General features: G+C 59.8%; 113 protein-coding genes and 1 pseudogene (2 of these 114 only partly in view). 47 read left to right on the top strand and 67 right to left on the bottom strand.

Translation table 11 applies throughout. The features are described from left to right. A protein-coding gene (locus RAN89_RS09180) for a DEAD/DEAH box helicase (RefSeq protein ID WP_313869272.1) crosses the window boundary here: on the bottom strand, positions 1–100 show its beginning. The gene continues 1,811 nt to the left of window position 1, outside the view; the window shows 100 of its 1,911 coding nt (coding positions 1–100); it begins with the start codon at positions 98–100; its stop codon lies off the left edge, out of view. Positions 101–335: 235 nt separating this feature from the next. After that, positions 336–917, bottom strand: coding sequence for an oligoribonuclease (gene orn / locus RAN89_RS09175; protein ID WP_313869271.1), 582 nt, complete (start codon positions 915–917; stop codon positions 336–338). A gap of 36 nt (positions 918–953) precedes the next feature. Here orn and RAN89_RS09170 point away from each other — a divergent pair, with 36 nt between their 5' ends. From RAN89_RS09170 to rsgA, 3 genes are read left to right on the top strand one after another with little or no spacing between them, the layout of a single operon-like run. After that, the gene (locus tag RAN89_RS09170) at positions 954–2,267 is read left to right on the top strand and encodes a M48 family metallopeptidase (protein ID WP_313869270.1); all 1,314 of its coding nucleotides are present in this window, start codon (positions 954–956) and stop codon (positions 2,265–2,267) included. Positions 2,268–2,277: 10 nt separating this feature from the next. Next, a complete protein-coding gene (locus RAN89_RS09165) occupies positions 2,278–2,619 on the top strand; it encodes a 4a-hydroxytetrahydrobiopterin dehydratase (protein ID WP_313869269.1) in 342 nt (113 codons plus the stop codon). A 10-nt stretch (positions 2,620–2,629) separates the two neighbouring features. Continuing rightward, entirely contained in the window at positions 2,630–3,559 is a 930-nt protein-coding gene (rsgA, locus tag RAN89_RS09160; protein WP_313869268.1) for a ribosome small subunit-dependent GTPase A, read from the top strand. 34 nt (positions 3,560–3,593) lie between these two features. On the opposite strand, the gene RAN89_RS09155 is transcribed toward rsgA, so the two are convergent. The 6 genes from RAN89_RS09155 to rpsP form a co-directional block, all read right to left on the bottom strand. Next, complete coding sequence (locus tag RAN89_RS09155; RefSeq protein ID WP_313869267.1) at positions 3,594–4,511, bottom strand: cobalamin biosynthesis protein; 918 nt, start codon at positions 4,509–4,511, stop codon at positions 3,594–3,596. Positions 4,512–4,540: 29 nt separating this feature from the next. Then, positions 4,541–5,230, bottom strand: coding sequence for a CoA pyrophosphatase (locus RAN89_RS09150; protein WP_313869266.1), 690 nt, complete (start codon positions 5,228–5,230; stop codon positions 4,541–4,543). A 70-nt stretch (positions 5,231–5,300) separates the two neighbouring features. Continuing rightward, positions 5,301–5,675, bottom strand: coding sequence for a 50S ribosomal protein L19 (gene rplS, locus RAN89_RS09145; protein WP_087496913.1), 375 nt, complete (start codon positions 5,673–5,675; stop codon positions 5,301–5,303). Positions 5,676–5,788: 113 nt separating this feature from the next. After that, entirely contained in the window at positions 5,789–6,535 is a 747-nt protein-coding gene (gene trmD / locus RAN89_RS09140; protein ID WP_313869265.1) for a tRNA (guanosine(37)-N1)-methyltransferase TrmD, read from the bottom strand. A gap of 10 nt (positions 6,536–6,545) precedes the next feature. Then, complete coding sequence (rimM, locus tag RAN89_RS09135) at positions 6,546–7,109, bottom strand: ribosome maturation factor RimM (protein WP_313869264.1); 564 nt, start codon at positions 7,107–7,109, stop codon at positions 6,546–6,548. Positions 7,110–7,163: 54 nt separating this feature from the next. Beyond that, a complete protein-coding gene (gene rpsP / locus RAN89_RS09130; protein WP_087496910.1) occupies positions 7,164–7,415 on the bottom strand; it encodes a 30S ribosomal protein S16 in 252 nt (83 codons plus the stop codon). Positions 7,416–7,545: 130 nt separating this feature from the next. On the opposite strand from rpsP, the gene RAN89_RS09125 reads away from it, so the two are divergent. Together RAN89_RS09125 and RAN89_RS09120 are read left to right on the top strand one after the other, a co-directional pair. Then, positions 7,546–8,079, top strand: coding sequence for a GNAT family N-acetyltransferase (locus RAN89_RS09125; protein ID WP_313869263.1), 534 nt, complete (start codon positions 7,546–7,548; stop codon positions 8,077–8,079). Then, a complete protein-coding gene (locus RAN89_RS09120) occupies positions 8,076–8,543 on the top strand; it encodes an NINE protein (RefSeq protein WP_313869262.1) in 468 nt (155 codons plus the stop codon). Before RAN89_RS09125 ends, RAN89_RS09120 begins: the two co-directional genes overlap by 4 nt. Here the strand turns inward: RAN89_RS09120 and RAN89_RS09115 are convergent. The 6 genes from RAN89_RS09115 to RAN89_RS09090 form a co-directional block, all read right to left on the bottom strand. Next, positions 8,524–9,534, bottom strand: coding sequence for an inorganic phosphate transporter (locus RAN89_RS09115; RefSeq protein WP_313869261.1), 1,011 nt, complete (start codon positions 9,532–9,534; stop codon positions 8,524–8,526). The genes RAN89_RS09120 and RAN89_RS09115 overlap by 20 nt on opposite strands. 22 nt (positions 9,535–9,556) lie before the next feature. Beyond that, positions 9,557–10,204 carry a DUF47 domain-containing protein gene (locus tag RAN89_RS09110; protein ID WP_087496906.1) on the bottom strand — a complete coding sequence of 216 codons (648 nt, stop codon included), beginning with the start codon at positions 10,202–10,204 and terminating at the stop codon, positions 9,557–9,559. A 197-nt stretch (positions 10,205–10,401) separates the two neighbouring features. Then, complete coding sequence (acnB, locus tag RAN89_RS09105; protein WP_313869260.1) at positions 10,402–12,984, bottom strand: bifunctional aconitate hydratase 2/2-methylisocitrate dehydratase; 2,583 nt, start codon at positions 12,982–12,984, stop codon at positions 10,402–10,404. A gap of 66 nt (positions 12,985–13,050) precedes the next feature. Continuing rightward, positions 13,051–13,578 (bottom strand): hypothetical protein, encoded by a 528-nt coding sequence (locus RAN89_RS09100; protein WP_313869259.1) that lies wholly within the window; start codon positions 13,576–13,578, stop codon positions 13,051–13,053. Next, entirely contained in the window at positions 13,575–14,636 is a 1,062-nt protein-coding gene (locus RAN89_RS09095) for an HpcH/HpaI aldolase/citrate lyase family protein (RefSeq protein ID WP_313869258.1), read from the bottom strand. Before RAN89_RS09095 ends, RAN89_RS09100 begins: the two co-directional genes overlap by 4 nt. A gap of 27 nt (positions 14,637–14,663) precedes the next feature. Beyond that, complete coding sequence (locus RAN89_RS09090; protein WP_313869257.1) at positions 14,664–15,650, bottom strand: malate dehydrogenase; 987 nt, start codon at positions 15,648–15,650, stop codon at positions 14,664–14,666. Between the two features lie 189 nt (positions 15,651–15,839). Here RAN89_RS09090 and RAN89_RS09085 point away from each other — a divergent pair, with 189 nt between their 5' ends. The 20 genes from RAN89_RS09085 (at position 15,840) to accD (ending at position 36,128) form a co-directional block, all read left to right on the top strand. After that, positions 15,840–16,646 (top strand): GntR family transcriptional regulator, encoded by an 807-nt coding sequence (locus tag RAN89_RS09085; RefSeq protein WP_313869256.1) that lies wholly within the window; start codon positions 15,840–15,842, stop codon positions 16,644–16,646. Positions 16,647–16,750: 104 nt separating this feature from the next. Continuing rightward, entirely contained in the window at positions 16,751–17,194 is a 444-nt protein-coding gene (sdhC, locus tag RAN89_RS09080; RefSeq protein WP_087496901.1) for a succinate dehydrogenase, cytochrome b556 subunit, read from the top strand. A 21-nt stretch (positions 17,195–17,215) separates the two neighbouring features. Beyond that, positions 17,216–17,581, top strand: a complete 366-nt coding sequence (gene sdhD, locus RAN89_RS09075) for a succinate dehydrogenase, hydrophobic membrane anchor protein (RefSeq protein ID WP_087496900.1) — start codon at positions 17,216–17,218, stop codon at positions 17,579–17,581. A gap of 23 nt (positions 17,582–17,604) precedes the next feature. Then, positions 17,605–19,395, top strand: a complete 1,791-nt coding sequence (gene sdhA, locus RAN89_RS09070; protein WP_313869255.1) for a succinate dehydrogenase flavoprotein subunit — start codon at positions 17,605–17,607, stop codon at positions 19,393–19,395. A 27-nt stretch (positions 19,396–19,422) separates the two neighbouring features. Then, a complete protein-coding gene (locus tag RAN89_RS09065; RefSeq protein WP_313869254.1) occupies positions 19,423–20,127 on the top strand; it encodes a succinate dehydrogenase iron-sulfur subunit in 705 nt (234 codons plus the stop codon). A gap of 21 nt (positions 20,128–20,148) precedes the next feature. Further along, on the top strand, positions 20,149–20,427 hold the full coding sequence (locus RAN89_RS09060; RefSeq protein WP_087496897.1) for an FAD assembly factor SdhE: 279 nt from the start codon (positions 20,149–20,151) through the stop codon (positions 20,425–20,427). A 10-nt stretch (positions 20,428–20,437) separates the two neighbouring features. Next, positions 20,438–21,748 carry a citrate synthase gene (locus RAN89_RS09055; RefSeq protein WP_087496896.1) on the top strand — a complete coding sequence of 437 codons (1,311 nt, stop codon included), beginning with the start codon at positions 20,438–20,440 and terminating at the stop codon, positions 21,746–21,748. Positions 21,749–22,004: 256 nt separating this feature from the next. Continuing rightward, positions 22,005–22,919 carry a LysR family transcriptional regulator gene (locus RAN89_RS09050; RefSeq protein ID WP_313869253.1) on the top strand — a complete coding sequence of 305 codons (915 nt, stop codon included), beginning with the start codon at positions 22,005–22,007 and terminating at the stop codon, positions 22,917–22,919. Positions 22,920–22,930: 11 nt separating this feature from the next. Beyond that, positions 22,931–24,379 carry a 3-isopropylmalate dehydratase large subunit gene (gene leuC, locus RAN89_RS09045; RefSeq protein WP_313869252.1) on the top strand — a complete coding sequence of 483 codons (1,449 nt, stop codon included), beginning with the start codon at positions 22,931–22,933 and terminating at the stop codon, positions 24,377–24,379. Positions 24,380–24,398: 19 nt separating this feature from the next. Beyond that, positions 24,399–24,527, top strand: a complete 129-nt coding sequence (locus RAN89_RS09040; protein ID WP_313869251.1) for an entericidin A/B family lipoprotein — start codon at positions 24,399–24,401, stop codon at positions 24,525–24,527. Beyond that, entirely contained in the window at positions 24,524–25,174 is a 651-nt protein-coding gene (gene leuD, locus RAN89_RS09035) for a 3-isopropylmalate dehydratase small subunit (RefSeq protein ID WP_313869250.1), read from the top strand. Before RAN89_RS09040 ends, leuD begins: the two co-directional genes overlap by 4 nt. A gap of 34 nt (positions 25,175–25,208) precedes the next feature. Beyond that, on the top strand, positions 25,209–26,279 hold the full coding sequence (gene leuB / locus RAN89_RS09030; RefSeq protein ID WP_313869249.1) for a 3-isopropylmalate dehydrogenase: 1,071 nt from the start codon (positions 25,209–25,211) through the stop codon (positions 26,277–26,279). A 298-nt stretch (positions 26,280–26,577) separates the two neighbouring features. Further along, positions 26,578–27,708, top strand: coding sequence for an aspartate-semialdehyde dehydrogenase (gene asd, locus RAN89_RS09025; RefSeq protein ID WP_313869248.1), 1,131 nt, complete (start codon positions 26,578–26,580; stop codon positions 27,706–27,708). A gap of 205 nt (positions 27,709–27,913) precedes the next feature. Beyond that, the gene (locus tag RAN89_RS09020; protein ID WP_313869247.1) at positions 27,914–30,526 is read left to right on the top strand and encodes a motility hub landmark protein FimV; all 2,613 of its coding nucleotides are present in this window, start codon (positions 27,914–27,916) and stop codon (positions 30,524–30,526) included. 36 nt (positions 30,527–30,562) lie between these two features. Beyond that, entirely contained in the window at positions 30,563–31,345 is a 783-nt protein-coding gene (gene truA / locus RAN89_RS09015; protein WP_313869246.1) for a tRNA pseudouridine(38-40) synthase TruA, read from the top strand. Next, positions 31,342–32,070 (top strand): phosphoribosylanthranilate isomerase, encoded by a 729-nt coding sequence (locus RAN89_RS09010; protein WP_313869245.1) that lies wholly within the window; start codon positions 31,342–31,344, stop codon positions 32,068–32,070. The genes truA and RAN89_RS09010 overlap by 4 nt, the downstream gene beginning before the upstream one ends. A 5-nt stretch (positions 32,071–32,075) precedes the next feature. Continuing rightward, positions 32,076–33,374: a tryptophan synthase subunit beta gene (trpB, locus tag RAN89_RS09005; RefSeq protein ID WP_313869244.1), complete on the top strand. Its 1,299-nt coding sequence runs from the start codon at positions 32,076–32,078 to the stop codon at positions 33,372–33,374. Then, positions 33,371–34,189: a tryptophan synthase subunit alpha gene (gene trpA, locus RAN89_RS09000; protein WP_313869243.1), complete on the top strand. Its 819-nt coding sequence runs from the start codon at positions 33,371–33,373 to the stop codon at positions 34,187–34,189. Before trpB ends, trpA begins: the two co-directional genes overlap by 4 nt. A 6-nt stretch (positions 34,190–34,195) precedes the next feature. After that, positions 34,196–34,786 (top strand): hypothetical protein, encoded by a 591-nt coding sequence (locus tag RAN89_RS08995; protein ID WP_313869242.1) that lies wholly within the window; start codon positions 34,196–34,198, stop codon positions 34,784–34,786. 469 nt (positions 34,787–35,255) lie between these two features. Next, on the top strand, positions 35,256–36,128 hold the full coding sequence (gene accD, locus RAN89_RS08990) for an acetyl-CoA carboxylase, carboxyltransferase subunit beta (protein ID WP_313869241.1): 873 nt from the start codon (positions 35,256–35,258) through the stop codon (positions 36,126–36,128). Between the two features lie 47 nt (positions 36,129–36,175). Here the strand turns inward: accD and RAN89_RS08985 are convergent, their stop codons facing one another. Further along, positions 36,176–36,748: a YggT family protein gene (locus tag RAN89_RS08985; RefSeq protein WP_313869240.1), complete on the bottom strand. Its 573-nt coding sequence runs from the start codon at positions 36,746–36,748 to the stop codon at positions 36,176–36,178. A gap of 119 nt (positions 36,749–36,867) precedes the next feature. On the opposite strand from RAN89_RS08985, the gene lysS reads away from it, so the two are divergent. From lysS to RAN89_RS08965, 4 genes are all read left to right on the top strand, one after another. Beyond that, positions 36,868–38,415, top strand: a complete 1,548-nt coding sequence (lysS, locus tag RAN89_RS08980) for a lysine--tRNA ligase (protein WP_313869239.1) — start codon at positions 36,868–36,870, stop codon at positions 38,413–38,415. A gap of 55 nt (positions 38,416–38,470) precedes the next feature. Beyond that, positions 38,471–39,004, top strand: a complete 534-nt coding sequence (locus tag RAN89_RS08975; protein ID WP_313869238.1) for a YgjP-like metallopeptidase domain-containing protein — start codon at positions 38,471–38,473, stop codon at positions 39,002–39,004. Positions 39,005–39,007: 3 nt separating this feature from the next. Next, positions 39,008–39,628, top strand: a complete 621-nt coding sequence (locus RAN89_RS08970; RefSeq protein WP_313869237.1) for a pseudouridine synthase — start codon at positions 39,008–39,010, stop codon at positions 39,626–39,628. Between the two features lie 83 nt (positions 39,629–39,711). Next, the gene (locus RAN89_RS08965) at positions 39,712–40,311 is read left to right on the top strand and encodes a chalcone isomerase family protein (protein ID WP_313869236.1); all 600 of its coding nucleotides are present in this window, start codon (positions 39,712–39,714) and stop codon (positions 40,309–40,311) included. 3 nt (positions 40,312–40,314) lie between these two features. Here RAN89_RS08965 and RAN89_RS08960 read toward each other — a convergent pair whose 3' ends face one another. From RAN89_RS08960 to RAN89_RS08945, 4 genes are read right to left on the bottom strand one after another with little or no spacing between them, the layout of a single operon-like run. Next, positions 40,315–40,527 carry a DUF3820 family protein gene (locus RAN89_RS08960; RefSeq protein ID WP_313869235.1) on the bottom strand — a complete coding sequence of 71 codons (213 nt, stop codon included), beginning with the start codon at positions 40,525–40,527 and terminating at the stop codon, positions 40,315–40,317. Then, positions 40,527–40,892, bottom strand: a complete 366-nt coding sequence (locus RAN89_RS08955) for a translation initiation factor Sui1 (RefSeq protein ID WP_313869234.1) — start codon at positions 40,890–40,892, stop codon at positions 40,527–40,529. The genes RAN89_RS08960 and RAN89_RS08955 overlap by 1 nt, the downstream gene beginning before the upstream one ends. A gap of 17 nt (positions 40,893–40,909) precedes the next feature. Next, positions 40,910–41,497, bottom strand: a complete 588-nt coding sequence (locus tag RAN89_RS08950; RefSeq protein WP_313869233.1) for an OmpA family protein — start codon at positions 41,495–41,497, stop codon at positions 40,910–40,912. After that, entirely contained in the window at positions 41,494–41,943 is a 450-nt protein-coding gene (locus RAN89_RS08945; protein WP_313869232.1) for a FecR family protein, read from the bottom strand. Before RAN89_RS08945 ends, RAN89_RS08950 begins: the two co-directional genes overlap by 4 nt. A 187-nt stretch (positions 41,944–42,130) precedes the next feature. Between RAN89_RS08945 and RAN89_RS08940 the strand changes: the two genes are divergently transcribed. The 4 genes from RAN89_RS08940 (at position 42,131) to RAN89_RS08925 (ending at position 48,974) form a co-directional block, all read left to right on the top strand. Continuing rightward, entirely contained in the window at positions 42,131–42,358 is a 228-nt protein-coding gene (locus RAN89_RS08940) for a hypothetical protein (RefSeq protein WP_087496875.1), read from the top strand. Next, positions 42,358–46,371, top strand: coding sequence for a Pls/PosA family non-ribosomal peptide synthetase (locus tag RAN89_RS08935; protein WP_313869231.1), 4,014 nt, complete (start codon positions 42,358–42,360; stop codon positions 46,369–46,371). Before RAN89_RS08940 ends, RAN89_RS08935 begins: the two co-directional genes overlap by 1 nt. A gap of 16 nt (positions 46,372–46,387) precedes the next feature. Next, the gene (locus RAN89_RS08930) at positions 46,388–46,987 is read left to right on the top strand and encodes a 4'-phosphopantetheinyl transferase family protein (protein ID WP_313869230.1); all 600 of its coding nucleotides are present in this window, start codon (positions 46,388–46,390) and stop codon (positions 46,985–46,987) included. 265 nt (positions 46,988–47,252) lie between these two features. Beyond that, the gene (locus RAN89_RS08925) at positions 47,253–48,974 is read left to right on the top strand and encodes a S8 family peptidase (protein WP_313869229.1); all 1,722 of its coding nucleotides are present in this window, start codon (positions 47,253–47,255) and stop codon (positions 48,972–48,974) included. Here RAN89_RS08925 and rrtA read toward each other — a convergent pair. The 22 genes from rrtA to RAN89_RS08815 form a co-directional block, all read right to left on the bottom strand. Then, the gene (gene rrtA / locus RAN89_RS08920) at positions 48,921–49,451 is read right to left on the bottom strand and encodes a rhombosortase (protein WP_313869228.1); all 531 of its coding nucleotides are present in this window, start codon (positions 49,449–49,451) and stop codon (positions 48,921–48,923) included. The genes RAN89_RS08925 and rrtA overlap by 54 nt on opposite strands. Before the next feature lie 20 nt (positions 49,452–49,471). Continuing rightward, positions 49,472–50,575, bottom strand: coding sequence for a beta-N-acetylhexosaminidase (nagZ, locus tag RAN89_RS08915; protein ID WP_313869227.1), 1,104 nt, complete (start codon positions 50,573–50,575; stop codon positions 49,472–49,474). A 75-nt stretch (positions 50,576–50,650) separates the two neighbouring features. Next, positions 50,651–51,043, bottom strand: coding sequence for a holo-ACP synthase (gene acpS, locus RAN89_RS08910; protein WP_313869226.1), 393 nt, complete (start codon positions 51,041–51,043; stop codon positions 50,651–50,653). A gap of 9 nt (positions 51,044–51,052) precedes the next feature. Then, complete coding sequence (locus RAN89_RS08905; protein WP_313869225.1) at positions 51,053–51,802, bottom strand: pyridoxine 5'-phosphate synthase; 750 nt, start codon at positions 51,800–51,802, stop codon at positions 51,053–51,055. After that, the gene (gene recO / locus RAN89_RS08900) at positions 51,799–52,548 is read right to left on the bottom strand and encodes a DNA repair protein RecO (RefSeq protein ID WP_313869224.1); all 750 of its coding nucleotides are present in this window, start codon (positions 52,546–52,548) and stop codon (positions 51,799–51,801) included. Before recO ends, RAN89_RS08905 begins: the two co-directional genes overlap by 4 nt. 116 nt (positions 52,549–52,664) lie before the next feature. Then, complete coding sequence (era, locus tag RAN89_RS08895; RefSeq protein ID WP_313869368.1) at positions 52,665–53,624, bottom strand: GTPase Era; 960 nt, start codon at positions 53,622–53,624, stop codon at positions 52,665–52,667. Positions 53,625–53,728: 104 nt separating this feature from the next. Then, a complete protein-coding gene (rnc, locus tag RAN89_RS08890) occupies positions 53,729–54,415 on the bottom strand; it encodes a ribonuclease III (protein WP_313869223.1) in 687 nt (228 codons plus the stop codon). Further along, the gene (locus tag RAN89_RS08885) at positions 54,416–54,763 is read right to left on the bottom strand and encodes a DUF4845 domain-containing protein (RefSeq protein WP_313869222.1); all 348 of its coding nucleotides are present in this window, start codon (positions 54,761–54,763) and stop codon (positions 54,416–54,418) included. It abuts the gene before it with no gap. Between the two features lie 34 nt (positions 54,764–54,797). Beyond that, positions 54,798–55,763 carry a signal peptidase I gene (lepB, locus tag RAN89_RS08880; RefSeq protein WP_313869221.1) on the bottom strand — a complete coding sequence of 322 codons (966 nt, stop codon included), beginning with the start codon at positions 55,761–55,763 and terminating at the stop codon, positions 54,798–54,800. Continuing rightward, entirely contained in the window at positions 55,763–57,574 is a 1,812-nt protein-coding gene (gene lepA, locus RAN89_RS08875) for a translation elongation factor 4 (RefSeq protein WP_313869220.1), read from the bottom strand. Before lepA ends, lepB begins: the two co-directional genes overlap by 1 nt. A 476-nt stretch (positions 57,575–58,050) precedes the next feature. Next, positions 58,051–59,463 carry a DegQ family serine endoprotease gene (locus RAN89_RS08870; RefSeq protein WP_313869219.1) on the bottom strand — a complete coding sequence of 471 codons (1,413 nt, stop codon included), beginning with the start codon at positions 59,461–59,463 and terminating at the stop codon, positions 58,051–58,053. 118 nt (positions 59,464–59,581) lie between these two features. Then, positions 59,582–60,553, bottom strand: coding sequence for a MucB/RseB C-terminal domain-containing protein (locus RAN89_RS08865; RefSeq protein WP_313869218.1), 972 nt, complete (start codon positions 60,551–60,553; stop codon positions 59,582–59,584). Continuing rightward, on the bottom strand, positions 60,553–61,149 hold the full coding sequence (locus RAN89_RS08860; RefSeq protein ID WP_313869217.1) for an RseA family anti-sigma factor: 597 nt from the start codon (positions 61,147–61,149) through the stop codon (positions 60,553–60,555). The genes RAN89_RS08865 and RAN89_RS08860 overlap by 1 nt, the downstream gene beginning before the upstream one ends. A 10-nt stretch (positions 61,150–61,159) precedes the next feature. Further along, positions 61,160–61,780, bottom strand: a complete 621-nt coding sequence (locus RAN89_RS08855; RefSeq protein WP_313869216.1) for a sigma-70 family RNA polymerase sigma factor — start codon at positions 61,778–61,780, stop codon at positions 61,160–61,162. Positions 61,781–62,270: 490 nt separating this feature from the next. Next, a complete protein-coding gene (gene fabF / locus RAN89_RS08850) occupies positions 62,271–63,515 on the bottom strand; it encodes a beta-ketoacyl-ACP synthase II (RefSeq protein WP_313869215.1) in 1,245 nt (414 codons plus the stop codon). 148 nt (positions 63,516–63,663) lie between these two features. Beyond that, positions 63,664–63,903, bottom strand: a complete 240-nt coding sequence (acpP, locus tag RAN89_RS08845; protein ID WP_313869214.1) for an acyl carrier protein — start codon at positions 63,901–63,903, stop codon at positions 63,664–63,666. Between the two features lie 100 nt (positions 63,904–64,003). After that, entirely contained in the window at positions 64,004–64,750 is a 747-nt protein-coding gene (gene fabG / locus RAN89_RS08840; protein WP_313869213.1) for a 3-oxoacyl-ACP reductase FabG, read from the bottom strand. Further along, on the bottom strand, positions 64,747–65,697 hold the full coding sequence (gene fabD, locus RAN89_RS08835) for an ACP S-malonyltransferase (RefSeq protein ID WP_313869212.1): 951 nt from the start codon (positions 65,695–65,697) through the stop codon (positions 64,747–64,749). Before fabD ends, fabG begins: the two co-directional genes overlap by 4 nt. Positions 65,698–65,749: 52 nt before the next feature. Further along, positions 65,750–66,727: a beta-ketoacyl-ACP synthase III gene (locus tag RAN89_RS08830; RefSeq protein WP_313869211.1), complete on the bottom strand. Its 978-nt coding sequence runs from the start codon at positions 66,725–66,727 to the stop codon at positions 65,750–65,752. A 28-nt stretch (positions 66,728–66,755) separates the two neighbouring features. Further along, a complete protein-coding gene (plsX, locus tag RAN89_RS08825; RefSeq protein WP_313869210.1) occupies positions 66,756–67,781 on the bottom strand; it encodes a phosphate acyltransferase PlsX in 1,026 nt (341 codons plus the stop codon). 108 nt (positions 67,782–67,889) lie between these two features. Continuing rightward, the gene (gene rpmF / locus RAN89_RS08820) at positions 67,890–68,072 is read right to left on the bottom strand and encodes a 50S ribosomal protein L32 (protein WP_087496852.1); all 183 of its coding nucleotides are present in this window, start codon (positions 68,070–68,072) and stop codon (positions 67,890–67,892) included. Between the two features lie 119 nt (positions 68,073–68,191). Beyond that, positions 68,192–68,728, bottom strand: coding sequence for a YceD family protein (locus RAN89_RS08815; RefSeq protein ID WP_313869209.1), 537 nt, complete (start codon positions 68,726–68,728; stop codon positions 68,192–68,194). A 25-nt stretch (positions 68,729–68,753) separates the two neighbouring features. Here RAN89_RS08815 and RAN89_RS08810 point away from each other — a divergent pair, with 25 nt between their 5' ends. Together RAN89_RS08810 and RAN89_RS08805 are read left to right on the top strand one after the other, a co-directional pair. After that, positions 68,754–69,359, top strand: coding sequence for a Maf family nucleotide pyrophosphatase (locus RAN89_RS08810; protein ID WP_313869208.1), 606 nt, complete (start codon positions 68,754–68,756; stop codon positions 69,357–69,359). Continuing rightward, a complete protein-coding gene (locus tag RAN89_RS08805; protein ID WP_313869207.1) occupies positions 69,356–70,111 on the top strand; it encodes an SAM-dependent methyltransferase in 756 nt (251 codons plus the stop codon). The genes RAN89_RS08810 and RAN89_RS08805 overlap by 4 nt, the downstream gene beginning before the upstream one ends. Positions 70,112–70,132: 21 nt before the next feature. Here RAN89_RS08805 and RAN89_RS08800 read toward each other — a convergent pair whose 3' ends face one another. The 4 genes from RAN89_RS08800 to RAN89_RS08785 are packed head-to-tail and all read right to left on the bottom strand — an operon-like array spanning position 70,133 to position 73,350. After that, positions 70,133–71,170: a S49 family peptidase gene (locus tag RAN89_RS08800; RefSeq protein WP_313869206.1), complete on the bottom strand. Its 1,038-nt coding sequence runs from the start codon at positions 71,168–71,170 to the stop codon at positions 70,133–70,135. Then, on the bottom strand, positions 71,171–71,554 hold the full coding sequence (locus RAN89_RS08795) for a Rieske (2Fe-2S) protein (protein WP_313869205.1): 384 nt from the start codon (positions 71,552–71,554) through the stop codon (positions 71,171–71,173). Between the two features lie 27 nt (positions 71,555–71,581). Further along, entirely contained in the window at positions 71,582–72,256 is a 675-nt protein-coding gene (locus RAN89_RS08790) for an HAD family hydrolase (protein WP_313869204.1), read from the bottom strand. 8 nt (positions 72,257–72,264) lie between these two features. Next, on the bottom strand, positions 72,265–73,350 hold the full coding sequence (locus tag RAN89_RS08785) for an RluA family pseudouridine synthase (RefSeq protein WP_313869203.1): 1,086 nt from the start codon (positions 73,348–73,350) through the stop codon (positions 72,265–72,267). Between the two features lie 496 nt (positions 73,351–73,846). Between RAN89_RS08785 and RAN89_RS08780 the strand changes: the two genes are divergently transcribed. Then, positions 73,847–76,798, top strand: coding sequence for an Rne/Rng family ribonuclease (locus RAN89_RS08780; RefSeq protein ID WP_313869202.1), 2,952 nt, complete (start codon positions 73,847–73,849; stop codon positions 76,796–76,798). Positions 76,799–76,894: 96 nt separating this feature from the next. On the opposite strand, the gene RAN89_RS08775 is transcribed toward RAN89_RS08780, so the two are convergent. Genes RAN89_RS08775 through hemC form a run of 5 tightly spaced genes read right to left on the bottom strand, consistent with a single transcriptional unit; the run spans position 76,895 to position 82,070 of the window. Beyond that, positions 76,895–77,971, bottom strand: a complete 1,077-nt coding sequence (locus RAN89_RS08775) for a GGDEF domain-containing protein (protein ID WP_313869201.1) — start codon at positions 77,969–77,971, stop codon at positions 76,895–76,897. 43 nt (positions 77,972–78,014) lie between these two features. Next, positions 78,015–79,292, bottom strand: a complete 1,278-nt coding sequence (locus RAN89_RS08770) for a heme biosynthesis HemY N-terminal domain-containing protein (protein WP_313869200.1) — start codon at positions 79,290–79,292, stop codon at positions 78,015–78,017. Between the two features lie 2 nt (positions 79,293–79,294). Next, positions 79,295–80,359 (bottom strand): uroporphyrinogen-III C-methyltransferase, encoded by a 1,065-nt coding sequence (locus RAN89_RS08765; protein ID WP_313869199.1) that lies wholly within the window; start codon positions 80,357–80,359, stop codon positions 79,295–79,297. Then, positions 80,356–81,150 carry a uroporphyrinogen-III synthase gene (locus tag RAN89_RS08760; protein ID WP_313869198.1) on the bottom strand — a complete coding sequence of 265 codons (795 nt, stop codon included), beginning with the start codon at positions 81,148–81,150 and terminating at the stop codon, positions 80,356–80,358. The genes RAN89_RS08765 and RAN89_RS08760 overlap by 4 nt, the downstream gene beginning before the upstream one ends. 8 nt (positions 81,151–81,158) lie before the next feature. Then, a complete protein-coding gene (gene hemC / locus RAN89_RS08755; protein WP_313869197.1) occupies positions 81,159–82,070 on the bottom strand; it encodes a hydroxymethylbilane synthase in 912 nt (303 codons plus the stop codon). Positions 82,071–82,167: 97 nt separating this feature from the next. Between hemC and ppc the strand changes: the two genes are divergently transcribed. Further along, positions 82,168–84,990, top strand: coding sequence for a phosphoenolpyruvate carboxylase (ppc, locus tag RAN89_RS08750; RefSeq protein ID WP_313869196.1), 2,823 nt, complete (start codon positions 82,168–82,170; stop codon positions 84,988–84,990). Positions 84,991–85,059: 69 nt separating this feature from the next. On the opposite strand, the gene RAN89_RS08745 is transcribed toward ppc, so the two are convergent. From RAN89_RS08745 to RAN89_RS08735, 3 genes are read right to left on the bottom strand one after another with little or no spacing between them, the layout of a single operon-like run. Then, entirely contained in the window at positions 85,060–85,827 is a 768-nt protein-coding gene (locus RAN89_RS08745; RefSeq protein ID WP_313869195.1) for a substrate-binding periplasmic protein, read from the bottom strand. Beyond that, entirely contained in the window at positions 85,824–86,588 is a 765-nt protein-coding gene (locus RAN89_RS08740; protein WP_313869194.1) for a LytR/AlgR family response regulator transcription factor, read from the bottom strand. The genes RAN89_RS08745 and RAN89_RS08740 overlap by 4 nt, the downstream gene beginning before the upstream one ends. Continuing rightward, positions 86,585–87,622 carry a sensor histidine kinase gene (locus RAN89_RS08735; RefSeq protein WP_313869193.1) on the bottom strand — a complete coding sequence of 346 codons (1,038 nt, stop codon included), beginning with the start codon at positions 87,620–87,622 and terminating at the stop codon, positions 86,585–86,587. The genes RAN89_RS08740 and RAN89_RS08735 overlap by 4 nt, the downstream gene beginning before the upstream one ends. A 40-nt stretch (positions 87,623–87,662) precedes the next feature. Here RAN89_RS08735 and argH point away from each other — a divergent pair, with 40 nt between their 5' ends. Further along, positions 87,663–89,096: an argininosuccinate lyase gene (argH, locus tag RAN89_RS08730; protein WP_313869192.1), complete on the top strand. Its 1,434-nt coding sequence runs from the start codon at positions 87,663–87,665 to the stop codon at positions 89,094–89,096. Between the two features lie 89 nt (positions 89,097–89,185). On the opposite strand, the gene RAN89_RS08725 is transcribed toward argH, so the two are convergent. Next, complete coding sequence (locus tag RAN89_RS08725; RefSeq protein WP_313869191.1) at positions 89,186–90,256, bottom strand: threonine aldolase family protein; 1,071 nt, start codon at positions 90,254–90,256, stop codon at positions 89,186–89,188. Between the two features lie 73 nt (positions 90,257–90,329). On the opposite strand from RAN89_RS08725, the gene RAN89_RS08720 reads away from it, so the two are divergent. Further along, positions 90,330–90,926 (top strand): helix-turn-helix domain-containing protein, encoded by a 597-nt coding sequence (locus tag RAN89_RS08720; protein ID WP_313869190.1) that lies wholly within the window; start codon positions 90,330–90,332, stop codon positions 90,924–90,926. A gap of 73 nt (positions 90,927–90,999) precedes the next feature. On the opposite strand, the gene RAN89_RS08715 is transcribed toward RAN89_RS08720, so the two are convergent. Next, the gene (locus tag RAN89_RS08715) at positions 91,000–91,896 is read right to left on the bottom strand and encodes a LysR family transcriptional regulator (protein ID WP_313869189.1); all 897 of its coding nucleotides are present in this window, start codon (positions 91,894–91,896) and stop codon (positions 91,000–91,002) included. Between the two features lie 128 nt (positions 91,897–92,024). On the opposite strand from RAN89_RS08715, the pseudogene RAN89_RS08710 reads away from it, so the two are divergent. Then, a pseudogene (locus tag RAN89_RS08710) lies at positions 92,025–92,902 on the top strand (MBL fold metallo-hydrolase). 26 nt (positions 92,903–92,928) lie between these two features. Beyond that, entirely contained in the window at positions 92,929–93,570 is a 642-nt protein-coding gene (locus RAN89_RS08705; protein ID WP_313869188.1) for a DsbA family protein, read from the top strand. Here the strand turns inward: RAN89_RS08705 and RAN89_RS08700 are convergent. From RAN89_RS08700 to RAN89_RS08680, 5 genes are all read right to left on the bottom strand, one after another. Next, positions 93,567–94,220 carry a DNA-3-methyladenine glycosylase I gene (locus RAN89_RS08700; RefSeq protein WP_087496830.1) on the bottom strand — a complete coding sequence of 218 codons (654 nt, stop codon included), beginning with the start codon at positions 94,218–94,220 and terminating at the stop codon, positions 93,567–93,569. The two genes, RAN89_RS08705 and RAN89_RS08700, sit on opposite strands and share 4 nt — an antisense overlap. Positions 94,221–94,271: 51 nt before the next feature. Continuing rightward, positions 94,272–96,149 (bottom strand): PAS domain-containing sensor histidine kinase, encoded by a 1,878-nt coding sequence (locus RAN89_RS08695; protein ID WP_313869187.1) that lies wholly within the window; start codon positions 96,147–96,149, stop codon positions 94,272–94,274. Positions 96,150–96,293: 144 nt separating this feature from the next. Next, positions 96,294–96,836, bottom strand: coding sequence for a DUF3455 domain-containing protein (locus RAN89_RS08690; protein ID WP_313869186.1), 543 nt, complete (start codon positions 96,834–96,836; stop codon positions 96,294–96,296). 37 nt (positions 96,837–96,873) lie between these two features. Continuing rightward, positions 96,874–97,224, bottom strand: a complete 351-nt coding sequence (locus tag RAN89_RS08685) for a c-type cytochrome (RefSeq protein ID WP_313869185.1) — start codon at positions 97,222–97,224, stop codon at positions 96,874–96,876. A gap of 56 nt (positions 97,225–97,280) precedes the next feature. After that, positions 97,281–97,871, bottom strand: a complete 591-nt coding sequence (locus RAN89_RS08680; RefSeq protein WP_087496826.1) for a ferritin-like domain-containing protein — start codon at positions 97,869–97,871, stop codon at positions 97,281–97,283. A 199-nt stretch (positions 97,872–98,070) separates the two neighbouring features. Between RAN89_RS08680 and RAN89_RS08675 the strand changes: the two genes are divergently transcribed. Together RAN89_RS08675 and RAN89_RS08670 are read left to right on the top strand one after the other, a co-directional pair. Continuing rightward, the gene (locus tag RAN89_RS08675; RefSeq protein ID WP_313869184.1) at positions 98,071–98,646 is read left to right on the top strand and encodes an RNA polymerase sigma factor; all 576 of its coding nucleotides are present in this window, start codon (positions 98,071–98,073) and stop codon (positions 98,644–98,646) included. Positions 98,647–98,655: 9 nt separating this feature from the next. Then, on the top strand, positions 98,656–99,450 hold the full coding sequence (locus RAN89_RS08670; protein ID WP_313869183.1) for an anti-sigma factor: 795 nt from the start codon (positions 98,656–98,658) through the stop codon (positions 99,448–99,450). Between the two features lie 316 nt (positions 99,451–99,766). Here the strand turns inward: RAN89_RS08670 and RAN89_RS08665 are convergent, their stop codons facing one another. From RAN89_RS08665 to RAN89_RS08655, 3 genes are read right to left on the bottom strand one after another with little or no spacing between them, the layout of a single operon-like run. Next, positions 99,767–100,438, bottom strand: a complete 672-nt coding sequence (locus RAN89_RS08665) for a cupredoxin domain-containing protein (RefSeq protein ID WP_313869182.1) — start codon at positions 100,436–100,438, stop codon at positions 99,767–99,769. Between the two features lie 2 nt (positions 100,439–100,440). Beyond that, the gene (locus tag RAN89_RS08660) at positions 100,441–100,896 is read right to left on the bottom strand and encodes a group I truncated hemoglobin (protein WP_313869181.1); all 456 of its coding nucleotides are present in this window, start codon (positions 100,894–100,896) and stop codon (positions 100,441–100,443) included. A 33-nt stretch (positions 100,897–100,929) separates the two neighbouring features. Then, a complete protein-coding gene (locus RAN89_RS08655) occupies positions 100,930–101,856 on the bottom strand; it encodes a DUF3034 family protein (RefSeq protein ID WP_313869180.1) in 927 nt (308 codons plus the stop codon). Positions 101,857–102,047: 191 nt separating this feature from the next. Here RAN89_RS08655 and RAN89_RS08650 point away from each other — a divergent pair, with 191 nt between their 5' ends. Further along, positions 102,048–108,053: an alpha-2-macroglobulin family protein gene (locus tag RAN89_RS08650; RefSeq protein WP_313869179.1), complete on the top strand. Its 6,006-nt coding sequence runs from the start codon at positions 102,048–102,050 to the stop codon at positions 108,051–108,053. 40 nt (positions 108,054–108,093) lie between these two features. Continuing rightward, complete coding sequence (locus RAN89_RS08645) at positions 108,094–109,059, top strand: putative phage abortive infection protein (protein ID WP_313869178.1); 966 nt, start codon at positions 108,094–108,096, stop codon at positions 109,057–109,059. Positions 109,060–109,089: 30 nt separating this feature from the next. Here the strand turns inward: RAN89_RS08645 and RAN89_RS08640 are convergent, their stop codons facing one another. Further along, positions 109,090–109,557, bottom strand: coding sequence for a hypothetical protein (locus RAN89_RS08640; protein WP_313869177.1), 468 nt, complete (start codon positions 109,555–109,557; stop codon positions 109,090–109,092). After that, positions 109,554–110,186, bottom strand: a complete 633-nt coding sequence (locus tag RAN89_RS08635) for a TetR/AcrR family transcriptional regulator (protein WP_313869176.1) — start codon at positions 110,184–110,186, stop codon at positions 109,554–109,556. The genes RAN89_RS08640 and RAN89_RS08635 overlap by 4 nt, the downstream gene beginning before the upstream one ends. 85 nt (positions 110,187–110,271) lie before the next feature. Here RAN89_RS08635 and RAN89_RS08630 point away from each other — a divergent pair, with 85 nt between their 5' ends. Continuing rightward, positions 110,272–110,631, top strand: a complete 360-nt coding sequence (locus RAN89_RS08630) for a DUF1304 domain-containing protein (RefSeq protein ID WP_313869175.1) — start codon at positions 110,272–110,274, stop codon at positions 110,629–110,631. A 14-nt stretch (positions 110,632–110,645) separates the two neighbouring features. Here RAN89_RS08630 and RAN89_RS08625 read toward each other — a convergent pair whose 3' ends face one another. Together RAN89_RS08625 and RAN89_RS08620 are read right to left on the bottom strand one after the other, a co-directional pair. After that, positions 110,646–111,158 (bottom strand): SLOG cluster 4 domain-containing protein, encoded by a 513-nt coding sequence (locus tag RAN89_RS08625; protein WP_313869174.1) that lies wholly within the window; start codon positions 111,156–111,158, stop codon positions 110,646–110,648. Between the two features lie 8 nt (positions 111,159–111,166). Continuing rightward, entirely contained in the window at positions 111,167–112,267 is a 1,101-nt protein-coding gene (locus RAN89_RS08620) for an NADH:flavin oxidoreductase (RefSeq protein ID WP_313869173.1), read from the bottom strand. Between the two features lie 61 nt (positions 112,268–112,328). On the opposite strand from RAN89_RS08620, the gene pbpC reads away from it, so the two are divergent. Then, positions 112,329–113,334 carry the 5' portion of a penicillin-binding protein 1C gene (pbpC, locus tag RAN89_RS08615; protein ID WP_428984503.1) on the top strand. 1,265 nt of this gene lie beyond the right edge of the window, so 1,006 of the gene's 2,271 nt are visible here — the first part of the coding sequence; its start codon is at positions 112,329–112,331; its stop codon lies beyond the right edge, outside the window.

Here is a 113,334-nt window from a genome sequence, read left to right as displayed (position 1 = left end):
CCACAGTCTCGGCAGCCACGTTGGATTCCACAGAAGTTGCGGAAACGGAAAGGTTTTCGGCAGGCGCGAATTCGCCTGTCACTTCAAAAGCGTCAGTCATATTTTTTCTCACACGAAAGCGCCGCAGGTTGTGCGGCTGCTCCGTCAATGGTTAAAAAACATCAACCATCAAACGGAACCTGCTCTGACCCGCAAAGGGGTGTGTTTCAGTGCTGGGGGCGTATATCGCTTAAAAAGCGTGCCCGGTGAATGAAGGGAGATGTACAAATCTCGCACGCCGCCAACATGGCGTTACCTGCGAAGCTTTCGATTATGGCATGGATTCGGGTTTTTACCTAATTTATTTTGAGAAAATGCTCACGGTAGTGTGATAGCTCTTCGATGGACTCGTTCACGTCGGCCAAAGCCGTGTGCTTTTGTTGCTTTTTGAACGCGTCCGCCACCTCAGGCTTCCATCGCTTGGCCAGCTCTTTGAGGGTGCTCACATCCAGGTTCCGGTAATGGAAGAAGGCCTCCAACTTCGGCATGTACTTGACCAGAAAGCGCCGGTCCTGACCGATGGTGTTGCCACACATGGGCGAAGCACCTGCGGGCACGTATTGCGACAGAAACGCGATCAACGCCGCCTCTGCATCGGCTTCCGTGACGGTGGATGCCTTGACCTTGTCAATCAGACCACTCTTCCCGTGGGTGCCCTTGTTCCAAGCATCCATTTTGTCGAGCTGGGCATCGGACTGATGAATGACGAACACCGGGCCCTCGACCCGCTGACCGAGGTGCGGGTCGGTCACGATGACAGCGATTTCCAGCAGACGGTCGACCTCGGGCTCCAGACCGGTCATTTCACAGTCCAACCAAACCAAGTTTTTGTCAGATTTGATGAGCACGGGCGCGATGGGGGAGTTTTGTTCAGCCATGCCGCCATTGTCGCCGATGACCTAAACTCTGCCGCCATGCAAGACACCCCGTTTGAATTTTCGCCATCCCTGTGGATGACCCTCTTTTTCGCTGTCACGCTGGTCGCCAGCGTGATGCTGAAATTCTGGTTGGCCACAAGACAGGTGCGCCATGTAGCCCGCCACCGAGACGCGGTGCCTGCGGCATTTGCCAATCACATCGCACTGGCAGACCATCAGAAAGCAGCGGACTACACCATCGCGCAGGCCCGCTTGGGGCTGCTGGAACTGGCATGGGGCACTGCTGTCTTGCTCGGCTGGACACTGCTGGGCGGCTTGCACACACTGAACCAGGCTTTGCTGGCATGGTTCGAAGGTCGATTCAGCAGCACCCTGCCGCAACAACTGGCCTTGTTGGTGGGCTTTTCCATCATCGGATCGGTGATCGACCTGCCCTTCTCGCTGTACCGCACCTTTGTGCTGGAGCAGCGTTTCGGATTCAACCGCATAACACTCAAACTCTGGCTGGTCGATGCGGTCAAAGGCCTGTTTTTCAGCGCGCTCATCGGTCTGCCACTCGCAGCCTTGGCCTTGTGGGTCATGGGCGCTACCGGCAGTCTTTGGTGGCTGTGGACTTGGAGCCTCTGGATGGGTTTCAGCTTGTTGATGATGCTGGTGTACCCCACCTGGATTGCCCCGCTGTTCAACCAATTCAAGCCACTGGAAGACGCCACATTGAAAGAACGCGTATCCGCCCTGATGGCACGCTGCGGCTTCACTTCCAAGGGGTTTTATGTGATGGACGGCAGCAAGCGCAGTGCCCACGCCAATGCCTACTTCACCGGTTTCGGAGCTTCCAAGCGCGTGGTGTTTTATGACACCTTGCTGGCGCAATTGAGCCCTGATGAAGTGGATGCTGTGTTGGCCCATGAGCTCGGGCACTTCAAACACGGCCACATTGCCAAGCGCATGGTGTCCCTGTTCGGCCTCAGCCTGCTGGCGTTTGCGCTGTTGGGCTGGGTCAGCCAACAGGCATGGTTTTACACAGGGCTGGGTGTAGGCCCGAACATGACAGGTAGCAACGATGCACTGGCCCTGCTCTTGTTCATGATGGTCCTGCCGCTGGCCGGCAGCTTTACCGGCCCTTTGTTTGCGCAGCTCTCCCGCAAGCATGAGTTCGAAGCGGATGCGTACGCGGTGGCCAACGCCAATGGTGCGGCGCTGTCATCCGCGCTGCTCAAGCTTTACAAGGACAATGCGTCCACCCTCACCCCCGATCCCGTGTACGTGAAGTTTTACTATTCGCACCCACCGGCACCGGAGCGGCTAGCCCGCATGCCTGCAGCCACACCCGCCATTGCCACTGCTTGAATTGAAAAATATGCCTTCAGCCCCCGCCAGAACTGCGCTAACAGCTACACAAATCATAGCAAGCCTCGCCAAAACCGAGGGCTGGAAGCTCTACGGTGACGGCGCGGATGTCGCCATCGAAAAGACCTACCGCTTCGAGAACTTTCTCAAGACCATGGCTTTTGTGAACGCGATTGCATACATCGCGGAGCAGCAAGATCATCACCCCGAGCTGTTGCTCACCTACAGCAGCTGCAGCGTGCGCTTCAACACGCATGACGTGCAGGGCGTATCCCGGTCTGACTTTGAATGCGCCGCCCTGGTAGATGCACTCATAGGCGCACCTGCAAGCACTACAGGTGCAAGCACATGAGTACCGCCCTTTGAATCAGCACCTGCTTGAACCGGGCTTGGTCGTGGCGGGACACGGCCGCCATGTGTGGGTCGAAACACCCGATGGCCGGCGCCTGATCTGCCACCCGCGCGGGAAGAAAAGCGTGACGGTGGTGGGCGATCAGGTGCTCTGGAAAGCCACGCAGGATGAAGGCACCATTGAAAAGGTGCTGCCCCGGCGTAACCTGTTTTACCGGCAGGACGAAATCCGCACCAAGTCATTTGCCGCGAACCTCGACCAGGTGCTGATCCTGATTGCTGCAGAGCCCGAGTTTTCTGAGAGCCAGCTGTCACGGGCCTTGATTGCCGCTGAGGCCGAGCGCATTCGCCCCATCATCGCCTTGAACAAGAGCGATCTGGCAGAACCCTTCGGACGCGCATGGGACCGGCTTGGAATCTACCGCGACATGGGCTACACCCTGCTGCCCCTGGCTCTCAAGCCCAAGGCGGAAGGCGCGCTTGCGACCGAACTGGCGCTGTTGCTGGAGTTGATGCAAGGCAAAACCACGCTGGTGCTCGGCCCCTCAGGCTCCGGCAAAAGCACACTGATCAACCGGCTGCTGCCGCATGCCGACGTGTTGACCAATGAAATTTCGACCGCCCTGAACTCGGGCAAACACACGACTACCAGCACCAGTCTGTATTGGGTGGACGAGGCCAAAACCACGGCAGTGATTGACTCGCCGGGCTTCCAGGAATTCGGCCTCAATCACATTGACCCCATGCATCTGGCCGGCCTGATGCCCGACATCAAGGCCCACGCGGGCGACTGCAAGTTTTACAACTGCAGCCATCTGCATGAACCCGGCTGCGGTGTATTGAATCAAATGAAAGAGGCTCCTGGCGCCGGTGGAATCAGCGCGAATCGCTACAAAATTTATAGCGATTTATTTGCAGAGTTATCTCAGACCCGGTACTAGCCCGGAGGAGGGGCCGGTCTGAGCTTGACTGTATCTAGCCTATCAGGCGCGCTGTCGAAAGCAGTGCCAGAAACACCATCCACATCACGACAGTGCGCCAGACAAGGCCCACTACCGCACGCAGGTGCGCGGGCTCGGGTGTAAGAGCGCCGCTGTCCATGTCCTCGCCGAGGCGGACATTCACCGCACCCGCAGTGGCAGCCAATACCACGCCATCGTTGTCCAAGGGATGTACTGCCTCATGGCGACGCCAGCTGTCGACCGCATCCTCAAAACTTCCAACAAAGGCAAAACTCAGGGCAGTAACACGGGCCGGAAGCCAGTCAATCGCTTCCCATGCACGCAAGGCCCGCTCCCGCACGGCGTCGCTCACCGGTGGCAGCTCAGGCTTAACCGGGCGTTTGGCAAACACGGCCAAGTATTCGGTAACGCGGTAGAACACTGCGCCGGCCGGGCCCAAACCCAAGGCTGCGAGGATGGAATACCAGACAAACACGCCGAACACATGTCGGTGGGCACTCAAGACAGAGTGCTCAATCACATGCCTGACAATTTCACTGCGGGGCAGTTCGCTGGCGTCCATGCGCTTCCAACGGGCTAGCGCGGCACGGGCAGCGACCTCGTCGCCAGCCAGTAAAGCATCGCGAATCTGAGTGAAATGGTGGCTGAACTGCCGGAAGCCAAGGGTGGCGTAAAGAATCATCACATTCCACACCGCAGCAGCAATCCAGCCCAATTGCCAGAGCAACAGCCAATGTACCGCCAGCACCAGCAGCGCAGGCCCCAAGGCTGCCAGGGACCAGGCCAACCAGGCATGCGGCTTGGCACCTGCATCGAAATTGCGCAGCACCCAACGCACCCAGTTACGTACCGTGTTGTGTACCGGATTGATCTGTGGCAGAGGCTTGGCCTGTTCCAGCAACAGCGCCAGCAAGATGGAGATAAAGCTCATGGAACTATCATACCCAGCGACGTGCCGGCTCAGGCACGGAGAAACTGGTAGAAGTTGCGCAACATACCCGCCGTGGCGCCCCAGATAAACCACTCCATCCCCTGCTCGCGATACGGCATGGAGTACCACTCCCGGCTCGCACCCTCCCACTCCACACGGTGGCGGCGGTGATTGGCCGGGTTCATCAAAAAGCCCAAAGGCACCTCAAACACATGGGCCACTTCGTCTGGACTGGGTGCGAGTTGAATGGAAGGCTCCACCAGCGCAACGACCGGTGTCACGATGAATGCGCTGCCCGTGGTGTAGTGCGGCAGACTGCCCAGCACTTCGACCGCTGAGGGGGGCAAGCCCACCTCTTCTTGCGCTTCGCGCAGCGCAGTGGCAACTGCGTCCACATCGGTGGCATCCGCCTTGCCACCGGGAAACGCAATTTGCCCCGAATGGCTGGACAGGTGGGCCGTGCGCTGCGTGAGCAGCACCATGGGCTGATCCCGCAACACAATCGGAATCAGCACCGAAGCGTGCGACGGCTCCCGCTCAGAAAATTTGTGCTCCGCCCTGAGCTCTGGAGACCACACCGGTGGCAGCCTGAAACGCTGTCGCAAAGCGTCGGGGGCCAAGTCGGCAGGGGGTACTGCGGTGAGGTGACTGTCCACGCCCACCACGGGGACTTGGCGTGGATCAAAAGCCGGCAAGGTTCGGGTGGACTTGGTGGTCAATTTGGAATCCCATGAAAAAAGCCGCCACAGCTTGTCACCGGGGCGGCTTTCACGAAGAGCTTGCGGCAGATTACGCAGCAGTCTTCTTTGCTGGCAGCTTTTCCTTGATACGAGCAGACTTGCCGCTACGGTCACGGAGGTAGTACAGCTTGGCACGGCGCACGTCACCACGACGCTTGACTTCGATGCTGGCGATCAGAGGGGAGTAGGTTTGGAATGTACGTTCCACGCCTTCGCCGCTGGAGATCTTGCGCACGATGAAGCCGCTGTTCAGGCCACGGTTACGCTTGGCGATAACCACGCCTTCGTAAGCCTGCACGCGCTTGCGGTTGCCTTCAACCACATTCACGCTCACGATGACGGTGTCACCGGGTGCGAATTCAGGGATTGTTTTGCCGAGGCGGGCGATTTCTTCCTGCTCGAGCGCTTGGATGATGTTGCTCATAGTTTCCTTCGTGATCTTGCTCGCACCGGCACCGGAATTGGCGCCAATATCAGAGCCTTGAGGCTTGTTATCTGGCCGGGCAGAGGATCGGTTAGCCCGTTATTATAGCAATTTCAATCTTTGGGATGCAAAAGACGTTCTTCAGCGGCGGTAATGTGGCCCTGGGCTCTCGCTTTGTCGAGAATGTCAGGCCGGTGCAAAGCCGTCAGTTGCAAACGCTGGGCACGCCGCCATTCTTCAATCCGCGCATGATGTCCGGACATCAGCACGGGCGGCACAGGTACACCTGACCACTCTTCCGGACGGGTGTAATGCGGGCAATCCAACAGACCATCGAGTGCGGGATTGAAACTGTCCTGGTGATGGCTATCAGCGTCTGACAATACACCGGGCTGCAAGCGCGCCACTGCATCCAGGAGTGCCATGGCAGCGATTTCTCCACCGGACAACACAAAGTCACCCAGGCTGATTTGCTGATCCACATACTTATCGATGAAGCGCTGATCTATGCCCTCGTAGCGGCCACACAGCAAAATCGCGCCCGCACTGCGGGACCATTGCTCGACTGCGCCATGGTGGAGCGGTGCCCCGATGGGCGAGAACAACACGACAGGAACAGCATCCTGACGTTGCGCACGGATTGCCAAAAGCGCAGCTTCCAGAGGCTCAGCCATCATCACCATTCCGGGACCTCCGCCGAAAGGTCGGTCATCAACCCTGCGGTAATTGCCAGACGCAAAGTCGCGGGGATTGTGAAGATGCACATCCACCAAGGCACTCTCGTAAGCCCGGCGTGTGATGCCTGCTGTCAGCAAGGGCGCAAACAGCTCAGGAAAAAGCGTGATGATGTCGAAGCGCACTGCAGGCGCCTCAATAGTCCAATTGCCAATCCACGCGGATGGTCTTGTCGGTCAGGCTGACGTCGTCCACATAAGCAGAGACGAAGGGGATCATCCGTTCGACTGGTTTGTCATCCTGCATGGCCTCAATGACCAAGACAGTTTGCGGGCCGGTTGACATCAATTCACGGACGACGCCGAGTGACTGGCCTTCGCGATTGACGACTTGCAGGCCGATGAGATCGACCCAGTAGAACTCGTCTGCAGCAGCCTTGGGGAAAGTCGCGCGGGAGATGAAGATGCGGGAACCTTTGAGGGCTTCGGCACCATTCCTGTCATCTATGCCGGAGGCACAGGCTACGACCGAATCAGAGTGAACTTTGGATTCTTTGACGGCCATCAGCGCTGTGCCGGAAAAAGGCTTGGTACCTTTTTCAGTGGGCAGCAGATACCACTGGCGTGCAGCAAAAAGTGCCTCAGGATTGGCACTGTAAGGCAGGACCTTGAACCAGCCTTTGATACCCCAAGCGTCCGCAATGCGACCGACTTCGATGGCGTCTGCCGGCAATTCGGTGACTTCGAGTCCTGTAAGCATGGGTGGGAATATCAACCGGCGTACGGGCGCAAACGCCGCACGCCGGCTAAACCGTTAAGCAGCTTTTTTGGCGGCTTGGTTGATCAGGCGTTCCACGGTAGGAGATGCCTGTGCGCCAACGCCCTTCCAGTAGGTCAAGCGGTCTTGCGCAATACGGATGCTTTCTTCGTTTTCCTTGGCGATGGGGTTGTAGAACCCGATACGCTCGATGAAGCGGCCGTCGCGACGGGTGCGCTTGTCAGCAACAACGATATTGAAAAACGGGCGGGCTTTTGCACCACCACGAGCGAGTCGAATGACGACCATGATTTATCCTTTGGGTAGCTGAGAGAATTCAGCCTATGTATTCAAAGTTCGATTCAAAGTTTGAGACACGCAACTGACCACCCGGCCAGTGACACTCTGAATAGCCTTCCATTATACCGTTTTCTCATTCATGACAAAAATCCGACCCAGTACCGAATCCGATATCAGCGCTATTACCGCCATTTATGCACACCATGTGCTGACAGGCACCGGTACTTTTGAGACCACACCGCCCAGCGAAAGTGACATGCAGGGACGACGGGCCGACGTACTTTCCAAAGGACTGCCCTACCTGGTGGCAGAAGTAGACAGCGAGGTCGTGGGTTTTGCTTATTGCAACTGGTTCAAGCCTCGGCCCGCATACCGTTTTTCGGCGGAAGACTCCATCTACCTCGCTCCAAACTCACACGGCAAAGGACTGGGAAAGCTTTTGCTCACTGAACTGATGTCACAAGCAGAACGCAGTGGAGTTCGCAAGTTGATTGCGGTGATCGGCGATTCCGCCAACGCTGGCTCGATTGGCGTCCACACCAGCTGCGGCTACGACAGAGTCGGCGTGATTGCTGCATGTGGCTGGAAGTTTGACCGCTGGCTGGACATCGTGTTGATGGAAAAAACTATCGGATCAGGCTCATCCACACCGCCAGTGGATCCTGTCGCATGAAAAACAAAACGGTCGCTGTCTGGCTCACGCTCACGCTGGGTGCCTTGGGCTTGCATAGGCTCTATCTCGGCCGCTACGACTGGATTGCCAGGTTGTCGCCGATACCCACCCTCTTGGGCACCTATGGCGTACTGCGGGCCCGCAACCTGGGGGTAGACGATCAGCTGAGCTGGGTGTTGATCCCTCTGCTGGGCTTCATGCTCGCGGCTTGCGCGCTGAACGCATTGATTTTCGGACTCATGAGCCTGGAAAAGTGGAATGCCCGGTACAACCCCGAGCAACCCGATAGCCCCCAAGGCGGAACCAATTGGCTCACCGTGGGTGGCTTGATCGTCGCTCTGGGCTTGGGCACCACCATTTTGATGGCGACCCTCGCCTTCAGCATCCAACGCACTTTTGAGTACCAGATGCAGGAAGACAAGGCGCCTGCCACGGGCGCGTTGATCAAAAAATCTGCAGACTGACCCAGTAAGCGATTGCCGCGACAAAAGCCGCAGCCGGGATGGTCAACACCCAGGCCCACACAATGTTTCCCGCAACGCCCCATCGCACTGCGCTGGCGCGCTGGGTGGAGCCCACTCCAACAATGGCGCCAGTAATGGTGTGGGTCGTCGACACAGGAATACCCAAGCCCGTCGCCAGAAACAGTGTCATCGCGCCACCGGTCTCCGCACAGAAGCCGCCCACCGGCTTCAGCTTGGTGATTTTCTGACCCATGGTGCGCACAATCCGCCAGCCACCGAACATGGTTCCAGCGCCGATGGCGATATAGCAAGACACAATGGTCCAGGTGGGAGGCGCCGTATCACTGGCTGATACGTAACCGGTTGCGATCAACATCATCCAGATGATGCCTATGGTCTTTTGCGCGTCGTTGCCGCCATGCCCCAGGCTGTATGCACCTGCGCTCAATAGCTGCAAACGCCGGAACCATTTATCGATGCGCGAAGGCCGTGCGCGCCGGAAAATCCAGGCGACTGCCACCATCATCATGGAGCCCAAAGTGAAGCCCAATAGGGGCGACACGAAAATGAACGCTACCGTTTTCAGAATGCCAGCGGAGATCAAGGCCCCTGCTCCAGCCTTGGCAATCACCGCGCCGACAATGCCACCAATCAGCGCGTGGGAAGAGCTGCTGGGAATACCGTAATACCAGGTAATGACGTTCCAGGTAATGGCGCCTACCAACGCACCGAACACCACATGGGTGTCCACGACGCCGGGCTGCACAATGCCTTTGCCCACGGTGGCCGCAACACTCAGATGAAAAATGAAAATGGCTATGAAGTTGAAAAAGGCGGCAAAAATCACCGCCTGACCGGGCTTGAGGACTCCGGTGGACACCACGGTCGCAATTGAATTTGCCGCGTCATGAAAACCATTCATGAAGTCGAACATCAGCGCGAGCGTCACCAACAGGGCTACGACCCACAGGGCTGTCTGGACTTGTTCCATCGTATTGAACCTGCGCGGTGGATCAGGAGTTCTCGAGGATGATGCCCTCGATCACATTGGCCACGTCTTCACACTTGTCGGTGATGGTTTCCAGCAGCTCGTAAATGGCTTTGAGCTTGATGAGTTCACGCACATCTTCCTGCTCGCGGAACAGCTTGCTCATGGCGGTGCGCATCACGCGGTCAGCATCTGACTCCAGACGGTCGATTTCTTCGCAGGTTTTCAAGGCTGCCTCGGCTGTGGCGTGATCGGCGATATCCGCCAACAGCTTCACCGCATCACGCAAACGCTCGCAGCACTTCACGCTCAGGTCGGTCAAACGCACGATCTCTTCCGTCATGACTCGGACGTCGTACAGCGCCATGGTTTCAGCAGAATCCTGAATCAGGTCCGCCACATCATCCATGGTGTTAATCAGGGAGTGGATTTGCTCGCGGTCGATGGGCGTGATGAAGGTGATGTGAATCGCCTTGTTCACCTCATGGGTCACGCGGTCTGCTGCACGCTCGGCGTCGTCCACTTCCTGGTTGTATTTCGCGCGCAGATCAGCGTCGTTGTAGTTAGCCACCAGCTTGGAAAAAGCCTGGGCGGCCTCCACGATACGATCCGCATGCTGATTGAACATCTCAAAAAAATTGCCTTCACGAGGCAACAACTTTCCAAACAACATGCGGAGCTCCTAACGGTTAAATATGACAGTCTCGTGACTGATTCAAGAATGCCCGCGAGTTTAACCGGCTACAGCCCTACAGGTTTCAGGGAGTTACAACCGCCCTCAGAGCCACACAAAGACCCCATAAAAAAAGCCCCGCAACCGGAGTTGCAGGGCTTTTGCAGCGAATGGCGCGGAGGCGCCAAAGCGGCTGATTACTTCACAGTGGCAGCAGACTCGGTGTAGTCGCTGATCTTGTCAAAGTTCAGGTACTGGTACACCTTGTCGCTGGCGGCGGTGAGCACGCCCATGTCCGCCAGATACTCTTCCTTGGTAGGAATGCGACCCAGCTTGGAAGCGATAGCTGCCAGTTCGGCCGAGCCCAAGTACACATTGCTGTTCTTGCCCAAACGGTTGGGGAAGTTGCGGGTGGACGTAGAGAACACGGTGGCGCCCTCTTTCACCTGCGCCTGGTTGCCCATGCACAAGCTGCAGCCCGGCATTTCCATGCGGGCACCTGCACCACCCAGCACACCATAGTGGCCTTCGTCGCTCAATTGCTTGGCGTCCATCTTGGTAGGAGGCGCGATCCACAGCTTGACTGGAATGTCGCGCTTACCTTCCATCAGCTTGGAAGCGGCACGGAAGTGACCGATGTTGGTCATGCAGGAGCCGATGAACACCTCATCGATCTTGGCGCCGGCCACTTCGGCCAATGTCTTCACATCGTCCGGATCGTTGGGGCATGCCACGATAGGCTCATGGATGTCTGCCAAGTCGATCTCGATGACGGCTGCGTACTCTGCATCGGCATCGCCCTTGAGCAACTCAGGGTTCTTGAGCCAGGCTTCCTGGGCGGCAATGCGGCGACCCAGGGTACGCGCATCGGCGTAGCCATTCGCAATCATCCACTTCATCATGGTGATGTTGCTGGTGACGTATTCGATGATCGGCTCTTTGTTCAGGTGCACGGTGCAACCTGCGGCGGAACGCTCAGCGGAAGCGTCAGACAACTCAAACGCCTGTTCGACCTTCAGGTCTGGCAAACCTTCGATTTCGAGGATGCGGCCGGAGAAGATGTTCTTCTTGCCCTTCTTCTCAACCGTCAGCAGGCCAGCCTTGATGGCGTACAAGGGAATCGCGTTCACCAAGTCACGCAGGGTCACGCCGGGCTGCATCTTGCCCTTGAAACGCACCAACACCGACTCCGGCATGTCCAAAGGCATCACGCCGGTAGCAGCGGCAAATGCCACCAGACCGGAACCTGCGGGGAAGCTGATGCCAATAGGGAAACGGGTGTGGCTGTCGCCACCAGTGCCCACGGTGTCAGGCAACAACATGCGGTTGAGCCAGGAGTGGATCACGCCGTCACCGGGACGCAGGGACACGCCACCACGGGTACTGATGAAGTCAGGCAGCTCGTGGTGCATCTTCACGTCCACGGGCTTGGGGTAAGCCGCGGTGTGGCAGAACGACTGCATCACCAAATCGGCAGAGAAGCCCAGGCAAGCCAAGTCTTTCAGCTCGTCGCGGGTCATTGGGCCGGTGGTGTCTTGGGAGCCGACGGAGGTCATCTTGGGCTCGCAGTAGGTACCGGGGCGCACGCCTTGGCCTTCGGGCAGACCGCAAGCGCGACCGACCATCTTCTGGGCCAGGCTGAAACCCTTCTTGGTGTCAGCAGGGTTCTGGGGCAGGCGGAACAAGGTGGAAGGCTTCAGACCCAACGCTTCACGGGCTTTGGCGGTCAAGCCACGGCCGATGATCAGGGGGATACGGCCACCGGCACGCACTTCGTCAAACAGCACATCGCTCTTGACTTGGAAGGATGCGATTTCCTTGCCGTCTTTGAAGGCCTTGCCGTCGTAGGGACGCAGTTCCACCACGTCACCCATGTTCATCTGGTTCACGTCCAGCTCGATCGGCAGCGCGCCCGCATCTTCCATGGTGTTGTAGAAGATCGGAGCGATCTTGGTGCCCAGGCACACGCCGCCGAAACGCTTGTTGGGAACGTAAGGAATGTCTTCACCGGTGAACCACAGCACGGAGTTGGTGGCGGACTTGCGGCTGGAGCCGGTGCCCACTACGTCACCCACGTAGGCCACGAGGTTGCCACGGGCGCGCAGGTCTTCGATGAACTTGACCGGGCCGCGCTTGCCGTCCTCCTCAGGGGTGATGCCATCGCGCTTGTTTTTCAACATGGCCAAAGCGTGCAACGGAATGTCTGGGCGGCTCCAGGCGTCAGGCGCGGGGGACAAATCGTCGGTGTTGGTTTCGCCGGTCACTTTGAAGATGGTGACGGTGATGCTTTGGGGCACTTCAGGGCGGCTGGTGAACCATTCAGCATCGGCCCAGCTTTGCAGCACGGCCTTGGCGAAGGTATTGCCCTTGTCGGCCTTTTCCTTCACGTCATGGAACTGGTCAAACATCAACAGGGTTTTCTTCAGGCCTTCGGCGGCTTCCGCAGCCACGGCAGCATCGTCCAGCAGATCCACCAGCGGGCTGATGTTGTAGCCACCCAGCATGGTGCCCAGCAGTTCGGTGGCACGGGCGCGGGAGATCAGAGCGCACTTTTCAGTGCCGTGGGCCACAGCAGCTAGGTAGCTGGCTTTGACCTTGGCAGCATCGTCCACACCTGCGGGCACGCGGTGGGTGATCAGGTCCACGAGGGTGGCTTCTTCGCCGGCGGGTGGCGCCTTCAGCAACTCAATCAGTTCGCCGGTCTGCTTGGCAGACAAAGGCAGGGGGGGAATGCCCAACGCAGCGCGTTCAGCTACATGGTCTCGGTAAGCTTGCAACATCTTCACTCTCCTTCAAAAACAATAAAAACGGTCTCTAGCGCCCACGAAATGTGCGCGAGCAGCTACTTATTTCATAGCAGTACCATCTTGTGGCACGGGCAGGGGCTCCAGCAAGTGGGGTGCCGGGTTCTTCTCCATCGCCAGTGCCACGGCCTGCTGCTCAGCGCTCATACAGGCGTCCGCCAAACGGCGTCCCTGCCGCTGATCCATCAACATGGACTTGTTGGCCAACTGCAACCAGACAGCGCCACGGGCCGCATCTTCCAGCCGGATCGCTCCGGTCGAAGTTGCAACGGGCACCATCACAAAACGCTGCTTGCCGGATTCCACGGCGAAATGCCCCGCATGCTCGGGGTGCGCCTGCACAGACACTTTTTGGGCCAACTCACAGGGCAACACACCGGTCGCGACCCTGGGGGCGACTGCCAATTGTTCTTCGCTCAAGGCAACCGGCTTGTCGACGGCCTTGGCAGGTGCCTGCACGCGAGTGCTCTTCTTGGAGATGGCAGCTTGCAGCGCAACGTTGCTGGCGGCTGCGGAGCCGGTCCAGAGCACGATGCACAGCATGGCTGTCACCAGGCCAACAAACTTCATCTTGCGCCCTCCTTCGCGAGGGGCGATTCGAAATAGGCAGCCACCTCCGAAGGCACGGCCACACCAGTCGCGTGCGCACGCTCCAGCACCTGCCAGAAAAACCGGTAACTGGCCCGGTCGTGCAAAACACCACCTGCTGACACAGGGCCCCAATCGGCCGCTGCGGCGCGGGTCACGATGTCTGCTGCCTGCTCCACAGCTCTTGCATCCGGGGCAAACGCTTGAACGATAGGCCGGATCTGGTCCGGATGAATACTCCACATGCGGGTGTAACCCAAGGCTTGGGAAGCATATCGGGCTGCCCGGCTCAAGGCTTGTGCGTCTTTGAACTCAGTCACCACGCAATGCGATGGCACTTTGCCAAACGCATGGCAGGCGCTAGAAATATCTGTCTTGGCACGCACGACCAAGGGATGGTGGAACTGGTCCAAGGTATCGCCATCGGTCGAGGCCCGAACCCCCATCGCTGTCGCGGGAATGGCGCCACCGTGGCTGGACACGAAGTCCATCAAACCGAAACTGATGGACTGCACGCGCGCATGGGCCGCAATCTCAAAAGCGCGATGCACCGCTGCCGGGGACTCGATTAACACATGCAATGGAATTGCAGCAGCCACAGGTCCCAACGCATCGATGGCGCGGACTGCCAGCTCCACATCGGCGGCAGACTCCACCTTGGGCAGCATGATGTAACTCAGGGCATGGGCAGCAGCGCCGACCACACACGCCACATCCTGCAGAAACGCAGGGTGGTCTACCGCATGCAAGCGCACACCCACACGGCGGCGCAAGCCATTTGCTATCAAATCAGGAGCTTCTTGCGCAGACTTGGCGAGCGCCGCAACCATATTGGCATGATCGAGCTCTCCACCGACGGGCGCACCGTCTTCGCAGTCCAGGGTCACGTCAAATACGCAAGCGCCGAACTCCTGGGTCATGTCCGCCTGCATTTGCAGGCTCTTGACCATGCGGGCTTCTACACCGCTGTAATGGTCACACACCGGCAGTACACCCGCAGCACCCTGCGCACCTAAAAGGATGTCGCGAGGATGCTTCACGGTGGGTGCCGGTGCGTGGGCCAAGGATTACAGCAGGTGTTTCACGCCGTCTTGTTCGCCTTGCAGTTCAGCCAAGGTCTTGTTGATGCACTCTTGGGAGAACGCGTCAATTTCCAGGCCTTCGACGATCTTGTATTCGCCGTTCGCGCAGGTCACAGGGAAACCAAACATGACTTCCTTGGGAATGCCATATTCGCCGTTGGAAGGAATGCCCATGGTGACCCATTTGCCGTTGGTGCCCAAAGCCCAGTCACGCATGTGGTCGATAGCCGCGTTGGCGGCAGATGCAGCGGAAGACAAACCACGTGCAGCAATGATGGCTGCGCCACGCTTGCCCACGGTGGGCAAGAAGGTTTCGCGGTTCCAGGTTTCGTCGTTGATCATGTCTTTTACAGACTGGCCAGCGATGGTGGCGAAACGGTAGTCGGCGTACATGGTGGGAGAGTGGTTGCCCCACACGGCCAACTTCTCGATGTCTGCCACGGCCTTGCCGGTCTTGGCAGCCAACTGGCTGGCGGCACGGTTGTGGTCCAAGCGCAGCATGGCGGTGAAGTTCTTGGCCGGCAGATCAGGCGCGGCCTTCATGGCGATGTATGCATTGGTGTTGGCGGGGTTGCCGACCACCAGCACCTTGACGTTGCGGGAAGCCACTGCGTTCAGAGCCTTGCCTTGGGTGGTGAAGATGGCGCCGTTGATGGCCAGCAGTTCAGCACGCTCCATGCCGGGGCCACGTGGGCGGGAGCCGACCAACAAAGCGTAGTCGGTGTCCTTGAATGCTTGCATCGGATCGGAATGGGCTTCGATACCAGCCAGCAGCGGGAATGCGCAGTCTTCCAGCTCCATGATGACGCCCTTGAGCGCGTTCTGGGCCTTTTCGTCAGGGATTTCCAGCAATTGCAAGATCACGGGCTGGTCTTTGCCCAGCATTTCGCCGGAGGCGATGCGAAACAGAAGTGCGTAACCGATTTGACCTGCTGCACCTGTAACGGCAACGCGGACGGGTTTCTTGCTCATGGTAAAACTCCAGGAAGTGTTGAGAAAACGGTGACTGGGGAGCGCCCGCAATAAGCTGTGTTGCGCTGCAGAATGCACCAGAGTTTACCCTCGAATTTAGTGCCGGGTCAATTTGTCTTATGTCTTATATAAGATATGATTGGAGCAATTTCCCGAGCCTGACTCGCTGCTGACAGAAACCCTGCCCTCATGCCTTCAAACACCCTCCCTTCGAACGACGGCGCTCCCAGCGCATCGATCGACCCGGGCGCGCAAACCGGGGCATCGGGCACGCCGGCATTCAGCCCGCTGTATCAGCAAATCAAGGCCCTCATCCTACAAAGCCTGCAGAGTGGCGAATGGAAACCCAGCACTGCCATTCCCAGTGAGCAAGAGCTTGCCGGCCGGTACAAAGTCAGCCAGGGCACGGTACGTAAAGCCATTGATGAGCTCGCCGCCGAAAACCTCGTCGTTCGCCGCCAGGGCAAGGGTACGTTTGTCGCCACCCATGCTGAACGGCACATTCAATACCGCTTTTTGCGACTGGTCCCTGAGGCGGGCGACCCATCCAACGAAGGGCCGGCCCAGCGCCGCATCATTGACTGCAAGCGCACCCGCGCCAGCGCCGATGTGGCGCGCGCCTTGTCTCTGCGATCTGGTGATGCGGTATTGCAAGTGCGGCGCGTGTTGTCTTTCGCAGGCACTCCTACCATTTTGGAAGACTTGTGGCTCCCCGGCGGCCCTTTCAAAGGGCTGACGGCAGAGCGCCTGACCAGCTATGACGGTGCGATGTATGCGCTTTTTGAAACAGAATTCGGCGTGCGCATGGTGCGTGCCGAGGAAAAGATCAAAGCCGTGCTTCCGGACCCCGAGCAGCGAGATCTGCTCCAAATCGGTGCAAGCACCCCCTTGCTCAGTGTTGAGCGTACCGCGTACACCTACAACGATTTACCTATGGAGCTCCGTCGGGGCTTGTACTTGACCGACACACACTACTATCGAAATGCGCTAAATTGATGCGTTGCACCATGCAAGTCCAATGTCAGATTGGTGCGGTGCAATAGAATTTTGGCCTGCGATTCCCAGAATTACAAACACGTTACATCCAAGAAAGCCCATCCATGACTGAGCTCAACTCCCAACCCAAGCGCGCGCGGCCTGAATTCCGCAACATCAATGCGCTGAGTGACCTGCCCACCTATCGACTCCCCCCCGCCGGATGGGTTTCCATCCTGCACCGCATCAGCGGGGCCATCATGTTCATCCTGATGCCTTTCATTATCTGGATGTTCGACACATCCGTATCCTCGGAAATCTCATTTGCAAAGTTCACCAGCGTCTTTAGCGTTGGAGTCGGCTTTATCCCCGGCTGGTTTGTGAAGCTGGTGGCTCTGGCCATCATCTGGGCGTATTTGCACCACTTCATCGCAGGCATGCGCCACTTGTGGATGGACATCAACCATGCTGTGAGCAAAGAATTCGGTCGCAGCTCCGCCATCTTCACTCTGGGTCTGGGCAGCTTGCTCACCCTGGTGCTGGCCCTCAAGCTCTTCGGCGCCTACTAACAACGAGAAAAGGAAAACCAAATGGCAGTGAATTACGGATCCAAGCGCGTCGTCGTTGGCGCGCACTACGGCCTGCGGGACTGGCTGGCGCAACGCGTCACCGCCGTCTTGATGGCTTTGTTCACCATCGCCCTGCTGGCGCAGGTGATTTTGTTCAAAGGCCCCATCGGCTACGACAAATGGGCCGGCATCTTCTCCCAGCAGTGGATGAAGTTCCTGACCTTCGCGGTCATCATCGCCATGCTGTACCACGTATGGGTGGGTGTGCGCGATATCTGGATGGATTACGTCAAACCCGTCTCCATCCGCTTGTCTCTGCAAGTGTTCTCCATTGTTTGGCTGGTCGGCTGCGCCGGCTGGGCTATCCAGGTTCTGTGGCGTCTCTGATCCCCTCCAACAGGCACTAATACATGTCTTACTCCGTCTCTAAACGCAAATTCGACGTCGTGATCGTCGGCGCCGGTGGCTCCGGCATGCGCGCTTCCCTGCAGCTGGCACGTGCCGGACTGAATGTGGCCGTTCTGTCCAAAGTGTTCCCCACCCGCTCCCACACCGTGGCAGCACAAGGCGGCATCGGTGCCTCCTTGGGCAACATGAACGACGACAACTGGCACTACCACTTCTATGACACCGTCAAGGGCTCCGACTGGCTCGGCGACCAGGACGCTATCGAGTTCATGTGCCGTGAAGCTCCCAAGGTGGTGTACGACCTGGAGCACATGGGTATGCCTTTCGACCGCAACCCTGACGGCACCATTTACCAGCGCCCCTTCGGCGGCCACACCGCCAACTACGGTGAAAAAGCTGTGGAACGCGCTTGCGCTGCCGCTGACCGTACCGGTCACGCCATGTTGCACACGCTGTACCAGCAGAACGTGGCAGCCAAGACCAGCTTCTTCGTGGAGTGGATGGCACTGGACCTGATCCGTGACGCCGAAGGCGACGTGGTCGGTGTCACCGCCCTGGAAATGGAAACCGGCGATATCCACATTCTGGAAGCCAAGACCACCCTGCTGGCCACCGGTGGCGCAGGTCGTATCTTCGCAGCCTCCACCAACGCCTTCATCAACACCGGTGACGGCCTTGGCATGGCAGCGCGTGCTGGCATACCGTTGGAAGACATGGAGTTCTGGCAGTTCCACCCCACCGGCGTGGCTGGTGCCGGCGTGTTGCTGACCGAAGGTTGCCGCGGCGAAGGCGCTATTCTGCTCAACAGCAACGGCGAACGTTTCATGGAGCGCTATGCGCCTACCCTCAAAGACTTGGCTCCGCGTGACTTCGTGTCCCGCTCCATGGACCAGGAAATCAAGGAAGGCCGTGGCTGCGGTCCGAACAAGGACTATGTGCTCTTGAAGCTGGACCACTTGGGTGCAGAAACCATCCACAAGCGCCTGCCATCGGTGTATGAAATCGGCGTGAACTTCGCCAACGTGGACATCACCAAAGAACCTATCCCCGTGGTGCCCACCATCCACTACCAGATGGGTGGTATTCCCACCAACGTCAATGGCCAGGTGGTGGTGCAAAACGGCGACGTGCACAACCAGGTGGTCAACGGTTTGTACGCCGTAGGCGAATGCTCCTGCGTATCCGTGCACGGCGCCAACCGCCTGGGCACCAACTCCCTGCTGGACCTGCTGGTGTTCGGTCGTGCAGCAGGCAACCACATCGTCAACTACATCAAAGGCAGCAAGGAGCACAAGCCTCTGCCCAAGGACGCTGCAGACCGCACGTTGGAACGCGTTTCCCGCTTGGACAAGGCCACCAGCGGTGAGTACGCCCAGGACGTTGCTAACGACCTGCGCGCTTCCATGCAGCAACACGCTGGCGTGTTCCGTACCCAGAAGAGCATGGACGAAGGCGTGGTCAAGATTGCCGAGCTGCGCGAGCGTGTCAAGGCGCTCAACCTCAAGGACAAGTCCAAGGTTTTCAACACTGCACGCATCGAAGCGCTGGAAGTCGAAAATCTGATCGAAGCCGCACAGGCCACCATCGTGTCGGCAGCGGCCCGTCACGAGAGCCGTGGTGCCCACACGGTGGACGACTACGGCGACACGCCTGAACACCCCAATGGCCGTAACGACCAAGACTGGCACAAACACACCCTGTGGTACAGCGAGGGCAACCGCCTGAGCTACAAGCCCGTGCAGATGAAGCCTTTGACCGTGGACTCCGTGCCACTCAAAGTCCGTACTTTCTAAGCGTAGACCCTTCGCGAGAACCTGAACATGACCAAACGTACTTTCTCCATCTACCGCTACGATCCCGACAAGGATGCCAAGCCCTACATGCAGGACATCGAGGTAGAACTCGACGGTTCCGAGCGCATGCTGCTGGACGCCTTGATGAAGCTCAAAGCCATCGATCCTTCCATCTCCTTCCGCCGCTCCTGCCGCGAAGGTGTCTGCGGATCGGATGCCATGAACATCAACGGCAAGAACGGTCTGGCCTGCCTGACCAACATGCGCACCCTGCCCGGCAAGATTGTCCTCAAGCCTCTGCCCGGTCTGCCCGTGATCCGCGATCTGATCGTGGATATGACCCAGTTCTTCAAGCAGTACAACTCGATCAAGCCTTACCTGATCAACGACACCGTGCCGCCTGAGAAAGAGCGTCTGCAGTCCCCCGAAGAGCGTGAAGAACTCAACGGCCTGTATGAGTGCATCTTGTGCGCCAGCTGCTCGACCAGCTGCCCCAGCTTCTGGTGGAACCCCGACAAGTTTGTAGGTCCCGCCGGCTTGCTGCAGGCCTACCGCTTCATTGCGGACAGCCGCGATCAAGCCACCGGTGAGCGTCTGGACAATCTGGAAGACCCCTACCGCCTGTTCCGTTGCCACACCATCATGAACTGCGTCGATGTGTGCCCCAAGGGTCTGAACCCCACCAAGGCCATCGGCAAGATCAAGGAAATGATGGTCCTGCGTGCCGTTTGATACAGACCAAGGTGCACACGCGTGACTGAAGCATTGATTGATGAACGGGGTTTGAGCAAGCTGCAATGGCGTTGCCGGCGCGGCTTGCTGGAAAACGACTTGTTCATCGAGCGCTTCTTCCGCCGGTACAGCGATACGCTGACGGTGCGCCATGCCGATGCCCTGTCGGCGCTGATGGACTTGAGCGACAACGACCTGCTGGACGTCCATCTGGCACGAAAAACGCTGTTGCAGGTGGACGCTGCCCTCGATCGCGCAGACGTCCATGAAGTTTTAAAAATGTTGAGAGAACCTCTCTGAAAGGCGAAAGATGAAACTAGCTGATAACAAAGCCACCCTGTCGTTCAGTAACGGCAGCCCCAGTGTGGAAATGCCCGTGTACCAGGGCAACATCGGACCGGATGTGATCGACATCCGCAAGCTTTACGCCCAGACCGGCATGTTCACCTATGACCCCGGTTTTCTCTCAACCGCTTCCTGCCAGTCCGGCATCACTTACATCGACGGCGACAAGGGTGAACTGCTGTACCGCGGCTACCCCATCGAACAGTTGGCCACCAACGTCGACTACCTCGACACCTGCCACCTGTTGCTGAAGGGTGAATTGCCCAACAAAACCGAACAAGTGGCGTTCCACAAACTCGTGACCAACCACACCATGGTCAACGAGCAGATGCAGTTCTTCCTGCGTGGCTTCCGCCGCGACGCGCACCCTATGGCCGTATTGACCGGCTTGGTGGGCGCACTGTCTGCGTTCTACCACGACAGCACCGACATCAATAACCCCGAGCACCGCGAAATCGCCGCGATCCGCCTAATCGCCAAGATGCCTACGCTCGTGGCCATGGCCTACAAGTACGGCGTGGGCCAGCCTTTCATGTACCCGCAGAACGACCTGAGCTACTCCGGCAACTTCCTGCGCATGATGTTCGGCACTCCTTGCGAAGAGTACAAGGTCAACCCCGTGATCGAACGTGCGATGGACCGCATCTTCATCCTGCATGCTGACCACGAGCAAAACGCGTCTACCTCCACCGTGCGTCTGTGCGGTTCCTCCGGCACCAACCCGTTTGCAGCCATTGCCGCCGGTGTGGCTTGCTTGTGGGGCCCTGCCCACGGTGGCGCCAACGAAGCCTGCCTGAACATGCTGGAAGACATCCAGCGCCAAGGCGGCGTGTCCAAGGTCGGCCAGTTCATGGAACAGGTCAAGGACAAGAACTCCGGTGTCAAGCTCATGGGCTTCGGTCACCGCGTGTACAAGAACTACGACCCCCGCGCCAAGCTCATGCAGGAAACCTGCAACGAAGTGCTGGAAGCCTTGGGTCTGGAAAACGACCCCTTGTTCAAGCTGGCCAAGCAGCTGGAAAAGATTGCCCTGGAAGACGACTACTTTGTCCAACGCAAGCTGTACCCCAACGTGGACTTCTATTCCGGCATCGTGCAGCGCGCCATCGGCATCCCTGTGAACCTGTTCACCGGTATCTTCGCTTTGGCCCGTACCGTCGGCTGGATTGCCCAGTTGAACGAAATGATCGGCGACCCTGAGTACAAGATCGGCCGCCCACGCCAGTTGTTCACCGGCTCCGTCAAGCGCGACGTCAAGCCACTGGACCAGCGTTAAGCCCTCCCTGGCCTACCCTGAAAACCCCGCCGCCTGCAAAGGCCGCGGGGTTTTTTGTATCCAATCCGGCTCTAGTGCACATGGACTCTGCGCAAGTAGCTACTGTTTTCATAGCAATTTACAGCCCATCGACTGCTGCATGTCGAGAAAAAGCCTTTCACAGTCAAGATCTATGGCATCTCGAAATGCGATGACTAATCCCGTAGCAAGTGGGAAAATACCGACTTCACATCGCTGATCACGATGCCGTCTCTAAATGCCGCACATTGACCGCCCCCTCACCCGCCGGATGGACCTGACATCGCTACAGATGTTTGTGGCTGTCTGCGAGACAGGTAGCATCGGCAAGGCTGCGGAGCGCGAATTCATTGCCCCCTCAGCACTCAGCAAGCGGCTCAGTGATCTGGAGCTGGCGCTAGGCAGCCAGCTGCTACAACGCCATTCACGCGGTGTGCACCCTACCCCAGCGGGGCAAAGCCTGTTGCACCACGCCCGCAGCGTGTTCTTCAGCCTCGACCGTATGCACACTGAGCTCACGGAATATGCCGACGGCGCCAAAGGCCAGGTGCGGGTACACGCCAGCATCTCGGCCACGGTGCAGTTTCTACCGGAAGACTTGGGCGCCTTCATCCGTGCCCACCAAGGCATCAAGATTGATCTGGAAGAGCACCTGAGTACCGAAGTCATTCGTGCCGTTGAGGAAGGTGCCGCCGATTTTGGTGTCTGCAATACGGCGGACGGCGTGGGCGAATTGCAGACCCTGCCCTACCGGCAGGACCAACTGGTGCTTATTGTTCCCCGCACCCATGCGCTCGCCCGCGAGCCCTCAGTCGCGTTCGCGGACACCTTGGCGCTGGATCATGTGGGCCTGCACTCCAACAGCTCCATCTATGTCGCCATGCGCCAGGCGGCCACAGCGCTGGGCCAGAGCATCAAACTGCGCATCCAGGTCACCGGGCTCGATGCCATGTGCCGCATGATTCACAACGGCCTGGGCGTGGGCGTCATGCCCCTGCGCGCATTCACCCTGATGCACAACGCAGGTGAACTGGCCGCAGTTCCCCTCACCGACCCCTGGGCCCACCGCCGCATTGAGCTGGTGGCCCGCGACTTCTCGACCCTGCCGCGCAGTGCGCGCTTGCTGGTCGACCACCTAAAATCGTCTCTCTAAAGGAAGCAAAAATGGCACGCACGCTCTACGACAAACTCTGGGACGACCACGTCGTCCATACCGAAGACGATGGCACCTCCATCCTCTACATCGACCGCCATCTGGTCCACGAAGTGACCAGCCCCCAGGCGTTTGAAGGGCTGCGTGAAGCGGGCCGCAAGGTCTGGCGCGTGAGTTCCATTGTGGCCACCGCCGACCACAACACGCCGACCACCGGTTGGGAGCTGGGCTACGACGGCATCACCGACCCGACCAGCAAAGAACAGGTCACCACCCTGGACAGCAACATCAAGGAATTCGGCTCAGCCGCTTATTTCCCCTTCCTGTCCAAGCGCCAGGGCATCGTACACGTCATGGGGCCTGAAAACGGCGCCACCCTGCCCGGCATGACCGTGGTGTGCGGCGACTCCCATACCTCCACGCACGGTGCTTTTGGAGCCTTGGCCCATGGCATCGGTACCAGTGAGGTCGAGCACGTGATGGCCACGCAAACCCTCTTGGCCAAAAAGGCGAAGAACATGCTGATCAAGGTCGAAGGTAACGTTGCTCCCGGCATCACCGGCAAGGACATTGTGCTGGCCATCATCGGCAAAATCGGCACCGCAGGCGGCACCGGCTACACCATCGAATTCGGCGGCTCCGCCATCCGTGCGTTGAGTATGGAAGGCCGCATGACGGTGTGCAACATGGCCATTGAAGCCGGCGCCCGCGCTGGATTGGTCGCCGTGGATGAGAAAACCATCGACTACATCAAGGGCCGCCCCTTGGCCCCCGGCGCCAACGCCGCCACACCTGAAGCTGCCGCAGTGGAGTGGGAACAGGCTGTCGCCTTCTGGAAGACCCTGCACTCGGACCCCGGTGCGCATTTCGACACCGTGGTGGAGCTGGACGCTACCCAGATCGTGCCGCAAGTCACCTGGGGTACCTCGCCCGAAATGGTGCTGGGCGTGGACGCTTCTGTTCCGGACCCCGACAAGGAAAAAGACGCCAACAAGCGTGGCGCCATCGAGCGGGCACTCACCTACATGGGCTTGGAGCCCGGCAAGGCCTTGAACGATTTGTTCGTGGACAAAGTGTTCATCGGTTCCTGCACCAATAGCCGCATCGAAGACATGCGTGAAGCCGCTGCCGTGGTGAAAAAGCTCGGCCAGAGAGTGGCCAAGAACATCAAGCTGGCCATGGTCGTGCCCGGCTCCGGCCTGGTCAAAGAACAGGCCGAGCGCGAAGGCCTGCATGAGATCTTCAAGGCTGCCGGCTTCGAGTGGCGCGAACCGGGCTGCTCCATGTGCCTGGCCATGAACGCCGACCGCCTGGAGCCGGGCGAGCGCTGCGCCTCCACCAGCAACCGCAACTTCGAAGGCCGCCAGGGCGCCGGTGGCCGCACCCACTTGGTGAGCCCCGCTATGGCGGCTGCCGCAGCCATCCATGGTCATTTTGTTGATATCCGCAAGTTCGCCTGAACCCTTGAAAGGACTGAATATGAAAACCGCACTTATCGCCGCATGCGCCACTGCCCTGCTGTTGCTGTCTGGATGCAACACCGTCAAAGGCATGGGCCAGGACATTCAAAAGGCCGGCGAGAAAATTGAAGGCGCTGCCAAGAAATGAAAAAATTTACCGTTCACCAAGGGCTGGTTGCGCCCATGGACCGCGAAAACGTGGATACCGACGCGATCATCCCCAAGCAGTTTCTCAAATCTATCCGTAAAACCGGCTTCGGTCAGAACCTGTTTGACGAGTGGCGCTACCTGGATGCGGGCTACCCCGGCCAGGACCCCGCCAGCCGCAAGCCCAACCCTGACTTTGTGCTGAACCAACCCCGCTATGCCGGCGCATCCATCCTGTTGGCGCGCAAAAACTTCGGCTGCGGCTCCAGCCGCGAGCATGCGCCCTGGGCGATTGACCAATATGGCTTTCGCGCCATCATCGCGCCCAGCTACGCCGACATCTTCTTCAACAACTGCTTCAAGAACGGCCTGCTGCCGATCCAGCTGAGCGAAGCCCAAGTAGACCAGTTGTTCAACGAAGCACTAGCCTTCCCCGGCTACCAGCTCACCATTGATCTGGAGCGCCAAGTCATTGTCAAGCCACAGGGTGAAGAAATCCAATTCGACGTACAGGCCTTCCGCAAGTACTGCTTGCTCAACGGCTTTGACGACATCGGCCTGACCCTGCGTCATGCCGACAAGATCAAGGCGTTCGAAGCCCAACGTTTGGCTACAAAACCCTGGCTGGCGCAGACCATGTCTGCGTGAGCAGCTATCAAATTCATAGTATTCAAAGGACATCATGAAAATTGCAGTCTTGCCGGGTGACGGCATCGGCACCGAAATCGTGGCGGAAGCCGTGAAGGTTTTGAACGCACTGGACCTGAAGCTGGAAATGGATACCGCACTCGTGGGCGGTTGCGCCTATGAGGCCCATGGCCACCCCCTGCCTGAAGCCACCCTCAAACTGGCCAAAGAAGCCGACGCTGTGTTGTTCGGCGCCGTGGGCGACTGGAAGTACGACAAGCTGGAGCGCCAGTTCCGCCCCGAGCAGGCCATCCTGGGTTTGCGCAAAAATTTGGGTCTTTTTGCCAACTTCCGCCCGGCCATTTGCTACGAGCAGCTGGTGGGCGCCTCCAGCCTCAAGCCCGAGCTGATTGCGGGCCTGGACATCCTCATCATCCGCGAACTGACGGGTGACATCTACTTCGGACAGCCCCGCGGCCGCCGCATTGCGACTGATGGCCACTTCCCCGGAGCGGAAGAAGCGTTCGACACCATGCGCTACAGCCGCCCCGAAATCGAGCGCATTGCGCACGTCGCGTTCCAAGCCGCCCAAAAGCGCAACAAGCGCGTCACCAGCGTCGACAAGAACAACGTGCTGGAAACCTCGCAGCTCTGGAAAGACGTGATGGTGGAAGTGGGCCAGCAATACCCCGACGTGGAGCTGGACCACATGCTGGTGGACAACGCCGCCATGCAGCTGGTGAAGGCGCCCAAGAAGTTTGACGTGCTGGTCACCGGTAACATGTTCGGCGACATCCTGTCCGACGAAGCCTCTATGCTGACCGGCTCCATCGGCATGCTGCCTTCTGCCAGCCTGAATAGCAGCAACCAGGGCCTGTATGAACCCAGCCATGGCAGCGCACCGGACATCGCAGGCAAAGGCATCGCCAACCCGCTGGCCACTATCCTGAGCGCCGCGATGATGCTGCGCTTCAGCCTGAACCAAGAAGCTGCCGCACAGCGCATTGAAGCCGCCGTGAAGAAGGTGCTTGAGCAAGGTTTCCGCACAGCCGACATTTACAGCGAAGGCACTACCAAGGTCAGCACCAAAGAGATGGGCGACGCAGTCCTCAAGGCACTGGCCTAAACACCGCGATGCGAGGGTCTGTTGCGCAACAGGCCTTCGCCAAGCAAAATCAATTCAGTCCGCGCGGAGCAAAAAATTCTTGTTTTGCGCTACAATAATCCCATGTTTGCCGCACGCCCCTTCTCTTTAAGCTTGTTGACTGCCTCCAAGGCAGCCAAGGCCGCGCGCGCAATCATTTCCAAAACCACGACCATTAAGGGCTGATCCAGCTCCGGTATCGTCGTGCGCCCCCGGCCAGACGAGCCGGAGCAAACAGCCCAGGTCGGGCATCGTTTGTTTACATTGAAAGGGCGTTGATATGAGCAAGTTGGTAGGTTTGGTCGGCTGGCGCGGCATGGTCGGCTCGGTATTGATGGATCGCATGGCGCAGGAAAAAGACTTCGATCTGATCGAACCGCTTTTCTTCTCCACCAGCAATGCAGGCGGCAAGGCTCCGGCTGAGGCCAAGAACGAAACCACGCTGCAAGACGCCTACAACATCGACGCCCTCAAGCGCTGCGACATCATCATCACTGCCCAAGGCGGCGACTACACCACTGAAGTATTCCCCAAGCTGCGCGCAGCGGGCTGGAACGGTCACTGGATCGACGCAGCTTCCACACTGCGCATGGAGAAAGATGCTGTCATCATCCTGGACCCGGTCAACATGCCCGTCATCAAGGACGCGCTGGCCAAGGGCGGCAAGAACTGGGTGGGCGGCAACTGCACCGTGAGCTGCATGCTGATGGGCGTGGGCGCACTCTACAAGGCCGGCTTGGTCGAGTGGATGAGCACCCAGACTTACCAGGCAGCATCCGGCGGCGGCGCACAACACATGCGCGAACTGCTGACCCAGTACGGCACGTTGAACGCCGAAGTCAAAGCCCTGCTCGACGACCCCAAGAGTGCGATTCTGGAAATCGACCGCAAAGTCATCGCCAAGCAGCGCGCACTGACCGGCGCAGAGACTGCCAACTTCGGCGTGCCACTGGGTGGTTCGCTGATCCCCTGGATCGACAAAGACCTTGGCAATGGCCAATCCAAGGAAGAGTGGAAAGGCATGGCAGAAACCAACAAGATTCTGGGCATGGGCGAGGGCTTCGGTAGTTCCGCCATCCCCGTAGATGGTTTCTGTGTGCGCGTGGGTGCCATGCGCTGCCACAGCCAGGCCCTGACCTTCAAGCTGAAAAAAGACGTGCCCGTGGCCGACATCGAAGCCATGATCGCTGCAGACAACCAGTGGGTCAAAGTGGTGCCCAACACCCGCGAAGCCACCATCCAGGACCTGACCCCCGTGGCCGTGACCGGCACCATGACCATCCCCGTGGGCCGTATCCGCAAATTGGCCATGGGACCCGAGTATGTGGGTGCATTCACCATCGGTGATCAGCTGCTGTGGGGGGCAGCCGAGCCTTTGCGCCGCATGCTGCGCATCCTGCTCGACGCGTAACAGAGAGTTACACGTCGTTGCCCCTAGGCAACAAGCGCGAGGGCGACAATAGGCAATCGGACAAGCTTTGAAAGTTAAGCGCTTTCTTAGCTTGTCTCCGTAAGACATTGATGTTATGGTACTTTTTACGTTTCAAGTATCGGGCCTGTTTGCCTGAAAACCGACAAGTACATTGCCGCTCGCCTGAGCACCGGAGGCCTAAAAATTGATCGCAAAGACACATCGTTGGCAAAGGACCGCCATCGCGGCTGCAGCCATTGCGCTACTCGGCTTGTCCGGAACCGGGGCCAATGCGCTTTCGCTGGGCCGATTGACCGTCCAGTCGGCGTTGGGCGAACCGCTGCGGGCAGAAGTTGATGTTCCAGACATCACTGCAGAGGAAGCCGCATCCCTCAAAGCGGCCGTCGCTCAACCGGACGCATTTACCGCGGCCGGATTGGAGTACAACGCCGCACTCACCACCTTGCAGGCCAGCCTGCAGCGCCGACCAGACGGTCGCTCCTATCTCCGATTGAGCAGTGACCGTACCGTCAATGACCCCTTCGTAGACCTGATTCTGGAAGCCACTTGGGCGTCGGGTCGGATCGTGCGGGATTACACGATCCTCCTGGACCCTCCCAGCCTCAAAAAGTCAGCTCCTGTACCAACACTAGCCCAAACGCCTGCGGCAACCAGTGCACCCGCTCCTGTTACCCCCGTAGCATCTCCGGCACCGAAAGTAGCACCGTCTGAATCTGGGCGCCAGGCCGCCCCCGTGCGCCCTGCAGCGCCGTCTGCCGAAGCACCTGCACCCAAGCCCGCCTCTGGCGGTGAGAAGCAAATCACGGTCAAACCGGGTGATACGGCAAGCAAGATTGCCAGCGCCAACAAGCCCGCAGGTGTGTCGCTCGACCAGATGCTGGTCGCCTTGCTGCGCTCCAACCCGGATGCGTTCGTGAACGACAACTTGAACCGGGTCCGCGCCGGCGCGGTTATGACAGTGCCGTCCGCAGAAAGCGCGGCGAGCGTGTCGCCCGCTGAAGCCTCCAAAATCGTTGTTGCCCAGAGCAAGGATTTCAACGATTTCCGTCGGAATCTGGCAGGTAATGCGCCACAAGCAACGGTGGGCGCGGCGGATCGCAAAGCCAGTGGCTCGATTGAAGCCAAGGTGGATGAAAAGAAAGCCGTCTCTCCCACACCGGACAAGCTGACCCTGTCAAAGGGTGCAGTTTCTTCCAAAGCAGACGAAGCCAAAATCGCCAAAGAACGCGAAGCCAAAGATGCCGCCGCGCGCGAAGCCGAGTTGGCAAAGAACAAGAAAGAACTGGAATCACTGAAGGCCGCCGCCAATGCTTTGCCGGCCAAGCCTGCAGCATCCCAACCCCCTGCTGCGGTCACTGTACCCGTTGCAGCGGTACCCGCAGCTTCTGAACCTGCCAAGTCTGTACCTGCAGCCGCCGCTACCCCGGCATCGGCACCTGCGCCAGTTGCCGCCGCCTCTGCCCCTCAAGTAGCAGCCTCTGCGGCACCCGTTGCAAAAGCACCCGCTCCGGCCAAAGCAGCTGTGCCAGCGCCTGCGGTTGAAGAACCTTCGTTGCTGGACACCTTGCTCGAAGACCCCTTGGTTCCCGCGGGCGCTGTCGGGTTGCTTGCGCTACTGGGTGGTTTTGCCGCCTACCGCGTACGTCAGCGCAAGAAGAATGCGTCACAAGTGGACAGTGCCTTTTTGGAAAGCCGCTTGCAACCCGACTCCTTCTTCGGAGCGAGTGGTGGCCAGCGCGTAGACACCAACCAGAACGGTCCCGTCAGCGCGTCCTCCATGGTGTACTCGGCAAGCCAACTAGATGCCGCCGATGACGTAGACCCTGTTGCAGAAGCTGATGTTTACCTTGCCTACGGTCGAGACTTGCAGGCCGAAGAAATCCTCAAGGAAGCTGTCCGATCCAATCCCGGACGTTTGGCTATCCATACCAAGCTGCTTGAAATTTTTGCAAAACGCAGGGATACCCGCAGCTTTGAAAGCACGGCAACCCAAGCCTACAAGCTGACCGGGGCTACCAGTCCCGAGTGGACCCGCATCTGCGAGATGGGCCAGAGCATTGATCCCACTAATCCGCTCTACCAGCCAGGCGGCGCTCCTGCCTCAATGGGTGGTGCGGCCATGGCAGCTGGACCAGTTTCCGGTTTTGGTGGAAGCACCGTGGCGCAATCAGCGCACCCTGAACTGGAACCGGATCTCGGCAATGGCGTTGACCTCGATCTGGACCTTGATTTCTCCCTGGACGATGAACCTGCGGCCAGTGCCATCAGTGACGTCACAGGTGGGACCGTGACCTCAGGCACCGAAGAAACCGTCAAGATGGAGGCTCCTGTTGCCAACAATGCTTTGGACATGGATTTCGATTTGAATGCAGACGAACCCAGCTCACCCACACCGAGCTTTGAGCCTGTCAATCAGATGCCGGAGATTTCCCTGTCTCTGGATGACCTCGAAGTCCCGCTGAACGACGGGAATGCCAATCCACTGCGCTTTGAAGCCACAGGCCCTGCCCCTGTGGAACCTGCGCCCGCTGCAACTGCCAACCAACTCGCCGATACAGGCCTGATGGAATTCGACCTCAGCTCTTTGTCCATGGAGCTCGACAGCCCTGCCGAATCCCCAGCCTCTGCGCCTGACAGCCTCAGTGAAGACCCCCTGGGAACCAAGCTGGCACTCGCCGAAGAATTCATCTCCATTGGAGACGAAGATGGTGCACGTGCCCTGATCGAAGAAGTGATGTCGGAAGCCACGGGTGACATGCGGGCCAAAGCACAAAAAGCTCTGGCGCAACTGAGCTAAGCGATTTATGCGGCGAACGATGATGACTGAGGGCCTGTGCGCGTAGTTTTAGGCGTCACGTACAACGGCCAGGGATACCAGGGTTGGCAAAGCCAATCCTCCGGTCAGACGATTCAAGACAAACTGGAAGCCGCGCTGGGCAAATTCACTGCCCAGCGCGTTTCCACTTTGTGCGCCGGCCGCACTGATGCAGGAGTGCACGGACTGATGCAGGTGGTGCACTTCGACACGGATATAGACCGCGACACCTACTCCTGGATCCGAGGCACCAACGCCAACCTGCCCAAAGATATTTCGGTTCAGTGGGCGGTAAAAACCACTTCGGAATTTCATTGCAGGGCCTCAGCCCTTTCGCGGCGGTATGCCTACGTGTTGTTGGAGTCCCCCATACGTCCCAGCGTTGAATCAGGTCGGGTTGGCTGGACTTTCAATAATCTGGACGAAAGATCCATGCGTAAGGCGGCCGACTACCTGATCGGCGAGCACGACTTCACTTCCTTTCGAGCCGCCCAATGCCAAGCACTAAGTCCGGTCAAACATGTGATGCGCATTGACTTCCACAAGCGCGGTGCCTACTGGCGGATCGAGTTTGAGGCCAACGCGTTTCTGCACCACATGATCCGCAACATCATGGGCTGCCTGGTGCAAATCGGCCAAGGTAAAAAACCACCGGAGTGGATGGCGGAAGTGCTGGCCGCCCGCAGCCGCAAGGTGGCGGCACCGACCTTCTCGCCGGATGGTTTGTACTTTCTGGGCCCCCGCTATGACCCCCAATGGGGCATGCCGGAGCGCACGCCTGCGTATGATGCGTTGCCATGAACGCAAGCACCACGCACACCGACACCTACACCCGTACCCGAATCAAAATCTGCGGTCTGACCCGCGAGCAGGATGTTGACGCAGCCGTCGCGGCCGGCGCAGATGCCATCGGTTTTGTTCTTTACGCCAAGAGCCCCCGAGCCGTCACTGCCGCGCGCGCCGCCGACCTAGCCAAACGGCTACCGCCTTTCGTGACGCCTGTTTTGTTGTTTGTGAACGCGAGCGCTACAGAAATAGGAGCTGCTTGCGCAATGGTGGCGGGCGCTACCGTGCAATTTCACGGAGATGAATCCGCCGAGGATTGCCAGTTGGCTACTGGTGATGCTGCCCGCCCTTATCTTCGCGCCGCGCGTATTCCCTTGGGAGAAGACGCACAGGCCTTCGACCTCGTACAATTTGTGCACGATTATTCGAACGCCCAAGCCATTCTGTTAGACGCCCATGTGGACGGCTACGGTGGCGGTGGCAAAACATTCAATTGGTCACTTCTTCCTCCAAGCGTCAACGCTCACCTCGTCTTGAGTGGTGGACTCACCAGTGCAAACGTGGGCGATGGCATCACGTCGGTACGGCCGCGCTGTAAGTCGCTGGCTGTAGACGTGAGCTCCGGCGTCGAAGCCGAAGACGCTCACGGCAAGCCCCTGAAGGGCATCAAAGACCCCGAAAAAATCCGCCAGTTCGTTGCCGCCGTGCGCGCGGCGGACCGGCATCTTGCAGGAATGTAAACACCATGTTCGATTACCAACAACCCGACGCCAAAGGCCACTTCGGCAGATACGGCGGCAGCTTCGTCTCGGAGACATTGACCCACGCCATCAACGAGCTCAAAGACGCGTACGCCAAGTACCAGCACGACCCCGAGTTCCTGGCGGAATTCAAGTCAGAGCTCGCGCACTTCGTCGGCCGCCCTTCCCCCGTGTACCACGCGGCCCGCATGAGCCGTGAAATGGGCGGTGCACAAATTTTCCTGAAGCGCGAAGACCTGAACCACACCGGTGCCCACAAGGTCAACAACACCATCGGCCAGGCCATGCTCGCCAAGCGCATGGGCAAGCCCCGCGTGATTGCCGAAACCGGCGCCGGCCAGCACGGCGTGGCCACCGCCACCATCTGCGCCCGCTATGGTCTGGAATGCGTGGTCTACATGGGCAGCGAAGACGTGAAACGCCAAAGCCCCAACGTCTACCGCATGAAGCTGCTGGGAGCCACCGTGGTGCCCGTGGAAAGCGGCAGCAAGACCCTGAAAGACGCGCTCAACGAAGCCATGCGCGACTGGGTCGCCAATGTGGACAACACCTTCTACATCATCGGCACCGTGGCCGGTCCGCATCCCTATCCCATGATGGTCCGCGACTTCCAGAGCGTGATCGGCAATGAATGTTTGGTGCAAATGCCCGAAATGCTGGCCGCTGCCGGTTGCAAGACCGAGCAACCCGACGCGGTGATTGCCTGCGTAGGCGGTGGGTCCAACGCCATGGGCATCTTCCACCCCTACATCCAACACGACCAAACCCGCCTGATCGGCGTGGAAGCGGCGGGCGAAGGCCTGGAGAGCGGCAAGCACTCCGCGTCCATCCAGAAGGGCAGCCCCGGCGTACTACACGGCAACCGCACTTATGTGCTGCAAGACGACAACGGCCAAGTCACCGAGACCCACAGTGTGAGCGCGGGTCTGGATTACCCTGGCGTGGGCCCTGAGCATGCGTTCCTGGCCGACATCGGCCGCGCGGAATACGTGGGCATCACCGACAAGGAAGCGCTGGACGCCTTCCACTACCTGTGCCGCACCGAAGGCATCATCCCCGCACTGGAATCCAGCCATGCCGTCGCCTACGCCATGAAGCTGGCCAAAACCATGCGCCCTGACCAGAGCATCCTGGTGAACCTGTCTGGCCGTGGCGACAAAGACATCGGCACCGTCGCTGACCTGAGCAATGCCGACTTCTACTGCCGCCCCAGCTGCCGGGGGCAGGCGGTCAAAGGCGGTGAACAGCCCGTGCAGATGTTCAAAGCAGGAGGTGCAGCATGAGCCGTATCGCCGCCACCTTTACGAGCTTGAAAGCCCAAGGCCGCAAGGCGCTCATTCCCTTCGTCACCGCCGGCTACCCCTATGCCGACGTTACGCCCGAGCTGATGCACGCCATGGTGGCGGGCGGTGCGGATGTGATCGAGCTGGGCGTGCCCTTCTCAGACCCCAGCGCCGACGGCCCCGTCATTCAGAAGGCGGGCAACAAGGCTTTGGCTTTTGGCATCGGTATGGTGCAGGTCATCGCCATGGTGCGCGAGTTCCGCAAAGCCAACAGCACCACTCCCGTGGTGCTCATGGGCTATGCCAACCCGGTGGAGCGCTATGACCAGAAGTTCGCCCGAGAAGGTGTCGCCAGCGCCTTTGTGAAAGACGCGTCTGAAGCGGGCGTGGACGGCGTGCTGATCGTGGACTACCCGCCCGAAGAATGCGAGGCCTTTGCTGCCGACTTGCGGGCCCACCACATGGACCTGATTTTCCTCTTGGCGCCTACCAGCACCGACGAGCGTATGCAGCAAGTGGCCCGCGTGGCCAGTGGCTATGTGTACTACGTGTCGCTCAAGGGCGTGACCGGCTCCGGCGCCTTGGACACCAATGCGGTGGAAGCCATGCTGCCCCGCATCCGCCAGCACATCAGCACCCCGGTGGGCGTGGGCTTCGGCATCCGCGATGCGGCGACGGCCAAAACCATCTCCAAGGTGGCGGACGCGGTGGTCATCGGCAGCAAAATCATCCAACTGCTGGAAGACCAGCCGCGTGAGCAGGTGGCCAACACTGCACAAAACTTTCTACGAGAAATTCGGTTAGCGCTGGACTGAATCTGAATGACGATACGTGCCGGCGCAGTGTCCGAAGCCACCCAGCATTCAGGTGAGTGGATCTTCATCGATATTGGTTTCGCCAGCAGTAAGCCAAGTTGCGGCTTGCTCGTAGGGGAAGGTGATCCAGCGGAGATCACCTTCTCACAACTGAAATTGCATCTACAGAAGATTATTTCCTTCGACCAAACTCCTCTCAACCTGGTCATTGAGGCGCCGCTGTCCATCGCATTCAATGCTCTGGGCAATCCAACTGGCCGTTCCATTGAAAAGCGGGGACGTGAAACCCGCTATTGGTATGTTGGCTTGGGGTGCAGTGTCCTCGTCGCTGCCACGTACCTGCTCCGAACCATCCACGACTCTAACCAATCGAGAGATATTCGACTTTTTGAGGGCTTCGCATCATTCAAGCAAGCCTCCACATCACATAGTCAGGACGTTTTGAACTTGCGGGACATTGCGTGGAATCCAGCGACATCCAAGGGTCGGATCGTGGCCCCCACTGACCTTTCTGCGTTGCCAAGTGATAGCCTAACCTCTGCCTTTCTCGTTGCAGGCATGGACTTCGGCATTCCTCCCGTCATCATTGCAGAATGATCGACCACTATGCACTCGAATAGTGAATACTTGCGCCCTTGGAAACTCACAACCTTGGCAATTGGAGTAGGTCTATTGATCGCCGGTTCGTACTACTACCAAGCGCCTGATTGGGACATTCCTATCAGTCTAATCATGGCAATATTGGCCTACTTGACGGCTTCATGGTCTATGCATGTCATGGTGCAACGCCAATGGAGACGCTGGCCGCTGATGCTAGTCGCGACTTGGTTTACTGTAGATGGCTGCTATTGGTTGTATTGGTCATGGAAGAATCCCATCGCTCTCGAATTGATGAGGTCCGCCAACGCACCAGCATCATTGTCGTTGTACTGGATGTGTGGTCTTATCTGGTATCACCAGGGAACTTTTCGGCAATTTCTGCAAAATTTAAGTAGGGTGTCCCGTTAGCGGATAATCGCCCCCTGTCTGTTGGACGCCCCTGTGGGCACTGCACTGGAGAAATCCCATGAGTTGGTTGGAAAAACTGCTACCCCCCAAGATTCAACACACCGACCCTACGGAGCGCCGCAGCGTGCCCGAAGGCCTGTGGATCAAGTGCCCCAGCTGCGAAGCCGTGCTCTACAAAACCGATCTGGAGCAGAACCAGAACGTGTGCCCCGGCTGTGGCCACCACCACCGCATTGGTGCGCGTGCGCGCCTGAATGCTTTTCTGGACAACGAAGGCCGGTTTGAAATCGGCCAAGAAGTCATTCCCGTCGATGCACTCAAGTTCAAAGACAGCCGCAAATACCCAGAGCGTCTGAAAGAGGCACTGGAAAACACCGGCGAGACAGATGCCCTGATCGTCATGGGCGGTGCGGTGCACGGGGTGAGCCTGGTGGCAGCGTGCTTTGAATTTGAATTCATGGGCGGCTCCATGGGCTCCGTGGTCGGCGAACGCTTTGTGCGCGGCGTGGAGACTGCCATTGAGCAAAAAGTACCTTTTGTGTGCTTCACCGCCACGGGTGGCGCCCGCATGCAGGAAGGCTTGTTGAGCCTGATGCAAATGGCCAAGACCAATGCGGCGCTAACCCGCTTGGCCAAAAAGGGCCTTCCCTACATCAGCGTGCTCACCGACCCCACTATGGGCGGCGTAAGCGCGGGTTTTGCCTTCTTGGGTGACATCGTGATTGCCGAACCCAAGGCCCTGATCGGTTTTGCCGGCCCCCGCGTGATCGAGTCCACCGTGCGGGTGACTCTGCCTGAAGGCTTTCAGCGCTCCGAATTCCTGCAAACCAAGGGTGCGATCGACTTCATCTCCGACCGCCGCGAACTTCGCAAGACGATTGCCGAGACTTTGGCGATGTTGCAACGCCAGCCTGCGGACTCGGTGATGTAAGCCCTACCGGCACACCCCAAACAAAGAGGCCCATCGGGCCTCTTTGTTTATCCGGCCACTGCAGAGAGCAGCCCATACTGCACATCGCCCAGCACGATGGTGAATATCTGCAGCACCACCAGCAGCACCAGCGGCGACAAATCCACTCCGCCCACCAAGGGCAACACCTTTCGGATGGGCGCCAGCAAAGGCGTCACCAAACGATCCAGGAGCTCGGACAAAAAGGACTGGGTCTGCACCCAACTCAACACCGCATAGACCAGCACCATGGCTGTCAGGCCGGACAGGCTCAAACGCACCATCCCCAACAGGGCCAGCACGACGATAGACATGGGCGTGACGCCAAAGCCATTCAAGGACCACAGAACAGCGAAGTGGGCCAGCTGAATCAAAAATGCAGCCGTCAGGCTGGCCATGTCCCACCGGCCCAGGGCGGGGATCACCCGGCGCAAGGGCAACACGATCCAGTCCGTCAAGGCAAAAATAAATCGTCCCAAAGGGTTACCCGAGCGGGCCGAAAGGGGAATGCGCTGGTGCTGCATATACAGGCGCAACAGGGCGGTTGTGGTTAACAAACCGGATACGACTTCCAACAACAGGGCAACGATTTTGTAGAGCATGGGCCATCCAAGTGAAGTGCGAGCGCATCATAGCGGCAGGCCGCCCTCTTACAATGGAGGGTTACGGCCAAAGCCCCGTGAGGGGTGCCGAATTCCCACCCGAACCCAAAAGTCACTCCATGTCTGACCAAAACCAAGTTGCTCCCGCACCGCAAGACGAAAACCAGTTGATCCACGAGCGCCGCGAAAAGCTCAAGGTACTGCGTGAACAGCAGGCCGCTGGTCAAGGTGTGGCCTTCCCGAACGACTTCCAACCCGCGCACAAAGCTGAAGAACTGTTCGGTGCCTACAACGACAAGACCACCGAAGAACTGGCCGCCTTGGGTGCCACTGCCAAGGTCGCCGGCCGCATGATGCTCAAGCGGGTCATGGGCAAAGCCAGCTTCTGTACCCTGCAGGACTCTTCCTTCGGCCCCAGTGGTGGCCGCATCCAGCTATATGTGCGCGGTGAAGACGTGGGTGTGGACCTATACGCCGCCTTCAAGCACTGGGATTTGGGCGATATCGTGGCCGCAGAAGGCACGCTGTTCAAAACCAAGACCGGTGAGCTGTCCATCCATGCGACCCGCATCCGCCTGCTCACCAAGAGCCTGCGCCCCATGCCCGACAAGTTCCACGGCATGGCGGATCAGGAAGTGAAGTACCGCCAGCGCTATGTGGACCTGATGACCGATGTGGAAACCCGCAAGCGCTTCGTAGCGCGCAGTAAAGCGGTCAGCGCATTGCGCGAGTTCATGGTCAACCACGACTTTATGGAAGTCGAAACGCCCATGCTGCACCCCATTCCCGGTGGTGCCAACGCCAAGCCGTTCAGGACCCACCACAACGCGCTGGACCAGGAAATGTTCTTGCGCATTGCGCCCGAGCTGTACCTCAAGCGCCTGATCGTCGGTGGCTTTGACCGCGTGTTCGAAATCAACCGCAGCTACCGCAACGAAGGTATCTCGGTGCGCCACAACCCCGAGTTCACCATGATGGAGTTCTACGCGGCCTACTGGAACTACCAAGACCTGATGGACTACACCGAGAAGCTGATCCGCGACGCAGCCCGGAAGGCCACTGGCGGCTTGCGACTCAGCTATGCCGGCAAGCCTGTGGACTTGGAGCAGCCGTTTGAACGCCTGACCATCGTGGAAGCCATCCAGAAGTACACCGACGCTGGCGACAACGTGTTTGACGCTACCTGGCTGACCAATGCCGTCAAAAAGCTGGGCCTGACTGAAGCTAAGAACCGTTTGGAAGGCCGCAGCCTGGCCAGCCTGCAGGTGCTGTACTTTGAAGAAACCGTGGAGGAGAAGCTGTGGAACCCCACCTTCATCATGGAGCACCCCACCGAAATCTCGCCGCTGGCGCGCGCCAACGATGACCGCCCTGAAGTGACCGAGCGCTTTGAGCTCTACATCACGGGCCGCGAGTTCGGCAACGGCTTCAGCGAGCTGAACGACGCCGAAGACCAGGCCGCCCGCTTCCAAGCCCAAGTGGCCGCCAAAGACAGCGGCGACGACGAGGCCATGCACTTCGACCACGACTTTGTGCGCGCACTGGAATACGGCATGCCCCCCACCGGCGGCTGCGGTATCGGCATCGACCGCCTGATGATGTTGCTGACCGACAGCGCCAGCATCCGCGATGTGATCCTATTCCCCGCGCTGCGCCGCGAAGTGTGATTCAAATTTGAAGCAAAATCGGCCTCTGGCGCTCGCAGAATCTGCGCGAGCAGCTATGAAATTGGTAGCAGCGCCTGCGCTGCGCTACCTGAATGGCTACCCTGCGGACACCTTGGCCCAGGTGCAGCACATGCTGGCCGAGGGCCGGGTGGGTGACTGGCTCACCCGCCGCCACCCGCAAGCGCACGGGGTGCGGACCGACAAAGTGCTGTACGACTATGTGCAGGACATCAAGTCAGACTATCTGCGCAGCACCGAGCCCCTGAGCAAAGTAGCGTTCGACAGCAAGCTGCATGTCGTCAAAAACGCGCTGGGCACGCACACCACGGTGTCGCGCGTACAGGGCAGCAAGCTCAAAAGTAAACGCGAAATCCGGGTGGCCAGCCTGTTCAAGGACACGCCGGAGCCCTTTCTCAAAATGATTGTGGTGCACGAGTTGGCCCACCTGCGCGAGCGTGAGCACGACAAGGCCTTCTACCAACTCTGCACCCACATGGAGCCGGCGTACCACCAACTGGAGTTCGAGGTGCGCATCTACCTCACGCATCTGGAAGCAACTGGCGAACGCCTGTGGGCGGCAGCTGACTAAACCATGCAGAACACCCCGCGCCGCCCTCGCCTTTCGGTGCGTGCCGCCCCGTCGCCACCGACACCGGCATCTGAGTCGCGCCTGATTTGCTTCAACAAACCCTATGGCGTGCTCAGCCAGTTCACTCCTGAGGGGCGCTGGCGCGGGCTCCAAGATTTCATCGACCTTCCCGGCGTCTACGTGGCAGGCAGACTGGACGCCGACAGCGAAGGCCTGCTGTTACTCACCAACGACGGCAAGCTGCAAGCGCGCATCAGCGACCCGCGCTTCAAGATGGAAAAGACGTACTGGGTGCAGGTAGAAGGCGAACCCGACGATGCAGCCCTCACCGCTCTGCGCCAGGGCGTGATGCTCAACGACGGCATCACCCTGCCAGCACGCGCCCAACGCATCCCGCCGCCAGAAGGCTTGTGGGAACGCGACCCGCCGGTCCGGGTCCGGCAAACCATCCCGACCAGCTGGATTGAGTTGGTGATCCGCGAGGGGCGCAACCGCCAAGTGAGGCGGATGACGGCGGCCGTCGGCTACCCGACCCTGCGATTGATTCGTGCCGCCATCGGCCCCTACCGCTTGCAGGGTCTGCCCCAGGGAACCTGGAAGGATGACTCACCAAGTGCGATGTGAGGGATCCGCTTTCAAAATTACTAATCAGTAATTTTTTATCCTAGATAGTTGCATTTTCTGGAAATTGGGCCAAAAATACGCCCATGCAAGCCCTACCCCTCACCACCGGCCCTACCGATCCTGACATCGTCGTCTTGCGCCGCCGCAAGGTGGTGATGCTGACGCTTCTGGGTACCCTTGTGCCGCCAACATGGGCGCAAGACGCGTCCGCCAACCGCGCGCCCTCCGTATTGAACGCCTATGGTGCTGATTGGCTGCCCAAAGGAAGTGGACCACTCAAATTTTTCGGGTTCAAGGCATACGACGCCACGCTGTGGTTACCTGCAGCCAGCGGGGGGAGTTTCAGCTTCAACCGGGCTTTTGCGCTGGAAATTGTTTACAACACCTCGGTCAAAGCCAGCGATATCAACAACACCTCGCTGATTGAAATCTCGCGCATCAGCGCAGCCACGCCCGAACAAGTGCAGGCATGGTCCGCCTTCATGACAGGGATGTTTGTGGATGTGAAATCCGGCGACCGCCTGCTGGGCGTCCATGTGCCCGGCGCCGGGGCCCGATTCTTTCTGAACGGCCGACTATTGGGCGAAACACCCGATGCAGCCTTCAGTGAAGCGTTTTTCAAAATCTGGCTGGACCCCAAGGCGCGCAAACCGGAGCTGCGCGCGGCACTGTTGGGCCTTTAACAGCTAGCGCGGACGCAGAGGTGTGAGCAAATCACTCAAGCCGTTATGGTCGATTTCATGCATCAGCTGCAACAGGCGGCCGATTTCGCCTTTGGGAAAGCCTGATCGGGCAAACCAGTTCAGGTAGTCGCCGGGCAAATCTGCGATCAGACGCCCCTGGTATTTGCCGAAGGGCATGGTGCGCTCCACCAGTTTTTGCAAGTCTTCTGCCTGCATCAGCCGCCCGCACGCTTGACGGTAAAGCCTTGCGCGACCAATGCCGACATGATTTTGTCCACATGGTCACCCTGCACCTCGATCACCCCCTCTTTGACGGTGCCGCCCGAGCCGCAAGTGGCCTTGAGTTTTTTGCCCAGCGCAATCAGCGCGTCGTCGTCCAAGGGCACACCTTTCACCAGCGTCACACCTTTGCCTGCGCGCCCTTTGGTTTCGCGGGACACACGCACAATGCCGTCGCCGGCAGGTCGTTTTGGTACGTGGCACACACAATCGGCAATCGCCTGGCGGCACACCGGACAGGTGCGACCCACCTCGGTGGAATACACCAGCCCACCCAGATCAGAGAGAGATTTTTTCGCCATCAAAAGTAAACCAGGACTTAGCGGATGATGATTTCCGCGCGGCGGTTTCGGGGCTCGTTCACATTGGCTTCCGTGGGCACCACCGGCTCTCGCTCGCCACGGCCAATGGCTTCCACCAATGCGGGCTCGAATCCACGCTGAATCAACAGATTGCGGACAGCCTGTGCACGCTGCAGAGACAAGGTGTCGTTGGCTTGCGGGCTGCCGGTCCGGTCGGTATGCCCGATCACCTGAATTTCGCCACCGGCTCGGGCCGTGGCCTGCTCCAAGATGCCTTGCAACTGGTTTTGCGAATCAGGGGTCAATGTCGACGTACCGGGCTCAAACTGCAAGGTGAAGCGAACCGGTGGCAGCAAAGGCAAAGCCAGCACAGCGCCATGGCGCTTGGACACTTCTTCCGCATTGGACTGCTGGGCTTCCAATCGGCCGTCACGTTGCAGCGCTGCCGTCTGGTAAGGCTGCGTCAGGTCCACCACGCCAGCAGCACTTTGCACCTGGACCGCAGTGGCACGCCCGTCGTCTTGGGGCAGCAAGGTCACGCGACTGATAGGCGCGCAGGCCTGCAAGCCGGCAACCAGCACCAACAAGGCGAGGCGCATGTTCATAGCACCTCCACGATGAAATCGGTGCCGCGCACACTGACCGTCGATGCCGGGGTGCTGACCTTGACGTTGTCAGGCTGGACCTTGCCCAAGAGCCCGGTCACCATGCGAATGGTGCCTTGCAACACCCGGATGGCCAGGTTGCCTTGTTGGGTGGTGCCGTCAAACTGAAAGCGGGTGAGGTCTACCGTGGTGTTGGGGCCGATAGCAATTGTGGTGCCATCACGCAACATCAACACCGCAGAACCTGTGGCATCGGTTTGCACACGATCCGCCTCCACCACCCCGCCACCTGAAGCGACTGGGCGCTTGGCATCTCCTTGCCCCACGGTAACGGCGCCTTGCACAGCCTTGAAGGTGCCACTGCGGGCTTCCTGCGCTTGCACGGACTGTGTGAGCAAAACCAGTGCGCAGAGCAGGCCGGGCATCAAGAGGGAGGGAAACTTCATGATGGTTGGATTCTTTCGGAACGTAGCCCTCCATGGTACCGGACACACCCTGACACAGCGAAGGCCCCGCCACACGCCGTCGTCCAGCCGAATACAACCACTATCATTTTTATAGCTAGCCGCGCACTAGCGTCGGGCGCAATGTGCGAAAATAGTGCTAAACCATTTCCGGCGAATCATCCGCACCATGTCCCGTCAAAGCGTCTGGGCCACCAAAGTGGCCGCTCTCATCAAAGGCAACAACAGCCAAGCTGCGCTTGCACAAATCAAGGTCGCGCCCACGGTGAAAGACCTCCAGCAACTGCGCGCCCTGATGACCGCCGATGGCAGCCTGCTCAAGCACCGCCTCATTGACGAAGCAACCCGCGACCAGATCGTGGCACTCTCCGCCCCCCGCCTGCACCGCTCCCCCTGATGTCTTTTGATTCGGTTTTGCCCGGTCCAGAGGGCGGTCTCGTCCTGCGCGGTCCAGACATGCCGGAGCTGTTGAGCCCGGAAATTTTGGCCGACCTGTTTGAAGCCAGTGCATTGCGCGCACCTCATTCCATCGCCCTGACCGATGGAGTGACCAGCCTCACCTATGAAGAACTGAATACGCAGGCTGACCGCGCAGCGAGCCACTTGCTCGCCAACGGCATTGGCGGCGGCGACATGGTGGGCTTGTGGCTGCCGCGCGGCATCCCGCTTTTGGTACTGCAACTGGCCATTGCCAAAACCGGTGCTGCCTGGCTGCCCATGGATGCCGACACCCCCGCTGAGCGGGTGTGGACCTGCCTGGAAGATGCCGCAGCCAAAGGTTTGATCAGCAGCACTGACCGCGCGGCGCCTTTCGCCTCACACATGGAGACAAAAGGCATCCCCCTGTGGACCCCGGAAACCCTCTGCGCCGACATCCCGCCCCGCCGCCGAACGCACTACAGCCCCGATCACCCGGCCTATGTGATTTACACCTCCGGCTCCACCGGCAAGCCCAAGGGCATCAGCATCACGCAAGGCAGCATTTGCCACTTTTTGCGCAGTGAGAACGTGCGATTGGGGGTGAACGCTTCGGACCGCGTGTATCAAGGCTTCTCGGTGGCGTTTGACATGTCATTTGAGGAAATCTGGATCAGCTACCTCGTGGGGGCCACCCTGTGGGTCGCCTCCAAGGAAGTCGCCAGCGACATCGAGAGCCTGCCCAGCGTGCTGGAGCGCGAAGGCATTACCGTGCTGCACGCGGTACCCACCCTGCTGGGCCTGTTCAACCGCGACATCCCCGGACTGCGCATCATCAACCTCGGTGGCGAAATGTGTCCACCGGCTTTGGTGGACCGCTGGGCACTCCCCGGACGCCAGGTGTTCAACACCTATGGGCCTACAGAGGCGACCGTGTCTGCCAGCCTGGCCGAATTGCGGGCAGGTGAGCCGGTGACCATCGGCCAACCCCTGCCGAACTATGGCCTCATGGTGCTGGACGTGAATAGCATCGAGAACCTGCAACTGGTGCCCCATGGCACGACCGGGGAGTTGTGCATCACCGGCCCGGGTGTGGCCGCCGGTTATCTTGGCCGCCCTGATTTGACGGCGGAAAAGTTCCTGCCCAACCCCTGGTCCACCGGCACCCACGACCAACGGCTGTACCGAACCGGGGACCTGGCCTGCATCACCCCGGAGGGACAGGTGCAGTGCCTGGGCCGTACGGACGACCAGGTCAAGATCCGCGGCTTTCGGGTAGAGCTGGGCGAGATTGAGTCCGCGCTGTGTGACCAGCCCGGTGTGGCCGCCGCCGCCGTCATTCTCCGCGTGGAAGACGGTGTGGAGCAGCTGATCGCCTTTCTGGTGGGGGATGCGGCACACGCACTCGAATTGCGCCACGCGCTGACAGAACGCTTGCCCGTCTACATGGTGCCCGGCCACTACGAGGTGCTGCCGGCCATGCCACGGCTGGCCTCGGGCAAGATCGATCGCAAGCAGCTCAAGGCGCGAACACTGAGCCAGCCGGCCACGGTCGACACCGGGTCCGACACGCCGCAAACACCTGCGGAACAGGTGCTGTTTGCTGCGCTCGGCCATCTGTTCGCCGGGCAGGCTATCCGGCGCACTGCGGACTTCTTTACCGACCTGGGCGGGCATTCGCTGTTCGCCGCCCGCCTGGCCTCGCGCCTGCGGCAACAGCCGGGCTACGCCCATGTGACGGCGCGGGACATCTACCAACACCGCACGGTGGGCGCGATTGCTCATGCCATGGACGCGCCACGGGCTGATGCCGTCCAAGTCGACACCACTTGGGTACCACCCGGCACCTGGCAGCGCTGGCGCTGTGGCCTCGCACAAGCGGCGGCCATTCCCTGGCTGGTTGCCATGCGTATGGGCCAGTGGCTGGCGCCTTTCTTCACCTACCACTTCTTCACGGGTGAGCCGGAGGATTCCATTCCTGTGGCGATCGCCGCCTCCGTACTGGCGTATCTGCTAGCTACTGTGCTGGAGTTCGCGGTAGCGATTGCCGGTAAGTGGTTACTCATGGGGCGCATGAAGCCGGGCAGCTACCCGCTGTGGGGGTTCACCTACTACCGCTGGTGGCTGGCGGACCGTCTGCTGGAGGCAGCGCCGGTGTATCTGCTGAGCGGCTCGTCCATGTATGGCTGGTGGCTGCGCGCCCTGGGGGCCAAGGTGGGGCACGACGTGGTGATCGGCTCCATCACGCTGCGCGTGCCGGATCTGCTGACCATTGGAGATGGCTGCAGCATCGGCAATGCAGTGAATTTCGAGAACGCGCGGGTGGAGCATGGTTTGCTGCGTATCGGCACCATCACACTGGAAGCTAACAGCGCGGTGAATTCCTATGCGGTGCTCGAGGGCAACACCCGCTTGCAAACCTGGGCGCACTTGGAAGGCCAGTCCGCACTTCGCGATGGACAGACCATTCCTGCCGAACGCGTGTGGGCAGGCTCACCGGCACGGGATACCGGCCGCTTTGAACGTGAAGCACAAAAACCTCGCCCGGTGCTGACGCGTACCACCCAGTGGCTGGAAGGTATGTACTTCGTGTTCGGTGCCTTGCTGATTGCGACCCTGTTTTTCCTGCCCGTGTTCCCCAGCTTTGTGCTGATCGACTGGATTGACGAAAACGAGCTGTTTCCGTGGCTGGCCTCGAACGAGATCGGCTGGCAACTTCTGAAGTATTTTCTATTGGCTTTTCCTGCAGCCGCCGTGCTGCTCGTGTGCACGGCATTGCTATCGGCAGGCATTCGCTGGACCGTGTTGCCCAGGCTGCGCCCCGGCAGCTGGCCGGTGCACAGCGCGCTGTACTGCGCCAAGTGGCTGGTGAACCAGATTCAGGAATCCAGCCTGCACGTGGTGCACGGGGTCTATGCCACGCTGTACGCGCCGTGGTGGTACCGCCTGCTGGGGGCCAAGGTCGGCCGCGATGCCGAGATTTCTTCGGCTCTGGGACTGGTGCCTGACATGCTGACGTTGGGGGACGAGACCTTTATCGCCGACGCAGTGATGTTGGGCGATGAGCACATCGACGGCGGCTGGATGAGCATGCAGCCCACCGTCATTTCCAAACGCAGTTTTGTGGGCAATGGCTCCTACATCCCGGATGGAACGGTGTTGCCGGAGAACGTGCTGATCGGTGTGCATTCCACTGCCCCGACCAATGCGCGCATGAAGAATGGGGACACCTGGCTGGGTTCCCCGCCCTTGCATTTGCCGGCACGGGAAGAGACGGCTGGATTTCCCGAATCGCTCACTTTCAAGCCCTCACCGGGCCGCCGTTTGGTGCGGGGGCTGATTGAGGGCTTTCGCATCGTGGCGCCGCATGCGATTGTGATTTCCGTGGGCTACACCATCGTCCTCAAAGTGATGCCATATGCAGGCGAAGGGCTATGGTGGACCGTGATCGGTTACCTCACTATTTCCGGCCTGCTGTACGGACTGGGAACCTACCTTTTCGTGGTCGCACTCAAGTGGCTGCTGATGGGCCGCTACCGCAAGCGCAGCACCCCCATGTGGACATCCTTCGTCTGGCTGTCTGAAGGTGTGACCAATTTGTTTGAAGGCATTGCCGTACCGAATTTCATGCGCTACCTGCGCGGCACACCGTGGTTGCCGGTTGCATTCAACGTGCTCGGCTGCCACATCGGCAAAGGCGTGTACATGGACACCACCGACATCACCGAATTTGACTGTGTGTACATCGGCGACTACAGCGAACTCAACGCCCTCACCTGCCCGCAAACCCACTTGTTTGAGGATCGGGTGATGAAGATCGACGACGTGCGGATCGCAGATCGCGTGTACCTCGCACCCCGTAGCGCGGTGCTCTACAGCGCAGAAGTCGGCTCCGGCGCGTGGCTCGGCCCGCTTACACTGGTGATGAAGGGGGAAAGCATTCCCGCCGCCAGCAAGTGGAGTGGTTGCCCGGCTGCGCCTACGGCAGCCTGAGATCAGCGATGCCGTCGTGAATCAGGTACGAATCCATCTACGGTTCACAGAAGAAGCTGCGCAGGACTTGCGCGAAAAGGACTTCGCACTCATCTCTTTAGCGCTGCGACCCGGCCTCCCGCGCGCAGAGGCGCGCAAGCTGGCCAGAGCAACATTGCGGGAAGCTGTGCAACACCATTTCGGATGCGATGCCAAGGCTGTGTCCGTCGAAACGGTTTCCGGCAAGGCTCCTCTCGTTAAGATTGGCCGCCAGCGAGTGCATGTGTCGTTCAGCTACGAACAAGACTGGGCGTTCATAGCTCTCGATGTGCGCAGACCCATCGGCATTGACGTTACGTTCATTAATCACGAAGCGGAATGGCTTGAGGAATGCGTCAGGGTGGCCAAAGAATTTCTGCCACCTGCGATCTCACGAAGAATTGAAGGCTTGGCAGGCCTGGAGCGCGCCACTGCATTTGCCGAAGAGTGGGCCCTGCATGAAGCAAAACTTAAATGCATGGGCTTGCCACTCCAAGAATGGACAAGCGAACTCGAAGTTCGCTTGTCCGGAATGCGGACGGGCTCGCTCGGAGACATAGCAGGATTCATGGTCGCCTATGCGTGGAAGGAAAATTGAAAACCCTGATGACGGGCTAAACTGCCGCCGCATGAGGTCTCCACGCACCATTCTTTGTGCCTTTCTCGTTCCTGTTCTCCTGGGAACTGTGGGATTTGCCTTTTCGGAAACTTCGGGGTACTTTGATCTGCGATCCCGCACGCGGTCAGGCGAAAGTTTTCAGCCCTCTGTGCCGAAAGCCAAGGAGCAGCTCCAACGCATTTTGGTGACCTTCAAGGACAACTCCGCGCCGCGGAGTTCGCGTCAGGCAACGGTGGAGCAGCGAATGAAAGACCGGATGGCCTCTGCTGCGTCAGAGGCCAGCTCTGGCAAGGTCAAGGGGCTCTCCTATCTGCGTGCGGTCTCAGGTAACAGCCACGTTTACCTCACAGACAACACACTAGACAGGTCTTCCATGCAGACCGTGATTCAGGCACTGTCCCGGGACCCGGCAATTGAAAGTGTCTCAATCGATGAACGCATGGTTGCCCACGCATTCAGTCCCAACGACACAGCCTACGTCAACAACACCCAGTGGCAACTGAAGGCACCGACCACCGATTTAGGTGCAGCTAATTTCGCTGCTGCCTGGAATAGGATGACTCCGGCCTCCGCACCTGTCAGCGGGGAGAACGTTGTGGTGGCAGTGCTGGATTCGGGGTACAGGCCGCATGCCGACTTGGCGGACAATCTGGTCGGCGGCTACGACTTTATCCGTTTGGACGCTGACGGATCAGCTTTTACGGCCAACGACGGTAATGGCAGAGACACCGACGCGCAGGACCCCGGCGACTGGAATACCCAAGCCAGTGCCTGTGATCTCCAGTCGAAGTCCAGCTGGCATGGAACGCGTGTGGCAGGCATCGTTGCTGCTGTCACCGACAACAATCCGGGCACACCCGGCACAACCGATCTTTTTGCCATGGCTGGAGCGGCCTACAAGGCCAAAGTACTTCCTGCCCGGGTACTCGGGGTATGCGGAGGCTACGTCTCGGACGTGGTCGATGCCATCCGATGGGCGGCGGGCATCTCGGTGAACGGACTCACCAACCCCTTTCCTGCCAAAGTGATCAACCTGAGCCTGGGCGGAGCAGGCACTTGCAACACCCAGTATCAAACCGCGATTGATGAAGTACGCAATACAAAAAATGTGACAGTGGTCGCCTCCACGGGTAACGACAGGAGCACCTCAACAATTACCCAGCCAGCGAATTGCAGACATGTGATCGCCGTCACAGCGCACCGGAAAGATGGCACCAGCCCCGTATTTGCCAACGTTGGAGCGGGCACGACCCTCAGTGCGCCGGGTGTGGAGATATACAGCACCAGCAACGACGGAGCCCAGACCCCCGGGAGCGACACTTTTGCTTCGGAAAACGGAACCAGTTTCAGTGCTCCCATGGTGAGCAGCGTGGCCGCCATGCTCTATCAGATCAAACCTGCGATCACGCCTGACGAGGTCACTTCCAGAATCACCAACAGCGTTCGCAGTTTTCCGGTCAGTACCTATTGCAGCAACAACTACATGTGCGGAGCGGGCCTATTGGACGCAGATGCAGCGGTTGCCCAGACCGTGGATAACGACACACCTTACGCATACGCCTCTGCGAGCCAGACGCAGAACGTGGCCCGTGGCAGCTCCGTCACGCTGACGGGCGTAGCCGGCGCAGGAACCCGCGGCAACAGCTTGGCCACTGTGCAGTGGACGCAGATTTCCGGCCCGACCGTCACCATATCCAACGCAGCGGGGAATGTGGCAACCATCCTCACCCCCGCCAACTCCATTGACAACCTCCTCGTGTTCCGCTTCAGGGCTACCACGCTCAGCCCTGATGCGAAGACGGCTGACGCCTATGTCACGATCAGTTTGGCGTCGGCAGCGGATGCTTCGTCAGGCGGCGGTGGTGGGGGTGGCGGCAGCGTGGACGGCCTGAGTTTGTTGTTTCTGGCAGGGCTATCCCTCTTGGCTATGTTTATGGCGGCCATGGTACGCAAGCATTCCTATTAAGGCTGCCCCCACAAGCCCACCGAAGGCACCCGCCATGTGCGCAGGAGAGTAGACCGGGAAGCCCCATAAAGCCTGGGTTGTTGGTGGGTCAAGCTCTACCAGAAGCTTGAGGACTACAGCCACCAACAATGTAAGCCCGATCCACATGGCCGTTCGCGATTTGCGGAAGTTCCGTATCGCCATGAGGACGGCCCCACCAGCCGCCCATCCGTGCAAGGCACCGGAAGCGCCGGCGTAGTAGTCACAGTGCGCATCCCAAACCACGACCAAAGCGACACCCAGCATTCCGCCAGCCATCGCAAGGGCTTGCTCTTGCCAGCGTATCCATGGACGAAACAGGCTCCACAAAAGGATGGCACCTGCCAGGTTCGCCAGAGCGTGAACAGTGTTGAAGTGTGCGAATTGGGCACTGAAAGGCAGCCACCATTGCCCGTCCAGAAATACTTGGCGGCGATAAATCAGCGCGGCAAAGTCCATGGCCGGCGCTGCGCAGGGTCTCAGGCGATCCAGTCCAGTGCCTGCATGTAGTCGGGGTGCACCATGAGGTCGTCCCACGCCATGGCAGGGCTGGTGGGCAGCAATGCGCGGCGGCGGGCTTCGCTCGCCTCCAGTGCCTGCCACTGGCCCTTGAGCTGGGCTTCGGTCAGGCCGTCGATCAATTCGTCCACCGCTTTGCCACCGCCCTCGGCATGGGCCATGGACTGGTTGCACAAGAGCACCAGGTCACAGCCTGCGTTCAGGGCGACCATTGCTGCCTCGGTGTAGCTCACGGTTTTGCCGTCGATCAAGCGGGCGCCGGCCATGGACAGGTCGTCACTGAAGATAGCGCCGGTAAAGCCCAACTGGCCACGCAAGATGTCATTCAGCCACACGCTCGAGAAGCCCGCGGGGCGGCTGTCAACCTTCGGGTAAATCACGTGAGCGGGCATCACGCTGCTGGTCACGGTGTTGAGCCAACGGTAAGGGGCAGCGTCGTCCGCCAAAATGGCTTTGAGGCTGCGCTTGTCTACCGGGATGTCGATGTGGGAGTCGGCTTTCACAAAGCCATGGCCGGGGAAGTGCTTCCCGCAGTTGGCCATGCCACTCTTTTGCAAACCGTGCATCAGGCTCTTGGCCAGCATGCTCACCACACGCGGGTCGCGCGCAAAAGCACGGTCGCCGATGACGCTGCTTTCGCCGTAGTCGAGGTCCAGCACCGGCGTAAAGCTCATGTCCACACCACAGGCGCGCAACTCGGCACCGAGTACATAGCCGGTGGCGGTGGCCGCGTTGATAGCGTCCAAGGCGCCCGCCTTCTTGGCGGAGGTGGTGGGCACGATGTCACGCATCCACATCTCCCCCAAGGCGCGCATGGGCGGCAGGTGCGTGAAGCCGTCGGTCTTGAAGCGCTGCACCCGACCGCCTTCATGGTCCACGCAGATCAGCAAATCCGCGCGCACTTTTTTGATGTCGCGGCACAGCGCCGTGAGTTGCGCGCGGTTTTGCCAGTTGCGGGCAAACAAAATCATGCCCCCCACCAGCGGGTGTTTCAGGCGCTTGCGGTCCACGGCGGTGAGGCTGGTGCCGGCGATATCGATGATCAGAGGGGCGTGGAATGTCATGGTGTTTATTGCTATCAATTCAGGAGCTGCCTGCGCATATTCTATGAGCGCCAGCGGCTATTTTTATTCAAGTTCTCAGCGGGTTTCCACCACGCAGAAGCTGGCGGCGTAGTCAGTTTCGTCCGTCACAGTGATGTGGGCCTGCAGCCCTTGGGCTTCAAACCAGGTCTTCAGCTCACCATGCAACACGATGACCGGCTTGCCACTGCGCTCGTTGGTAATCTCGCAGAGCTTCCAGCTCATGGGCATGCGCATGCCCAGCCCGATGGCCTTGCTGAATGACTCTTTGGCACTGAAGCGGGTGGCCAGGTAACGCAAGCCACGTTCGGGCCAGCGGGCGCTACGGGCCTTCCAGGTTTTTAGCTCTGCGTCTGACAGCACCTTGGCCGCGAAGCGCTCGCCATGGCGCTCCACGCTGGCGCGTATGCGGCGCACATCGCAGATGTCAGTGCCAATACCGTAAATCAAGGCGCGCCTTTATTGCCCAAGGCAGGCCAGATAGGCCTGGATAGTGGCGGTGTAGCCCAGCTCCAGCGCGTCGGCAATCAAAGCATGGCCAATGGACACTTCTTGCAATCCCGGCACTTGCTGCGCAAACGCAGCAAGGTTGTCACGGTTCAAATCGTGGCCAGCATTGACGCCCAGTCCTGCGTCCAATGCGGCTTGGGCGGCAGCGGCGAAACGATCCAATTGCGCTTGCTGATCCGCGGTGCCCCAGGCGGCGGCGAATGGCTCGGTGTATAGCTCAATGCGGTCTGCGCCCACCTCCTTGGCAGCCGCCATGGCCGTGGGGTCTGCGTCCATGAACAGGCTGACGCGCAGGTTCAGGGCGTGGGCTTCGGCAATCAAGGGCTTCAAGCGCTCGGCATCCGCGGGAAAGCTCCAGCCGTGATCACTGGTGAACTGGCCTTCCGAGTCGGGCACAAAGGTCACTTGGTGCACCGGCAAGCCGCGCTGGCGCAGATCGCGCACACAGTCCATCAGGTTGTGAAACGGGTTGCCCTCCACGTTGAATTCGCGATCCGGCCAGGCTTTGAGCAGCTCCGCCAAGTCCAACACATCTTGTGCGCGGATGTGGCGCGCATCAGGGCGTGGGTGCACCGTGATGCCGGCTGCGCCCGCTTCCAGGCACAAAGTCGCTGCGCGGGTGACGCTGGGAATGCCGAGGTGGCGGGTGTTGCGTACCAGTGCCACTTTGTTCAGGTTGACGGAGAGATGGGTTTTCATAGGTTTTGAATATCAATCATCATCTGCCGCGTGCGCAGCGTCTTGACGCCGCAATGGTAGTGCAGCAGCGCCCGCAACTGGGGTTTGAGCTCCGACATCACCTCCGCGCAGGCCCGTAGCGTGGTGGTGAAGGGGGCATGGTCTGCAATCGCGTCTTGCAATGTCACCCACTGGCTGCCCGAGAGGCCCGCGCGGTCGTCAGGTCCGGCTTGTCGTAAACCGCCCTCAGGAACCAGCACGTAGCGTACATCGGCCTGCAAAGGCGCGAGAGTCATGGTTTGTGCATCAAGCTGTGGCAAGAAACCCACTTCACGCAACAAAAGTAGCTCGAACGTGCGCAGCGCCGCCTGCAACACTTCGCCGTGCTCACTGGCAATGACCCGAACCACTTGGGCGTAGATGTCGAAAAGTTCGGCGTGCGGGTCGTCACGCGCCAGCAAGGTGATCAGCAACTCATTGAGGTAGTAGCCGGACAGTAGCGCATCCCCGGTCGGCATCACATGACCGCCCTGCCACTCCGCGCTGCGCAAAGTACGGATCTCGGCATCGCCTCCAAAAGCCAAGCTCAAAGGCTGGAGCGGCAAGAGGATGGGGCGGAAGCTGGAGGTGGGCTTCTTCGCCCCCTTGGCCACCAGGGCAACCCGGCCGTAGTGTCGGGTGAACACCTCCAGAATCAGGCTGCTCTCGCTCCAGTCGTAGCGATGCAATACAAACGCCGGCTCGTCAGCAATCCGCTTGGTCGCCATGGATCAGCGTGTCTTGTTACCAGCAAACGCCGCGGAGCTGGCTCTGCCAGGCCGCTGGCGTTGCCCCCTGCAAGGGGGAAAGCGGCTACGCGAAGCGAGCAAGCCGGGGGGTGTGCTCATTCATAACCGAAGCTGCGCACGCGCGCTTCGTCGTCGGCCCAGCCGGAACGCACTTTCACCCACAGCTCCAGAAACACCTTGGCATCTGCCAGTTTTTCGAGTTCCACACGGGTTTCCATGCCAATGCGCTTGATGCGCTCGCCCTTGTCGCCGATCACCATGGCCTTGTGACCATCGCGCTCCACCACAATGGTGGCGGCGATGCGCAACAGGCGCTTCTGGCCCTTTTTCTGGGGCGGCTCTTCTTCGAACTTGTCGATCACCACCGTGGAGGTATAGGGCAGCTCGTCACCGGTCAGGCGGAACAACTTTTCGCGGACCAACTCACTGGCCAGAAATTTCTCGCTGCGGTCGGTCAGCTCGTCTTCCGAGTACCACCAGGCCTGTTCGGGCAAGAACTTCTCGCAAATGCCCAGCAGGCGCTCAATGTCCTTGGCGTTTTTGGCTGACAGGGGGATCATCTCGGTGAATCGGGCGCGGGCCTGCATGGCTTGCAGCCAGGGCGCCAAGCCGGCGCGCTCCTTCACGTTGTCCAGTTTGTTGGCCACCAACACCACAGGAATGCCGTCACCTAACAACTTCAACACTTTTTCATCGGCCGAGGTAAAGCTGCCGGCCTCCACCACAAACAACACCAGGTCCACATCCGACACAGCACCCTGCACGGCCTTGTTCAGGGATTTGTTCAATGCGTTGCCGTGGATAGTCTGGAAGCCGGGGGTGTCCACGAACACAAACTGGGTTTGCCCTTCGGTGCGCATGCCGGTGATTCGGTGTCGTGTGGTTTGCGCCTTGCGCGAGGTGATGCTGATCTTCTGCCCCACCAATGCGTTGAGCAGGGTGGATTTACCCACATTGGGCTTGCCCACAATGGCGACCAAGCCGCATCGTTGGCCCGCACCATCGGTGCCGGGGACTGCCAGTTTCGGCGTGCTCTTGAGCAAACCTTCCAGCATGGCATCCAGGTCGTCCTGGACCTCAACCGCCGCTGGCGCTTGAGACTCTTTTTGCCCCTTCGCGCCCGTGGAATCTGCGCGAGCAGCTACTTTTTTAGGAGCATTCATGATTTGACCTTTGCTTTGATGGTTTGCAGCATGGCTGCTGCCGCTGCTTGCTCTCCGGCACGGCGGGAACCGCCTATGCCGCGTTCCGACAAGCGCAGTTCGGGCACCTCGCACTCCACGTCAAAACTTTGTTTATGCGCCGCACCTATCGTGCCCACCACGGTGTAGATTGGCAGTTTCATTTTGCGGCCCTGCAGCCACTCCTGCAACTCGGTCTTGGCATCTTTGCCGATGGCCTGCATCTGCGGGTTGATTTCCACAGCTTCAAACAGGCGCTGCACCAGGGCTTGGGCCTTGGCAAAACCCGCATCCAGATAGACGGCACCGATGATGGCCTCCAAGGCGTCAGCCAGGATGGAGGCACGCTTCGGGCCACCCGAGCGCATTTCGCCCTCCCCCAGCTTGAGCACGTCGGGCAAACCTAATTTGAGTGCCAACTGGTGCAGCGTCTCCTGCCGGACCAGGTTGGCCCGCACCCGGGACAAATCCCCTTCGGGCAAGGTCCCCAAGCGCGCATACAAGAGATCGGAAATGGCCAAGCCCAAAACGGAATCGCCCAGAAACTCCAGGCGTTCGTAGTGGTCAGCAGAGAAGCTGCGGTGGGTCAACGCCCGCGCCAGCAGGGAAACATTCGAAAACTGGTGCTGCAGCCGTTGCTGCAGCGCGATCAAACCATCTGTCACTTATTTGGATCGTCCAGCGTATTTAAGGGTCAGGAAAGCGGGACCGGCAAGGTGGATTTCACGTTGGTACGCAAACGCCACGACGACTTTGTCGCCTTCCTTGCTCACTTCGAGGTCCTTGCCTGTGATGGACTTGATAGTGTCAACTTCAGCCTGTTTGTCGAAAATCGCACGTACCTCCACCACCGATTGGCCAGCGGATGCGCGTTGTGCGGCCTTTTCGATCGCCATGTATTCGATCACCGTCGGAAATGCTTGAGCAGCAATGACCCCCGTCATAGCCAGAATGCCGCCTACAAAGAGAAGGCCAATGAAAGAGATGCCGCGTTGTTTGGATTTACTGTGCATGTTGTGACTCCCGAGACTCAAGGTCGATAAAGATTCAGTTAAACCCGCCAATCCGCTTGAGATTGGTAAAGTTCATCCACACAAAAAAAGCCTTGCCCACGATATTTTTGTCAGGGACAAAGCCCCAATAGCGTGAATCCAGCGAATTGTCGCGATTGTCGCCCATCATGAAGTAGTGGCCTTCCGGCACTTTGCAGGTGACACCTTCCACGGTGTAGTTGCAATTCTCCATGCCTTCAAACTTTTCAACCCCGGCCACAAAGGCGGGCCTGCGCGCGTCATTCAACAACCGGTGAGGCTTGTCGCCCAAAGTCTCTTCAAACTGCTTGAAGTACTGGCTCGCATCTTCATCAAAGAAGTCCGGCAATGCGTTGGTTTCCAGTGGCTTGCCATTGATCGTGAGTCGCTTGTTCAGGTAGGCCACAGTATCACCCGGCACACCCACCACCCGCTTGATGTAATCCAAGCTGGGCTTTGGGGGGTAACGAAACACCATCACATCCCCGCGTTGGGGCTTGTTGCCCTCGGTGATTTTGGTGTTGACGACCGGCAATCGCACCCCGTAGGTAAATTTGTTCACCAGAATCAAGTCACCCACCAGCAAGGTAGGAATCATGGAGCCTGACGGTATCTTGAAGGGCTCAAACAAAAACGAGCGCAATAGAAACACCACGATGATCACCGGGAACAGACCGGCCGTCCAGTCCAGCCACCAAGGCTGCATCAGCAGTTTGACTTTGGCTTCCTGGATGTCCCCATCCACCTGGGTGATACCCATTTGGGCCAGGCCTTCCCGCCGTTTGGCATCTTGGGCCTCCAACTCGGCGACTGCGCGTTGTCGCTGTGGCAAGAAGTAAAAGCGTTCGGCAAGCCAATAAGCACCGGTGACCACACTGGCCAGGAACAGCAGCAACGCGAAGTTGCCATCGACCAGACCGAAATACCAGGATGCGCCGTAGGCAACGAAGGCCGCAAGAACGGCTGCTGTAAATGCTTGCATTAATCTTCCACTTGGAGAATGGCGAGGAAGGCTTCCTGGGGAACCTCCACCGACCCGATTTGTTTCATGCGCTTTTTACCGGCTTTTTGCTTTTCCAGCAGTTTGCGCTTGCGCGAGATGTCACCGCCGTAGCACTTGGCCAGCACGTTCTTCCGCAGCGCTTTGATTGTCTCACGCGCAATAATGTTGGCGCCAATGGCCGCCTGAATCGCTACGTCGTACATTTGGCGGGAGATGATTTCACGCATCTTGCCAACCACCGCACGCCCCCGGTAGGCAGATTGGCTACGGTGCACGATGATGGACAAGGCATCCACCTTCTCTCCGTTCAGGAGGATGTCCACCTTGACGACGTCGGAGGCCCGGAACTCTTTGAACTCATAGTCCATGGACGCGTATCCGCGACTCACGCTCTTGAGCTTGTCAAAGAAGTCCAGCACGATTTCACCCAGCGGCATTTCATACGTCAGTACCACTTGGCGGCCTTTGTAGGCCATATTCATCTGCACGCCACGCTTCTGGTTGGCCAGGGTCATGACCACGCCCACGTACTCTTGGGGCATGTAGAGGTGCACCGTGACGATGGGCTCGCGGATTTCGGCCGTCTTGCCGATCTCTGGCATCTTGGAGGGGTTCTCCACCATGACCACTTCGCCATCGCTCTTGACCACTTCGTACACCACGCTCGGGGCAGTGGTGATCAAGTCCTGATCAAACTCGCGCTCCAGGCGTTCCTGGACGATCTCCATGTGCAACAGGCCCAGAAATCCGCAACGGAATCCGAAGCCCAGCGCTTGCGACACCTCTGGCTCGTAATGCAAGGAGGCGTCATTGAGTTTGAGCTTTTCCAACGCGTCCCGCAAGGAGTCGTATTCACTCGCTTCGGTCGGGTACAGACCGGCAAACACCTGCGGCTGAATTTCCTTGAAGCCGGGCAATGGCTCTGTGGCGGTCAGGGCGGCACCACCCGTGCCGGGCTTCACCAAGGTCACCGTATCGCCCACCTTGGCGGCCTGCAGTTCCTTGATCCCGGCAATGATGTACCCCACCTCTCCGGCCTCCAGCGAAGTGCGTGGCTGGTTCGCAGGGGTAAACACACCCAAATTGTCCGCGTTGTAGGTCGCACCGGACGCCATCATCTTGATACGTTCACCCTTGCCCAAGCGGCCATCCACCACGCGCACCAACATCACCACACCCACGAAGCTGTCGTACCAGCTGTCGATGATCATGGCGCGCAATGGGGCTTCAGGATTGCCCTTGGGTGAAGGGATCTTGGCCACAATGGCTTCCAGAATGTCGTCAATGCCCAAGCCGGTTTTGGCCGAACACACGATGGCATCGGTCGCATCAATGCCAATCACATCTTCAATTTCGCTGCGGGCATTGTCGGGGTCCGCATTCGGCAAGTCGATCTTGTTCAAGACCGGCAACACCTCCACATCAAGATCCAAGGCGGTGTAGCAGTTGGCTACGGTTTGCGCTTCTACGCCCTGGGAGGCATCGACTACGAGCAACGCACCTTCACACGCGGAGAGCGAGCGGGACACTTCGTAAGAGAAGTCCACGTGACCGGGCGTGTCAATCAAATTCAGGTTGTAGACCTTTCCGTCCTTGGCCTTGTATTGCAAAGCAGCGGTCTGCGCCTTGATGGTTATCCCACGCTCTTTCTCGATGTCCATCGAATCCAGCACCTGCGCCTCCATCTCACGCGCTTCCAGCCCGCCGCAACGCTGAATCAAGCGATCTGCCAGCGTGGATTTGCCATGGTCAATGTGGGCAATGATCGAAAAATTTCGGATGTGATTCATCAACGACGAGCTTCAAGTAATTGAATTAAAAGGAACAGCCATGAAAAAAGGGCGCGTCGAGTGAGGACGCGCCCTGAACCAACAATCTATTGGCAACTGCGATAGTTGGAAGCTCATTGTAGGCAAAAAGTCCAGAGAGCACAGTCCAAAAATCCCGGTTCAGGGGACGTTGCATCATGGCAACATCAATATTACCCACAACTTATCCACAAATCATCCAATTACTAACTGAACAACATGTGGGCGAGCTGTGGAGTGTCTGTGGGGCATTCAACGACGTCCCACATCATGGATTATCGCAAGATCTATATATCTTCTTTGCACCAAAGAATCCGTCTATTCTAACCAGCACATTAAATTTACCCTGTTGATTTAACACCATCATCAAGGCAAGGAACCTGAAACGAAAGCAACACCACGAGCCATCAAAGGCCCAACAACCCTACAACCTGCTCTGATTTAGGGTTGATGACTCCTCAGCGATTGGCCCGAATCACCGCGTACTGTGTCCAGTCTCCGCGCCGGAACAGTACGTTCAGCGGCTTGGACTTGTCGTGTTTTGCAATCACTGCGTCAAATTCCTTCACGTTCAGGACTTCGACGTTGGCAACCTGCAGGATGATGTCACCCTCTCGCAACCCCGCACGCGCGGCAGCATCTGTTGCGCCCTCAATGCGAACACCGCCACGAACGCCCGCCTCTTTGCGCTGGGCTTCCGTCAAAGGAGCCACTGCCAATCCAAATACTTGGGCCGCGGTGGACGCATTGGGCTTGTCGTCCTTGCTGTTTGCTTTGGCGACTGGCTTGTCCGCCTCAATCTCGGCGATCACGACCTGCAAATCTTTGCTTCCGCCCCGACGGAATACCGTCACCGTGCTTTTCGTACCGGGCTTCGTACCGCCCACAATGCGTGGCAGGTCACTGGATTTCTCAATCACCTTGCCATCAAAGCGCGTGATGATGTCTCCGGCTTCCACACCGGCCTTTTCGGCCGGAGAACCTGCCTCCACCCCGCGCACCAAAGCACCGGTCGGCTTTCCGAGGCCAATGGACTCCGCCACATCCTTGGTGACCTGATCAATCTGCACGCCGATGCGCCCACGTGAGACACGACCGGTTGCTCGCAATTGGTCACTCACCCGGACTGCTTCATCCATGGGGATCGAAAACGAAATACCCATGAATCCGCCCGAACGAGAGTAAATCTGGCTGTTGATGCCGACCACTTCCCCGCGCATGTTGATCAAGGGCCCACCGGAATTTCCGGGGTTGATAGCAACATCCGTTTGGATAAAGGGCAAGAAATCACCCGTGTCCCGCTGTTTGGCACTGACGATACCCGCAGTCACCGTATTTTCCAGACCAAATGGGGAACCAATGGCCATTACCCACTCCCCGACACGCAGGCGGTTGACGTCACCTACCTTCACCGCGGGCAACCCACTCGCCTCGATCTTGACGACCGCAACATCCGACCGCTTGTCAGCACCCAGGATCTTGGCTTTGAATTCTCGCTTGTCCGTCAAAGTCACCAGCACTTCATCTGCGCCTTCGACAACGTGGGCGTTCGTCATGATGACACCGTCCGAAGTCAGGATAAATCCGGAACCTACACCGCGCGGTTGCTCCTCTTCCTGCTGTTGGGGACGGTTCTGCCGCGGTGCCTGTTTGGGCAAATTGGGAATCGGCAAGCCGAATCGCTTGAAGAACTCCAGCATCTCTTCCTCACCAGGCCCACCCTGCTGGGCACGGCTGCTGACTTTCTCCAGCGTGCGGATGTTGACCACCGAGGGGCCCACCTGATCCACCAGATCGGTAAAGTCCGGCAACGCGCGTGCTTGCGCATGGGCCACACCCGTCGGAAACAATGCGGCGGCAGATACAGCCATGAGGCCTGCCAAACAAAAGCGTCGTGCGCTGGAAATCCAAGCAGTCATCGTCTTCATCCCCCGAAAAATATCGATATGGCGACTTATTTTTTGCGTTCAAGTGCTTGAACAAAAGTGGCTAAGGTGGCGGCGGGCACTTCACCAACGCCGGTGATCCACCAAGCTCCGGATTTGCGGGTTTGGGTACGTGTAGCCCCCCCAAGTCTGCTACGCCCGCCTGCGTATGGCGTGCCGGATCGAATCGCTCCACAAAAAGAGATACGGTTGCCAAGCCGTCCGAGAACATCCATTGCATGGTGCTCTCAGCTTTTCCCGAAGCACCTGCCAACAGTGCCACCGGGCGGGTGTAACAGCCAGCGGACTTGAAGCCCGGCACCATGCTGGACATGGCCCAGCCCTGGGCTGCCGCTGTCGTCTTTTCGGTCGTGCGACGCTCCAGTCTGTATCCCTCTGTCTGGCTCATCAACTGGCTCAACTTCGCCGCATTTACCGGAGCATCCAGCTGCAATTCAGAGAAGGCAGACTGCTCCAAAGTCCTTCCGTCCACATCCAAGGTCTGCAGTTGAACAACCAAACCGGACTTCTTCTCACTCCAGACACGGTACCCGTAGCGCATACTGTCCTTGGGCGTGATCTGGACCACATCAGCTTCCAGCCCGGCCACCCGGTCAGAGGCCAAAACCTTGAGCTGATAAAACTCATCCAGTACTGCGCTTTGCGACTTCAAAAGTCCGGGAAACAATCCAAATGCATCCCGGGTTTCCGCAATACCGACCTTGGCTGTGGGGTACAGCGTCAATACCTCCGAATTTTTCCGGAAAGTAGAACGAGGAGTGCCGCTCAGCGACTCGATCCGCTCTAACTGCTGATCCCCGTCACACACATGCCAAATTTTGGCACTCGCCATCTGTGTCCCGGCAGACACAACAAAAGTCCCTGTGTAGGTGCGGTGGCGGGATGCCTCATGCAGACGCATGAGCCAGGCGCTCACCGAGGACTCCTCGGCCACTGCCAACGCAGGCATAAAGGACAGGATCATCAAGGCGGAGCAAAGCAATGCCTTGGCAACAGAAGCCGTTCGGATTTCCATCACCGGCCGGGGCTTTCATAAGTTGCGTTGCGCAAAAATCCTGATGGCGCTTGCCATGCGGAATGCCCCCCCATTTGCTGGTGGGCTGCCATCAATGCATCGAGCTCCGGGTTACGCAACATCACACGCCCGTCAGCAGTAGCCACTTCGGTTGCTACCGGTACCAAGGGTGTACCGTTCCGGGCAAATGATTCAGAGGAATCGCCCTGAGGCCACAGGACCGCAGCAAGTCCTCCTACTGCCAACACCATGGCGAACGAGGCCAACGCCCGGACTCTCCAGAATGATGCATTGGATGCCGAACTTGCAACGATTACCCGGTTTGGCACCTGCATCTCATTGTGGATAACCGGCACATCAGTTTCTTGAGCCAAGCGCTTCTGCAGAGATTGCCAAAAAGCCAAATCCCCGGAAGGGGCTTCAACCCGCTCGCCCCGGACAGAAGCCGCCACAGCGTGATGCACGGCCCATGCCTCATAGCTGGCAGGTTCAGCCTCCATGGCGTCCAGCAAAGAGCCCATCTTGTCCGCCTGCAATTCCCCGTCTGCAAGCGCCGCAATTTGCTCTTGCAAAGTCAGCGATGTGTTGTGTTCCATACCCATGTCCTTACCAACGCTTGCCTGTTTGCTTATCCAGAAGTGGTTTCACCTTGGCCGATATCGCCTCTCGTGCACGGAAAATCCGCGAGCGTACAGTCCCTATCGGACAAGCCATAGCCAGAGAAATTTCCTCATAACTCAACCCCTCAATTTCCCGGAGCACCACTGCTTGGCGCAATTCTTCAGGCAGTTCATCCATCGCGCTGTTGACAACACCAGCGATCTCTTTGGCAGCCAACACCGATTCAGGCGTTTCGTCACTGCTTGGTTCGCTCTGGCGCACAGAAGTTTCATCTTCCTCATCCCGAGCGAAAAAAGACTCAGAAACAGTTCTGTCCCGCTTCAATTCCAAAAGTGCTTTTTTGGCGGTGTTTACCGCAATGCGATACAGCCAGGTATAAAACTGCGCATCGCCCCGGAATTGGTGCAAAGCCCGGTACGCCCGAATGAAAGTCTCTTGGGTGATGTCTTCGACCAGATCCACATCACGGACCATTCGGCCTATAAGTCGCTGAACCCGTCGCTGGTATTTGAGAACCAAGAGGCCGTAGGCCCGCTGATCGCCGGCAATCGTTCGCTCAACCAAGGGCCAATCAGCATCCACGGCCTTTTCCAGTGGGTCGGTCATCTTGAGACCCGCTGGTTGACTTCAAGGGGGCTGTCCGTGTCCGCACGGAAAGCGCTTACCCCCACAAGTGCCCGGCGCATAGAGCGCCACTGCACCATATTCAGAGGATCAGCATCCATCCACACTCCAAAGCTCCTACCGGTGGCAGGAACCAGCAATAGCCACAACGAGGTCTGGAAATCATATTGAATGGCCACCGCTTTCAAGGGCTGTGACACCCCAGACCAATGCCAGGCGTCCCCGTCCCAGCGCAATCGCCCTTGGGGCATATTGCGCCAGTAAGCAACAAGCCAAGCCGACACAACGGACCAAAGAAGCGCCAATAGCAAGACACTCATCCCCGGCATACCCGTGTGCCAGCCATACAGCGGAACACCTGCAAACGTGAAGGACAGCGCCGTAAGGATGCGTCCCACACGGTGCGAGCGGTCTATGTGCCAACTGGTCGCTGGGGGGCGTTGCATCGTGCCTCAGCGTGCCGCCGTGAGATTCAAACGCGCTTGAACACCAGCGTGCCGTTGGTTCCACCAAAGCCGAAATTGTTTTTCACGGCCACATCGATCTTCATGTCGCGCGCCGTATTGGCGCAATAGTCCAGGTCACACTCCGGGTCCTGGTTGAAGATATTGATGGTGGGCGGGCTCTTTTGGTGATGCAAAGCCAGCACGGTAAACACCGATTCCAAGCCTCCTGCACCGCCCAATAAGTGACCGGTCATGGACTTGGTGGAGTTGACCACCACATTTTTGGCGTGATCGCCCAACGCTGCCTTGATGGCATTGCTTTCATTCACGTCACCCAAGGGCGTGGAAGTACCATGTGCATTCAGATAGTCCACCTGGTCTGCATTGACACCGGCATTGCGCATGGCACTCAACATCGCACGGCGCGGACCATCCATATTGGGGGCAGTCATGTGGCCTGCATCAGCACTCATGCCAAAACCGGCCAACTCAGCGTAGATTTTGGCGCCACGCGCCTTGGCGTGTTCATACTCTTCCAGCACCATCACACCGCCACCTTCACCCAACACAAAACCATCTCGGTCTTTATCCCAAGGACGGGATGCAGTGGCGGGGTCATCGTTGCGAGTGCTCAGGGCACGCATGGCGGCAAAGCCGCCAATACCCAACGGAGAAACGGTCGCTTCCGAGCCACCGGCAATCATGACGTCTGCATCACCATACTCAATCATGCGGCCCGCTTCACCAATACAGTGCAGCCCGGTAGTGCAGGCCGTCACGATCGCGATATTCGGGCCCTTGAAGCCGTAACGCATGGATACATGTCCTGCCGTCATGTTGATGATGGACGCAGGCACAAAAAACGGAGAAATCCGGCGCGGACCGCGGTTGGTGTACTCAGTGTGGGTGTTTTCAATCATCGGCAAACCGCCTATGCCGGAACCGATTACGCAACCGATACGGGTAGCCTCTTCCTCACCCAATTCGTCATTGGTCTTCAGGCCTGAGTCTTTCACCGCTTGCACTGCAGCCGCAATGCCGTAGTGAATGAATGTGTCCATCGTCCGCGCTTCTTTGGAGTTGATGTAGGACTCCAAGTCAAAGTTACGGACCTCACCCGCAATCTTGCAGGCGAACGCGGATGCGTCGAACTTGGATATCACGTCAATTCCGGACTTGCCGGCAAGCAGATTCGACCAAGCTTCGGTCACCGTATTTCCAACGGGACTGATACAACCTAAACCGGTAACAACAACGCGACGACGGGACATAGAAATCTGGATTCAGCAGTTCGTCAAAGAAATACCGCCTTTGGGCGATACAAGAGAATTCAAGAGAACCGGCCGGACACCATCAGGCATGCAGATCCTGCGGTTCCGGTCCGGGGGCGCGGAGCCTGTGCGGCACCGCAGAGGCCTATCAGGCCTTTTTGTGAGTGTTCGCGTAGTCGATCGCGTTTTGCACGGTAGTGATCTTTTCTGCGTCTTCGTCAGGAATTTCAATTCCGAACTCGTCTTCCAAAGCCATCACCAGTTCCACTGTGTCCAGGGAGTCGGCACCCAGATCAGCCACAAAGGACTTTTCGTTGGTGACTTGAGACTCTTCAACGCCGAGTTGTTCAGCAATGATTTTTTTGACACGGACTTCGATATCGCTCATGGGTTCCCTCTGAGGGTTGTAAAAGAATCCGAGATTTTACCCGCCCTAGAGACTTGTCTCTAACCGGGCCGCCGTTCGGACACTTCGGCGGTTTTTTTTCTTACATGTACATGCCGCCGTTGACGTGCATCTCCTGCCCTGTCACATAGCCCGCCTGAGGCGAAGCCAGGTAGCAAACCGCATGTGCAATATCAGCAGGCTTGCCTAGATGCCCCAGGGGAATCTGGCCCAGCAAGGCCTTTTGCTGCTCTTCGGGCAGCCCGGCCGTCATGTCGGTCTCAATGAAGCCCGGAGCCACGCAGTTCACAGTGATGTTGCGGGAACCCAGTTCGCGGGCCAGCGCACGGGTCATGCCCGCAACGCCTGCCTTGGCGGCCGCGTAGTTGGCTTGGCCGGGGTTGCCGGACGCACCCACCACCGAGGTGATGTTGATGATGCGACCGTAGCGCTGCTTCATCATGGTCCGTAGCACGGACCGGCTCATGCGGAACACGCCCTTCAGGTTGGTGTCCACTACGGCATCCCAGTCATCATCCTTCATGCGCATGGCCAAGGTGTCGCGGGTAATGCCAGCGTTGTTCACCAGAATGTGCAAACCGCCCTGCTCTTTGGCAATGGCATCCACCAAGGCATCGCCGGCAGCGCCATCCGTCACATCCAAGGCACGACCGTCGCAACCGGGAAAAGCGGCCAGTGCTTCGCGGATCTTGGCTGCACCTGCATCCGAGGTGGCGGTGCCAATCACCTTCACACCCTTGCGAGCCAGTTCCAGCGCAATCGCAGCACCAATGCCGCGCGAGGCGCCGGTCACCAAGGCCACCTGGCCTTCAAATTTCATTTCGCTCATGCCAACAAACCTTTCACTTCTTCCAAGGAAACCGGGTCAAACAGGGCTGCCCCGGTCATCTCGGCATCAATGCGCTTGACCATGCCGGCCAGTACCTTGCCGGGGCCACATTCCACCACAGTGGACAAACCGCGGGCTTTGATGACCTGCACACACTCCACCCAGCGCACCGGGCCAAAGGCCTGACGGTACAGCGCATCACGGATACGGTCTGCATCCATCTCAATCGCCACGTCAATGTTGTTGATCAAGGCGATCTGCGGGGTGGCGATCTCGATGTCTTCCAGGCGCGCCTTGAGCTTTTCGGCAGCAGGCTTCATCAGGCTGGAGTGGAAAGGCGCAGACACCGGCAGCAACAGCGCGCGCTTGGCGCCCGCAGCTTTCAGAATCTCACAGGCTTTGTCCACCGCTGCCTTACTGCCGGCAATCACGGTCTGTGCGGAGTCATTGAAATTCACCGCCTCGACGACTTCAGCACCGGAAGTGCCGAAAGCCGCCATTGCTTCTGCGCAGCCAGCTATCACTTTAGTAGCATCCATTCCAAGAATCGCTGCCATGGCGCCCACTCCCACGGGCACCGCCTCTTGCATGGCTTGGGCACGCAGGCGAACCAAGGGCGCCGCTTGAGCCAGTGTCAAGGCACCGGCAGCCACCAAAGCCGAGTATTCACCCAGCGAATGCCCGGCCACGGCTTGGGGCGCCAAGCCGGTTTCCGCCATCCAGACGCGATAGGCAGCCACAGCGGCGACCAACATCACCGGCTGCGTGTTGGTCGTGAGGGCCAGCGCCTCTTTGGGGCCTTCGTGGATCAGCTTGGCAACGTCTTCGCCCAAGGCATCAGAAGCTTCCTTCAAAGTTTCAGACACGATGGCATGGTCACCCCATGCATCCAGCATGCCTACGGATTGAGACCCCTGTCCGGGAAAAACAAAAGCAAAAGGTTTCATATCATTTCACCATCAAAACAGGCGCTAGCGCCCGTGGAGTTTGCGCAAGCAGCTACAAAGTCAGGAGCACAGCGCCCCAGGTAAAGCCTCCGCCTACGCCCTCAAGCATGAGGTTCTGGCCTCGCTGAACCCGACCCGACCGCACCGCAGAGTCCAAGGCCAAGGGGATGGAGGCTGCAGAGGTATTGCCATGCTGGTCCACGGTGACGACCACCTTGTCCATAGGCAACTTCAGCTTTTTGGCCGTGCTTTGCATGATGCGGATATTGGCCTGATGGGGAATCAGCCAGTCAATATCCGCCTCTGTTTTGCCGGCCTTGGCCAGCGTGGCCCGCGCTGCGTCTTCGAGCACGCCCACCGCGAGCTTGAAAACCGCCTGGCCGTCCATTTTCAAGAGAGGGTCACCCAGAATGTGGCCGTTGGACACGTGGCCGGGGACACACAAGATGCCGACATGCTTGCCATCAGCATGCAGGTCACTGGCCAAAATGCCGGGCGTATCAGAGGCTTCCAGCACCACTGCGCCCGCACCATCGCCGAACAGCACGCAGGTGGTGCGGTCGGTAAAGTCTAGCAAGCGGGAGAACACTTCAGCTCCCACCACCAGCGCCTTGTTGGCAGAGCCCGTGCGGATCAAGGCATCAGCCACTGTCAGAGCATAGACAAAGCCACTGCACACCGCCTGCACATCAAAGGCAGCGCCGCCATTGGCCCCCAGCTTGTTCTGAAGAATGCAAGCCGTAGAGGGGAACACCATGTCCGGAGTGGACGTGGCAACAATGATCAGGTCGATGTCAGAGGCTTGCAGGCCAGCCGCTTGCAATGCGTTTTTACAGGCCTCCAGACCCAGGTCACTGCTGTACACGCCGTCTGCCACGAAGTGACGGGCACGGATACCGGTGCGCTCAACAATCCACTCGTCCGATGTTTCGACCCCTTGGGCCGCCAACTCAGCGGCCAGGTCGGCGTTGGTCAGCCGACGGGGAGGCACATAGCTGCCGGTGCCTGTGATGCGGGAATAACGTGTCATGGGTGATGTGGTGGGCACCCCGTTCAGCTTATGCGCTTGCGTCCGCCACCGTCAAAAGAGCGGCAGCGTGGGCAATGCGGACCTGAACGCGGTCCAGCAAGTTGTTTCGGGCTGCATCATACGCGCGGTTCAAGGCATTGCCGAAGGACATCGCATCCGCTGATCCATGGCTCTTGAACACCAAGCCACGCAAGCCCAAAAGCGCCGCACCATTGTATCGACGGTGGTCAAAACGATTTTTAAAAGCATTTAGAACCGAATAAGCTGCGATAGCAGCCAGTTTGGTCAAAATGTTGCGAGAGAACTCGGCTTTCAGGAAGGTGCCGAACATCGATGCCAGACCTTCGCTGGTCTTGAGCGCCACATTCCCCACAAAGCCGTCACACACCACGATGGCTGCCGTGCCCTTGAAAATATCGTTGCCTTCCACATTGCCAACAAAGTTCAAGTCTCCCGTTTTGGCAGCAGATCGCAGCAGTTCACCTGCTTTTTTGATGACTTCGTTACCCTTAATAACTTCTTCACCAATATTGAGCAGACCGACCGAGGGAGACTCATCTCCACTCAACACCGACACCAAAGCAGAACCCATGACTGCAAACTGAAGCAAGTGCTCCGCACTGCAATCCACATTGGCACCCAAATCCAGCACCGTAGTGGCACCGCCCTTGGCGTTCGGAATCTGGCCCGCAATGGCCGGGCGCTCTATGCCGTCAATAGTCTTCAGGATATAGCGGGAGATGGCCATGAGTGCGCCGGTGTTGCCTGCGGATACAGCGGCTTGCGCGGCACCCTCTTTGACCTGTTGCACCGCCACCCGCATGGAGGAGTCCTTTTTCTTGCGCAATGCGACTTCCAAAGGATCGTCCATGGTGACCACTTCGCTGGCCAGCACCACCGTGGCGCGGGGATGCGAGAAGCCCTTCAAAGCTTCCGGTAAGCCTACGAGCACCAGAGCGGCATCCGGATGCCGGTCCAAAAACTCGGTGCACGCAGGCAAGGTCACTTGGGGGCCATGGTCGCCCCCCATGCAGTCAACGGCAATCGTAATCATGCGCTATTCAATCCAACGACAAGGTAGCGGGAGATTATCCGGCCCCAAAATGACAAAAGCCCGTCGCTACAGAAACTGTAGCTTCGGGCTTTGCGGGATTCAGAAGAATCAGGCTTCAGACTTGGTCTTCAGCACCTTGCGACCACGGTAGAAACCGGTGGGGCTGATGTGGTGACGCAGGTGGGTTTCACCAGTAGTTGGTTCCACAGCGATGCCAGGCACGTTCAGTGCGTTGTGCGAACGGTGCATGCCGCGCTTGGAAGGAGATTTTTTGTTTTGTTGAACGGCCATGATCGGCTCCTGGGCAAAGGTGCTGCGCAGGTGGCAACACGGTTAGGGTTAGTAAAACGCGGCGAGTCTCGCACACGAAGCCTGTGATTATAGCCCAAAGTCAGGACACTCGCCAAGGCCTACTTTTTGAGCTGCTGCAGAACCGCAAACGGGTTGGGTTTGTCGGCGGGTACATCCACAAAATCGGCATCGGCCGCCGCCAGCTTGACGGAGGTGGGACATTCCTCGTGCTTGGGAACCGCCGGAATGGACATCAGCAACTCGTCCTCCACCAGTTCCAGCAGATTGAACTCGCGGCTCATCACGAGCACGTCTTCTTCCGACTCTTCGTCTTCCACCTCCGCCAAGGCTTCATTGGCCACAAAACGGAAAGAGCGCTCAAACTCGATATCGACCGCCACGGGCCCGAGGCAACGCTGGCAGGTCATGGTCAGCGTAGTGGTTCCCGACAAGTGCACCCAAGGCTCATCCTGTCCAGCCGCGTCTTCCTGCATTTCGCCTTGGGCAGCAAACTCCACCATCACACCTTCTATAGGCCCCAACGATTCCTCGCGCAGACGCTCAAAGTCCGACAGCGGGAGGCTGGATTCCAGGTCACCGGCGGCCTGGGCGAATGCTTTGATGGAGAGGCTGCGGGGCGAGTATTCATGTTTCATGCGCGCAGTGTAAGAGAATCACCCTATGCAAAGTACCCCGCAAAGAAAACTCGTTTTAGGTTCCACCTCCGTCTACCGGCGTGAGCTGCTGGAGCGTATTCGCCTGCCCTTCAGCGTGGCTGCACCCCACGTAGATGAAACCCCCCAACCCGGCGAAACACCGGTGGCGCTGGCCCGGCGCCTGGCCCTCGCCAAGGCCCGTGCCGTGGCTGAAGTGCACCCGGATTGCATCGTGATCGGCTCCGACCAGGTGGCAGACCTCCATGGCCAGCCCCTCGGGAAACCCGGCACGCATGAACGGGCCATCGCCCAACTGCAAGCCATGCGCGGGCAGACTGTGATCTTCCAGACCGCGGTCGCCGTGGTCTGCCTGGCCACCGGCTTTGTGCAGGAAGATCTGGCGGCAGTGAAAGTGCAATTCCGCGACCTGTCAGACACCGAAATTGAGCATTACCTGCAAGCCGAAAAACCCTACGACTGCGCGGGCAGCGCCAAAAGCGAGGGTCTGGGCATCAGCCTGCTGGACGCTATCGACAACGACGACCCCACCGCGCTGGTGGGGCTACCCCTGATCCGCACCTGCCGCATGTTGCGCGCCGCAGGTCTGGACTTGCTGAGCACCGGCGCATGACGGGCACGCTGTACCTGGTGCCCGCGCCGCTGGATTTCGGCTGCGCCACACAAAGCCCCCTCTCTGACAGCATGCCGCAGCACACACTGAGCCGGGCGGCCAACCTGCGCCATTGGATTTGCGAAAACGCCAAGAGCACGCGAGCCTATCTCAAGCGGGTGGGGGAGTCTCACCCTTTGTGTGCCCCGATTCAAGAGATGCAGCTGCAAGAGCTGCCGCGCGAGGTCCACAAGAAAGGCGACCACCAAGGCGGCTTTGATGCCAAGCCTTTGTTGGCTGCTGCCCTGCAAGGACACGACGTGGGACTGGTGAGTGAAGCAGGTATGCCCGCCATCGCCGACCCAGGCTCTTCCGTGGTGCGCGCAGCCCATGAGTTGGGCATCCGCGTGGTTCCTCTGGTCGGCCCTGTATCCCTGTTGCTGGCGCTTGCTGCCAGCGGCTTGAACGGGCAGAACTTTGCGTTTGTGGGCTATGTGCCTTTAGACCCTGGCGAGCGGGTCAAGCGCATCAAGGAGCTGGAGTCCCTGGCCCTCAAAACCGGGCAAACACAGCTGTTTATCGAAACGCCCTACCGCAACACCGCCCTGCTCCAGAGCCTGCTACAAACCCTGCAGACCAACACCCGACTGGCCACGTCCAGCGGCCTCACGCTGGAAAGCGCCACCACCCACAGCCAGACCGTGAAGCTTTGGAAACACAGCGGGTGGGCGCTGGACAACGCCACACCGACGGTTTTTGCCCTGGGTCGCTAAATCAACCAGCCAGGCCAGTGTTCAGTGGAATGCAGGCAGACTGCGCGCGGCCTTGACGGCACCTTCGCCGATGGAGGCACCAAAGCGCTTGACCAGTCGTTCCGCCACATTCTCCTTGCGGGTGTAGTCCACGATTTCCTCTGCCTTGACCACCTCGCGGGCAACAAAGTCAATATTGCCCAGCTTGTCTGCAAGACCGAGGTCAATGGCTTGCTGGCCCGTCCAGAAGAGGCCGCTGAACATGTCGGGGGTCTCTTTCAGGCGCTTGCCACGCCCTTCTTTCACCACGCCAATGAACTGCTGGTGAATCTGGTCCAGCATGGCCTGCGCAAACACGCGCTGCTTGTCGGTTTGCGGGCTGAACGGGTCGAGGAAACCCTTGTTTTCGCCGGCAGTGAGCAGGCGGCGCTCCACACCCAGCTTTTCCATCAGCCCGGTGAAGCCGAAACCATCCATCAACACCCCGATGCTGCCTACGATGCTGGCTTTGTCCACATAGATTTCGTCCGCTGCCACCGCGATGTAGTACGCCGCAGAGGCACAGGTTTCTTCCACCACCGCGTACACCGGTTTCTTGTGCAAGGCCTTGAGGCGGTGGATTTCGTCATTGATGATGCCCGCCTGCACCGGGCTGCCACCGGGGGAGTTGATCAGCAAGACCACCGCCTTGGCGCCTTGGTCTTCAAAGGCAGCGCGCACTGAAGCGACCACCACTTCTGCGCTCGCTTCATTACCCGAGGCTATCTCACCATGGATGCTCACCACCGCAGTGTGAGGGGTTGAGATATCACTGGGCGTGCCGCTCTGCTGCATGCCCAACCAGACCACTACACACAGGAACCCCAGCCACGCCAGGCGGATGCCGTTGCGCCAGCGGCGGGCTGCGCGCTGTTCGACCAAGGCGGCCGTAGCCAGCTTTTCAAGCGTAGCCCGCTCCCAGCCGTCAGCTCCAGTAGCATTTTTTGCTATATTTTCAGGAGCTGTCCGCGCAGATTCCACGGGCGTTACTGGCGCTTTTGGCTCTTCTGGTTGGCCAGAAGGGAAGTTGAAGTCGGTCATTTAAAAGGATACCGGTTGAAGATGGGGTGAAGTATGCCAGTGGACCACGCCGTCCACCTCGGTTACGGCGATAGACACCAGTTTGCCCCGGCACGGCCCGCTGCGACACTGCCCCGTCTGGGGGGAATACATGGCACCGTGGGTGGCGCAGATCAGCCAATGACCGGTTAAGTCAAAAAACCGGTTGGGCTGGTAGTCCATCTCCATGGGCACGTGGGAGCAGCGGTTCAGATAGGCATATACCTTGCCCGCGTAGCGAATGGCAAAGGCATAACAGGTCTGCCCGCAATAGATCACGTCAAAGGGCACCGCCAGCCCGCTATCCACCAGATCAGCGGAGTTGCACAAGGCAATTCCGGGGGTATCGGGAACAGCGTCCGGCATGAGGGCTCCTTGTCAGGCTAATAAGGTTCAGGCGTTGGCCTGCAACCAGGCATCCAACTCCGCTACCGAGTGGGCAATCGTCAGGGGGCCCAGCGCGGCTAAACTGTCCGGCTCATGCGCGCCGTAGCTCACGGCCACACTGGCACACCCGGCGTTCACCGCCATTTGCAGGTCGTGGGTGGTGTCACCGATCATCAGCACGCTGTCAGCCGCCACTCCGAATTCCATCATCAGCTCCTGCAACATCAGGGGGTGCGGCTTGCCGGCGGTCTCGTCTGCGGTGCGCGAGCCATCAAAAATGCCTTGGAGGTTCACATCGCGCAGTGCCTCATTCAGCCCACTACGGCTTTTGCCGGTGGCCACCGTCAACAGATGCTGGCGGGCTTTGAGCCGATCCAGCATCTCCAGCACCCCGGTAAACAGGGTAATGTCGTTCTGATGCACGCTGTAATGGTGCTTGTAGCGGGCGCCCAGCTGCGGGTATTTTTCGGGTGGCACGTCAGGCGCGGCATGGGCCAGCGCCTGCATCAGCCCCATACCGATCACGTAAGCCGCATCTTTGTCACTCGGTACGGTACCGCCCACATCCTTCACCGCCAGCTGGATACAGCGGGTGATCAGGGCCGTAGAGTCAAACAGAGTGCCATCCCAATCGAATGCGATCAGGTCAAAACGACGAGGGCGAAAAGCGTTGGAATTCATGCCCCGATTTAACCCTGAACCAGAGCCGCCGCACCCGGCGCTTCCGGAATGGCCTGCACAAGAAAACGGGCAAGCTCGGGGGGCAGACCTGTCTGCAGGACCACCCGCTCACCCGTAGCGGGGTGGTTGCATTGGAAACGCCAGGCATGCAAAAACATGCGCTTGAGCGCCACAGCCCCGTCTTCACGTGCCAGCGCCTTGTTCAACTCGAAGTCGCCATATTTGTCGTCACCCACAATGCCCATGCCTTCCGAGGCCAGGTGCACCCGGATCTGGTGGGTCCTGCCGGTTTTGATGGTCACTTCCAGCAAGGAATAGATCTTTTGTTGCGGTGTTTGCGCCGCGCGGGCTGCCGGGGTCACGGAGTGCACCTTGACCAGACTCAAGGACGGCATGGCATCGGGGTGGTCTTTGGCCACCACCCGCACGCGGCGCTCGCCATCGGGCAGCAGGTATTTCTGCAGGGATTTGTCCAAAACCTTTTTGTTGGCCGGCCATTGTCCAGCCACCAGCGCAAGGTACGTTTTGCCGGTTTCCCGTTCCCGGAACTGATCTTGCAAATTCTTTAGGGCGCTGCGCTTCTTGGCAACCAGCAAGATGCCGCTGGTTTCCCGGTCCAGCCGGTGCACCAATTCCAAAAATGTCGCTTTGGGGCGCGCCATGCGCAGCTGCTCGATGACGCCAAAGCTCACCCCCGAACCGCCATGCACGGCTACCCCGGCAGGTTTGTCGACCACCAAAAAATGGTCGTCTTCAAACAAGACCGGAAAATCCTTGGCCGGAACGAAACGCCCCACCTGTTCGGCCATTGCAGCGGTTTTCTGTTCCGCACGCTCAGAGGTACGCACTGGCGGCAGACGGATGACGTCGCCCACGGCGATACGGGTATCGGCGCTGGCGCGACCTTTGTTTACGCGGACTTCACCGCTGCGGATGATGCGGTAGACATGAGTTTTGGGCACTCCTTTGAGTTCCCGCATCAGGAAGTTGTCCAGACGTTGGCCGGCGCTGTCTTCATCCACCTTCACCGTTTTGACTTGGGAGTTGGCAGGGGGGGCCGGTGAAGGCGGATTGCCCTCTATAATGTGTTTCACTAGCGACGCGCCGTAAGTGGTTGATTTGTCTGGAGTTTAGTCCACACCCCACTGAACGCTTCGCTGGAAGGTCGAAGCCGCCGTTGGGCGCGACCCGCAAATCACACGCCAGCTGCTTGTGATGGCGGTGTCACCCAAAGGTCAAGACTACGAATTGAAACCCTGATACGGAATACCCCAAATCCGCCAACCCACGGTTGACGGACGGAATGAAACGAGATGTTTGTGTTGCTAAGCCTGATGACCATGTGCCTACGGAGCGTATTCGCCCCGTTTGGTGGCACAAATCGGCCTGCAGCCCCGGTACCACCAGCGCAACCAGCTAGCAATTTTGTAGCAGGTTCACAAACGCAATCCCTCGTCCCCATCCCCGCGCCTACGCTTAGCCACCTTCGGTGACACATAGCTCTCCGGCAATTCCTCCTCACTTCAATTCGTCAGTCCGGCTCCGTTAGCCCCACACAGGGCATGTGCTTATTGAAGAAGGATGCAATCCATGAAACGGATGCTGATTAACGCCACGCAGGCTGAAGAACGCCGCTTGGCTATCGTCGACGGACAAAAACTCCTCGACTACGAAATTGAAATTGAAGGCCGCGAACAGCGCAAGGGCAACATCTACAAAGCGGTCGTGACCCGTGTAGAGCCGTCACTGGAAGCTTGCTTTGTGGACTACGGCGAAGACCGCCACGGTTTTCTGCCCTTCAAGGAAATTTCCAAACAGTATTTCCAGCAGGGCGTGTCTGCGAGCAATGCCCGCATCCAGGACGCGATCCGCGAAGGCCAGGAGCTGCTGGTTCAGGTCGAAAAAGAAGAACGTGGCAACAAGGGCGCAGCTCTGACCACTTTCATCTCGCTGGCCGGCCGCTATGTGGTGCTGATGCCCAACAACCCCCGTGGTGGTGGCGTCTCACGCCGCATCGAGGGTGACGACCGCGCCGAACTCAAAGAAAACATGGACCAGTTGGAATACCCCAACGGCATGTCCATCATCGCCCGTACCGCCGGCATCGGCCGCAGCGCGCCCGAACTGCAGTGGGACCTGAACTACCTCCTGAAACTCTGGGGCGCCATCGACGGTGCCGCCAAGGGCGCCAAGGGTGCGTTCCTGATTTACCAAGAGTCTTCTTTGGTTATCCGCGCGATCCGCGACTACTTCAACCACGACATCGGCGACATCCTGATCGACACCGATGACGTGTACGAGCAGGCCCAGCAATTCATGGCCCACGTGATGCCTGAGCACGCAGCCCGCGTGAAGCGTTACCGTGACGATGCGCCGCTGTTCAGCCGCTTCCAGATCGAACACCAGATCGAATCGGCCTATGCCCGCACCGTGACCCTGCCTTCCGGCGGCGCCATCGTGATCGACCACACCGAAGCTTTGGTTTCCGTGGACGTGAACTCGGCCCGCGCCATCAAGGGCGGTGATATCGAAGAAACCGCCACCCGCACCAACCTGGAAGCTGCTGACGAAGTGGCCCGCCAGATGCGCTTGCGCGACTTGGGTGGCTTGATCGTGATCGACTTTATCGACATGGAAGAGTCCCGCAACCGCCGCGAAGTGGAAAACCGCTTGCGCGACGCGCTGCGCCAGGACCGCGCCCGCGTGCAGTTCGGCACCATTTCCAAATTCGGTTTGATGGAAATGAGCCGCCAGCGCCTGCGCCCGGCTCTATCCGAAGGTGCATCCATCCCCTGCCCCCGTTGCGGCGGCTCCGGCCACATCCGTGATACCGAATCCAGCGCGTTGCAGATTCTGCGCATCATCCAGGAAGAGTCCCTCAAGGACAACACCGCCTCGGTGCTGTGCCAGGTTCCTGTGGAAGTGGCTTCGTTCCTGCTGAACGAAAAGCGTACTGAAATCGCCAAAATTGAGCTGAAGCAACGCATCAACGTGTTGATGGTGCCCAACAAGACTCTGGAAACTCCCAACTACAAGCTCGAGCGCTTGAAGCACGACGATCCCCGTCTGGACCACATCGAAGCCAGCTACAAGATGGCCGACGACATGGAAGAAGCCACCGGCGTGACCCGTCGCTCGCAAGAGCCCACCAACAAGCAGACCCCTGTGATCAAGGGCGTGCTGCCGGATGCACCGGCTCCCATTGCACCGCCCAAGCCTGAGCCCGTCAAGGCTGCTCCGGCACCGGTGGCAGCGCCTGTTGCAGCTCCGGCATCCAAAGGATTCTTCGGATGGATCAAGAGCTTGTTTGCTGCGCCTGAAGCCGCACCTGCGCCTGCCGCAGCGCCTGCGCCGGCCAAGACTGATGACAAACGTGAAGGCCGCAACGGACGCGATGGCAACCGTCGCAACCAGCGCGGTGATCGCAGCGGCGAGCCACGCAACGAAACCCGCCCCGATAACCGTGGCGAGCGTTCCGAACGCGGTAACCGCAACGAACGTGGTGAACGCAACGGCCGTGGTGAACGCGCAGAGCGCCAAGACCGTGGCAACCGCAATGAACGCGGCGAGCGCAACAGCGTGCCCCGTCAGGAGCGCATGGATGGCGAGCAGTCCAAAGCCGTAGGCGCTGAAATCAGTCTGCAAGCCGACGGCGCACCCGCACCACAAGCGCGCGAAGGCCGCCAGGAGCGCGGTAACCGCAATGAACGCGGCAACCGTGGTCCCCGCAATGGCGATCGCAACGACAACGCAACCCGCAACGCAGAGGTGAATGCGGAAGCGCCTGCAGCCCAAGCTTCGGCAGAAGGCGTGGAAGCAAGCGCGGAGTCGCAAGGTGAAGCGCGTGAGCCACGTGAAGGGCGTAACCGCAATGGCCGTGGCCGCCGAAACGACCGTGGCCCACGCCAGGACGAGGCCAACCGTGTAGATCAGCCCGGCGAGTTGCCCGTTGCTGAAGGTACAGACGCCGCTTCAGCAGCCGACGTACCCTCAGAAGGAACCACAGGCCAGGAACCACGCGAACGCCGCTCCCGCGACCGTTATGGCCGCGACCGTGGCAATCGCGGGTCGCGTGGTGAAAATGGGCAGCGCCAGCAGGCTGACGGACAGGAAGCCTCTCCGGCTACCTTTGACGCTGCACCTGCACCGGAGTCTGCTCCCGTAGCCCCAGTTGAGGCAGTGGCACCCCTAGCTTCGGCATCCCCGGTCGCTCCTGTAGCTGCGCCGGTCACTGTCGCCACGACTACAGCTGCTTCCGTGGTGGCTGCTCCCGAAGGCCGCATGCCCAAAGTGGTGAGCTATGCGCTTCCTACTGAAGCACTGGCTCAAGTGGCATCCAGCGCCGGCCTGCAATGGGTGAATTCAGATGCTGACAAGATTGCCGCGGTTCAGGCCGCCATTGCTGCCGAACCCAAACCGGTTCATGTGCCCCGTGAGCGTCCCGCCCCCGTGGTGCTGGATGACCGTCCGTTGGTTCTGGTGGAAACCCGCCGCGACTTGCGCGACATGAAGCTGCCGTTTGAAGAAAACCAAACAGCCTAAAGCATAGACTTGTCATCCCTCAAAAGGGGATGACAAGGGCCAACAAGAAGGGCGCCTGTCGGGCGCCCTTTTTGTTGGATTGACGCAATCCGAAGATCAAAAAATATCAACCGCACCGATCTTCAATGCTTCGCCGAAAAAGCCCTTGCGGACCAACTCTGCGTGGCTGAACACCTTGTTCTGTCCGTGATGTTGGGCATAGTCCACAGCACGCTCGGCGCGCTCCAATGCGGTGCTGGGAGAGTCGTCCGGGCTGACCCGGGTGAAACCGCCACTGATAGTAAGGCGCCCCACCTGCGGGAAATTGAACTTTTCGATATTGGCCCGGAAACGCTCAAATGCCGCCAACACCAAGGCCTCATCGGGGCAATGCATCAACACCGCAAACTGCTCGCCACCGAAGCGGTACAAGCGGTCGTAGGTGCGGAAGGTATTGTTCATGATGCGGGCTACCAGCAACAAGACTTCTTCGGCAATCAAATGCCCATGCTGGTCGTTGATCACCCCGTAACTATCCACGGATATCGTGCCCAACCAGTAATTCGGCGGGACACGGTGACGCCTTTCCTGCCCTGCCGAGAGCGCTGGCTGCCGCGCTGCCGCTGCAGCTTCATCCACCTGCCCCAACTCCTCCAGTACTGCGCTGTAAAAGGTGTCGTCCAGGGATTTGCGGTTCAACAAACCGGTCAAGGCATCGCGGTCGCTGTAGGCCAACAAGCGATACATGTTGCGGAACACACGGGACACATCCCCCACCACCGCCAACTGCTCATCCATCAGGGCGCTGGCAGAGTGAATTTCCAGCACAGCTTCATCACCCGCCACCGGATCTGTAAAAAGCGGCAGGTAAGTGATGCGCGGACCATTCTCGCCCGCCCAGGCAATTTCCACACGCTCCTGCCGCTGTATGCAGTGCAGCCGGTCCCGGTTGTCTTCCAACAAGGGCAAGGTCTGGAAATCGACCCGCAGCGGATCCACCACTTTGCCGCCCCCGCGGGCATCCAGCACGGTGACATCCATCCAGCGCTTGACGCCTTCTTCGCTGAGTACCTTGGAAACCAACACCCGCTGGATGGGTATCAGGTCTATCAGGGCTTTGGAAAGTGTGAGTTCGAGCAAATCACGGTCTCTGTGGTCCGTGAGCTTGATCAGGTGTTCGATAAGTGTGGCCATGAAACCATAATAGCCCTAACGCGCAAGCGCGTCACCAAGGGTTTTACGCCTTGGCAGCAGCTTTGTAGGCCTCGGCCGCGCCCTTGGTGTCCAGGCGGTGCTCGGCAAGTTCGGCCATAGCCAGCCAAGCCCGACGTTTCATATCTGCATCTTTGAGCATGGGGATGGCTTGGCGCAACAATGCCTGGGCCTTGCCCCACAGAGACAAACGCACACACAGCACCCCTGCAAGGTATTGCAGCAGAGGGTCGCCAGGCTGTGCCATCTGGGCTGTCTCAATACGCGAGAGCCAGACGCCATCGGGCTGGGTTTCTTCCGACATGAAACTGCGTTCCAACACGCGGACCAGACGCACTCGTTGCTCGTAGCTCATTGCCGGAGCCTGTGGATTTTGGCCCTGCCACAAAGGCAACACCCACAAGCGGGCGGTCGCTACGTCACCATCCAGCACAAGCAACCTCTCTGCCGCCTCGAGCGCCACATCAGGCAAGAGACGTTCCGGGCTATCCAGTGCAGCCCACGCCTGCTCTAGCTGCGCCGCATCATGCGCGCCGCGCAGCAGCTCCAATGCCAGCCCCCGCACGATGCCGGTGCCTGCAACTTCCGAAAACGCGCGGTGCTTGGTCAGCACACGGGCAGCGTCCAGCGCCACTCGCGTGTTGCGGGCTTGACGCGCCGCCTTGAAACGCAATCGCAAGGCAATCGTGCGGCGGGCGGTACCCACGGGCAGTTGCTCCAGCCATTGGACTGCTCCGGTGGAATCCCGGTCTTCGAGGGCCCAGCGGGCGGCACGCAGCTGGACACCATCGCGCAGGTCGCTCGCATCCTTGCTGCCCGCCTCCTGCAACGCCCGCTGAAAATGGGTTTCTCGTGTGCCACGGTCTTGCAATGCGTGCGCACTCTCCGCAGCCAGCAAATGCGCCAGCGTGCGCAGCCGCGCCGCATCGGGCAAGGCGTCTCCGCTGGAGAGCATCGCATCTTCCACCGCAACCACGACCTCCGCAGCCTTGCGTGCCCGCACAAAACGGCCGGCTACCAAATGCGAGATCGTGTCCAGCAAACCGGAATAAATTGTGCGCTCTTTGTAGGACAAGCGCCAGCGGCGCGCCTGCTGTGGAATGCTGAACAACCCGGAGATCCCTCGCAGTGCAAGGTGCAGCGTGATAAAGGCCAGCGCCAAAGCCAGCAACACCAGATTCAGGGACATGTCGACCCGGTAAGGCGGCCAGTACAAAGTCACAGTGCCTTGGTTGTTCCCTGCAAACAAGGCGGACGCCACCGCCATACAGAACAAGGCCATCAGCCATAGAGCAAAGCGCATGGTCAGCGTCCTGCAGCCGCGGTAGCCAGAGCCGCCAGCGTCTCATCCACTCGAGGAATTTCCAGGGTCCGCATCTGCAATTGCAACTGCTGCAAGGCGGCTTGGGCGGTCTGGGTCTTTCGAGAACCGGCATCGAAATACCGGGTCAAGGCGTTGGACGCAGCCACCAGATCCGCTCGCGCAGCATCCGTCTGGCGGGACAGCAGGCCCAATCGGGCATTCAAGACCTTGAGCTTGAAGTTTTCGCGCACGAAGAACGATTGTTCCGGCGAGAGCAGGGCCACGTCGGGGTTCTCGATCTTGCTCACCCGCACCAAGCCGCGTACCTCCTCGCGCACCAACTCCAGCATGCGACCGGACCAGCCGGTGAGGGTCTCGTCATTCTTGCGCTGCAGGCTGGGCACAGACTTGGGGGCCTGCACTGCGTTACCCACTGGCAGCTCATCCGCCAAGGAAACCAACTCGTCCAGCCGAACCAGCATGGCCGGCGTGTCAGACAAGGCGGTGCCCTTGATACGGGCGACATCCTTGGCAATGGCCCGCTGCACCGGTGTCAAACGCGGCTGTGCTGCACGGGCCACACGCAATTCCGCCGACTTGAGCGACGCCAGCAAAGGCTCCACACTGCCTGTCAGCTGGGCTTGTTGCTGGGCCAAACGCAGCGATGATTCAATGTCGACCACCAGGTTCTCATCGCGCGAGCGCGACAGGCTTTGCATCAATTCTTCGAGCTGCGTGCGTTGCAGGGCAACCTCACTGAGTCGCGCATCCAACACGGCCAACTTGGCGGCCGTTTCAATCGCCAGTTCTTGGGCCTGCTTGGCGGTCGCGCGGGCTTCACCTGCTTGGCTGCCGGACTCCGCTGTCTGGCGGGCCAACTGCTCTTGGATGTTGCCCAGTTTTTGCCACAGCAAGACGCTGCCGATCACACCGGCTACCGCCACCACCGCCACCCCACGCAACCATCGGCGGGAGGACTTCACGGTAGGGAGAAGAGCGCCCGGAAAAGGCGCTGCGGGCGCGTCAGATACTGCCGGTGCTTCAGGGGCGGATGCTTCTGGATTCATTGCAGGGATTCTATCGACGCCATCAGCGCCGGCAGCAGTGGCTTGGACTCCCGCACCCGACCGAATCCGGCTTCCCGTGCGGCATCTCCAATGCGCGCATGGGTCACCACCGCTTGCGCTTGCTGCCAGCTCACACCGGGGCAGCATTGCTGGAGGTTGCGGATGGCCTCGGAACTGCTGAACACCCACACCGTACCATCGGTGGCGGCGGCTTGGGCCTGTGCGATGGTGGATGCGTCCCATTGAGGGCGCTGGCGCTCATAGGAAACCACAAACTCCACCTTACCACCGGCATCCATCACCTGCCGGGCAAACCAGTCGCGCCCGGAGCCTTCATCGCTGGCTCCTTCGTCAATGGTACTGCCGCGAACAATCAACACCCGATAACCGGGCGCGACCCGGCTTCGCACTACGGCCCAAAGGGCCTCTGAATCAAACTGCCCTGCCTGGAAGTCAGGCGCGTCCACAAAACCGGGCTCCGCACCAACCCGCTGCAAGGCGGAGTAACTGCCCGGCCCGGTGACGAATGCTCTTGTTTTTATAGCTGCTTGCACAGTAAATACAGGCGCCAAGCCCACTTTTCTTTCAAAAAAGTGGTACACCGCGTTACGACTCACAAACATCACTGCGTCAAAGTCGGAGAGACGGCTCCACGCGGATTCCACGTGCGCGGACTGCGCGGCGGGACGGATGTCAATCAGCGGCAGGCTCCAGCTGGTGTAGCCGGCAGCATCCAAAGCCTTGAGCCACGGAGCAGCCTCTGCCTGGGGGCGAGTGATGATGACGCGCATGGGAAACCTTATCGTGTCTGGGCCTGCACCGCAGCCTGCAAGTCGCGGGCAACCTGCTCGCCGAGTGCAGTGGCCTCGGCGGCATTTTTGGCAAGGCCGGAGGCCCGGGCATAGACCACCGGCTGGATGCCCTCTGCGTCGCCCCAGGCTGCGCGGATATGCAGCTCATCACCGGAGATCGTGGCATAGGCCGCCAATGGCATGGAGCAACTTCCTCCCATCATGCGGCTCACCGCGCGTTCGGCACTCACAGCCAGCCAGGTGGGCTGGTGAACGAGGTGCTGCAAAGCCGCCTCCACATCTTGCCGGCCGGCACGGATTTCAATACCCAGCGCGCCCTGACCTGCAGCGGGCAGCATTTGCTCGGGCTCAAACACGGCCCGAATGCGAGACTCCATCCCCAGACGCTTGAGTCCGGCGGCAGCCAGCACGATGCCGTCGTACAAACCTTCGTCCAACTTGCGCAAGCGGGTGTCCAGGTTGCCCCGCAGAGGTTCGATTTTCAGGTCCGGGCGGATGGCGCGCAGCAAGGCCACACGGCGCAAACTGGAGGTACCCACCACGGCACCCTGCGGCAAATCCATCACGCTGGCATAGGTGCCGGACACCCAGGCGTCCCGGGGGTCTTCACGCTCCATCACGCAGGCCAGCGCAAAGCCTTCGGGCAACTCCATGGGAACGTCTTTGAGGGAATGGACCGCGAGGTCAGCACGGCCTTCCTCGAGAGCAACTTCCAATTCCTTGACAAAGAGTCCCTTGCCACCGACCTTGCTGAGCGAGCGATCCAGAATCTGGTCGCCCTTGGTCGTCATGCCCAGCAGGGTGACGGACGCGCCATTTTTCTCCAGCAATGCTTTGACGTGTTCAGCTTGCCAGAGAGCCAGTCGGCTCTCGCGTGTGGCGATCGTAAAATTGGACAAAATCGTAACCCGGCTGTAATCGAAAATAGGCCTTCGATGCTAGCATGGGCGCGTTCCTTGCTTCATGCGAAGCCTCTCTCACCTCACTCCCAGACCTATGAATAAAGCACCTGCCGCAGAAACGGCCAAGCGCGCAAAAGACAACGAGCGTCCCTTGGTAGAAGACATCCGCCTCCTTGGGCGCATTCTGGGGGATGTGATCCGGGAGCAAGAAGGTGTGGATGCTTATGAGCTCATCGAAAAAATCCGCACCCTGTCGGTGGCTTTCCGCCGGGATGCCGACCAGGAAGCCGACAAGGCACTCAAGAAATTGCTCAAGAGCCTGTCTGGCGACCAGACCGTCAGCGTGATTCGCGCATTCACCTATTTCTCGCACCTTGCGAACCTGGCCGAAGACCGCCACCATATCCGCCGCCGTGCCATCCACGAGCGTGCCGGTGATACCCAGGAAGGCAGCATTGAAGTTGCCATGTCCCGCCTGCGTTGGGCCGGCATTGCGCCCAAGGCAATTTCCAACACACTCGCCCAAAGCTTTGTGTCCCCGGTGCTCACGGCCCACCCCACCGAAGTGCAACGCAAGAGCATTCTGGATGCCGAGCGTGACATCGCCCAGCTGCTGACCCAGCGCGATGAGATCAAGCAACGCGCCAGCATCGTCGACAGCAAAAAAGACGCACTCACCCCCAAAGAACTGGCGGCCAATGAAGCCCAGATGCGCGCCCGCGTCATGCAGCTCTGGCAGACCCGCCTGTTGCGCTTCTCCAAGCTCACCGTGGCCGACGAAATTGAAAACGCCCTGAGCTATTACGAGTCCACCTTCCTGCGCGAAATCCCCAAGCTTTACGCCGACCTCGAAGACATGCTGGGCAACCAGCCGGTGCACAGTTTTTTGCGCATGGGCCAATGGATAGGCGGCGACCGAGATGGCAACCCCAACGTCAGCGCACAGACTCTGGAATACGCCCTGCGCCGTCAGGCAGAGGTAGCCCTGCGCCACTACTTGACCGAGGTGCATTACCTGGGCGGTGAGCTGTCCATCTCTGCCATGCTGGCCGACTGCACCCCTGAGATGCAAGCCCTGGCCGAAAGCTCGCCCGACCAGAATGCCCACCGCAAGGACGAGCCCTACCGCCGTGCCCTGACCGGCATGTACGCGCGTCTGGCTGCGACCCTCAAGGAACTGACCGGTACCGAGGCTGCGCGTCATGCTGTGGCGCCCCAAAATCCGTACCTGAAGGCCGAAGATTTCGTGGCTGACCTGCGTGTGATCGAGGCCTCCCTCAAAGCCAACCACGGCGCTGCACTCACAGCCCAACGCCTGCACCCCTTGATCCGTGCAGTGGAAGTGTTCGGCTTCCACCTGGCCACGGTGGACTTGCGCCAGAGCTCTGACAAGCACGAGGAAGTGGTCGCCGAGTTGCTGTCCACCGCCCGCGTGCATGCCGACTACAGCAGCTTGGGCGAAGCAGAAAAACGCACCCTGCTGCTAGGCCTGCTCAACGACGCCCGCCCCCTGCGCGTGCACGGCGCGGAGTACTCGGCCCATGCGCAGGGTGAGCTGGCGATTTTTGCCATGGCCAAGGTGATGCGCGAGCGCTTCGGCGTAGAGGCCATCCGCCACTACATCATCAGCCACACCGAAACCGTGAGCGACTTGCTGGAAGTCCTGCTGCTGCAAAAGGAAGTCGGCCTGATGCGCGGCACCCTGGATGCAGAAGCGACTGCCGACCTGATCGTGGTGCCTCTGTTCGAGACCATTGAAGACCTGCGCAACGCTGCGCCCATCATGCGTGAGTTCTACGCGCTGCCCGGCGTGGCCGAGTTGGTCAAGCGTAGCGGTGGCGAGCAGGACATCATGTTGGGATACTCCGACTCCAACAAGGACGGCGGCATCTTCACCAGCAACTGGGAACTGTACCGGGCAGAAATCGCCTTGGTCGAATTGTTTGACGTGCTGGCTGCCCAACACAAGATCCAGCTGCGCATGTTCCACGGCCGCGGCGGCACCGTGGGTCGCGGCGGCGGCCCGAGCTACCAGGCCATCCTGGCCCAGCCTCCCGGCACCGTGCGCGGTCAGATCCGCCTGACCGAACAAGGCGAGGTGATCGGCTCTAAATACGCCAACCCTGAGATCGGTCGTCGCAACTTGGAAACCCTGGTCGCAGCTACCTTGGAAGCCACTTTGCTGCAACCCACCAAATCGGCTACCAAAGCCTTCTTGGAGGCCGCTGCCGAGCTGTCGCAAAACAGCATGTCGGCCTACCGGGCGCTGGTGTACGAAACCCCCGGCTTTACCGAATACTTTTTCAGCTCCACGCCACTGCGCGAAATTGCCGAACTCAACATCGGCTCCCGCCCTGCTTCGCGCAAGGCTTCCCAGCGCATTGAAGACCTGCGTGCGATCCCCTGGGGCTTCAGCTGGGGCCAGTGCCGCTTGACGCTGCCCGGCTGGTTCGGATTCGGCTCCGCTGTGCAGAAGTTCATCGGCAACGGTACCGTTGCGGAGCAAAAAGAACGCGTGGCGTTGCTGCAAAAGATGTACAAGCAGTGGCCCTTCTTCCGCACCCTGCTCTCCAACATGGACATGGTGATGGCCAAGAGCAACCTAGCTTTGGCTTCGCGCTATTCCGAGCTGGTGGGCGATGCGCGCTTGCGCAAGAAGATTTTCACGGCCATCGAGGCCGAGTGGCATGGCACCGCCCAAGCGCTTGCCACCATCACCGGTGAAAAGAACCGCTTGGCCAACAACGCCGCATTGCAGCGCTCCATCCGTCATCGCTTCCCCTACATCGACCCCCTGCACCACCTGCAAGTGGAGCTGGTACGTCGTTACCGCGAAGGCAAGGCGGACGAACGGGTGCAGCGCGGTATCCACATCTCCATCAACGGCATTGCAGCCGGCCTGCGCAACACAGGCTGACAGTGCGATCTCCCGCAATAAAAAAGGGCCTCAGGGCCCTTTTTTATTGGAGCACGAAACGGTCCAACCTCAACGCCAACGAGCCTCAATGCGTGCATATTCACCGTTCTTGCGGATCTTGTCCAAACCGGCGTCAAAGCGGGCAATCAATGGCTCAACGCCGGGAAACTTCTTGGAAAACGAGAGATACAAGCTGGGCTCCAGCAGAACACCCCGAAGCCTGAACCCTTGGCCCAAGGTCGGGTTGTTGGCTGCAATTTCATTAGCGACCCGGTCAAACACCAACGCATAGTCCACCCGCCCGGCAACCAGTTTGCGCAGGGAGGTCAGGTCGGAGGCTGCCACGTCCCGCACCATCGTCGGGTCGTCATCAAAGGCGGTACCGTAGTCGTAACCATTCGTCACCCCTGCTCGCTTTCCCCGCAAAGCCTGCACATTCACAGGATCTGCAGGTCCGTCACTGCGGCCATAGATGCCGATGCGTGCACGAAACAGGTGGTACTTGTGCCAGAGGTATTTGTCTTCAGTACGGGCGTCACGCAGCGTATCGAAACAACCGGCGAGCTTTCCCGCCTCCACCTCGCGCATACAGCGCGCGTATGGCAAGGGGACCAACTCCACCTCTACCCCTGCCGCCTCCCAGGCCGCACGGACCAATTCCACCGCAAAGCCGGCAGGCTGGCCCGCTTGCGCATACGCGTAGGGGCGCCAATCGTCTTCAGCGCCGATGCGGACCTTGGTGAAAGCAGGCTTGTCCGTCGGCTTCTGAGCCCATGTGGAGCTTGCCAAAACCAGACCTGCCAGCCCCGCAGTACAAAAAGCGAGACGCAAATTCATTGAGAAATCAGTGCCCTCACCGAGGGCAGTTGCCGGCGGGATACCGACAGCAGCTCGTCCAGCCCCTGCAGCCTCACCGCCCAGCCTTCGCCCTCTTCAGCATCGAAATGCTTTTCCAGTGATCGCACCATCTTGCGGGCCACCAATGCATTGCGGTGGATGCGGATGAACTGGCCTCCGTGTTTTTCTTCCAAGTCGTTCAAAGCGCCATCCAGGATGTAGCTGCGTGTGGCCGTGCGTACCGTGATGTATTTGAGCTCTGCCTTGAAGTAGAGCACTTGCGTCAAAGGCACCCGCTCTGTCCGGTTGCGCTCCTGGATGATCAGTACCTCTTCACTGGCCAAATCGGCCTGTAGCGCCCGTCTTGCATGCGCGAATCGCTCTGCTTTTTGTAGCGCTGCCTGCAGGCGCTCCAGGCGTACGGGTTTGGTCAGGTAGTCCACCGCTTCCAGATCAAAAGCCGCAACGGCATGCTCGGCGTGGGCCGTCACAAACACAATCGCAGGCGGGTGCTGCAGAGTGCGCAATGTCTGGGCCAGGGTCAGGCCACTGTTGCCCGGCATATGGATATCCAGAAACACCAGATCCACCGGTTGCTGGCGCAACAAGGCAGCAGCCTGCTCGGCATTCGGGGCTTCGGCGGCTACATGGACGGCAGGATGGGTGCAGTCGCCGAGCAAGGTGCGCATGCGGGCCCGGGCCAGGGGCTCGTCATCCACCAGCATCACCCGCAACAGGGTGTCAGGCTGCATTGCAGTCATAAAGGCACCTCCATACGTACTTGGTACACACCATCTTTCAGGCCGCTCTTGAATTGGCCCTGCACATCATGCAACAAGGCCAGCCGCTCCTGCACGTTGCGCAGCGCCAGGCCATGGCCCCGAGCGCCCTGCCCGGCCGGCACCGTGTTGGTGACTTTGATCACCACCACCGAGCCCTTGCAACGTGTCGATATTTTGACGGACGCTCCGGTGTCGCTGGGCTCCACGCCGTGGCAGACCGCATTTTCAACCAGCGGTTGCAAGATCAAGGGAGGCAAATGGGCGCCATCGGCCAGCGGATCCAGATCCCACTGCACCCGCAGGCGGTCACCGAAGCGCACCTGCTCAATCGCCAGGTAGCGTTGCGCGAGCGACAGCTCTTCGCCCAAGGTGACCGAACTGCTCGGGTCTTTGAGCGCATGGCGAAACAGGTCGCTCAGGTCTTCCAGCAACGCCTCTGCCTTGGCAGGTTCTGCCCTCACCAGCGCGATCGCGCTATTGAGGGTATTGAACAAAAAATGCGGCCGGATGCGCGATTGCAGCTCCGCGAGACGAGCCGCGGTATCTGCGGGAGTGCGGCCTTTGGCGCGCATGACCAACGCTGCGACCAACAGGCTGGACAACAAAGCGCCGGAGAAGAAACTGGGCACCCAGGGCGGGCTCTCCAGCAGTCCTGACAGAGCCAGCAATCCGCAGCCATACAAACCGGCGATCCCTCCCAGCGAAATGGCCAGTGCATATTGGGCAGACTTGGGCATGCGCGCCAGCCAACGCTTGGCAATACACGCGGACAACAGCCACGCCAGTGTGCCGGGCAAAGCTGCACCGGTCACCAGAGCCAGACGCGCTATCCAATCCCACAGGCCGGCAGCAGCAAACATGCACACCACCGAAAGAGACAGCTCCACAAACAACACCGCGCGCAGCACCACACCGATGTGGCAGGCGTCGAACACCAGCACCGGTGCAGGCTGCGCAGCCGGCACCGCAGGGGTGAGTTCCTGGAACGTCGATAATATTTGGTTGTCGTTCATGTCCACCGGATTTTGACTCCTTTCCTGAAAAGCGCTTCCCATGTCACAAAACCAATTCGATAAAAAGTCCCAAGCGTGGTCCGCGCTGTTCTCCGAGCCCATGAGCGATCTGGTCAAGCGATACACCTCCAGCGTGTTTTTCGACAAGCGCCTCTGGCAGGCCGACATCACCGGCAGCCTGGCACACGCCGAAATGCTGGCCGCGCAAGGCATCATCTCTGCCGACGACCACGCCTCCATCCAGAAAGGCATGGCGCAGATCTGGAGCGAAATCGAATCCGGCGCTTTCGAATGGAAGCTGGACCTCGAAGACGTGCACCTCAACATTGAAGCGCGCCTCACCCAACTGGTGGGCGATGCCGGCAAGCGCCTGCACACCGGCCGCAGCCGCAACGACCAAGTGGCCACCGATGTGCGCCTGTGGTTGCGGGGCGAAATTGACCTGATTGGCGAGCTGCTGGTGGACCTGCAAAAGTCGCTGGTCGATGTGGCCGAGGCCAACACCGACGTCATCTTGCCCGGCTTCACCCACCTGCAAGTGGCCCAGCCGGTGAGCTTTGGCCACCACATGCTGGCCTATGTGGAAATGTTCAACCGCGATGCCGAGCGCTTTGCCGAAGTGCGCCGCCGCACCAACCGCCTGCCGCTGGGCAGCGCCGCCCTGGCGGGCACCAGCTACCCGCTGGACCGCGAGCGCGTGGCCAAGACGCTGGGCATGGACGGCGTATGCCAGAACAGCCTGGACGCTGTGAGCGACCGCGACTTCGCCATCGAGTTCACCAGCGCCGCCGCACTTGCCATGGTGCACATCAGCCGCATGAGCGAAGAGCTGATCATCTGGATGAGCCAGAACTTCGGCTTTATCCGAATTGCCGACCGCTTCACCACCGGCTCGTCGATCATGCCGCAGAAGAAAAACCCCGACGTGCCTGAGCTGGCACGCGGCAAGACCGGCCGCGTGGTCGGCCACCTGATGGGCCTGATCACCCTCATGAAGGGCCAGCCCCTGGCCTACAACAAGGACAACCAGGAAGACAAAGAGCCGCTGTTCGACACGGTGGACACCCTGAAGGACACGCTGCGCATCTTCTCCGAGATGATTGGCGGCCAGTTGAATGCGGCCACCGGTAAAAAGGAAGGCGGCATCAGCGTGAACGCCGAAGCCATGGAGCGCGCCGCCCTCAAGGGCTACGCCACTGCCACCGACCTGGCCGACTATTTGGTGAAGAAAGGCCTGCCCTTCCGCGACGCCCACGAGACTGTGGCCCACGCCGTGAAAGCTGCCCAGTCCCACGCCTGCGATCTGTCTGAATTGCCGCTGGCCGTGCTGCAAGGCTTCCACGCCAGCATTGATAAAGATGTATACGAGTGCCTGAGCCTGCGTGGCTCACTCAACGCCCGCAACATCCTGGGTGGCACGGCGCCGGCGCAGGTACGGGCACAGGTGGCGCGGCACCGCGCTCGCCTGGGCTGAATCTCAACCACCTTCAAATAAAAACGGGGGCTTAGCCCCCGTTTTTATTGCGCAAGCAGCTACAAAATTCGTAGCAATTACTGAATCATTCAACCCGCCAGCACCCGCTCCAGATCGCTGGCCAAATGGTCCACTGCCTCTTCGGTCGTAACCCAGGAGCACATAAAGCGCGCACCACCGCCAATGAAGGTGTAAAAGGTCCAGCCCAGCGCCTTGAGGCGGGCAATGGCGGGTTCGGGCAAATTCACGAACACGCCGTTCACCTCGGTGGGCAGCAACAACTCGGCACCGGCGATGCCGGCAATGCGTTCCGAGAGGCTGTGCGCCATGGCGTTGGCGTGGGCGGCGTGGCGCAGCCAAGTGTTGTCGGTCAGCATGGCGAGCCAGGGGGCTGAGAGGTAGCGCATTTTGGAGGCCAGCTGTCCGGCCTGTTTGCAGCGGTAAGAAAACTCTTCGCCCAGCTTGCGGTCAAAAAACACAATGGCTTCGCCAATCGGCAAGCCCATCTTGGTGCCACCAAAGCACAGCACGTCCACCCCGGCGCGCCAGGTGATGTCGGCGGGCGCCACCTTGAGGGCGGCCACGGCGTTGGCAAAGCGGGCGCCGTCCATGTGCACCTTCAGGCCGTGCTCCTGCGCGATGCGGCTGATTCCGCTGATTTCGCCCTTCTGGTAGACCGAACCCATTTCGGTGGACTGGGTCAGCGTGACGACCTTGGGCCGCGGGTAGTGCACATCGGTGCGGCGGGTGATGACTTCGAGCACCCCGGCTGAGGTGAGCTTGCCGTGGCGGTGCGGGGCTGAAAGCAGCTTGGAACCATTCGAGAAGAACTCGGGCGCGCCGCACTCATCGGTCTCCACGTGGGCGGTGTCGCTGCAAATGACGGCCTGGTAAGACTGGCACAAGGACGCCAGCGCAATCGAGTTGGCCGCCGTGCCGTTGAACACAAAAAATACTTCAGCGTCCGCCTCAAACACTTCGCGGATGCGGTCGCAGGCCAAGCGCGTGGCGTCGTCATTGCCGTAGGACGCCGCAAAGCCGGTGTTGGCCGCCATGAACGCCTGCATGGCCTCAGGGCAGATGCCGGAAGTGTTGTCGCTGGCGAACTGCAAATAGTGACCAGGGGAAACGGTGGACACGGAGGTAGGCAAAGTGGTCATGGCGGTGTAATATCGTTTCAGCGGATATTTCCGGTATATCGAACAAAAATCCATTTTACCGACCAACATCACCATGGCGCAAGTCCCCCACCCTACTTCCTTGGTCGACGGCCCCCCAGCTGTAGGCTCCAAACTGCAAGACGCCCGCAAGGCGCAACAGCTCTCGCTGGACGAGCTTTCCAAACGCGCAGGAGTTTCCAAATCCATGCTCTCCGAGGTAGAGCGCAACCAGGCCAATCCGACGGTAGGTGTGCTCTGGCGCCTGGCCACGGCGCTGGGCATCAGCCTCACTGACCTGCTGTGCAACACCACTGCCGACAAGGCCACGCCCACGGTGGAGCTGGTACCGGCCCACACCATTCCCGTCACCACCAGCCCGGACGGCAAGTGCACCCTGCGCATCCTGGGGCCCATTGCCTTGGCGGGCCAGGTGGAGTGGTACGAGCTGGCCGTGGAGCCCGGCGGCGTGCTGGCCTCCGAGCCGCACGAGGCGGGCGCGAAAGAGCACCTCTCGGTGCTCAGCGGCAGCCTCACGGTGCAGGCGGCCGACAGCAGCAAGGTGCTCAAGGCGGGCGACAGCGCACGCTACGCGGTGGACGTGCAACACGCCATCAGCAACACCGGCAAGGGCATGGCCAAGGCGGTGCTGGTGGTGGAGCACTTGGGCTGAATTCCAAGCAAAAATGGCCCCTGGCGCCCGTTGAATATGCGCGAGCAGCTACTGAATTGATAGCAATTCAGCGCTACAGCTTCCAGGGCTCGCTCGCAAAACGCTCCACCAAAAAGTCCAGCAAAGCCCGCACGGCCGGGGAAAGGTGCTTGCGCGAGGGGTAGAGCGCGTAGATGGACATCATGGGCAGCTGCCACTGCGGCAGCACCTGTTGCAAGCTGCCATCATGGAGGTGGGGGCTTGCCAGGTACGTGGGTTGCATGGCCACACCGCCACCCGCGAGCGCAGCCCGCATCAAGGCGGTGGCCTCGTTGGCGCTGAAGTGGCTGCCCACATGCACCTCGGCGTGCTCCTCGCCGCGCTGTAGTTTCCACACGCTTTTTCCAAAGTTGGCATAGCTCAAACAGCGGTGGGCCTGCAAGTCTGCGGGGAACTGCGGCGTGCCGTGCTTCGCGAGGTAGTCCGGCGAAGCCACCAGCACCGAGGCACATGGCGCCAGCACACGGCCGATGAGTGCCGGGTCCGGCTCGGCGCTGATGCGAATGGCCAAGTCGATGCGCGCCTCCACCAGGTTGAGTGCGCCTTCGCTGGCATTGAGGTCGATCTTGAGCTGCGGATAGAGCGCCAGAAAATCGGAAATCGCCGCCGCCATTTCTGCATAGGCAAACGACATGCTGCAGGTCACCCGCAGTTGCCCGCGCAGCGCGCCGTCGTGGCGGCTGGTTTCTTCTTCGACGTTCTCCATGAGCGCCAGCATCTGCTGGCTGCGGCGCAGGCAACTCTCACCGGCGTCGGTCAGTGTGACGCTGCGGGTAGTGCGCTGGAGCAGGCGTGCGCCCAGCCACTGCTCCAGCTCGCCGACATAGCGCGTCACCATGGCGCGCGACATATCCAGTTTGTCGGCCGTGGCGCTGAAGCTGCCACTCTGCGCCACCTCCACAAACACCTGCATGGCAGTTAAACGGTCCATGATTTGCTCAATTTATGAAACAGTAATGGCCGAATTATCGGGTTTATCTGCGCGGATATTGAAATTAAAGTTCAACCCAACGCTGATGAGAGGACCTCTAAGCGTCTAACCACTACCAGGAGTTCACCATGATCCGCACTACCGTTATCGCCGCATCGCTGGCCATCGCCTTTACCTCACTGTCTGGGGCAGCAAATGCTCAGCAGCCACTCACCGTCAAGGTCTACAACGCTGATGCCAACAGCTTCAACGTCAATTCCACGCTGGTTTATGGCCAGAAAGACGCCATCGTCATTGACGCCGTTTTACCCGTGCCGACGCCTTGCGCATCGCGGCCAACGTGCTGGACAGCGGCAAGCAACTCACCACCATCTACGTGAGCCAGGCTGACCCTGACTACTACTTTGGTGTGGAAGCCCTGAAAGAAGTGTTCCCCCAGGCCGACGTGGTGACCACACCCGCCGTGCTGGGCAAACTCGCGCCCAAGCTGGCTGGCAAGGTCGCATTCTGGGGACCCAAAATGGGCGCCAACGCCCCCCGTAAACCCGTGGTGCCCCGCGCCCTGGAAGGCAACACCCTGACACTGGAAGGTCAGACCATCGAGATCCGCGGCACCCAAGGACTGCTGGCACACCGCCCCTATGCCTGGATTCCGTCCATCAAGGCGGTGGTCGGCAACATCGGCGTGTTCGGCAACATGCATGTCTGGACTGCTGACACCCAAACCGCTGCAGAGCGCGCCGCATGGGTAGCCCAGCTGGACGAAATGGCCGCTTTGAAGCCTGAGCTGGTGATTCCCGGCCACATGAAGGCAGGCACCAAGGTAGACGCAAGCACAATTGCCTTCACCAAAGACTACTTGCAGACTTTTGAGAAGAACCTGGCCGCCAACAAAACCAGCGCCACCTTGATCCCCGCCATGAAGCAGGCCTACCCTGCCCTGACGGACGGCGGCCTGTCGCTGGACATCGGCGCCAAGGTCAACACCGGCGAAATGAAGTGGTAAACCCCGAACACACAAAGGAAAAAACCATGTCCACCACAGTGACCTATTTGTTCGACCCCTTGTGTGGCTGGTGCTACGGCGCCTCCCCTGCCATCCAGCGCTTGGGGCAGGAAGCAACGATCACCCTGGAGCTCGCGCCCACCGGCTTGTTCAGTGGCGGCGGGCGCGTGATGAGCGCAGACTTCGCCGACTTTGCGTGGTCGAACGATGTACGCATCGGAAAGCTCACCGGCCAGACCTTTAGCGAGGCCTACCGCAACCAGGTGCTGGGCCAGCATGGCACCCGATTTGATTCATCCGCCGCCTCTCTCGCCCTCACTGCCGTGGCACACACCGCACCGGCGGAAGAACTGAATACTTTGAAGCTTTTGCAAGAGGCACGCTACGTCAATGGCTTGGACATCTGCACCCCGCAAGGTGTGGACGGCGTACTGCGTGCCAGGGGCCTGACAGCGGCGGCCGACCTGTTAGCCCGACAGGACCCAGACCTGCAACTCCAGCACGATGCCCGCGTGCAAAAAGCCCGCCGCCTCATGCAGGCCCATGGCGCACAAGGCGTGCCGGCCATGGTGGTTCATGGCGCGAGCGGTGCTCGCCTGGTGCGTGGCGACGCGCTCTACAACGGCCACGACGCCCTGTTGGCAGCGATTGCCGGAGCCGCTGCCTAAGGCTTGCGGGGCGGCACAAAGGCCGCTCTGGCTTGCAGGGCTCGCTCGCGGGCGTGGCAGCCCTCCAGGTGGTCATTCACCAGTCCCATGGCCTGCATGAAGGCATACATGGTGGTGGGGCCCACAAAGCTCCAGCCGCGCTTGCGCAAGTCTTTGGACAGTGCGATTGATTCCGGCGAGGTGGTCACCCCGCTGAGCGTTTGGTGGGTAATGGTGGCCGGGCGGCTGCCGCTGGCCGGCTCATAGCCCCAGAAGTAGGCCGCCAGACTGCCGAACTCGGCTCGCAGCTCCTGGGCTCGTCTGGCGTTGTTGATGGTGGAAGCAATCTTGCCGCGATGGCGCACGATGCCGGCGTCCAGCAGCAGGCGCTTCTCATCTGCTTCATCAAACAGGGCGACTTTGTCCATGTCAAAACCTGCAAAGGCGGCGCGGAAGGACTCGCGCTTGTTCAGTATGGTGAGCCAGCTCAAGCCCGCCTGAAAGCCCTCGAGGCAAATCTTCTCGAACAAGCGCGTGTCGCTGTGCACCGGAAAACCCCACTCCTGGTCGTGATAGCGCTGGTATTCGGCCGTGCTGCGGCACCAGACGCAACGTGCGGTGTGGTCATCGTCGGTAAAAAGCCCGTTGGGCGCGGCAGTGTCGTTGAGCATGGGGCCTCCGCTAAGTACGCTGAGATACTGTTTTTTTGATCAGTATAAAGCCTAGTTCACGACCTGCGGCGCCACCTTCGGAATCGTCAATTCAAATTCTGCGCCCTGCCCCGGCACTGAACTGACCTTGATTCGTCCGCCCAGAATACGGCTCACGATACGGTGGCTCACTGCCAGCCCGAGCCCGGAGCCGCCTTGCCCCAGTTTGGTCGTAAAAAACGGGTCAAACACCTGGCCCAGGTGCTCAGGCGCAATACCGCGCCCGTTATCACTCACCGTGAGCACCACCGATTTACCATCCGCAGCCTCCTCCGCGCGCAGCTCCACCACGCCGTCGTTACGACCGGCCAGCCCGTGCACCAGCGCGTTGCTGACCAGATTGATCACCACCTGCCCCAAGGGCCCCGGGAAACTCTCCAGCACCATGTCCGCAGGCACTGCCAGTTCAATTTGCGCTTGCTGGTGTTTGAAGCTGGGTTTGAGCGTCTCTACCACCTCATGCACCGTCTGGTGCAGGTCGAAGCTGCGGCGGCGCTCGGACTCCTGGTCAACCGCCACTTGTTTGAAGCTACGGATCAGCTCCACCGCCCGCTCCAACGATTTGTGAGTGAGCGCAGCGCCGTCGTTCATGTTCTGCATGAACTCCAAAAACGCAGATCGTTTGAGGGTGCCCGCCAGCGCTTGTTCAGAAGCGCGCTCGGTCATTTCATGCAAGGCACTGGCGGTGATCAAGGCATTGCCCAGTGGCGTATTGAGTTCGTGGGCCACGCCGGCCACCAGGCTGCCCAGCGAGGCCAGTTTTTCCACGCCTATCAGTTCATCCTGCGCGCGTTGCAAGGTGCGCATGGTCTCCAGAAGGTTGCTGTTGGCCTCATCGAGCGCGCTGGTGCGGTCCAGTACCCGCTGCTCCAGCGTGGCGTTCAAGTCTTTGAGCTGCTGTTCCAGCAACTTGCGCTCGGTCACATCCATGGAAATGGTCATGACACAGTCGAGCTCGCCGTACATAAAGCGCTCAGACGACAACAAAAAGGTGCGCTCCGCGCCGTCCGGCAAGGTGAAAGTCACCTCATAGCCACTGACCCGCCGCTGCGTGCCGAATTCCTGCTTGAACCGCTCACGGTGCGCCTGATCGCGCCAGAAGCCCAACTGAACCGGCGTTTTGCCGATCACATCAGCGCGCAAGCGCTGGAAGGCTTGCTCCCAGGCGGGGTTGATCTCCAGGCACACGCCAGTCTCGAACTCGGCCACGATGATAGGCAAGGGGCTGGCCTGGAGAATCTGCATCACACGGCGCTCGCTCATGCGCAAGGCGTCGTCCTGGTCAGACAGGGCTTGCAGCTTTTCTTCAAGCGTCCGGTTCAGCGTCTGGACATTGTCTACGTGCTGCTGGTAGGCCTTGAGCACCAGACGGAACGCCATGAACGCACCTCCCAGCACCCCCAACTGCGCAATCAGCAGACTCCAATGACTGGTGACATGGGTGGGTGTCCACCAGCCGAACTGGGTGGAGAGCGCCAAGGCCACATACCAGGCCGCTGACGCCAGGCCCACCCATACCGCTTGCCGCATACCGACCAACCACCCGGCCAGCAGCACCAGCACGACGTTGACATTGAGAATCGGATTGAGCGCGCCGCCACGCAATGTGGACTGCAAGACCACCACCGCCCACAAAGCCCAGATGAACAGGCTCATGGCCCGCGCATGGTGTCCCCGTGCGTGCAAGCCCAAGCACACCGCGCCCGCAGTAGCAATCAACACCGGGCCGAGCACCATGAGCCATTCGCCGATGAACACCATGCTGACCACGCTGTACAGCAGCGCCACGGCCAACGTGGTACGCAACAGGCGCACAAACAGCAGATTGAGTTCGGTGCCCTCGAACCCGGCAGTAACCGGAGCCCGGGCTGGCGACGCAGGAGGCTTCACACGATTCCTTGCAGACAATAGACGCTCCAGCTTATCCGCAAATGCAATCGGCCTGCAAGTCAACGCTTATGAATAGAAAAAGCTGCTGGCGCACAACAATAGTGCGTGAGCAGCTCTCATTTTGATAGCAAACTTACGCTGGCGTTACATCGCTTTGTAGAAGATGTAGTCAGCGGTGTAGCGCACCAGCTGGTTTGCACCCTCGTTGGCCTTGGCGCAGGTGCTGGCCGGTGCAATGCCGCTCACGGTCGCCACGCGCTGGATGTAGCTCACGCCCTGCATCGCACCCATGCCCATGGCCGGGTTGGCTTTGACCAACTGCAGGGGTATGTTGGCTGCCCCATTGGGCGCCACGGCGAGCTGCGTGGCGGTCACTTTGGAACCATCGTTGTTTTCCCAGGTGGCGGGTGGGCCGTAGTACTTGCCGATGACCTTGCCACTGCGGTCTTTGAGTCCGGCATCCGGACCCACAAACACCCATTCGAACTGTCCGGCCATGTCTTTCTTGGCCCGGCACTGGTAAGTGATGTCGCCGGCAGCGGCAGTTTCCATCACCACGGTGTGGCCGGCGGGCACTTGCACGGCGGCGGGCAAGTCTGCCTGGCTGAACGGTGCGCGCATGGGCTGGCTGGCACAGGCGGTGAGTGCGGCGATAGCCACCAAAGAGAGAGCGGTACGGGTTTGCATAGGTATGTCCTGCGGAGAAGGTTGGGGAATCAAAGGTTTACTTTTGTGCGGGCTTGGACACGCTGGCCAGATAGGCCACCACGTCCTCGCGGTCCTGGGCTTCGGTCAGGTAGTAGTTCATTTCCTGTCCGGGCACCACTTTTTCCGGGTTGGTCAGCCAGGCTTTGAGGCCTGCGACCGTCCAGGTATGGGTGGCAGCTGCCATGGCTTCGGAAAAGAAATACCCCTCTGCCTTGCCGGCCTTGCGGCCCACCACGCCGCGCAAGGCGGGGCCTGCGCGATTCGCGTCCAGGCTGTGGCAGGCAAAGCAGCGGCTCTCTACCAGCTGCTGCCCGCGCTGCACATCGGGCACGAGGGCCTGGGCCTGCACAAGTGCAGGCGCGGCCATGGAAATTGCCAAGGCCGTAAGCCCAGCGCACCGACGGATGAAGGTGCGCGGCGCCATTACGCGCCGAAAGACAGTGCGCCTGCGGGCAGCGGACGGCCCAGCGCGTTGTTCAACAGCACGTAGTGCATGGTCTCGTCCGCAGCCAAACGGCCGGCGACCTTGGCCAGATCCTTGTTCCCGAAGGCGGGAATCACGCCGAGGTAGGCGTTGATGGCACCCAGCTCGAGACGCGCTGCCAAGTCCAGCACATCGCCCTGATTGCGCAGGGTGTCAGCCTTCAGGGCTTTTGCGTAGTCATCCAGCTTCTTTTCCATCACAGGCGTACCACCCAGCTTTTGGATAGTGGCAATCAGCGCGTCGCGGTGGGCTTTGTGGTCGGCCTGGAAGCGCACCGCCACATCGAGCACCGGCTTTTGCAGCAGGCCGCTACCGGCGCCCAGTTGGTATGCGTTGATGGCTTCGTGCTCCAGGCCCAGCGCCACGTTCAAGATGCTCACGTCTTTGGAGGTGTCACCGGCCATGCCCTGGGCCATGGCGTCTTTGCCGGCCAGAAGGGCGACGGCTACAGCGGACAAGGTGCCTGTGCGGCCCATGAAGGCGCGGCGGGAAGAAGCAGAAGAAGCAACTGTTTGAACGATGGTTTGCATGGCGGAATCCTTTGAGGAGTGTTGGGCAACTAAGCGAGACCGGGAAATCCGGCTCTCCCCTCGAATACGCAGGCCACCCGCGCCTTGGATTCAAGTTTTTGAAATTAATTTTTTTGAATCCGCGCCAAGGGTTTGTGCGTACTCAAAACACAAGCCCCCAACCAACGCTCAGCCACCCAAACGCCCACACAATGGAGCCATGAATGCCGACCACCCCGACGCCAAGCTCATTGTCCTGCTGGAGCGTATTGCGCTCAAAGACCAGGCAGCCCTCAAATCGCTCTACGACGAGTGCGCGGGCAAACTCTATGGTCTGGCTCTGCGGGTTGTCAGCCAGCGCGAATTTGCGGAAGACGTGCTGCAGGAGGCTTTCTTGAACATCTGGCGCTCGGCCCCGGACTACTCTGCATCCCTGAGCCCGCCCATGGCCTGGATGGGGCTCATTGTGCGCAGCCGCGCGCTGGACCTGTTGCGCCGCCGGGCCGCCGAGCGCACCCACCTCACCCAGGAGATTGACGAAACACTGGCCGACACCCTGGAGGGCGATGGCCCCACTCCGCTGGACACGGCGCAGGCCAGTGAACAAGCCTGGGCCCTGAACCAATGCCTAGGCCGGCTGGATAGCAAACAGCGCGAGGTCGTGAACCTGGCCTATATGCGCGACCTGAGCCACAGCGAGCTGGCCACCCAGCTTCAACTGCCCTTGGGCACCGTCAAGACCTGGATACGCCGCGGCCTCGACCAGCTGCGCCTGTGCATGGCACGTTTTGCATAAGAGGCCGCCATGAAAATCCACCAACACCCCGAACTGCTGGACCGCTTGGCCGCCAGCTACGCACTGGGCACCCTGCGCGGCCCGGCCCGCCGCCGTTTTGAAGCCATGGCCCGCGAGCAGGCCCCGGTGCGCGCAGCAGCCCTCATCTGGCAAAGCCGCTTCTCCAGCATCAACGAGCTCCAACCCGACGTAGCGCCAGCACCCGCGGTGTGGACGCGCATTGAAAACCTGGTATTGGCGGAGCGCGAACAGGCCGCCCTGCAGGCTGCCCGCGCCAAAGCAGCCGCTCAGTCTGAGAATGACACGCGCTGGAGCGCGTGGCTGCGAAGCCTCACGGTCTGGCGAGTCGCGAGCGCAGCTGGTGCTGTTGCCACCGTGGCCGCAGTCACCGTAGGCCTGAACCTGCGCCAGGAGTTAGGCAGCGAGATTGCCAAGTTGCAAACCCAATTGCAGGCCACACCGCAAATCGAATACGTAGCCGTGCTGGCCGACGACAAAGCCACCGCCTCCATGCTGGTGACTTTCGATCCCAAGAACAAAAAACTCACCCTGCAACGCGTGGGCGGCTACCAGGAAGCCAGCGACCGCTCCTTGCAGCTCTGGGCCTTGCCCCCCAGCGGCGGCCCCAAGTCACTGGGCGTGCTCACCAACGACAAACTGCTGCGCTTGACCGCCGGTGAAAACGACGTGCGCGAAGTGCCTACCCTCGCCATCAGCCTGGAGCCCAAAGGCGGCGTGCCGAGTGAAACCGGCCCGACCGGACCGGTGCTATTCAAAGGTGCTTTGATTCAAAAGATGTTGTAGCCTCGTCGTACTTTTTCCCAGCCATGCCTGACTCCACTCCGATCTACTCGGACCAGTTCGGTCCCCGCAAATTCAAACCGCATGGGCGCGTTAGCTACGCAAATAGCGGCAAGATGCTCTGCCTGCGGCCGTCGAAGGATCTGCCTTGATGGGTCCTCTCTATGCCAAAGTGTTTCAGGGCACTGGCGTCCCGTTTGCGCATTTTGCGGACCGCGATGCCGCTTGCGCTTGGGTTGAATCCGTATTCGGCGCATGGCAATCGCCGACAGACACCCGGACCTAAAGGCGGGCGCTGTCAGCAGCGCTTCGATGAAGCTTAGCTCCGTCGCCGCGGTGCTACATCCAGTTGAAATGTGGCCTTGCCCGGCGAAATGTGCACGTTCACCTGCAATGGTGCTTTTTCCACCAGCTGCGCAGCGTTCCAGACCTTGATCGTGGCGGCACCCTCAGGCACGTCTTCCAGCACGGCTATACCTTCGCTGTTGGTCTTGACCGTCCAGGGCGACTCCGCCACGTAAATGGCTCCGCCCATGCGGCTGTGGATGAAACAGCCCAACAGAGCTGCGCCTACCGCGCCAGGCTTGTCCATGGTGAAAACGGCAGCGCTTGCGGCTTTTCCGTCCTGCTTGCCTTCAAGCAAAGCGGACTGTCCATCGGAGGCTCCGGGCGCGGCCCCGGGTGTGCTGAGGCGCACATGGTGATTCCAAGGGTCGCTATTGGCGAAACGCACTTTGGCGCCCACACCCACGACGGTAACGGCAGGGCTGAATTGCTGCTTTTCCTGGTTCACCACAGCGCTCATGGGCAGTGGGTTGCGTGGCTGGCCTTTGCCGCTGGGCAGCACGATCACCACGGAATCCGGCGCAGGCTTGCCATCGCGGTCCAGTACCAGCACCTCCAAAGTGCCGGCCTGCGCGGTGACGCAGGCTACAAAAAAAGCCGCACTGGCGGCGACTTTCTTTCCGTGTTTTAGTCTGGTGAGGCGCATGTTCATTTGGCCGTGATGATGTCGCGGTGCATGGGCGCCAACAGTGCCAACAATTGGTTCTGGGTAGCGAATGGAATGTTGCGCGCATCCATGGAGGCTTGCAGTACTTCTACCAAGGCATTGAAGTTGCCCTTGGTGATGCCCATGCCGGCGTGCGCGGTCTTCATGTCAGCGCCTTCATATTTGCAGGGGCCACCGGTGGCCATACACACCTGGTCTACCAACTGCTCTGACAGGTACGAGGCCTTGGTGTCTTTGAACTGCTCGCCAATGCGTTTGTCGGCCTTCAGGCCGGCCACGAAAAGGTCCATCAGGGCTTGCAAGCCGGGCTTGCCGCCCAGCGCTTGAAACAGGGCGTCATTTCTTGCAGGGGCCATGGGCATGGCAGATTGGGCATGGGCGCTCACAGAGACCAGGCCGGACAGGGCCACAAGGCAAGCGACAAAGTAGTTTTTCATGGTGATTTCCTTTGAATCTAAAGCGCGCGCGTCTTAGAACGCAAACTGGGCAGACAGGTAGTAGCCGCTCTGGTTGCGGCTGGAGGTCACACCCGGCAGGATGCGGCCCAGGTCCAGATAGGCCAGCGTGATGGAGCTGTGTTTGTTGGGCGCCCATGCGACAAACACGTCTTTCCATGCGTCTTCCTGCAAACCCTCACCCAAACCGTTGGCCATGCCGAACGCACGCAGGTTGTTGGGCTTGGCACGGTACTCGGCGCCTATGGCGATGTTTTTGCTCAGCAGGTAGGCCACCGAAATTTCAGGGACCCAGCTGGCGTTGTTGGTGCCCGGATCTTTGGAGCCGAAGCCCACGAGGCCGTTCTGGTTGGCGCTGGTGTAGCGCAGCGTGCCGTTCACCAGCAGGCTGTTGGCCAGAAAGAGCTTGGTAGCGCTTACATAAAAGTCGGTACCACTGGTCTTGGCGCCCAAGAAGTCCAGTACCGGTGTGATGGAGCCGGCATCTACCGTTTTCTGCTCCACACCTACCGCCACCTGGGGCATCCAGCTGTCGCTGTTGAGTACTGCATCGCCGGCCACTTTTACCTTGAGACCTAGCACATCCATCTTGATGCGCTGGCCGTCCTGTACCGCAAAGCCCAGGCCATTGAGAGCCGTTACCGGCGAAGCATTGAAATCCTGGCGGGCCAAAGACACCTCCACCCGGTCGTTAAAGGCAAAGGCCACACCCATGGTACTGAGCTGGTAGTCCGTCACGGTGGCGCGGCTGACATGGGCAGAGACACCCATCTCCCCCTCGGTCGCGTTGGTGCCAATGGTGGCCCATGGGGTCAAGCCACCGCCGGCAGCGCCGTCGATGGAGCTCACGCCCCCGGTGAGCAAAAGCTTGCCGGTATCAGCAAGGGCGCCGCTGCACAGGGCGGCAGCGCTGAGGGCGATGGCGGTGGATAATTGTTTCATGGGCACGTCCAGTCCTAAAGTTCGGGCGAAAAATCAGTTCCTGACCCTATTACGCGGCCGGATGCGCTCCGGATTCAACTTTTTACAAATAATTTTGAATCCACCCGATCGCGGGCGTCAAACCACGCCGGATGGTCACGTTGCTGCCCCTGTTTTCGGCTACGCTGAGCGCACTTTTTCGGGGAGCGACCATGAAAACAAAAAATGCATTTCTGGCCTGCGGCTTGGCCGCCTTGAGCTGGAGCGCCCAAGCACTGCAAATCATCAGCCTTTCACCTCAAGGCGAAGTGGCGCAGGTGCGCCAGCTGGTGGCCAAGTTTGACGAGAGTGCAGTCAACTTCGGCGACCCCAAGGCCGAAGCCCCGCTTACCCTGAGCTGCAGTGACGCCCAAGTCACCAAAGGCACCGGTCGCTGGGTGAACGACCGGGTGTGGGCCTACGACTTCGACCGCGACTTGCCCCCCGGTGTGCGCTGCACGGTACAAGCCAAACCTGGGTTCAAATCACCCAAAGGCGCAGACCTGGCGGGCGTTAGCAGCTATAAATTCAATAGCGGCGGCCCCTTTGTACGCAGCATTCAGCCCTACCAGGGTTATCGCATTGATGAGGAGCAGTTCTTTATCTTGCAGCTCAGCGGCCCTGCCACGCTGGAGAGCGTGAAAGCCAATGTGTGGTGCAAGGCATCCGACCTGGGCGAAAAGATCGGCATCCGCCTGCTCGAGGGCAAAGAGCGCGCGGCGCTCCTGGAGGCCCAAGGATTGGACGGCTACGCCAAGGCTGACCCCCTGTCGTATGTGACCATGACTTGCGCGCGCCGCCTGTCGTCATCGGCCAAAGTGAGTGTGGTGTTCGGCAAGGGGGTGGCCACGCCAGCCACCGGCACCACCCTCGGTGTGCCCAACACGGTGGAGCGCCAGTTTGCCTACCAGGTACGCGAGCCCTTTGCGGCCAACTTCAGTTGCGAGCGGGAAAACGCCCAGGCTGCCTGCCTGTCCATTCGTCCCCTGCAGCTCAGCTTCAATGCGCCGGTGTCGGCCAAGCTGCTGCAAGCCATTCGCCTGAGTGACGGCAAGAACAGCTTCAAGCCTGTGCTCGCGGAAGACAGCGGCGATGAAGACAACGTGGTCAACAGCGTGCGCTTTGAGGGCGGCCTGCCCGAGCAGGCGCAGCTGACCATCACCTTACCCAAAGATTTCAAAGACGCGTCCGGCCGCAACCTGCGCAATGCGGACAGCTTCCCGCTCAAAACCGCCACCGCCGCCATGCCGCCGCTGGCCAAGTTTGCGGCCTCGCCTTTCGGCATCGTGGAGCGCTTTGCCGAGCCCGATGGCGTGGCCATGCTGCCGGTGACTTTGCGCAACGTCGAAGCTGCGCTGAAGGTCAAGGGTCTGAACGCCGAGCAGGACAAATCCGCCGGCAAGGCGCCTGCCGGCAAAGTGCGTACCTTCCAGCCGGGGACGGACGCCGACATCATTGCCTGGTACCGCAAGGTATTGCGCTACGACGAGACCAACATCTCCCGCAGCCAGGCAGCCCGCGAACTGGGCACCAAGTTGCCCCAGCCTTCCACGCCCACAGACCGCGACTATGTGCAAACGCGCATGCTTTCGCTGCTGGACGGCCGCCCCGGCGCCAAAACGCTGGAGCTGCCCCAGCCCCAGAGCCAAGACCCACGACCCTTCGAGGTGGTGGGCATTCCCCTCACCCCCGGCTTCCATGTGGTGGAGATCGCCTCCCAAAAGCTGGGCACCAGCCTGCTGGACGAGCGCTATGGCGATGGTCGCACCATGTATGTCCGCACCGCCGCACTGGTGACCAACCTGGGTGTGCACTTCAAGCTAGGCCGCGAAAATGCGCTCGCCTGGGTGACATCGCTGGACAAGGGCAAGCCCGTGGCCGGTGCCCAAGTCGTGGTGTCCGATTGCCGGGGCCAAGAAGTAGCCCGTGGCCAGACCGATGCCCAAGGTATTGCCACCCTCACTGGCGTGTCGCCCCAAGCGCCCCGCTGCAACGGGGAAGACGGCTACTACAGCAGTGCCTACTTTGTGAGCGCCCGCGCCGCCCAGCCTGCGGCCGATGGCAAAGGCACGGTGCAAGACCTGGCCTTCACCTGGAGCGACTGGAACCGCGGCATTGAACCCTGGCGCTTCAACGTGCCTACCAGCCGCCAGCCCCTTCCTGACGAAGTGGCCCACACCATCTTCGACCGCACCCTGCTGCGCGCGGGCGAAACCGTGTCCATGAAGCACGTGCTGCGCACCCAGACCAGCAAAGGCTTCGGCCTGCCGGATGCCAAACCGGACACCCTACTCATCACCCACATGGGCAGCGGCCAGCAATACGCGCTGCAACTCGGGTGGCACAAAACCGCCACCGGGGGCTTGAGTGCAGAAAACAGCTTCTCCATCCCTCAAGGCGCCAAGCTGGGTGCTTACCAGGTGCAGCTCACGAGTGGCAACGGTCGGCAGGACTTTTACACCGGCGAGTTCCGGGTCGAAGAGTTCAGGCTGCCGGTGCTTGAGGGCCGTGTCACCCCCACCGAGAAAAAGCCATTGGTCAATGCCACGCAAGTGCCGGTGGATGTGCAGATCAACTACGTCTCTGGTGGCGGCGCGGTCAACCTGCCGGTGCGCGTATCTGCCTTGGTGCGGGCCAAAGGCCTGAGCTTTGCGGACTTCAGCGAATTCAGCTTCTCGCCACCGCAAGTAGGGCAGCAAGCCCGCTCAGACGACGGCGAAGAAGAAAACACTGCAAGCGCCGATGCGCGTGTCATCGCCGACAAAATGCCGCTCACCCTCGACAAGAACGGCGGCGGCAAGCTGACTATTGCCGATGTGCCCAAGAGCCGCCAGCCGCAAGACCTGCTGCTGGAAGCCACGTACTCAGACCCCAACGGTGAAGTGCAAACCATACGCAGCACCCAAACCCTGTGGCCGGCCAGCGTGATTGCCGGCATCAAGACCGAGGGCTGGGTGTCCAGCGGGCAAAAGATCAAGTTCCGCGCGCTCGCATTGGACTTGTCCGGCAAACCGCAAGCCGGTGTGGCGCTGGAGGTGAAAGCTACCGCCCGCATCACTACCACCACGCGCAAGCGCATGGTGGGAGGCTTCTACACCTACGACAACAAAACCAGCACAAAAGAACTGGGTAGCGTGTGCTCCGGCAAGAGCGATGCCCGCGGCCTGCTGCTGTGCGAAACCGAGGTCAACGAGGCCGGTCAGGTCGAGCTGGTGGTGACCGCCAAAGACGGCTCGGGCAACAGCATTCAGGCGGCCAGCAGCGTGTATGTAACCAAACAAGGCGAGCTCTGGTTCGGTGGTGACAACAACGACCGCATCGACCTGCTGCCCGAAAAGAAAAGCTACCAAGCCGGCGAGACGGCCAACTTCCAGGTGCGCATGCCCTTCCGCTTTGCCACGGCACTGGTAGCCGTGGAGCGCGAAGGCATTGTGCACACCGAGGTGGTGGAGCTCAACGGCCAGGACCCGACCATCCACCTGAAGATTCAGGAAGGCTGGGGCCCCAATGTGTATGTGAGCGCACTGGTGCTGCGAGGCCGCCTGCGCGAGGTGCCGTGGTACAGCTTCTTCACCTGGGGCTACAAGGCTCCGCGCGAGTGGTGGACCAGCTTCTGGTACGAGGGGCGCGAGTACGTGGCGCCCACTGCACTGGTGGACCTGAGCAAGCCCGCCTTCAGGCTGGGTGTGGCCGAAATCCGCGTGGGCACGCAGGCGCATGAACTCAATGTGAGCGTCAAGGCCGACAAGGAAAGTTACGCCGTGCGCGGCAAAGCGCAGGTCACCATCACCGTCAAGCTGCCCAACGGTCAACCCGCTGCCAACGCCGAAGTGGCTGTGGCCGCGGTAGACCAGGCCCTGCTGGAGCTGATGCCCAACCGCAGCTGGAACCTGCTCGATGCCATGTTGCAGCGGCGCAGCTGGGGAGTGGAAACATCCACCGCGCAAATGGAAATCATCGGCCGACGCCACTATGGCCGCAAGGCCGTGGCGCCCGGTGGCGGGGGCGGTCACAGCGGTGCGCGCGAGCTGCTGGAGACCCTGCTGCTCTGGAAGCCGGTGGTCAAGCTGGACGCCAATGGCCAAGCCCAAGTGACGGTGCCGCTGAACGATGCCCTCACCACATTCAAGATCGTGGCAGTGGCCGATGCCTCCACCGGCCTGTTTGGCACCGGCAGCACCAGCATACGTGCCACGCAAGATTTGCAGATCATCAGCGGCCTGCCGCCCCTGGTGCGTGAAGACGACCAGTACCGCGCCCAACTGACCCTGCGTAACACCACCAAGCAGGCCATGAAGGTGCTGGTAACCCCGCGCGCCACGCTATTAAATTTAGAGCAACAAACCATTGATATACCTGCGGGAGATGCCCGCGAGGTAGCATGGAACGTGACTGCCCCTGCACAGCTCGCCTTGAGCCGCAACGAGGCCATCCTGTGGGAGATAGAGGCCAAGGACACCATCAGCGGCGCCAAAGACGCGCTGAAGGCCCGCCAGCGCATCGTGCCTGCCGTGCCGCTCACGGTGCAGCAGGCTACGCTGGTACAGATTGACGGTCCGCTCACCATGGACGTGAATGCGCCTGCCGATGCCCTGCCCGGCCGTGGCGGCCTGAAGATGGCGCTGCAACCCAAGCTGGCCGAAGGCCTGCCGGGCGTGAAAGACTGGTTTGCCCTCTACCCCTTTGCATGCCTGGAGCAAAAGACCAGCAAGAGCGTGGGCCTGCGCGATGGCAAGCTGTGGCAAAGCGTGGCCGCGCAAATACCAAGCTACCTGGACAGCGATGGCTTGGCCAACTACTTCCCGCCGCGCGATGGAGAGGCCAATCGCGGCAGTGACACGCTGACCGCCTACCTGCTGGCTGCAACCCATGAGGCCGCCAGCATTGACCCGGCCTTTGCCCTCAGCGACGAGATCCGCGCGCCCATGGAGCGCGGCCTGATTGCCTTTGTAGAAGGCCGCATCCAGCGCGAGTTCTGGAGCCCGCGCAAAGACCTGGACATGCGCAAGCTAGCTGCTGTCGAAGCGCTGTCGCGCTACGGCAAAGCACAAGGCCGTATGGTGAACAGCATCACCATCGCGCCCAACCAGTGGCCCACGCATGCGGTCATCGACTGGCTCAACATCTTGAAACGCGTGACCGACGTGCCCGAGCGCGACAAGCGCTTGGCTGAGGCCAACCAGATTCTGCGCAGCCGCATCAGCTACCAAGGCACCAAGATGATCTTCAGCACCGAGAAGGACGATTACTGGTGGTGGCTGATGCAAAGCGGCGACGTGAACACCGCGCGCCTCATCTTGAGTGTGCTGGACGACCCGGCCTGGAAAGACGACATGGGGCGCTTGGCCAATGGCTTCATCAGCCGCCAGCAAAACGGCGCCTGGCACACCACCACGGCCAACCTGTGGGGTGGCTTGGCACTTGAGAAATTCAGCGCCAAGTTTGAAGCGGTGCCGGTCGCTGGAACCACCAAGGCCAGCATGAGCACAGGCACTGCGGCAGTGGATTGGAGCAAGGTGGAGCGGATCAAAACGACGGATACATCAGGCGCTGCACACCAGACCACCTGGTTCGGCGCGCCTACGTCACCGGGTAACCTGAAGAACAACACCATGTTCTTGCCCTGGAGCAAAACTGCGGCCAAGGACACGCTGAACGTGACCCACCAGGGCGCAGGCAAGCCGTGGCTCACACTGCAGTCCGTAGCAGCGGTGCAACTGAAAGCGCCGTTCTTTGCGGGCTACCAGATCAAGAAAACCATCACCCCGGTTGAGCAGGCCAACAAGGGCCTGCCCGCTGGCAGCTACACGCGCGGCGACGTGCTGCGCATCAGCATCGAAGTGAACGCCAGCGCCGACATGACCTGGGTCGCCATCACCGACCCCGTGCCCGGCGGCGCCACCATTTTGGGTAGCGGCCTGGGCCGCGACAGCGAGATCGCCACGCAAGGAGAAAAGAAAGAGGGCTACGGCTGGGCCGCGTTTGAAGAGCGCAGCTTCGAATCCTTCCGCAGCTACTACGAATACTTGCCCAAGGGTGTGGTGAAGATGGAATACACCATCCGCCTGAACAACGTCGGCGAGTTCTCGCTGCCACCATCACGCGTGGAAGCGATGTATGCGCCGGAGATGTTTGGGGAATCGCCGAATATGAAGGTGAAAGTGGTAGGGGTGAAATGATGCGCTCGCTAACTAGGAACAAATTATTGTGGAGTCAAGAATGACAAAAACAGGAAGTAGCAGTGATGCAGGAAACGACCTACTGAATCAAGGTTATTTGATCGCTGCCGCAGTAGTGGTTTGTGTGGCGATCATTGTCGGCAGCTTTATCTGGAGATTCCATTCATTTGACTTTTCGGCAAGCACCGAGCACTGGGGGCAGTTCGGCGATTTTGTTGGCGGACTTGTAAATCCTTTGATAGGGGTTGCAACTGTTTTGTTGGTATTGATCAATATTCGTATCCAACAGAAAGAACTGAAGGCGTCACTCGAACAAATCAAGCACGCGAATGTCCTAAACGCAAAGCAGAGCTTTGAACAATCACTCTTTGCTTGGCTAGGGACCTACAGGCAGCTTGTCGATAACATCCAAGATGAAGACGGCACGACCGGGAAACTCACGTTAGCTGCATGGCATCGCAAGAATTTCGCTAGCGACACACCTTCGCCGTCCCATCAAAGCTCTATTGCAACCATCGCAAAAACGATTGAAAGAGGTGACTACCTCGAAGGCAAGATGGACCTGCAGACAAAAGTGGATCTGTTTATCGAAGCCAGCAAAGGTTACGAAAAAATATTTGAAAGTAAAAGATCTGACCTAGATGCAGTATTTCGGACACTCTATAGATTGTTTTTGTGGATTGACACTTCAACTCTAAGCAATGCTGACAAGCGTCATTACACATCTCTAGTACGTGCGCAGTTGTCTTGGATTGAGATGGTTTATCTGGTTTTCAATGGACTGACATCACAAGGTGAGAATTTCGCTGTTCTTTGCAATAGATATGCCCTTTTCGATAACTTAGCTGTTAACAAAGAAAGAGTATTGGAAATCATCAAATGCGATATCCCGAACCTGAATAAAGTTGACCTCAAAACGATGACTGGATTCCAGCATTGGCCTTATGACGAAAGTGCATTTTCATCCGATGTCGCGTGGACCAAATTGGAGAATGCTGCAACTTGAAGCGAGACGGGTTTCAGAAACACTGCTTGACTAAGCCAGCACCACCACCTTGCCAAACCTCAGGTGGTGCAAGCACTCCCGCACGATCACCATCGCCGCATAAAACTCCGGCGCCGTAGGCAAGGCCTCATGGCCGATCGGCCTACCCTGGCTGACCATGGCGATGCGGTTGAACTTGTCTTCCACCTCCTCCAGACTCCAGATCAGCACCGCATCCGGCGCAGCGCCCACACCTTGCAATATCAACGCGGCACCTGAGCCGCTTAGTTGCAACTGCTCCGTACGAACCATCCTGGCAGCAAGCCGCATTAGCACGTCCTCAGTCACCTCTATGGCGTGTTCAATGTCCAGCGGCGTGGGCGGTGTGTGCCGCATCCATTGGCGGGCCAGCGAAGCTGTGCCCAGCGGCAGCTCTTGCTGCAAAACGACTTGGCCGTCTTCAACGCACAGCACCGTGCTGGTCTCTGTTCCGAGTTGAAGTGTGGTTTGAACTGTCATCGCACATCCTTGTTTCGCAGGCCTTCCAGCATGGCGACCAGACACTGTCGGGTGTCGGCCAGCGCGTCTTGTACGCCAGCCTCGTCATCCGGCATGGAGTCCATACCGCCATACAGCGCGCCCAACACGATGCGCGCCAAGCGCTCTGCATCGTGCCCCTGAAAAATGCCATTTGCTTGAATGGCGGCGATGCTGCTGCGCATGGCGCCCAAGCCCTGCCGTTGGCGGATGTCACCCCACACCTGCGCGCCCAGCACCGCGGGTGCGTCCACCAGCATCAGGCGGCGCATAGGCGCGTTAGTGCCGGCTTGCAGCACGGTGTCGATGGAGGCCAGAAAGGCTACCCACGCACCACCACCTTTCGCGATCACGCCTTGGCTTGCTGCCATGGCAGCTTGCACCAACTGCGCGTCCACCTGCTCCACCACCGCAGCAAACAGGCCTTTTTTGTCGCCGTAGTGGTGGTAGAGCGCGCCCACGGTCACGCCGGCATCCGCGCAGATGCTGCCCACTGGTGCTTTCTCAAAGCCCTGTTCGCTGAACCAGCGCAGTGCGGCGCTTTGCAGTGCGGCTTGGGTGGCGCTAGCGTTCTCTTTGCGGCCGTCGCGTTTGGTGGGGGTGTCAGACATGGGTAACGGGGGTGACAACAGCACCCTTTACAAACATAACGTGATTATGTATTCTCCGAGCCACTTTATCAACCGGAATGCTCCCATGCCCATCGTCGCCCAAGTTCTTATTGCACTGGTCTGCATGATCCACGTGTACATTTTTCTGCTGGAAACCGTGCTTTACAAGAGCCGTGGGGTGAAGGTATTTGGCATTCCGCCGTCCGAGGTGGAGTCGCGCAAGGCGGCCATGTCCAACCAGGGCTGCTACAACGGATTTTTGGCCGCGGCCCTGTTGCTGGGCCTGGTCTACCCCGACCCGGCGATTGCCAAGGCATTTGCCACTTTCGGGCTGGCCTGCGTGGCGGTGGCAGGCGTGTGGGGTGCGGTCACGGTGATGGTGCGCATTCTGTACATCCAGACCGTGCCCGCCGTGTTGGGCTTGGCTGCGCTCTACTTCCTCTAAAGCAGGCAGTCGCCTTAAGCCAGTCCCAAAGCTTTCAAGCGCGCTTCCAGCTCTGCCACCGAGCTCCAAGGCAGGATGGGAGAGTTTTTGCGCTCATCCGGCGGGTTCTGCTCCAGCTGATCGGACCAGCCGCCAAAACCTGTCAGCGGCAGCAAAGGCCGCTTGTGCAACCAGGCCAGGCACACCTCCGAGATGGTGCCGGCCCGCCCGCCTATGACCAGGCAGGCGTCGCCGGCTAGGGCCATCAACAAATTGCGCGCATCCCCCACGCCTGAGGGCACCACCACAGTGGCAGGCCAATCGGGCGACGGCATTTCGCCTTCGGGGATGATGCTCAGCACCTGCCCGCCCGCAGCCACCGCGCATTCGGCTGCATGGCGGGTGGCCGGGCTGCCACAGCCACTGACCACCGTGATGCCTAGGCCCGCCATCAGGCGGCCGGCCTCACCAGCAAGTGCATACGCCGCCGAGCCGGGCTCTGCGCTGCCCAACACACATACCTGCCGTCGGCGGATCGTCGTGGCCATGGCGTGCCTTAGACCAAAGTGCCCAGCGCTGCCGGCGAGAAATTCGACAACTCTGCCTCGCGGCCATCGCGCACCTTCACCGCCCAATCCGGGTCGCTAATGAGCGCGCGGCCCACGGCCACCAAGTCAAAGTCGCCCCGGTCAAAGCGGCGCAGCAGTTCGTCCAGCAATGCAGGCTTGGAGCTTTCGCCGCCGAAAGCCGCAATGAACTCACCACTCAGGCCCACCGAGCCCACGGTGATGGTGGGGCGGCCGGTGAGCTTTTTGGCCCAGCCGGCAAAGTTCAGGTCAGAGCCTTCAAACTCCGGCTCCCAGAAACGGCGCTGTGAGCAGTGAAAGATGTCCGCCCCTGCGTCTGCCAGCGGCTGCAGCCAGGCGGCCATTTCGTCGGGCGTCTGCGCAATGCGGGCCGCGTAGTCCTGCTGCTTCCACTGCGAGAGGCGGATGATGACCGGGTAGTCCGGCCCCACCTCGGCACGCACGGCCTTCAAGATTTCGGCGGCAAAGCGGCCACGGGCCACCAAATCACCACCGTATTTGTCGGTGCGTTGGTTGGTGCCTTCCCAGAAAAACTGGTCGATCAAGTAGCCGTGGGCGCCATGCAACTCAATCGTGTCAAAGCCCAGGCGCTTGGCGGCACCGGCGGCCTTGGCGAATGCGGCAATGGTGTCGGCAATGGCTTCGTCGGTCATGGGCTCGCCAAAAGTTTTGCCGGGGCGCGACAGGCCGGAGGGCGAGTCCACGGGCGGTGGCGCTGTCCAGGTGGTGCGCGGGTTGCGCGCAGCGCCCACGTGCCAGAGCTGCGGCGCCATCACGCCACCGGCCTGGTGCACCGCGTTGATGACGTCTTGCCAGGCGCCCAAAGCAGCGTCGCCCCAGAAGTGCGGCACATCCGGGTCGTTGGCGGCGGACGGGCGCTGCACCACCGTACCTTCGGAAACAATCAGTCCTACGGCAGCGGCAGCGCGCTTGCGGTAATACTCGGTCACCGCCGGAGTGGGCACGCCGCCGGGCGAGAAAGACCGGGTCATGGGTGCCATGACAATGCGGTTGGCAAGCTTCAAGCCTTTGAAGCTGAAGGGCTGGAACAAGGGTGCGGCGTTAGACATAAGAGCAAAGGTGGGTGGGTTGCAGATCAACACAGTTTACGCAGACCAGTCTTGGCACACCGTGCCCAAGGTCACCAAGGCTACAGGCAGGCTGCGCCTCACTTTTGCTACGCTTTTGATAGCTGCTTGCGCACATTCGGCGGGCGCCAAGACCAGTTTTGAGCATGTAAAGGCTGGCTACAAGCCCTCCGACACCTTGCTGCTGGACCGCCAGGGCGAAGTGCTGCACCGCCTGCGCACCGACACCAGCGTGCGCCGCGGGCAGTGGGTGGCGCTGGCCGATGTGTCGCCTGCGCTGCGCACGGCGCTGGTGCTGAGCGAGGACAAGCGTTTTTACGAGCACAGCGGGGTGGACTGGCGAGCCGTGTCCGCCGCCGCCTGGGCCAACCTGTGGAACACCAAAACCCGGGGCGCCTCCACCATCACCATGCAGCTTGCCGGCTTGTTGGACGAGGATTTGAAGCGCAGCAACTCCGGCCGCAGCGTGGTGCAAAAGCTGGGCCAAACCATGGCCGCCGAGAGCCTGGAACGCGGTTGGCGCAAAGACCAGATCCTGGAGGCCTACCTCAACCTCGTGCCTTTTCGGGGCGAGCTGGTGGGCATTGACGCTTTGAGCCGCAGCCTCTTCGGCAAGGCTCCGCACGGCCTGGACCACCGCGAGGCCGCCGTGGCGGCTGCCCTGATCCGCGCGCCCAACGCCAAAGAGGCGCAGGTCACCCAGCGGGCCTGCAGTGTGTTCAAAACCCTGGAGCCCACCAGTGCAAACAAGGCCGCAAGCCCAAGCAGTGGTGGCTGCGAAGCCATGGAGCTGTTGGTGGCCTCCGCCCTGGCCCGCCGCGACTTTGCGGCGAGCGAGGGCATCGCCCCGCACGTGGCGCGCCAGCTGGCCCGCACCACGGTGGGGGATGGCGCCGCACCGGCCACCATCCGCAGCTCTTTAAGTGCGCCCCTCCAACGCTTTGCCCAACAGGCCCTGCAAACCCAGCTGCGCGAGTTGAGCGGCCGGCATGTGGAAGACGCCGCCCTGCTGGTGCTGGACAACGCCAGTGGCGAGGTGCTGGCTTGGG

It is taken from the genome of Rhodoferax mekongensis (genome assembly GCF_032191775.1).
In the GTDB taxonomy this organism is placed as follows: Bacteria; Pseudomonadota; Gammaproteobacteria; order Burkholderiales; family Burkholderiaceae_C; genus Allorhodoferax; species Allorhodoferax mekongensis.
The sequence above is the reverse complement of the archived record's forward strand: the minus strand, read 5'-3'. Positions and strand labels throughout refer to the sequence as shown.

What these genes read in the sequence shown, in the direction of transcription:
- sdhD (WP_087496900.1), top strand. Translation starts at nt 17,216, where the DNA reads ATGGCAGTGAATTACGGATCCAAGCGCGTCGTCGTTGGCGCGCACTAC.
- RAN89_RS09055 (WP_087496896.1), top strand. Translation starts at nt 20,438, where the DNA reads ATGAAACTAGCTGATAACAAAGCCACCCTGTCGTTCAGTAACGGCAGC.
- RAN89_RS09040 (WP_313869251.1), top strand. Translation starts at nt 24,399, where the DNA reads ATGAAAACCGCACTTATCGCCGCATGCGCCACTGCCCTGCTGTTGCTG.
- sdhC (WP_087496901.1), top strand. Translation starts at nt 16,751, where the DNA reads ATGACTGAGCTCAACTCCCAACCCAAGCGCGCGCGGCCTGAATTCCGC.
- RAN89_RS09085 (WP_313869256.1), top strand. Translation starts at nt 15,840, where the DNA reads ATGCCTTCAAACACCCTCCCTTCGAACGACGGCGCTCCCAGCGCATCG.
- RAN89_RS08725 (WP_313869191.1), bottom strand. Translation starts at nt 90,256, where the DNA reads ATGACCACTTTGCCTACCTCCGTGTCCACCGTTTCCCCTGGTCACTAT.
- RAN89_RS09115 (WP_313869261.1), bottom strand. Translation starts at nt 9,534, where the DNA reads ATGGAACAAGTCCAGACAGCCCTGTGGGTCGTAGCCCTGTTGGTGACG.
- fabG (WP_313869213.1), bottom strand. Translation starts at nt 64,750, where the DNA reads ATGAGCGAAATGAAATTTGAAGGCCAGGTGGCCTTGGTGACCGGCGCC.
- RAN89_RS09165 (WP_313869269.1), top strand. Translation starts at nt 2,278, where the DNA reads ATGCCTTCAGCCCCCGCCAGAACTGCGCTAACAGCTACACAAATCATA.
- trpA (WP_313869243.1), top strand. Translation starts at nt 33,371, where the DNA reads ATGAGCCGTATCGCCGCCACCTTTACGAGCTTGAAAGCCCAAGGCCGC.
- RAN89_RS08640 (WP_313869177.1), bottom strand. Translation starts at nt 109,557, where the DNA reads ATGACAGTTCAAACCACACTTCAACTCGGAACAGAGACCAGCACGGTG.
- RAN89_RS08700 (WP_087496830.1), bottom strand. Translation starts at nt 94,220, where the DNA reads ATGCTCAACGACACTGCCGCGCCCAACGGGCTTTTTACCGACGATGAC.
- RAN89_RS09110 (WP_087496906.1), bottom strand. Translation starts at nt 10,204, where the DNA reads ATGTTGTTTGGAAAGTTGTTGCCTCGTGAAGGCAATTTTTTTGAGATG.
- RAN89_RS08690 (WP_313869186.1), bottom strand. Translation starts at nt 96,836, where the DNA reads ATGCAAACCCGTACCGCTCTCTCTTTGGTGGCTATCGCCGCACTCACC.
- RAN89_RS08770 (WP_313869200.1), bottom strand. Translation starts at nt 79,292, where the DNA reads ATGCGCTTTGCTCTATGGCTGATGGCCTTGTTCTGTATGGCGGTGGCG.
- RAN89_RS08810 (WP_313869208.1), top strand. Translation starts at nt 68,754, where the DNA reads ATGCAAAGTACCCCGCAAAGAAAACTCGTTTTAGGTTCCACCTCCGTC.
- RAN89_RS09065 (WP_313869254.1), top strand. Translation starts at nt 19,423, where the DNA reads ATGACCAAACGTACTTTCTCCATCTACCGCTACGATCCCGACAAGGAT.
- orn (WP_313869271.1), bottom strand. Translation starts at nt 917, where the DNA reads ATGGCTGAACAAAACTCCCCCATCGCGCCCGTGCTCATCAAATCTGAC.
- acnB (WP_313869260.1), bottom strand. Translation starts at nt 12,984, where the DNA reads ATGTTGCAAGCTTACCGAGACCATGTAGCTGAACGCGCTGCGTTGGGC.
- rimM (WP_313869264.1), bottom strand. Translation starts at nt 7,109, where the DNA reads ATGCTTACAGGACTCGAAGTCACCGAATTGCCGGCAGACGCCATCGAA.
- RAN89_RS08780 (WP_313869202.1), top strand. Translation starts at nt 73,847, where the DNA reads ATGAAACGGATGCTGATTAACGCCACGCAGGCTGAAGAACGCCGCTTG.
- RAN89_RS08655 (WP_313869180.1), bottom strand. Translation starts at nt 101,856, where the DNA reads ATGAAACAATTATCCACCGCCATCGCCCTCAGCGCTGCCGCCCTGTGC.
- RAN89_RS08960 (WP_313869235.1), bottom strand. Translation starts at nt 40,527, where the DNA reads ATGCAGGCAGAAGACTTGCAAAAACTGGTGGAGCGCACCATGCCCTTC.
- RAN89_RS08790 (WP_313869204.1), bottom strand. Translation starts at nt 72,256, where the DNA reads ATGAATTCCAACGCTTTTCGCCCTCGTCGTTTTGACCTGATCGCATTC.
- rpsP (WP_087496910.1), bottom strand. Translation starts at nt 7,415, where the DNA reads ATGGTCGTCATTCGACTCGCTCGTGGTGGTGCAAAAGCCCGCCCGTTT.
- sdhA (WP_313869255.1), top strand. Translation starts at nt 17,605, where the DNA reads ATGTCTTACTCCGTCTCTAAACGCAAATTCGACGTCGTGATCGTCGGC.
- rpmF (WP_087496852.1), bottom strand. Translation starts at nt 68,072, where the DNA reads ATGGCCGTTCAACAAAACAAAAAATCTCCTTCCAAGCGCGGCATGCAC.
- RAN89_RS08855 (WP_313869216.1), bottom strand. Translation starts at nt 61,780, where the DNA reads ATGACCGACCCACTGGAAAAGGCCGTGGATGCTGATTGGCCCTTGGTT.
- RAN89_RS08680 (WP_087496826.1), bottom strand. Translation starts at nt 97,871, where the DNA reads ATGCAAACCATCGTTCAAACAGTTGCTTCTTCTGCTTCTTCCCGCCGC.
- era (WP_313869368.1), bottom strand. Translation starts at nt 53,624, where the DNA reads ATGCTGGAAGGTTTGCTCAAGAGCACGCCGAAACTGGCAGTCCCCGGC.
- RAN89_RS09170 (WP_313869270.1), top strand. Translation starts at nt 954, where the DNA reads ATGCAAGACACCCCGTTTGAATTTTCGCCATCCCTGTGGATGACCCTC.
- RAN89_RS08775 (WP_313869201.1), bottom strand. Translation starts at nt 77,971, where the DNA reads ATGGCCACACTTATCGAACACCTGATCAAGCTCACGGACCACAGAGAC.
- RAN89_RS08830 (WP_313869211.1), bottom strand. Translation starts at nt 66,727, where the DNA reads ATGACACGTTATTCCCGCATCACAGGCACCGGCAGCTATGTGCCTCCC.
- RAN89_RS08865 (WP_313869218.1), bottom strand. Translation starts at nt 60,553, where the DNA reads ATGGAAATCCGAACGGCTTCTGTTGCCAAGGCATTGCTTTGCTCCGCC.
- RAN89_RS08720 (WP_313869190.1), top strand. Translation starts at nt 90,330, where the DNA reads ATGGCGCAAGTCCCCCACCCTACTTCCTTGGTCGACGGCCCCCCAGCT.
- RAN89_RS08740 (WP_313869194.1), bottom strand. Translation starts at nt 86,588, where the DNA reads ATGACTGCAATGCAGCCTGACACCCTGTTGCGGGTGATGCTGGTGGAT.
- rplS (WP_087496913.1), bottom strand. Translation starts at nt 5,675, where the DNA reads ATGAGCAACATCATCCAAGCGCTCGAGCAGGAAGAAATCGCCCGCCTC.
- RAN89_RS09050 (WP_313869253.1), top strand. Translation starts at nt 22,005, where the DNA reads ATGCCGCACATTGACCGCCCCCTCACCCGCCGGATGGACCTGACATCG.
- RAN89_RS08950 (WP_313869233.1), bottom strand. Translation starts at nt 41,497, where the DNA reads ATGAACATGCGCCTCGCCTTGTTGGTGCTGGTTGCCGGCTTGCAGGCC.
- RAN89_RS08660 (WP_313869181.1), bottom strand. Translation starts at nt 100,896, where the DNA reads ATGAAAAACTACTTTGTCGCTTGCCTTGTGGCCCTGTCCGGCCTGGTC.
- RAN89_RS08765 (WP_313869199.1), bottom strand. Translation starts at nt 80,359, where the DNA reads ATGAATCCAGAAGCATCCGCCCCTGAAGCACCGGCAGTATCTGACGCG.
- RAN89_RS09155 (WP_313869267.1), bottom strand. Translation starts at nt 4,511, where the DNA reads ATGAGCTTTATCTCCATCTTGCTGGCGCTGTTGCTGGAACAGGCCAAG.
- RAN89_RS08635 (WP_313869176.1), bottom strand. Translation starts at nt 110,186, where the DNA reads ATGTCTGACACCCCCACCAAACGCGACGGCCGCAAAGAGAACGCTAGC.
- RAN89_RS08860 (WP_313869217.1), bottom strand. Translation starts at nt 61,149, where the DNA reads ATGGAACACAACACATCGCTGACTTTGCAAGAGCAAATTGCGGCGCTT.
- RAN89_RS08670 (WP_313869183.1), top strand. Translation starts at nt 98,656, where the DNA reads ATGAAAATCCACCAACACCCCGAACTGCTGGACCGCTTGGCCGCCAGC.
- RAN89_RS08630 (WP_313869175.1), top strand. Translation starts at nt 110,272, where the DNA reads ATGCCCATCGTCGCCCAAGTTCTTATTGCACTGGTCTGCATGATCCAC.
- plsX (WP_313869210.1), bottom strand. Translation starts at nt 67,781, where the DNA reads ATGATTACGATTGCCGTTGACTGCATGGGGGGCGACCATGGCCCCCAA.
- RAN89_RS08650 (WP_313869179.1), top strand. Translation starts at nt 102,048, where the DNA reads ATGAAAACAAAAAATGCATTTCTGGCCTGCGGCTTGGCCGCCTTGAGC.
- RAN89_RS08945 (WP_313869232.1), bottom strand. Translation starts at nt 41,943, where the DNA reads ATGAAGTTTCCCTCCCTCTTGATGCCCGGCCTGCTCTGCGCACTGGTT.
- RAN89_RS08665 (WP_313869182.1), bottom strand. Translation starts at nt 100,438, where the DNA reads ATGCGCCTCACCAGACTAAAACACGGAAAGAAAGTCGCCGCCAGTGCG.
- argH (WP_313869192.1), top strand. Translation starts at nt 87,663, where the DNA reads ATGTCACAAAACCAATTCGATAAAAAGTCCCAAGCGTGGTCCGCGCTG.
- RAN89_RS08705 (WP_313869188.1), top strand. Translation starts at nt 92,929, where the DNA reads ATGTCCACCACAGTGACCTATTTGTTCGACCCCTTGTGTGGCTGGTGC.
- lepB (WP_313869221.1), bottom strand. Translation starts at nt 55,763, where the DNA reads ATGCAAGCATTTACAGCAGCCGTTCTTGCGGCCTTCGTTGCCTACGGC.
- RAN89_RS08805 (WP_313869207.1), top strand. Translation starts at nt 69,356, where the DNA reads ATGACGGGCACGCTGTACCTGGTGCCCGCGCCGCTGGATTTCGGCTGC.
- RAN89_RS08885 (WP_313869222.1), bottom strand. Translation starts at nt 54,763, where the DNA reads ATGCACAGTAAATCCAAACAACGCGGCATCTCTTTCATTGGCCTTCTC.
- RAN89_RS08795 (WP_313869205.1), bottom strand. Translation starts at nt 71,554, where the DNA reads ATGCCGGACGCTGTTCCCGATACCCCCGGAATTGCCTTGTGCAACTCC.
- RAN89_RS08940 (WP_087496875.1), top strand. Translation starts at nt 42,131, where the DNA reads ATGTCCCGTCAAAGCGTCTGGGCCACCAAAGTGGCCGCTCTCATCAAA.
- RAN89_RS08620 (WP_313869173.1), bottom strand. Translation starts at nt 112,267, where the DNA reads ATGTCTAACGCCGCACCCTTGTTCCAGCCCTTCAGCTTCAAAGGCTTG.
- RAN89_RS08685 (WP_313869185.1), bottom strand. Translation starts at nt 97,224, where the DNA reads ATGGCCGCGCCTGCACTTGTGCAGGCCCAGGCCCTCGTGCCCGATGTG.
- RAN89_RS08715 (WP_313869189.1), bottom strand. Translation starts at nt 91,896, where the DNA reads ATGGACCGTTTAACTGCCATGCAGGTGTTTGTGGAGGTGGCGCAGAGT.
- leuB (WP_313869249.1), top strand. Translation starts at nt 25,209, where the DNA reads ATGAAAATTGCAGTCTTGCCGGGTGACGGCATCGGCACCGAAATCGTG.
- RAN89_RS08645 (WP_313869178.1), top strand. Translation starts at nt 108,094, where the DNA reads ATGACAAAAACAGGAAGTAGCAGTGATGCAGGAAACGACCTACTGAAT.
- RAN89_RS08815 (WP_313869209.1), bottom strand. Translation starts at nt 68,728, where the DNA reads ATGAAACATGAATACTCGCCCCGCAGCCTCTCCATCAAAGCATTCGCC.
- fabD (WP_313869212.1), bottom strand. Translation starts at nt 65,697, where the DNA reads ATGAAACCTTTTGCTTTTGTTTTTCCCGGACAGGGGTCTCAATCCGTA.
- RAN89_RS09120 (WP_313869262.1), top strand. Translation starts at nt 8,076, where the DNA reads ATGAAAAACAAAACGGTCGCTGTCTGGCTCACGCTCACGCTGGGTGCC.
- leuD (WP_313869250.1), top strand. Translation starts at nt 24,524, where the DNA reads ATGAAAAAATTTACCGTTCACCAAGGGCTGGTTGCGCCCATGGACCGC.
- lepA (WP_313869220.1), bottom strand. Translation starts at nt 57,574, where the DNA reads ATGAATCACATCCGAAATTTTTCGATCATTGCCCACATTGACCATGGC.
- asd (WP_313869248.1), top strand. Translation starts at nt 26,578, where the DNA reads ATGAGCAAGTTGGTAGGTTTGGTCGGCTGGCGCGGCATGGTCGGCTCG.
- RAN89_RS09010 (WP_313869245.1), top strand. Translation starts at nt 31,342, where the DNA reads ATGAACGCAAGCACCACGCACACCGACACCTACACCCGTACCCGAATC.
- trpB (WP_313869244.1), top strand. Translation starts at nt 32,076, where the DNA reads ATGTTCGATTACCAACAACCCGACGCCAAAGGCCACTTCGGCAGATAC.
- recO (WP_313869224.1), bottom strand. Translation starts at nt 52,548, where the DNA reads ATGGCGACCAAGCGGATTGCTGACGAGCCGGCGTTTGTATTGCATCGC.
- acpP (WP_313869214.1), bottom strand. Translation starts at nt 63,903, where the DNA reads ATGAGCGATATCGAAGTCCGTGTCAAAAAAATCATTGCTGAACAACTC.
- RAN89_RS08745 (WP_313869195.1), bottom strand. Translation starts at nt 85,827, where the DNA reads ATGAATTTGCGTCTCGCTTTTTGTACTGCGGGGCTGGCAGGTCTGGTT.
- RAN89_RS08905 (WP_313869225.1), bottom strand. Translation starts at nt 51,802, where the DNA reads ATGAAAACCCATCTCTCCGTCAACCTGAACAAAGTGGCACTGGTACGC.
- RAN89_RS08965 (WP_313869236.1), top strand. Translation starts at nt 39,712, where the DNA reads ATGCAAGCCCTACCCCTCACCACCGGCCCTACCGATCCTGACATCGTC.
- RAN89_RS08985 (WP_313869240.1), bottom strand. Translation starts at nt 36,748, where the DNA reads ATGCTCTACAAAATCGTTGCCCTGTTGTTGGAAGTCGTATCCGGTTTG.
- nagZ (WP_313869227.1), bottom strand. Translation starts at nt 50,575, where the DNA reads ATGACATTCCACGCCCCTCTGATCATCGATATCGCCGGCACCAGCCTC.
- RAN89_RS09090 (WP_313869257.1), bottom strand. Translation starts at nt 15,650, where the DNA reads ATGAGCAAGAAACCCGTCCGCGTTGCCGTTACAGGTGCAGCAGGTCAA.
- accD (WP_313869241.1), top strand. Translation starts at nt 35,256, where the DNA reads ATGAGTTGGTTGGAAAAACTGCTACCCCCCAAGATTCAACACACCGAC.
- RAN89_RS09125 (WP_313869263.1), top strand. Translation starts at nt 7,546, where the DNA reads ATGACAAAAATCCGACCCAGTACCGAATCCGATATCAGCGCTATTACC.
- RAN89_RS08735 (WP_313869193.1), bottom strand. Translation starts at nt 87,622, where the DNA reads ATGAACGACAACCAAATATTATCGACGTTCCAGGAACTCACCCCTGCG.
- RAN89_RS08970 (WP_313869237.1), top strand. Translation starts at nt 39,008, where the DNA reads ATGCAGAACACCCCGCGCCGCCCTCGCCTTTCGGTGCGTGCCGCCCCG.
- fabF (WP_313869215.1), bottom strand. Translation starts at nt 63,515, where the DNA reads ATGTCCCGTCGTCGCGTTGTTGTTACCGGTTTAGGTTGTATCAGTCCC.
- RAN89_RS08975 (WP_313869238.1), top strand. Translation starts at nt 38,471, where the DNA reads ATGAAATTGGTAGCAGCGCCTGCGCTGCGCTACCTGAATGGCTACCCT.
- RAN89_RS08675 (WP_313869184.1), top strand. Translation starts at nt 98,071, where the DNA reads ATGAATGCCGACCACCCCGACGCCAAGCTCATTGTCCTGCTGGAGCGT.
- lysS (WP_313869239.1), top strand. Translation starts at nt 36,868, where the DNA reads ATGTCTGACCAAAACCAAGTTGCTCCCGCACCGCAAGACGAAAACCAG.
- RAN89_RS08870 (WP_313869219.1), bottom strand. Translation starts at nt 59,463, where the DNA reads ATGGCTGTATCTGCCGCCGCATTGTTTCCGACGGGTGTGGCCCATGCG.
- RAN89_RS08925 (WP_313869229.1), top strand. Translation starts at nt 47,253, where the DNA reads ATGAAAGACCGGATGGCCTCTGCTGCGTCAGAGGCCAGCTCTGGCAAG.
- RAN89_RS08625 (WP_313869174.1), bottom strand. Translation starts at nt 111,158, where the DNA reads ATGGCCACGACGATCCGCCGACGGCAGGTATGTGTGTTGGGCAGCGCA.
- RAN89_RS08935 (WP_313869231.1), top strand. Translation starts at nt 42,358, where the DNA reads ATGTCTTTTGATTCGGTTTTGCCCGGTCCAGAGGGCGGTCTCGTCCTG.
- RAN89_RS08800 (WP_313869206.1), bottom strand. Translation starts at nt 71,170, where the DNA reads ATGACCGACTTCAACTTCCCTTCTGGCCAACCAGAAGAGCCAAAAGCG.
- RAN89_RS09100 (WP_313869259.1), bottom strand. Translation starts at nt 13,578, where the DNA reads ATGAAGTTTGTTGGCCTGGTGACAGCCATGCTGTGCATCGTGCTCTGG.
- rrtA (WP_313869228.1), bottom strand. Translation starts at nt 49,451, where the DNA reads ATGGACTTTGCCGCGCTGATTTATCGCCGCCAAGTATTTCTGGACGGG.
- leuC (WP_313869252.1), top strand. Translation starts at nt 22,931, where the DNA reads ATGGCACGCACGCTCTACGACAAACTCTGGGACGACCACGTCGTCCAT.
- RAN89_RS08955 (WP_313869234.1), bottom strand. Translation starts at nt 40,892, where the DNA reads ATGGCGAAAAAATCTCTCTCTGATCTGGGTGGGCTGGTGTATTCCACC.
- RAN89_RS08995 (WP_313869242.1), top strand. Translation starts at nt 34,196, where the DNA reads ATGACGATACGTGCCGGCGCAGTGTCCGAAGCCACCCAGCATTCAGGT.
- ppc (WP_313869196.1), top strand. Translation starts at nt 82,168, where the DNA reads ATGAATAAAGCACCTGCCGCAGAAACGGCCAAGCGCGCAAAAGACAAC.
- RAN89_RS08760 (WP_313869198.1), bottom strand. Translation starts at nt 81,150, where the DNA reads ATGCGCGTCATCATCACTCGCCCCCAGGCAGAGGCTGCTCCGTGGCTC.